The 113865-nt window shown below is 58.6% G+C and carries 105 protein-coding genes and 3 tRNA genes (2 of these 108 cut by a window edge); 55 read left to right on the top strand and 53 right to left on the bottom strand.

What is annotated here, in order from left to right:
* The 3 genes in view from ACFQY0_RS07770 to ACFQY0_RS07760 are tightly spaced (at most 22 nt apart) and all read left to right on the top strand, a layout consistent with a single transcriptional unit that may run on beyond the window.
* On the top strand, positions 1-12 hold the 3' end of the coding sequence (locus ACFQY0_RS07770; RefSeq protein WP_379711031.1) for a Tfp pilus assembly protein FimT/FimU. Its footprint begins 690 nt before the window's first position; only the last 12 of its 702 coding nucleotides appear in the window; its start codon lies off the left edge, out of view; its stop codon occupies positions 10-12.
* Between the two features lie 3 nt (positions 13-15).
* The gene (locus ACFQY0_RS07765; protein ID WP_379711029.1) at positions 16-726 is read left to right on the top strand and encodes a type IV pilus modification PilV family protein; all 711 of its coding nucleotides are present in this window, start codon (positions 16-18) and stop codon (positions 724-726) included.
* 22 nt (positions 727-748) lie between these two features.
* On the top strand, positions 749-1681 hold the full coding sequence (locus ACFQY0_RS07760) for a PulJ/GspJ family protein (protein WP_379711027.1): 933 nt from the start codon (positions 749-751) through the stop codon (positions 1679-1681).
* A gap of 9 nt (positions 1682-1690) precedes the next feature.
* Here ACFQY0_RS07760 and aroB read toward each other — a convergent pair whose 3' ends face one another.
* Positions 1691-2776, bottom strand: a complete 1086-nt coding sequence (aroB, locus tag ACFQY0_RS07755; RefSeq protein WP_379711025.1) for a 3-dehydroquinate synthase — start codon at positions 2774-2776, stop codon at positions 1691-1693.
* Between the two features lie 49 nt (positions 2777-2825).
* Positions 2826-3440 carry a 3'-5' exonuclease gene (locus ACFQY0_RS07750; RefSeq protein ID WP_379711023.1) on the bottom strand — a complete coding sequence of 205 codons (615 nt, stop codon included), beginning with the start codon at positions 3438-3440 and terminating at the stop codon, positions 2826-2828.
* 253 nt (positions 3441-3693) lie between these two features.
* Between ACFQY0_RS07750 and ACFQY0_RS07745 the strand changes: the two genes are divergently transcribed.
* The 6 genes from ACFQY0_RS07745 to frr all read left to right on the top strand — a co-directional run bounded on the left by ACFQY0_RS07745 (position 3694) and on the right by frr (position 8262).
* Complete coding sequence (locus ACFQY0_RS07745) at positions 3694-4539, top strand: UbiA prenyltransferase family protein (protein WP_379711021.1); 846 nt, start codon at positions 3694-3696, stop codon at positions 4537-4539.
* Positions 4540-4584: 45 nt separating this feature from the next.
* On the top strand, positions 4585-5217 hold the full coding sequence (locus tag ACFQY0_RS07740; protein ID WP_379711019.1) for an adenylate kinase family protein: 633 nt from the start codon (positions 4585-4587) through the stop codon (positions 5215-5217).
* Positions 5217-6161 carry a methionyl-tRNA formyltransferase gene (gene fmt, locus ACFQY0_RS07735; RefSeq protein ID WP_379711017.1) on the top strand — a complete coding sequence of 315 codons (945 nt, stop codon included), beginning with the start codon at positions 5217-5219 and terminating at the stop codon, positions 6159-6161. Before ACFQY0_RS07740 ends, fmt begins: the two co-directional genes overlap by 1 nt.
* A 37-nt stretch (positions 6162-6198) precedes the next feature.
* On the top strand, positions 6199-6738 hold the full coding sequence (locus ACFQY0_RS07730; protein ID WP_379711015.1) for a hypothetical protein: 540 nt from the start codon (positions 6199-6201) through the stop codon (positions 6736-6738).
* A gap of 186 nt (positions 6739-6924) precedes the next feature.
* On the top strand, positions 6925-7662 hold the full coding sequence (pyrH, locus tag ACFQY0_RS07725; protein WP_379711013.1) for a UMP kinase: 738 nt from the start codon (positions 6925-6927) through the stop codon (positions 7660-7662).
* Positions 7663-7695: 33 nt separating this feature from the next.
* Positions 7696-8262 carry a ribosome recycling factor gene (gene frr / locus ACFQY0_RS07720; protein WP_379711011.1) on the top strand — a complete coding sequence of 189 codons (567 nt, stop codon included), beginning with the start codon at positions 7696-7698 and terminating at the stop codon, positions 8260-8262.
* Positions 8263-8412: 150 nt separating this feature from the next.
* On the opposite strand, the gene pheA is transcribed toward frr, so the two are convergent.
* Positions 8413-9483, bottom strand: coding sequence for a prephenate dehydratase (pheA, locus tag ACFQY0_RS07715; protein WP_379711009.1), 1071 nt, complete (start codon positions 9481-9483; stop codon positions 8413-8415).
* Positions 9480-10241 carry an SMC-Scp complex subunit ScpB gene (gene scpB / locus ACFQY0_RS07710; RefSeq protein WP_379711007.1) on the bottom strand — a complete coding sequence of 254 codons (762 nt, stop codon included), beginning with the start codon at positions 10239-10241 and terminating at the stop codon, positions 9480-9482. Before scpB ends, pheA begins: the two co-directional genes overlap by 4 nt.
* A 141-nt stretch (positions 10242-10382) precedes the next feature.
* Here scpB and ACFQY0_RS07705 point away from each other — a divergent pair, with 141 nt between their 5' ends.
* The 4 genes from ACFQY0_RS07705 to folE2 all read left to right on the top strand — a co-directional run bounded on the left by ACFQY0_RS07705 (position 10383) and on the right by folE2 (position 12598).
* Positions 10383-11279: a TraR/DksA family transcriptional regulator gene (locus ACFQY0_RS07705; RefSeq protein ID WP_379711005.1), complete on the top strand. Its 897-nt coding sequence runs from the start codon at positions 10383-10385 to the stop codon at positions 11277-11279.
* A gap of 42 nt (positions 11280-11321) precedes the next feature.
* Positions 11322-11495: a 50S ribosomal protein L33 gene (rpmG, locus tag ACFQY0_RS07700; RefSeq protein WP_379711003.1), complete on the top strand. Its 174-nt coding sequence runs from the start codon at positions 11322-11324 to the stop codon at positions 11493-11495.
* Between the two features lie 4 nt (positions 11496-11499).
* Complete coding sequence (rpsR, locus tag ACFQY0_RS07695) at positions 11500-11742, top strand: 30S ribosomal protein S18 (protein ID WP_379711001.1); 243 nt, start codon at positions 11500-11502, stop codon at positions 11740-11742.
* A gap of 70 nt (positions 11743-11812) precedes the next feature.
* Complete coding sequence (folE2, locus tag ACFQY0_RS07690; protein ID WP_379710999.1) at positions 11813-12598, top strand: GTP cyclohydrolase FolE2; 786 nt, start codon at positions 11813-11815, stop codon at positions 12596-12598.
* A 70-nt stretch (positions 12599-12668) separates the two neighbouring features.
* Here folE2 and ACFQY0_RS07685 read toward each other — a convergent pair whose 3' ends face one another.
* From ACFQY0_RS07685 to ACFQY0_RS07670, 4 genes are all read right to left on the bottom strand, one after another.
* Positions 12669-13616 (bottom strand): hypothetical protein, encoded by a 948-nt coding sequence (locus ACFQY0_RS07685; protein ID WP_379710997.1) that lies wholly within the window; start codon positions 13614-13616, stop codon positions 12669-12671.
* 149 nt (positions 13617-13765) lie between these two features.
* On the bottom strand, positions 13766-15343 hold the full coding sequence (gene metG / locus ACFQY0_RS07680; RefSeq protein ID WP_379710995.1) for a methionine--tRNA ligase: 1578 nt from the start codon (positions 15341-15343) through the stop codon (positions 13766-13768).
* A gap of 48 nt (positions 15344-15391) precedes the next feature.
* The gene (locus tag ACFQY0_RS07675; RefSeq protein WP_379710993.1) at positions 15392-15727 is read right to left on the bottom strand and encodes a tetratricopeptide repeat protein; all 336 of its coding nucleotides are present in this window, start codon (positions 15725-15727) and stop codon (positions 15392-15394) included.
* A gap of 3 nt (positions 15728-15730) precedes the next feature.
* Positions 15731-17410, bottom strand: a complete 1680-nt coding sequence (locus ACFQY0_RS07670; protein ID WP_379710991.1) for a peptidylprolyl isomerase — start codon at positions 17408-17410, stop codon at positions 15731-15733.
* Positions 17411-17830: 420 nt separating this feature from the next.
* On the opposite strand from ACFQY0_RS07670, the gene rsmA reads away from it, so the two are divergent.
* From rsmA to ACFQY0_RS07635, 7 genes are all read left to right on the top strand, one after another.
* A complete protein-coding gene (gene rsmA / locus ACFQY0_RS07665) occupies positions 17831-19165 on the top strand; it encodes a 16S rRNA (adenine(1518)-N(6)/adenine(1519)-N(6))-dimethyltransferase RsmA (protein WP_379710989.1) in 1335 nt (444 codons plus the stop codon).
* 227 nt (positions 19166-19392) lie between these two features.
* Positions 19393-20523 carry a hypothetical protein gene (locus ACFQY0_RS07660; RefSeq protein WP_379710987.1) on the top strand — a complete coding sequence of 377 codons (1131 nt, stop codon included), beginning with the start codon at positions 19393-19395 and terminating at the stop codon, positions 20521-20523.
* A gap of 23 nt (positions 20524-20546) precedes the next feature.
* Positions 20547-21254, top strand: a complete 708-nt coding sequence (locus ACFQY0_RS07655) for a MotA/TolQ/ExbB proton channel family protein (RefSeq protein WP_379710985.1) — start codon at positions 20547-20549, stop codon at positions 21252-21254.
* A complete protein-coding gene (locus ACFQY0_RS07650) occupies positions 21254-21691 on the top strand; it encodes an ExbD/TolR family protein (RefSeq protein WP_379710983.1) in 438 nt (145 codons plus the stop codon). Before ACFQY0_RS07655 ends, ACFQY0_RS07650 begins: the two co-directional genes overlap by 1 nt.
* Positions 21692-21837: 146 nt before the next feature.
* Positions 21838-22386, top strand: coding sequence for a peptide deformylase (def, locus tag ACFQY0_RS07645; protein WP_379710981.1), 549 nt, complete (start codon positions 21838-21840; stop codon positions 22384-22386).
* Between the two features lie 136 nt (positions 22387-22522).
* Positions 22523-23278, top strand: coding sequence for a hypothetical protein (locus ACFQY0_RS07640; RefSeq protein WP_379710979.1), 756 nt, complete (start codon positions 22523-22525; stop codon positions 23276-23278).
* A gap of 134 nt (positions 23279-23412) precedes the next feature.
* Entirely contained in the window at positions 23413-27039 is a 3627-nt protein-coding gene (locus tag ACFQY0_RS07635) for a hydantoinase B/oxoprolinase family protein (protein ID WP_379710977.1), read from the top strand.
* Between the two features lie 35 nt (positions 27040-27074).
* Here ACFQY0_RS07635 and ACFQY0_RS07630 read toward each other — a convergent pair whose 3' ends face one another.
* Together ACFQY0_RS07630 and sufT are read right to left on the bottom strand one after the other, a co-directional pair.
* Entirely contained in the window at positions 27075-27236 is a 162-nt protein-coding gene (locus ACFQY0_RS07630) for a hypothetical protein (protein ID WP_379710975.1), read from the bottom strand.
* Positions 27237-27252: 16 nt separating this feature from the next.
* Positions 27253-27798, bottom strand: coding sequence for a putative Fe-S cluster assembly protein SufT (gene sufT, locus ACFQY0_RS07625; RefSeq protein WP_379710973.1), 546 nt, complete (start codon positions 27796-27798; stop codon positions 27253-27255).
* Positions 27799-27873: 75 nt separating this feature from the next.
* On the opposite strand from sufT, the gene ACFQY0_RS07620 reads away from it, so the two are divergent.
* A complete protein-coding gene (locus tag ACFQY0_RS07620; RefSeq protein ID WP_379710971.1) occupies positions 27874-29514 on the top strand; it encodes a hypothetical protein in 1641 nt (546 codons plus the stop codon).
* Positions 29515-29517: 3 nt separating this feature from the next.
* Here the strand turns inward: ACFQY0_RS07620 and ACFQY0_RS07615 are convergent, their stop codons facing one another.
* Positions 29518-30066, bottom strand: coding sequence for a hypothetical protein (locus tag ACFQY0_RS07615; protein ID WP_379710969.1), 549 nt, complete (start codon positions 30064-30066; stop codon positions 29518-29520).
* A gap of 106 nt (positions 30067-30172) precedes the next feature.
* On the opposite strand from ACFQY0_RS07615, the gene ACFQY0_RS07610 reads away from it, so the two are divergent.
* Entirely contained in the window at positions 30173-30637 is a 465-nt protein-coding gene (locus tag ACFQY0_RS07610; protein WP_379710967.1) for an NUDIX domain-containing protein, read from the top strand.
* Positions 30638-30644: 7 nt separating this feature from the next.
* Here the strand turns inward: ACFQY0_RS07610 and ACFQY0_RS07605 are convergent, their stop codons facing one another.
* The 8 genes from ACFQY0_RS07605 to ACFQY0_RS07570 all read right to left on the bottom strand — a co-directional run bounded on the left by ACFQY0_RS07605 (position 30645) and on the right by ACFQY0_RS07570 (position 39167).
* Positions 30645-32018 carry a class II fumarate hydratase gene (locus ACFQY0_RS07605; protein WP_379710965.1) on the bottom strand — a complete coding sequence of 458 codons (1374 nt, stop codon included), beginning with the start codon at positions 32016-32018 and terminating at the stop codon, positions 30645-30647.
* Positions 32019-32068: 50 nt separating this feature from the next.
* On the bottom strand, positions 32069-33505 hold the full coding sequence (locus ACFQY0_RS07600; protein WP_379710963.1) for an SDR family oxidoreductase: 1437 nt from the start codon (positions 33503-33505) through the stop codon (positions 32069-32071).
* Positions 33506-33536: 31 nt separating this feature from the next.
* On the bottom strand, positions 33537-34967 hold the full coding sequence (gene ffh / locus ACFQY0_RS07595) for a signal recognition particle protein (RefSeq protein WP_379710961.1): 1431 nt from the start codon (positions 34965-34967) through the stop codon (positions 33537-33539).
* Positions 34968-35068: 101 nt separating this feature from the next.
* Complete coding sequence (locus ACFQY0_RS07590; protein WP_379710959.1) at positions 35069-36184, bottom strand: polysaccharide deacetylase family protein; 1116 nt, start codon at positions 36182-36184, stop codon at positions 35069-35071.
* 175 nt (positions 36185-36359) lie between these two features.
* Entirely contained in the window at positions 36360-36707 is a 348-nt protein-coding gene (locus ACFQY0_RS07585) for a histidine triad nucleotide-binding protein (protein WP_379710957.1), read from the bottom strand.
* A 26-nt stretch (positions 36708-36733) separates the two neighbouring features.
* Positions 36734-37315 carry a hypothetical protein gene (locus ACFQY0_RS07580; protein WP_379710955.1) on the bottom strand — a complete coding sequence of 194 codons (582 nt, stop codon included), beginning with the start codon at positions 37313-37315 and terminating at the stop codon, positions 36734-36736.
* Between the two features lie 49 nt (positions 37316-37364).
* Complete coding sequence (nrdR, locus tag ACFQY0_RS07575; RefSeq protein WP_379710953.1) at positions 37365-37856, bottom strand: transcriptional regulator NrdR; 492 nt, start codon at positions 37854-37856, stop codon at positions 37365-37367.
* A gap of 303 nt (positions 37857-38159) precedes the next feature.
* Positions 38160-39167 carry a polyprenyl synthetase family protein gene (locus ACFQY0_RS07570; protein WP_379710951.1) on the bottom strand — a complete coding sequence of 336 codons (1008 nt, stop codon included), beginning with the start codon at positions 39165-39167 and terminating at the stop codon, positions 38160-38162.
* Positions 39168-39434: 267 nt separating this feature from the next.
* Here ACFQY0_RS07570 and ACFQY0_RS07565 point away from each other — a divergent pair, with 267 nt between their 5' ends.
* Positions 39435-41573 (top strand): hypothetical protein, encoded by a 2139-nt coding sequence (locus tag ACFQY0_RS07565; RefSeq protein WP_379710949.1) that lies wholly within the window; start codon positions 39435-39437, stop codon positions 41571-41573.
* Positions 41574-41665: 92 nt separating this feature from the next.
* Positions 41666-42748: a vWA domain-containing protein gene (locus ACFQY0_RS07560; protein WP_379710947.1), complete on the top strand. Its 1083-nt coding sequence runs from the start codon at positions 41666-41668 to the stop codon at positions 42746-42748.
* A gap of 9 nt (positions 42749-42757) precedes the next feature.
* On the opposite strand, the gene ACFQY0_RS07555 is transcribed toward ACFQY0_RS07560, so the two are convergent.
* The 4 genes from ACFQY0_RS07555 to ACFQY0_RS07540 form a co-directional block, all read right to left on the bottom strand.
* A complete protein-coding gene (locus tag ACFQY0_RS07555) occupies positions 42758-43987 on the bottom strand; it encodes a M16 family metallopeptidase (protein ID WP_379710945.1) in 1230 nt (409 codons plus the stop codon).
* The gene (locus tag ACFQY0_RS07550; protein ID WP_379710943.1) at positions 43988-44647 is read right to left on the bottom strand and encodes an IspD/TarI family cytidylyltransferase; all 660 of its coding nucleotides are present in this window, start codon (positions 44645-44647) and stop codon (positions 43988-43990) included.
* The gene (locus ACFQY0_RS07545; RefSeq protein ID WP_379710941.1) at positions 44647-45102 is read right to left on the bottom strand and encodes a GatB/YqeY domain-containing protein; all 456 of its coding nucleotides are present in this window, start codon (positions 45100-45102) and stop codon (positions 44647-44649) included. Before ACFQY0_RS07545 ends, ACFQY0_RS07550 begins: the two co-directional genes overlap by 1 nt.
* A gap of 203 nt (positions 45103-45305) precedes the next feature.
* Entirely contained in the window at positions 45306-45920 is a 615-nt protein-coding gene (locus ACFQY0_RS07540; protein WP_379710939.1) for a phosphatase PAP2 family protein, read from the bottom strand.
* 162 nt (positions 45921-46082) lie between these two features.
* On the opposite strand from ACFQY0_RS07540, the gene ACFQY0_RS07535 reads away from it, so the two are divergent.
* From ACFQY0_RS07535 to ACFQY0_RS07510, 6 genes are all read left to right on the top strand, one after another.
* Positions 46083-46565: a DUF3592 domain-containing protein gene (locus ACFQY0_RS07535; RefSeq protein WP_379710937.1), complete on the top strand. Its 483-nt coding sequence runs from the start codon at positions 46083-46085 to the stop codon at positions 46563-46565.
* Positions 46566-46682: 117 nt separating this feature from the next.
* Entirely contained in the window at positions 46683-47594 is a 912-nt protein-coding gene (locus ACFQY0_RS07530; RefSeq protein ID WP_379710935.1) for a hypothetical protein, read from the top strand.
* 208 nt (positions 47595-47802) lie between these two features.
* Positions 47803-50658, top strand: a complete 2856-nt coding sequence (uvrA, locus tag ACFQY0_RS07525; RefSeq protein WP_379710933.1) for an excinuclease ABC subunit UvrA — start codon at positions 47803-47805, stop codon at positions 50656-50658.
* Between the two features lie 76 nt (positions 50659-50734).
* A complete protein-coding gene (locus tag ACFQY0_RS07520) occupies positions 50735-51310 on the top strand; it encodes an RNA polymerase sigma factor (RefSeq protein ID WP_379710931.1) in 576 nt (191 codons plus the stop codon).
* Positions 51311-51318: 8 nt separating this feature from the next.
* Positions 51319-51942: a hypothetical protein gene (locus tag ACFQY0_RS07515; protein WP_379710929.1), complete on the top strand. Its 624-nt coding sequence runs from the start codon at positions 51319-51321 to the stop codon at positions 51940-51942.
* Positions 51943-51999: 57 nt separating this feature from the next.
* Complete coding sequence (locus ACFQY0_RS07510; protein ID WP_379710927.1) at positions 52000-53013, top strand: S1C family serine protease; 1014 nt, start codon at positions 52000-52002, stop codon at positions 53011-53013.
* A 77-nt stretch (positions 53014-53090) separates the two neighbouring features.
* Here ACFQY0_RS07510 and ACFQY0_RS07505 read toward each other — a convergent pair whose 3' ends face one another.
* On the bottom strand, positions 53091-53981 hold the full coding sequence (locus ACFQY0_RS07505) for a class I SAM-dependent rRNA methyltransferase (protein WP_379710925.1): 891 nt from the start codon (positions 53979-53981) through the stop codon (positions 53091-53093).
* Between the two features lie 47 nt (positions 53982-54028).
* Here ACFQY0_RS07505 and ACFQY0_RS07500 point away from each other — a divergent pair, with 47 nt between their 5' ends.
* From ACFQY0_RS07500 to ACFQY0_RS07485, 4 genes are all read left to right on the top strand, one after another.
* Entirely contained in the window at positions 54029-55960 is a 1932-nt protein-coding gene (locus ACFQY0_RS07500) for a phospho-sugar mutase (protein WP_379710923.1), read from the top strand.
* Positions 55961-56148: 188 nt separating this feature from the next.
* A complete protein-coding gene (gene lnt, locus ACFQY0_RS07495) occupies positions 56149-57936 on the top strand; it encodes an apolipoprotein N-acyltransferase (protein ID WP_379710921.1) in 1788 nt (595 codons plus the stop codon).
* 20 nt (positions 57937-57956) lie between these two features.
* The gene (locus ACFQY0_RS07490) at positions 57957-58403 is read left to right on the top strand and encodes a hypothetical protein (RefSeq protein WP_379710919.1); all 447 of its coding nucleotides are present in this window, start codon (positions 57957-57959) and stop codon (positions 58401-58403) included.
* Positions 58404-58488: 85 nt separating this feature from the next.
* Positions 58489-60021 carry an arylsulfatase gene (locus ACFQY0_RS07485; RefSeq protein ID WP_379710917.1) on the top strand — a complete coding sequence of 511 codons (1533 nt, stop codon included), beginning with the start codon at positions 58489-58491 and terminating at the stop codon, positions 60019-60021.
* Positions 60022-60195: 174 nt separating this feature from the next.
* Here the strand turns inward: ACFQY0_RS07485 and ACFQY0_RS07480 are convergent, their stop codons facing one another.
* The 6 genes from ACFQY0_RS07480 to ACFQY0_RS07455 form a co-directional block, all read right to left on the bottom strand.
* Positions 60196-61662, bottom strand: a complete 1467-nt coding sequence (locus tag ACFQY0_RS07480) for a Gfo/Idh/MocA family protein (RefSeq protein ID WP_379710916.1) — start codon at positions 61660-61662, stop codon at positions 60196-60198.
* 14 nt (positions 61663-61676) lie between these two features.
* Positions 61677-62525 (bottom strand): PIG-L deacetylase family protein, encoded by an 849-nt coding sequence (locus tag ACFQY0_RS07475; protein WP_379710914.1) that lies wholly within the window; start codon positions 62523-62525, stop codon positions 61677-61679.
* Between the two features lie 141 nt (positions 62526-62666).
* Positions 62667-62742: transfer RNA gene (locus ACFQY0_RS07470), tRNA-Phe, on the bottom strand.
* A 128-nt stretch (positions 62743-62870) separates the two neighbouring features.
* Positions 62871-63836 carry a M28 family metallopeptidase gene (locus ACFQY0_RS07465; protein WP_379710912.1) on the bottom strand — a complete coding sequence of 322 codons (966 nt, stop codon included), beginning with the start codon at positions 63834-63836 and terminating at the stop codon, positions 62871-62873.
* A 15-nt stretch (positions 63837-63851) separates the two neighbouring features.
* Positions 63852-64742: a ParB/RepB/Spo0J family partition protein gene (locus ACFQY0_RS07460; protein WP_379710910.1), complete on the bottom strand. Its 891-nt coding sequence runs from the start codon at positions 64740-64742 to the stop codon at positions 63852-63854.
* A 249-nt stretch (positions 64743-64991) separates the two neighbouring features.
* Positions 64992-68486, bottom strand: coding sequence for an ATP-binding cassette domain-containing protein (locus tag ACFQY0_RS07455; protein WP_379710908.1), 3495 nt, complete (start codon positions 68484-68486; stop codon positions 64992-64994).
* A 163-nt stretch (positions 68487-68649) separates the two neighbouring features.
* Here ACFQY0_RS07455 and ftsH point away from each other — a divergent pair, with 163 nt between their 5' ends.
* The 3 genes from ftsH (at position 68650) to ACFQY0_RS07440 (ending at position 71445) form a co-directional block, all read left to right on the top strand.
* Positions 68650-71019: an ATP-dependent zinc metalloprotease FtsH gene (ftsH, locus tag ACFQY0_RS07450; protein WP_379710906.1), complete on the top strand. Its 2370-nt coding sequence runs from the start codon at positions 68650-68652 to the stop codon at positions 71017-71019.
* Positions 71020-71282: 263 nt separating this feature from the next.
* Positions 71283-71356, top strand: a tRNA-Gln gene (locus ACFQY0_RS07445).
* Positions 71357-71371: 15 nt separating this feature from the next.
* Positions 71372-71445: transfer RNA gene (locus tag ACFQY0_RS07440), tRNA-Gln, on the top strand.
* A gap of 38 nt (positions 71446-71483) precedes the next feature.
* Here ACFQY0_RS07440 and ACFQY0_RS07435 read toward each other — a convergent pair.
* From ACFQY0_RS07435 to ACFQY0_RS07425, 3 genes are all read right to left on the bottom strand, one after another.
* A complete protein-coding gene (locus ACFQY0_RS07435; RefSeq protein ID WP_379710904.1) occupies positions 71484-72116 on the bottom strand; it encodes an RNA polymerase sigma factor in 633 nt (210 codons plus the stop codon).
* Positions 72117-72276: 160 nt separating this feature from the next.
* Entirely contained in the window at positions 72277-73830 is a 1554-nt protein-coding gene (locus ACFQY0_RS07430) for a glucose-6-phosphate isomerase (protein WP_379710902.1), read from the bottom strand.
* A gap of 129 nt (positions 73831-73959) precedes the next feature.
* Positions 73960-74490 carry an adenine phosphoribosyltransferase gene (locus ACFQY0_RS07425; RefSeq protein ID WP_379710900.1) on the bottom strand — a complete coding sequence of 177 codons (531 nt, stop codon included), beginning with the start codon at positions 74488-74490 and terminating at the stop codon, positions 73960-73962.
* A gap of 206 nt (positions 74491-74696) precedes the next feature.
* On the opposite strand from ACFQY0_RS07425, the gene ACFQY0_RS07420 reads away from it, so the two are divergent.
* Genes ACFQY0_RS07420 through ACFQY0_RS07410 form a run of 3 tightly spaced genes read left to right on the top strand, consistent with a single transcriptional unit; the run spans position 74697 to position 76174 of the window.
* Complete coding sequence (locus ACFQY0_RS07420; protein ID WP_379710898.1) at positions 74697-75287, top strand: RNA polymerase sigma factor; 591 nt, start codon at positions 74697-74699, stop codon at positions 75285-75287.
* 12 nt (positions 75288-75299) lie between these two features.
* A complete protein-coding gene (locus ACFQY0_RS07415; protein ID WP_379710896.1) occupies positions 75300-75569 on the top strand; it encodes a hypothetical protein in 270 nt (89 codons plus the stop codon).
* Positions 75570-75583: 14 nt separating this feature from the next.
* Positions 75584-76174 (top strand): GNAT family N-acetyltransferase, encoded by a 591-nt coding sequence (locus ACFQY0_RS07410; RefSeq protein WP_379710894.1) that lies wholly within the window; start codon positions 75584-75586, stop codon positions 76172-76174.
* Positions 76175-76212: 38 nt separating this feature from the next.
* On the opposite strand, the gene ACFQY0_RS07405 is transcribed toward ACFQY0_RS07410, so the two are convergent.
* The gene (locus ACFQY0_RS07405) at positions 76213-76626 is read right to left on the bottom strand and encodes an RrF2 family transcriptional regulator (RefSeq protein ID WP_379710892.1); all 414 of its coding nucleotides are present in this window, start codon (positions 76624-76626) and stop codon (positions 76213-76215) included.
* Here ACFQY0_RS07405 and cysE point away from each other — a divergent pair.
* Entirely contained in the window at positions 76625-77488 is an 864-nt protein-coding gene (gene cysE / locus ACFQY0_RS07400) for a serine O-acetyltransferase (RefSeq protein ID WP_379710890.1), read from the top strand. The two genes, ACFQY0_RS07405 and cysE, sit on opposite strands and share 2 nt — an antisense overlap.
* Positions 77489-77567: 79 nt before the next feature.
* Here the strand turns inward: cysE and radC are convergent, their stop codons facing one another.
* The 4 genes from radC to ACFQY0_RS07380 are packed head-to-tail and all read right to left on the bottom strand — an operon-like array spanning position 77568 to position 81780.
* Positions 77568-78257: a RadC family protein gene (gene radC, locus ACFQY0_RS07395; protein WP_379710888.1), complete on the bottom strand. Its 690-nt coding sequence runs from the start codon at positions 78255-78257 to the stop codon at positions 77568-77570.
* Positions 78258-78266: 9 nt separating this feature from the next.
* Positions 78267-79262 carry an ABC transporter permease gene (locus tag ACFQY0_RS07390; RefSeq protein WP_379710886.1) on the bottom strand — a complete coding sequence of 332 codons (996 nt, stop codon included), beginning with the start codon at positions 79260-79262 and terminating at the stop codon, positions 78267-78269.
* A complete protein-coding gene (locus tag ACFQY0_RS07385; RefSeq protein ID WP_379710884.1) occupies positions 79259-80179 on the bottom strand; it encodes an ABC transporter permease in 921 nt (306 codons plus the stop codon). The genes ACFQY0_RS07390 and ACFQY0_RS07385 overlap by 4 nt, the downstream gene beginning before the upstream one ends.
* A gap of 2 nt (positions 80180-80181) precedes the next feature.
* A complete protein-coding gene (locus ACFQY0_RS07380; protein WP_379710882.1) occupies positions 80182-81780 on the bottom strand; it encodes a peptide ABC transporter substrate-binding protein in 1599 nt (532 codons plus the stop codon).
* Between the two features lie 149 nt (positions 81781-81929).
* On the opposite strand from ACFQY0_RS07380, the gene ACFQY0_RS07375 reads away from it, so the two are divergent.
* From ACFQY0_RS07375 to ACFQY0_RS07355, 5 genes are read left to right on the top strand one after another with little or no spacing between them, the layout of a single operon-like run.
* A complete protein-coding gene (locus tag ACFQY0_RS07375) occupies positions 81930-83249 on the top strand; it encodes an ABC transporter permease (protein ID WP_379710880.1) in 1320 nt (439 codons plus the stop codon).
* A gap of 1 nt (position 83250) precedes the next feature.
* Positions 83251-84846 (top strand): ABC transporter permease subunit, encoded by a 1596-nt coding sequence (locus ACFQY0_RS07370; RefSeq protein WP_379710878.1) that lies wholly within the window; start codon positions 83251-83253, stop codon positions 84844-84846.
* Positions 84843-87005, top strand: coding sequence for an extracellular solute-binding protein (locus ACFQY0_RS07365; RefSeq protein WP_379710876.1), 2163 nt, complete (start codon positions 84843-84845; stop codon positions 87003-87005). Before ACFQY0_RS07370 ends, ACFQY0_RS07365 begins: the two co-directional genes overlap by 4 nt.
* A gap of 2 nt (positions 87006-87007) precedes the next feature.
* Positions 87008-88003 (top strand): ABC transporter ATP-binding protein, encoded by a 996-nt coding sequence (locus tag ACFQY0_RS07360; RefSeq protein ID WP_379710874.1) that lies wholly within the window; start codon positions 87008-87010, stop codon positions 88001-88003.
* Positions 87996-89000, top strand: coding sequence for an ABC transporter ATP-binding protein (locus ACFQY0_RS07355; RefSeq protein ID WP_379710872.1), 1005 nt, complete (start codon positions 87996-87998; stop codon positions 88998-89000). The genes ACFQY0_RS07360 and ACFQY0_RS07355 overlap by 8 nt, the downstream gene beginning before the upstream one ends.
* A gap of 84 nt (positions 89001-89084) precedes the next feature.
* Here ACFQY0_RS07355 and ACFQY0_RS07350 read toward each other — a convergent pair whose 3' ends face one another.
* Positions 89085-90806: a discoidin domain-containing protein gene (locus ACFQY0_RS07350; protein WP_379710870.1), complete on the bottom strand. Its 1722-nt coding sequence runs from the start codon at positions 90804-90806 to the stop codon at positions 89085-89087.
* 281 nt (positions 90807-91087) lie between these two features.
* Here ACFQY0_RS07350 and hisC point away from each other — a divergent pair, with 281 nt between their 5' ends.
* From hisC to ACFQY0_RS07330, 4 genes are all read left to right on the top strand, one after another.
* Positions 91088-92182, top strand: a complete 1095-nt coding sequence (gene hisC / locus ACFQY0_RS07345) for a histidinol-phosphate transaminase (protein ID WP_379710868.1) — start codon at positions 91088-91090, stop codon at positions 92180-92182.
* A 4-nt stretch (positions 92183-92186) separates the two neighbouring features.
* The gene (gene mnmE / locus ACFQY0_RS07340; protein WP_379710866.1) at positions 92187-93527 is read left to right on the top strand and encodes a tRNA uridine-5-carboxymethylaminomethyl(34) synthesis GTPase MnmE; all 1341 of its coding nucleotides are present in this window, start codon (positions 92187-92189) and stop codon (positions 93525-93527) included.
* Between the two features lie 50 nt (positions 93528-93577).
* Entirely contained in the window at positions 93578-94072 is a 495-nt protein-coding gene (locus ACFQY0_RS07335) for a low molecular weight protein arginine phosphatase (RefSeq protein ID WP_379711492.1), read from the top strand.
* Positions 94073-94183: 111 nt separating this feature from the next.
* A complete protein-coding gene (locus tag ACFQY0_RS07330; RefSeq protein ID WP_379710864.1) occupies positions 94184-95857 on the top strand; it encodes a serine hydroxymethyltransferase in 1674 nt (557 codons plus the stop codon).
* Between the two features lie 272 nt (positions 95858-96129).
* On the opposite strand, the gene ACFQY0_RS07325 is transcribed toward ACFQY0_RS07330, so the two are convergent.
* The 8 genes from ACFQY0_RS07325 to ACFQY0_RS07290 all read right to left on the bottom strand — a co-directional run bounded on the left by ACFQY0_RS07325 (position 96130) and on the right by ACFQY0_RS07290 (position 104633).
* Positions 96130-97920, bottom strand: a complete 1791-nt coding sequence (locus ACFQY0_RS07325) for a hypothetical protein (protein ID WP_379710862.1) — start codon at positions 97918-97920, stop codon at positions 96130-96132.
* A gap of 66 nt (positions 97921-97986) precedes the next feature.
* Complete coding sequence (bioB, locus tag ACFQY0_RS07320) at positions 97987-98985, bottom strand: biotin synthase BioB (protein WP_379710860.1); 999 nt, start codon at positions 98983-98985, stop codon at positions 97987-97989.
* 36 nt (positions 98986-99021) lie between these two features.
* Positions 99022-99696 carry a hypothetical protein gene (locus ACFQY0_RS07315; RefSeq protein WP_379710858.1) on the bottom strand — a complete coding sequence of 225 codons (675 nt, stop codon included), beginning with the start codon at positions 99694-99696 and terminating at the stop codon, positions 99022-99024.
* A 64-nt stretch (positions 99697-99760) separates the two neighbouring features.
* Positions 99761-100900: a MalY/PatB family protein gene (locus tag ACFQY0_RS07310; protein WP_379710856.1), complete on the bottom strand. Its 1140-nt coding sequence runs from the start codon at positions 100898-100900 to the stop codon at positions 99761-99763.
* A 63-nt stretch (positions 100901-100963) separates the two neighbouring features.
* Positions 100964-101917, bottom strand: coding sequence for an ROK family protein (locus tag ACFQY0_RS07305; protein ID WP_379710854.1), 954 nt, complete (start codon positions 101915-101917; stop codon positions 100964-100966).
* A 54-nt stretch (positions 101918-101971) separates the two neighbouring features.
* Positions 101972-102709, bottom strand: a complete 738-nt coding sequence (locus tag ACFQY0_RS07300; RefSeq protein ID WP_379711491.1) for a type III pantothenate kinase — start codon at positions 102707-102709, stop codon at positions 101972-101974.
* On the bottom strand, positions 102709-103152 hold the full coding sequence (locus tag ACFQY0_RS07295) for a hypothetical protein (protein WP_379710852.1): 444 nt from the start codon (positions 103150-103152) through the stop codon (positions 102709-102711). Before ACFQY0_RS07295 ends, ACFQY0_RS07300 begins: the two co-directional genes overlap by 1 nt.
* Positions 103153-103250: 98 nt before the next feature.
* Positions 103251-104633, bottom strand: coding sequence for an ammonium transporter (locus ACFQY0_RS07290; RefSeq protein ID WP_379710850.1), 1383 nt, complete (start codon positions 104631-104633; stop codon positions 103251-103253).
* 479 nt (positions 104634-105112) lie between these two features.
* Between ACFQY0_RS07290 and ACFQY0_RS07285 the strand changes: the two genes are divergently transcribed.
* Complete coding sequence (locus tag ACFQY0_RS07285; protein ID WP_379710848.1) at positions 105113-105910, top strand: TorF family putative porin; 798 nt, start codon at positions 105113-105115, stop codon at positions 105908-105910.
* 75 nt (positions 105911-105985) lie between these two features.
* Here ACFQY0_RS07285 and xerA read toward each other — a convergent pair whose 3' ends face one another.
* The 4 genes from xerA to ruvB are packed head-to-tail and all read right to left on the bottom strand — an operon-like array spanning position 105986 to position 108613.
* Positions 105986-106879 (bottom strand): site-specific tyrosine recombinase/integron integrase, encoded by an 894-nt coding sequence (gene xerA, locus ACFQY0_RS07280; RefSeq protein ID WP_379710846.1) that lies wholly within the window; start codon positions 106877-106879, stop codon positions 105986-105988.
* Position 106880: 1 nt separating this feature from the next.
* On the bottom strand, positions 106881-107108 hold the full coding sequence (locus tag ACFQY0_RS07275) for a hypothetical protein (RefSeq protein ID WP_379710844.1): 228 nt from the start codon (positions 107106-107108) through the stop codon (positions 106881-106883).
* Between the two features lie 17 nt (positions 107109-107125).
* A complete protein-coding gene (locus ACFQY0_RS07270) occupies positions 107126-107551 on the bottom strand; it encodes a Fur family transcriptional regulator (protein ID WP_379710842.1) in 426 nt (141 codons plus the stop codon).
* 42 nt (positions 107552-107593) lie between these two features.
* The gene (ruvB, locus tag ACFQY0_RS07265) at positions 107594-108613 is read right to left on the bottom strand and encodes a Holliday junction branch migration DNA helicase RuvB (protein WP_379710840.1); all 1020 of its coding nucleotides are present in this window, start codon (positions 108611-108613) and stop codon (positions 107594-107596) included.
* 153 nt (positions 108614-108766) lie between these two features.
* Between ruvB and ykgO the strand changes: the two genes are divergently transcribed.
* Positions 108767-108931, top strand: coding sequence for a type B 50S ribosomal protein L36 (gene ykgO, locus ACFQY0_RS07260; RefSeq protein ID WP_379710838.1), 165 nt, complete (start codon positions 108767-108769; stop codon positions 108929-108931).
* Between the two features lie 59 nt (positions 108932-108990).
* Here the strand turns inward: ykgO and ACFQY0_RS07255 are convergent, their stop codons facing one another.
* A complete protein-coding gene (locus ACFQY0_RS07255; protein WP_379710836.1) occupies positions 108991-109773 on the bottom strand; it encodes a tRNA threonylcarbamoyladenosine dehydratase in 783 nt (260 codons plus the stop codon).
* A 48-nt stretch (positions 109774-109821) separates the two neighbouring features.
* Positions 109822-111150 (bottom strand): suppressor of fused domain protein, encoded by a 1329-nt coding sequence (locus ACFQY0_RS07250; RefSeq protein WP_379710834.1) that lies wholly within the window; start codon positions 111148-111150, stop codon positions 109822-109824.
* Positions 111151-111308: 158 nt separating this feature from the next.
* Between ACFQY0_RS07250 and ACFQY0_RS07245 the strand changes: the two genes are divergently transcribed.
* From ACFQY0_RS07245 to ACFQY0_RS07235, 3 genes are all read left to right on the top strand, one after another.
* On the top strand, positions 111309-112295 hold the full coding sequence (locus tag ACFQY0_RS07245; RefSeq protein ID WP_379710833.1) for an ABC transporter substrate-binding protein: 987 nt from the start codon (positions 111309-111311) through the stop codon (positions 112293-112295).
* A gap of 69 nt (positions 112296-112364) precedes the next feature.
* Positions 112365-113771, top strand: a complete 1407-nt coding sequence (locus ACFQY0_RS07240; RefSeq protein WP_379710831.1) for an ABC transporter permease — start codon at positions 112365-112367, stop codon at positions 113769-113771.
* Positions 113768-113865: the 5' portion of an ABC transporter ATP-binding protein gene (locus tag ACFQY0_RS07235; RefSeq protein ID WP_379710829.1), read on the top strand. The gene runs 781 nt beyond the window's last position; 98 of the gene's 879 nt are visible here — the first part of the coding sequence; the start codon lies at positions 113768-113770; its stop codon lies beyond the right edge, outside the window. Before ACFQY0_RS07240 ends, ACFQY0_RS07235 begins: the two co-directional genes overlap by 4 nt.

Raw genomic sequence — 113865 nt, 5'->3', positions numbered from 1 at the left:
ACAAATTTCTGACTCATGAAAAGTCCACTCATTTCCCGAACCCGCAGGGGATTCACCCTGATGGAGACCGTCATTGCCATTGGCGTGCTGGCGTTGCTCCTCACTGGATTCCTCGCTGTCTTCGCTCCCGCAACCGCCGGCATTCGTAAAGCAGTGAGTATTCAGGAGGCAGACCGCCTGGCCTTTGCTCTGCAAAAAGAGCTGGTCTTGCTGCGAGGGGACAATCCCACGCAGAATACCGGATTCGAAAAGGCCTACGATTGGATCAAGGGATCGACGACCAACAACACCGCTCTACTCGTCTATCAATACCGCTCGGTGATTGATGGTTCGCTGCGTTCCGATGGTACACCGGAGCCCTACACTTCTGCTGGCGGCGTCGCTGGTGAGGACTTCATCGTCCAACCGATGGTCCGCCAGAAGAGTGATCCCGAGCTGAAAAGTGATCTGCAGGCCCTTGAAGGTCGGGTCTATGCCGCCAAGTTGGTTCAGCTGGTCTTTAACAGCAATGGGGAGTTGGAAAGAGGAGCCGAAGGGAAGATCACCTCACCGACAGGTGGTGCCGGAGGGACTTCCGCCGAAACCTACCCTGAAGCGGTGATTGCCTTTGCCGCGGAGTTTCATCTGCTCCCCAATTCTGCCCACGGCTACATTACAGGATCGCAATTCAATCTGACCAAACTAAACCAGCCGGTCTTCACCCGTAACCTGGCGGTCCGTCGTTGATCCCTTTCCAAAAAAACTCTCCATGAAAACCTGCCCACCAAAAACCCGGAAGTCCGGCTTCACCCTCATTGAGTTGATGGTGTCGATGGGGATTACCGCTGTGATCATCACCGTGCTCGTCACGATCACCGGAGTTGCCACGGATACCTGGACTCGCAGCCGTTCCCAGTTGCGCGCTTCGCGTCAGGCGAAAGTGCTGATTGATACGATGGCCAAGGACTTCGAGTCGCTTGTCTCCCGTCGAGGTGACAACATGGAATGGCTCTACGTGGCCATGGATGCCGATGCGGATCTTCCGAAGGTTGTTAGAGGGAGTAGTAATGCCAACGTGGCTGCCTTTACCTTCTTTACCGCGGCAACCGATCGCTACAATGGACAAATCGGCCAATCAGCGGATGCCGGAGGAGATGTTTCCTGTGTCGCTTATCGCATGCGCTTTCAGGACCCCATTGAAGGAGGAAGCGGCGATAACGATACTTCGACCTACGTTTTCTACCGGAAGCTGATCAATCCCGATGAGACCTTCGAGAAGTTGTTGGGCGAGGAGGATCTTGACACCGCGTTCTCGTCATTTGAGAGCGAAGTGGACCAGGAGGAAAACTTCATTTGTGAAAACGTGCACCAGGTCACGGCCACCTTCCTCGTCGAAGTGACGAGAGAGGGAGTGGGTAGTGATTCAGCACGCGTCGAAACCGCCCGTGTGGTCCTGGAGAGTTCTTCAGGGAGCGGAGAGTTCAGGCTGAAGGGCAATGGAATCGACGTTCAAGGTGCCGAGCTGGGCACCTTTACCGCGGATGAGATCGCCGCTGGTCGACTGAGCGGCGTTGAACTGAGTGTCTCGGTGCTTTCCGATGCCGGTATGATCCGCCGCAATGCAGCGGACGGATTGACCGAAAAGGATTACGCCCGTCAGTCCTACCACTACTCGCGTGTGGTCGATGTTCCCGGGAACTGAGTCGCTGAATTACGGGGTTTGCCGTAGCTGCTCGACGGTCTCGCGAAGATCTTCCTGAGTCACGTTGTCAGCCAGATAGGCGTCACCGGGTTCACGAAGAAGCACAAAGCGGATCGCTCCTGCGGTGAATTTCTTGTCGCGCGACAGGCGTTGGAGGATCGTGGCCGATTCGATTTCTTCAGGCAGGACGACAGGGAGTCTGAAGTGTTCGAGGAGTTGTAGCACCGCCCGAGCTCCCTCATTACTGAGTCCGGCGCGTTTCTGGCTGAGGAGGAGTGCCGCCCGTAGTCCCAGGGAGATGGCTTCGCCATGGAGCATCTCTCCGTAGGGGACAGCGGCCTCGATGCCGTGGCCAATGGTGTGACCAAAGTTGAGCAGGGCCCTCGTGCCGGCCGTTTCGCGTTCGTCCTCTTCCACGATTCTCGCCTTGATGGCGATATTGCGGGCAATGAGGTCGGCGGGAACGTCGGGAGAATCGGGGTCGAGTTCGGCGAGTTCGCCAAGCATCGAGGCGTCGCGGATGGCGGCGTGCTTGATCACCTCGGCGAAGCCTTCGCGAAACTCGCGGGACGGAAGAGTGCGCAGGACTTCGGGGTCGACGAGCACCAACTTGGGTTGGTGAAAGGCACCGACGAGATTTTTTCCTTCGGGAAGATTGATGCCGGTTTTTCCCCCAACTGAGGAGTCAACTTGTGCGACGATGGTGGTGGGGATCTGAACGAAAGGGACACCGCGATAGAAAATGGAGGCCACGTAGCCGGCAAGATCACCGACGACTCCGCCGCCGAGAGCGATCACGAATGAGCTGCGATCGTGGCTTGCCTGAGCTAGTGAAGAGCAAAGGCAGGAGACCTGTTCGAACGACTTTGAGGCTTCTCCGGCAGGGATGACGTGACGGCTTGCTTCGATGCCGGCGGCTTTCAATGAGTCCGCGAGGGCGTCGCCATGATGTTGGTCAACGTTGCTGTCACTAATGACCGCCGCTTTGGCTCCGGGACGAAGGGCGGCGATGCGCTCTCCGGCCTGGGAGAGGACGCCATTTTCAACGACGACATCGTAGGAACGCTCGGCGAGATCGACATGGACGGTAGGCATGGGCGGGAGAATGGAGATTCGGTGCTGGGATGCAACTCTGGCTCGTGATCTATCGCGATCGTTGTTGGTGCCATTCCCGAGTATCGGGGAAGACAAGCTGGGCGAGAGGTCGGTCGGCGAGCTCGAAACTGGTGATGATGTCCTCAAGCAGGGCGAGCGAGGCAATCGTGTCGAAAAGGGCATCGTGCCAGGATCCTTTGGGAGCTAATTCCCGGATTCGCGGTTCAAGATTGCGGCTGATGCAAAGGGCCGAAAGCGAATGGTCCGGAAGTTCCGGCCACGCGGCGCGCGCGAGCAGCAGGGTGTCGACCCAGGGGCCGAATCCATGGCCGGGAAAAGCACGGAGAAAGCGCTTCTCGGTACCTTTTCCGTGAGCGACCACGACGGCAGAGCCCAGACGTTTCTTGATCACCGGCCAGAGTTCCAGGAGCGAGGGCGCGCCAATCAGGTCCTCGTCCTGAATGCCGTGAACTTTTCGAGCGGACCATGTGATCGGGCTCGATGATCTCAGGTAGGAGACGTATGCCTGAGCATGTCCCTCATGGATCGACCAACTCGCCAACCCGATCTGGACAGGAACGTCGGTCCTGCCGCGCGCCGCCCCCGCAGACTCAAAGTCGATTCCGGCAAAGCGTGCCTGGTGAATGGGGGTCTCAGGTGTCACGGAAAGAGCGATGCATTCGCCATGGGGAAATGGAAGCCCATTTCGGCCTGACGAGCAAATCGGTCTGTCGAGAGAAACAGGAGCCTGGCAGGCGACGGTTTCCATTGAGAGCGGTGGCAGATGGCGAGTTGGGGGGAGGGGTCGCATCCCAAGTATTCTGTAATCCCGGGCTTGCCAAGGTGGCGGGCCTTGCGAAAGGTCCGGTTCCGCGATGCCGGATCGACGAGCACCATTTTGGCTGTGGCCAAATCTGTTGAGCCTGGACGCCCCGCTGGTTGCGGTGGCGTGGCTATTTATGTTCGCGCGTGCGTGGCGGGTTGATTTTCACCCCTGGCAGGCTTACGCGGCACTCGGACTAACAGTCTGGATCATCTACGTCGTGGATCGCTTGATCGATGTGAGGATGCGTTCTCCAGATGACCCGATGCTCGGCTCACGACATCATTTCCATCAAAAGCACTGGAAGAAGTTTTTGCTGGGTGTGGTCGTGGCTGCCGCCACCGTGCTTTGGCTGACGCTCACGTATCTTCCTGTGGAGGTGATCGGTTATTCGATTCCGATCATGCTTCTCGTGGGAGTATTTTTCGCGCTCGTGGTGATGGTCCCTGCGACTCGAGACATTCCCTACTTACGCAACATCGTCGCGGGGATGACCTTTGGCATGGGGACCGCCCTGGTGGCGCATGTGTATGTGCCGATGGAGCCATTCTGGATCATGATGCAGAGCCGGGAAGTGATCAGCTTCGGTGTGCTGTGTGTCCTCAACATATCGGCGATCCATCTGTGGGAGCATTCGAGGCTCTCCAATGATCCCGAAATCAGGGCGGCCGACGAAATCAGTCTGACCCTCCCCTTGATTCTGCTTGGAGCCGCATCCTTGTGGTTTGCGTATCAGGATAACCCGGGGATGTTCGGAGGCTCCGTCGCCGACACGGATCCCTTGACTCGTCCCTTCTTCTACGGGGTGCTGATCTCGGCAGCCTTGCTACAGGTCATCAATCGGACCCGCGAGCGCTATTCGATGGATGCGTTGAGGTGCCTGGCGGATGCCGCGATGATCGTGCCTTTGCCATTGTTCATCGTCTTCTCCGGGACTTGATCGGCGCTTGCGGCGACCTTGGCTGCTCTCTAGGTTTGCTCCTTCATGATCAAGGCGCTCGACGTAAAACGGCCAGCCTTCCTGATTCTCGGTGCTCCGGGTTCAGGGAAGGGCACCCAGGGGAAAATCCTCGGGTCAATCCCACGATTCTTTCATTGTGCCTGTGGCGATGTGTTTCGTTCGCTCGACACGCGGACTGCGATCGGCCGCCGATTCGTCGAATACTCGAGTCGTGGCGAACTGGTTCCTGACGAACTCACGGTCGAGCTCTGGAAGGCTCAAGTCGACAACTGGGCGGAGTCCCATGTCTACAAACCCGACATCGATTTCCTTGTGCTTGATGGTATCCCCCGCAATGTCGAGCAGGCGGAAATGATCAGCAAGTTTCTCGAAGTGCATCAGGTCTTTCATCTATCGTGTCCGAATCGTGCCGAGCTTGCCCGTCGCATGCGCAAGCGTGCACTCAAGGAGAACCGCCTTGATGATGCTTCGGAAGACGTCATTCAGCAGAGGATTTCAACCTACGAAGCGGAGACGAAACCGATGCTCGACTACTACTCGAAAGATCTGGTGACGGAAATCGATGCGACTCGACCGCCGGTTGAGGTGCTGGGTAAGATCATCTCGAAAGCCGTGACACTGCCGGTCTACCTGGAGTGCGCTGACCAAATTGTTTAATGGAAAATCCACGCATTGTTTTTCTTGGCACCGGAGAAATTGCCATACCCGCCTTCCGATTTCTCATTGAAGAGGGATTTTGTCCTGTCGCTCTGGTTACCCAACCGGACCGACCGGCGGGGAGGAGGCGTGAACTCAAGCCGCCCCCCATCAAGGAAGTGGCGCTTGCGGTGGGTATGACGGTTCTGCAGCCGGAGAGGGTAAAGGAAGAAAGCACCTTGGAGGCCATTGAAGCCCTGAAGCCGGATCTGATCGTGGTGATGGCCTATGGTCAGATTCTTCCCAAGCGGCTGATCGGGATGGCGCCGCTCGGCTGTGTGAACCTCCATGCCTCCTTGCTGCCGAAATACCGGGGAGCTGCCTGCATTCAGGCGGCCATCGATGCCGGTGACTCGGTGACGGGGGTGACCCTGATGCATGTCGTTCCCAAGCTGGATGCCGGTGATGTCATTCTAGCAAAGGAAACTCCGATCAATGACGATGATACCGGAGGGAGCCTCCACGACCGTCTCGCGGAACTCGCTCGCGATGCTTTGAAAGCAGGCCTGCCGTCACTGTTAGATGGAACGGCGGCAAGCATGAGCCAGGAGAGCATGGGAGAAATTTCCCATATTTCGAAGCTCGATCGTGAGGATGGCCGGATCGACTGGTCGTGGTCCGCTCCGCGAATAGAAAGGCGCCTGCGCGCCTATGACCCTTGGCCGGGCTGTTACACGACCTATGCAGATGGAGCGAAAACCAAGCGCCTGAAGATCTTCCCCGCAGGGGTCTGCGCCGGGTTTGGGGAGCCGGGAGAGGTGACGATCGAGGGAGGGCAGGTCAGGGTGGCTTGTGGCGAAGGCCTGCTTGTCTTGGGTCACGTACAGGCTGACGGATCCCGCCGAATGGCGGCAATTGACTGGAGTCGTGGCTGGCAGGGTGAATCTGTGACACGTCTCGATTGATTGGTGCCGCACTCCGTGCCATTCTTTCCGCAACCTTATGAAATCCCTGATTGTCCTCGCAGCTTTGCTCGGCCCGCTCGCTGCCACTACCATTTCGGTGGTTCCTGTTTTTGAGCCGGTCAGCCTGCATGAGACGGATGTCGATGAGGTGATCACGGATACGGGGGAAGCGCTTCAAGCGACGGTGATTTCCAGGCCGATGGCGCTGACGGGAGCATTTCCCGAGACCCTGATCGAGTCGATTCGAACTCCCCACAAGCTGCCCAGCAACAATCCGAACTACACGGTTGAGGAGGCAAACCTGCTGGTGCTTTGCAATATCGGGATCGCTGCAGAGGTCACCGAAGAGGGGCTTGTCGTGAAATTTGATGTCGCGGAATTATCAATTCCCGATGGTGTCGACCTCACCATTCGTCAGGTGCTCAAGTTGGGAATGGTCGCGGTTAGAAAGACCCTGGAATATTATCAGGCACCGCAATCCGATCCACTGATTGTTAGAATTCGGATCGTGGGCACGAACGAAGGCACGGCTTCCCTTACGGAACTCGATTCCCAGTTCGCACTTGAGGGAGATTAGCCCCAATGAGGGGAGCAGGGGATTGAGCTGAAATGGAGCGCAAAGGGTGCTTCGTTATGCCGATTTGGCTCGGCTTCGAGGCTAAGGATTGGGGTTCAAGATCGGGGTCTCTATTTTAAAAGCGGCAGTCCGTGGTTTTTGCCCTTCCCCGTGGGCCGGTGGATTGCTTTGATCCCCGCACATCGCATGAGTTCCGAAGAGCCTTCCACAAGACGCCGTGTTATCCTGAAATTGAGCGGTGAAGCCCTCCGGGAAACGGGGAGCCGAGACAATATTTCTCCAGAGATTGTCGATCGCATCGCCAACGAAGTGAAGGAGGCGATGAAGACCGGCGAGGTGGAGTTGGGGATTGTCGTGGGTGGCGGAAATTTCTGGCGTGGCGCCTCTGCGAGTGCCCGTGGGATGGATCGCGCGACTGCCGACTACGTCGGGATGCTGGCCACCGTGATGAACTCGCTCGCGCTTCAGGGTGCGCTCGAGCACAAGGGGGTGCCATGTGTGGTGCAGTCGGCGATCGAAATGAAGAACGTCGCTGAGACTTTCATTCGCCGCAAAGCGGCCAAACAACTCGATGACGGCAAGGTGGTGATTTTCGCCGCCGGTACGGGAAGCCCGTTTTTCTCCACCGATACGACCGCAGCCCTTCGTGCGAGCGAAATGGGTGCTCACCAGGTGCTTAAGGCGACGATGGTGGATGGGGTCTATGATTCCGATCCCAAGAAAAACGCCGATGCCAAACGATTTGACCGCGTGAGTTTCCAAGAGTGCATTTCCCGTCAATTCAAAGTGATGGACTCGACTGCCTTCAGCCTCTGCATGGATAATAAGATTCCGATCGTGATTTTTGATCTTGGAAAGCACGGCAATGTGACGGAAGCCATTCTCGGAGCCGATGTCGGCACCGTCGTTGATTCCCAAGGCTGAATCATTTTGGAGAACCCTAATTACTGAACTGTCATGGACCCCGCCGAATCGATTCTCGAAACTGAAGTTGCGATGCAAGCTGCTGTGGAGCACTTGGTGCACGAATTCGCCTCTGTGCGCACCGGCAAAGCATCGCCAGGGCTGATTGAAAATCTGGACGTCTTCGTTCGCAGTTACGGGAGCCAGATGAAGCTGAAGTCGCTTGCCGTGATCAGCACACCGGAGCCCCGCATGCTGGTGGTTTCACCTTTTGATCCGGCCACCACGCCCGAGATTGAGAAAGCAATTCGTGAATCCAAGTTGGGCCTGAATCCTGTTGCCGCCGAGCGATCGATCCGTGTGCCGATTCCGGAACTTTCGGAGGAACGCCGCCGTGATATGACCAAGCTTGTCAAGCAACTCGGCGAAGAGGCCAAGGTCCGCATCCGTGCGATTCGCAAGGACGGCATGGACGCTGCCAAGAAAATGAAGGCGGACAACGATTTGACCGAAGACGGCCAGAAGGATCACGAGGCAGAAGTCCAGAAACTCACGGACAAGCACGTCAAGGATATCGACGAGCATGTCGCCGTGAAGGAAGCGGAAGTGATGAAGGTCTGAGCCCCCGGGGTGGCATTCTCCTGCCTTCTCCACTAGTGGCAGAAAGCAAAAATTTCGCCGAGCGATTCGCTCCGGCTCTTCCTTAGGTTTGAGGTGGAGTCGTTTGCTGCGCCTCCTGAGAGGCAAGGATGATCCGCACTCTGTTTTCGATTACTCGGAAACGTCAGGGTAGGAGCCCAGCAACTTGACCATCGAGCAATGCTTCTCGAGTTCGCCGAGTGCTTCCTGAACATCGTCGTTCTCGCAATGGCCGGCGAGGTCGACGTAGAACACGTACTCCCAGTCCTTCCGTTTGGAGGGGCGGGATTCGATTTTCGACATATTGATGTCGAAGTGCTCGAAAGCCTGAAGGGCGCGGACAAGTGAGCCCGGGCGGTCATGGATGGCAAAGAGCATCGAGGTGCGGTCGTTGCCAGTCGCCGGGCAGGTCTTCTCACCGATGACCAAGAAGCGGGTCGTATTGGTGGCTCGGTCCTGAATCGACTCCTCCAGCATGGTCAGGCCGTTCATTTCCGCGGCCAGCGCACCACCCATTGCCGCGGCGCCTTCACTGGCTTTCTCACGGGCAATTTGGGCGGCTCGCGTCGTGGAAGAGACTTCGACAAGGTCGGCTTTGGGGAAATTCTGGAGGATCCAGGTCCGGCACTGGCCAAAGACCTGAGGGTGGGAATAAAGGGTCTTGATCTCATCCCGGGGGATGCAGGCCATCAGGCCGTTCTCGATGCGCAAGAGAATCTGCGCGCAAATCTGAAGCGAGGAATCAACGAACAGATCGAGCGTATGGGAAACAGCACCCTCGGTGGAATTTTCGATCGGGACGACGCCGTAGTCGGCTTTGCGGCGGGTGACTTGATCAAAAACTTCGGCAAAATTGGGTTGGGCGGTGTACTCGACGGAGTGGCCGAATTTCTTGATCGCGGCTTGGTGGGTCCAGGTGCCTTCAGGTCCAAGGTAGGCGATCTTGAGGTCATCCTCGAGCGCCAGGGCGGCCGACATGATTTCGCGGTAGATTGCCCGGATCGATTTTTCAGGCAGGCGTCCTTGGTTGCGCTCGACGAGTTTGCGCAGCAGCGCTTCTTCACGTTCTGGCGCATAAATCTGCAGTCCATCGCGCTTCTTGACCTCGCCAACCTGGTGGACGAGTTCGGCACGTTCGGAGAGGAGGTCGAGGAGTTGACCGTCAATGCGGTCGATTCCAATTCGGATGTCGTCGAGATTCACGCTTCAGCAGTCTGGGTTTCCTCGTCAGAGGATTGGTTGGATTCGTCACCTGCGGCCTCTTGCTGCTTCTGAGCCTTCTTTTCGGCAGCGCTGAGGGCGAGTTGTTCTTCAGGGGAGGCTTCGTTCGAATCCTCCTTGGGTTCGGGAAGCTTGACCTTACGAAGCTCGCCAGCATTTGGAAGGTCATCGATCGAGCGGATGCCAAAATGCTCGTAGAAGAGGCCGGTGGTTTCGTAGAGGAGAGGTCGCCCTGGGAGATCGGCACGACCTCCAATGCGGACGAGTTCCCGATCGAGAAGCTTCTGGAGCATGCCATCGCAGGAAACTCCGCGAACGGCTTCGATCGCGGCTTTGGTGATCGGTTGGCGATAGGCGATAATGGCGAGGGTCTCCATTGCGGGAGCACTGAGGCGCTCGGGCTTCCTGCCGGGAAAGAGCTGTTTGACGAAATCGCCGTAGTCCACACGGGTGAAGATTCGCCAGCCTTTGGCTCCTTCTCGGAGGCTGAAGGCTCGGTTGGTCTCGTCGTAGGCTCGATTGAGTTCAGCGATGGCAGCGATGATCTGTTCCTCGGAAACGGCCGCCAGGGCGGTCATCCACTCCGGAAGGGGCTCGGTTGTTTCGCCCTCTTCCGCCTTGCGGGCGAGAATATCCTCTGCTTCGGCGACGCGGGCGCGCACCAGACGGGCGATTTCTTCGGACGATAGGGGGTCGTCCGATGATGTGACGAGTGCTTCAACGATTGAGCTCAATTCCATGGCGGGAGGCGCAGCTTAGGCGACCCGGCGGCCATTTCAAGCGCGTCGCGCGAAAGGATTGAATCGGATGACAATTCAAACTTTCAACTTGCAGCGGGGGATTAGAGCCGATATTCGACCGCGCCCTGTTTCAGGCAGGGGATGCAAGAATCGCATCCACAGCGACGTTTCCGACTATCCAATCCAATGGCTGCGAAAAAAAAGACCCAAAAGAAAGCCGCTTCAAAGCCCGCCGGGAAAAAGGCGGTCAAGAAAGCTCCCAAGAAGGTTGCTAAGCCAGCGACCAAAAAAGCCGCGAAGGAGCCAAGCAAGAAGACGACAAAGAAGTCGGTGAAACCTGCCAAGAAAGCGCCAAAGAAGGCCGCTCCTGCCAAAAAGGCGGTGAAAAAGGTTGCTCCCGGCAAGAAGCCTGCTCCCGCTGTAAAAGCGACAAAGAAAGCCGCTCCTGAAAACAAGGCCGCCGCTCCTAAGAAGGTGGCTTCAAAAACAAAGGACTCTGTGAAGAAAACTACTCCAGCTAAGAAGGACGCTCCCGCCAAATCCGAGGAGCCAACGAAGCCCCAAGGACCTGTCAAATTGACGGCCTTTGCCGTTAAACAACGTCAGCGTCTGCTTGATCTGCGCGATGAACTGGTCGACGCCATGTCTGGCGTGGCCGGCGAAATCAAGGACGCGGCATCGGGTAGCGATGCTTCCGGCAGCGGAATGCATCAGGGCGATGCCGGCAGTGATGCCTATGACCGCGATTTTGCGCTGAGCATGTTGGCCAAAGAGCAGGATGCGCTTTATGAGATTGAGCAGGCGCTCAAGCGCATCGACCGCGGAGTCTACGGAATCTGCGAAATTTCAGGGGCGAAAATCCCTCAGCCAAGGCTCGAGGCCTTGCCATTTGCTCGTTTGACGGTGGATTGCCAGGCCAAGTGGGAGCGCGACTACGGGACTCAGCGCTTCCGTCCAGCGGCAGAAATTGGCTTCAGCAACGGATATTTTCCCGATGGGGAGGATTCTACGTCAGTTTCTCTTGACGGGGACGACTAGTGTCCTAGTCTCCGCGCCCCCCGAGTTTTTACCGATCTCTCCATGCCACGCGACATTATCACACTCGAATGCACAGAGGCCCGTGCTGAAGGCAAATCGCCTTCACGCTACGTGACCACTCGCAATAAGAAGAGCCTCCGCACTCCAGGTCGTCTGGAGAAGGTGAAGTTCAATCCAGCCCTTAAACGCCGGACCATCCACCGCGAACTCCGCTAATATCATGTCTGAACCAAAGACCGTTCAACGCCGAATCAACTTCCGTAAGGCGAACCGCAAGATGCCGACTCGTCGGCACGATATCCCTGTCGAGCAGGTAGAATACAAGAACCCCGATCTTCTTTCGAAGTTCACGTCCGAGACCGGCAAGATCTTGCCACGTCGCGTGACGGGTGTTTCCGCTAAGCTGCATCGCCGGATTTCACGTGAGATCAAGCGCGCCCGCGCTGTGAATCTGATGCGCTAATCGGGGGTTTTCACGGATTCCTACGAGGAGGCCTGCCCGTTTTTCGCGGCAGGCTTTTTCTTTTCCTAGCATGAAGGAGCTAAAGGATACCCAGAATGAACGGGACGATCGCCAGCTGCCCATTGATCGGGTGGGGGTGAAAGGCCTGCGCTTTCCCATTGAGGTCCGCGATAAAGGAGGCTCGGTTCAGCGAACCGTGGCCATGGCAGCCTTGGCGGTGGATCTCCCTGAACATTACAAGGGAACCCATATGAGCCGCTTTGTGGAAGCGCTCAATTCCCACGGCGGCTGTCTGGATGTCCGTTCGATGGCGGCGCTTCCTCGCGAATTGCTCGCCAAGCTTGACGCGAGTCGGGCCCACGTCGAATTCCAGTTTCCGTTTTTCCGTTCCAAGGCGGCGCCCGTTACGGGCAAGCCAGGGATGATGGACTACGAGGTTCGCTTCGAGGTGGAAGCCGAGCGAGATGGTCCTCTGGACTTCATCGTGACGGTCATGGTTCCGGTGGCGACGCTTTGTCCCTGCTCGAAGGAAATCAGTGATCGGGGCGCGCACAACCAGCGGGGTGTGGTTACCTATTCGGTGAGGTTCCGCGAACCGGTATGGATCGAGGAATTGATCGATCTGGTCGAGCGATCCGCGAGTTGTGAACTTTACAGTCTGCTCAAGCGTCCTGACGAAAAGGCCGTGACGGAGCGCGCCTACGACAATCCGGTTTTCGTGGAAGATCTGGTGCGCAATGTCGCGTCGCGATCCGAAGCTCACGAAGAAATCGTCTGGTACCGGGTGGAAGCGGAGAACTTCGAGTCGATTCACAATCACAATGCCTACGCCGTGATTGAGAAAAAGCTCGGGTGAATGCGGGCTTCGACTCGGGCGAGTTGAACCAGGGTCTCGATCTCTCGCGGCATGAGTCGCAAATCCGGCCTCAAGGATTCTCCGGAACCACGACGCGGGGCCGTGGAGTTCGAGTCGTCTTTGCTGAAGGTGTCGTGTCAGACGAGTTCGACCGAGGGGTCGTGGAGGCGGGCGGGGCGCTGACAGGCTTGGGCATGGATGCCCGGCATGCCTTGGCGTCCTTCAGGACCTTCTGATCGATGCCAACGGTTCGGAGTTGGTAACTGGCGTCGGTTTCGGCAATGATCTTTTCGAGTGCCGCGATCATCTGAGAACTTCCGTAGAAAGGACCGGCGCCGGGGCCGCCAGTGGTGTGGGTTTCGATAAGAGCCAACTCACCCTTGCTAAGGATGAAGCTCGGATTGCCGGAGTCGCCGGTAACGAGGTGCTTCTTCCTTGAATCGGCAAGATGAGGATCGAATCGAAAGTGGATGAAGGATTCATGCACGCTTCTGACCTGATGGAAGAACAAGCGACGTTTCTGCTCGGTAACCAGCACATGAGCGCCGACGAGTTGCCCGGCGTCTTCAGAAGTCACGGACAGAATGGGGTAGGTCCGGATGGATTTCGGTAATGGTTGATCGAGCAGACCCACGGCAACATCGCTTCCAAGTCCGACTTTCGATGTGGGGACGACTTTGAGGATCACCCGGCGATGCGGCTTGCCTTCGCGGTCGTGAAAAACGGCAGATCTTCCCGCTTTGCGCTGGTAGTGATTCGCCATCACCACGTGTCGGGAAGTGATGGCCGTCACCGTAATGGGACTGTCCCAGCCAATGCCGGTCAGGTCGAACTTCCAAGGCCATCCCTGATTCCAGCGGACCGCGGAGCTTGGGCTGTAGGAACTGAACACCGCGGAGTCGGACTCAGCCGCTTTTGCAAGTTCCGGTAAACTCAGGTCGGGGTGATGGAGTGGCGGAGCGGAGGGCGCGCCACATGAGGCGAGTAGAAAGAGAAGGAAGCTGAGCCGAAGGATCACAGGGAAGACTCGATCATGAAAGCGAGGATGTCCAATCACGAGGTGGGAGCGCTGCCATTCCGGCTTTGTGCCGACGACCTTTTCGGCCGTCAGTTGGACGGAATGTCCGGGAATCTTCGCGTTCAGGGTGATTGCGCTCCGTGCTGAGGTTACTCTTCTTCGACGACGATCCTTGGGAAGACGGGCTTGGGTTTGCCGGTCTGGTGGCCGTCGGGGATGAGACCCCAGGCAAGTTGGTCGAGTTTGAGCTCGAGCAGGCTTTCCATGCGCAGTTGATTGGCCAGACGCGCGGCGGGATCGGGGAGGAAAGGGGAGAGCAGCACGGTGAGGTGTGCGAGGCTTTCGACCAGATGGGCAAGCACGGTCTCGAGACGCTGCTTCTGCTCGGGGTCCTTGGCGAGGGCCCATGGCGCGTTCTGCTCGGTGTAGGCGTTGCAGTGCGTGACGTGGTCGTTGATCGCCTTGAGCGCGGCGGCGGTATCGTAGCCGTCCATCGCCGTGCGGTAGGCGGCGGTGGCTTTGACGAGGGATTCGCGCAGTTCCCGATCGGTCGGCGTCGGCTCGTGGCTGGTGGTGCAGGTGCTGTCGCAGAAGCGGCCCGTCATGTTGAGGGCGCGGTTGCAAAGGTTGCCGAGTTCGTTGGCGAGCTCCTGGTTGTAGAGCATGACCAGCCGCTCGATGTCGAAATCGGAGTCGCGGCCGATGCTGATATCGCGGACGAGGTAGTAGCGCAACGCATCGACGCCGAACTTGTCGGCGAGCGCATCGGGGTCGACGACGTTGCCGAGCGACTTGGACATTTTCTCGCCGCTGATGTTCCACCATCCGTGGACGAGGATCTGCGGGATCTGCTCGTCGGTGAAGCCGATGGCGTGAAGCATGCAGGGCCAGTAGACGCCGTGGGCGGGGACGAGGATGTCCTTGCCGATGATGTGCAGCGGGCGGGCGGTGGTGCTGCCGGGTTGAGGCCAGAGCTGTTCGAAGTCGGGCAGCTCGGCATCCGCGGCGGCCTTGTAGCCGGCGAAGGAGATGTAGTTGATCAGCGCGTCGAACCAGACGTAGGTGACGAACTCGGTGTCGAAGGGCAGTTCGATGCCCCAGCGGAGGCGTTCCTTCGGGCGGGAAATGCAGAGGTCCTGTTCGCCGGCACGATCGAGGGCTCCGACGAGTTCGTTGCGGCGGAAAGGGGGGACGACGCAGTCTTCGGTACTAGAAACGTAGTTTTTCAGCCAGTCGCTGTGATCGGTGAGCTTGAAGTAGTAGTTCTCTTCATCGCGTTCCTCGACCTGACCCCATTCCGCGCCGAACTCGCCGTCCTCGCCACGCTCCTTGTCGGTGATGAACTGTTCCTGGCGGACGGAGTAGTAGCCTTTGTACTGCTTCTTGTAGATCTGGCCACGATCGTAGAGGTCCTGGAGGATGGCCTGGACGCAGGCCTTGTGGCGTTCGTCGGTAGTGGCGGCCCAGCCATCGTACTGGAGGCCGAGCTTTTTCCAGAGATTGAGGAAAAGCTTGGTCTTCTTGTTGGCGAAGGTGGCGGGATTGATGCCTTCCTTTTCCGCGGTCTGCTGGACCTTCTGGCCATGCTGGTCGACACCGGTCAGGTAGAAAACTTCCGATCCGCGCACGCGCTGATAGCGGGCGAGAACATCGGCGAGGACTTTTTCGTAGGCGTGACCGATGTGAGGCGCGCCGTTGGTGTAGTCGATGGCGGTGGTGATGAGCATGCTTTTGAAACGCTGAAAACTGAAAACTGAAACGCTGAAATGGAGAGTTCAGGTGTCTCGGACGACTTTGCCGCCGAGCGAGAGGATGCGGGCGTTGGCTTTGGCGGACTCGGCTTCGGGGATGTTGCTGTCCCGGACATACATCTGGGAAAGGGACGTCCAGGCGAGCAGGTCGTTCGGACGGAGAGTGACGGCTTTCAGCCCGCAGCCAATCGCTTCCTTGTACTTATCGAGCTTTAACAGCGCCATGCCGAGGGCGTGCCAGCCGTCGAAGAAGTCCGGGTCGATCTCGACACAGCGGCGGTAGAGCGCCGCTGCCTCTTCAAGTTCACCAAGCGCGAGCGCGCCGTTGGCGTCGTCGAAGAGTTCGTCGAGTTCAGACATGGTTCAGCCTTTGGTGAGGTCGCGAACCTCGGCGTTCTCCAGGCGTTGGGTAAGCCAGGCGTCGAAGGCGCGGTTGGCGTTGTCAGCGGCAAGGCGCTCCATGGTCGCATCGATCTGCTGGCCGCGGTTGTCGTCCTTGATGATCTGACGCTTGATGACGGAGAGGATGATCGCTTGCTTTTCGTTGTAGATCGGCTCGGCGATTTCACCCGGATTGACGGATGATGCCGGCGTGTAGAGCTCGGCAGCGGTGTATCCATCGGAGAGCGTGTCGGAAGGGCCGAAGGGACCGAGTTCGGTGGTGGTCAGCCCGGCTTCCTTCGCGGCTTCGGCGAAGGACTTTCCAGCCTCCATCGATTCCTTGATGGCAGTGATCTTTCCTTCCACGTGCTCCTTGAGGGCTTCGTCGGCCTTCTCATCGATGTAGCGCTTGGTGATCTCTTCCTTCGCTTCTTCAAACGTCTGAATGCGGGGTTCTTCGAGAGCGTCGAGGCGGGCGAAGAGCCACTGGTCCTGGCCAACGGCGATGGCTTTCGAAAACGGAGCCAACGCATCGGGACCGGTGGTCAGGGCAAAGAGCTGATCGGCGACGGACTTGCCGAGGGATGTGGCGCGTGGCTGGATCTTCAGTTCGTCCGGGACGCTGGATGGGGTGAACCAATCGGTGGCGACAAGCTTCCAGTTGCTGGCTTCGATGAGGGCGTCAAAATTGGCTCCATCGGCATCGGTGAGTTCGTTGACAAAGCTGTCGACCTCGATGGCAAGTTGCTTGTCAGCTTCGGCTTTGGCTTCGATCTCCTTGGCTTCCTTCTCCGCTTTGGCGTCGGCGGCAGCGGCTTTCTGCTCATCGGTCTGCTCACCTTCCGGTGCCGCTTCGTCAGCAGCAGCTTCGGGATAGGTAGGGGCGGCGATGAAGTAGCTGACCTTGATGCGTTGCTCGGTCATGTAGCCGTCTTTGACTTCTTCCCAGAAGGTTCTGAGCTCTTCGTCGCTTGGTTTGATGGATTCGCGGAAGGGTGCGATTTCGATCGAGGCAACGCTAGCTTCGATCTGCTGGGTATTGACGATCGTGGAGGTCTCGGCGAGGTCGCGACTGACGGTGAGTCCATCGCCAATGATTTCGCGCAGCTTGGTGGTGGCGATGACGTCGCGGACGAGTGCCTGGAGATCGCTTTCCTTCAGACCGAGGCGGCCGATGAAGCTGTCGATGAATTCGTTGTATGCGGCTTGGTCGAACTCCCCGGTGGTCGATCCTGGAGGCGCGCCAGGTGCCGGTCGGACCTGGAAGGTGGAGAGGCCCATGATGAATTTCTCGATTTCCTGCTGTGAAGGATGAACACCGAATTCATCGAATGCCTCCTTGAGGATCATGCGGCAGGCGAAGAAATTCTGAGCGGCGGTCTCCTCGGTCTGAGCGCCCGACATCAGAGTGCTGGCGAACTGCATGATCTGGATGCCGTTCTCGTCGAAGCTGCGGAGGCTCTGGGCGAGGTTGAGCGGGTTGCGGCCGATTCGGTTGAAATCGCCCTGGGAGTAGTTGCGGCCATCGATCTGGATGTAGTCAGCTCCGCCACCTGCCCTTTGCTGGAACAGTCCGCTGGTGTCCATGAAGATGAACCCAAGGACGAGGACGACGATGACGACGATGATGAGGCCGGTGTATTTGCGGATATTCTCGATCATGAAAAACAACCCGCTTGCTCGCGGGCGCGGAAGTAAAGGGATCCGCCGTGCCTCCTTCAACCCTTATTCGCGCAAGAAATGAGGGAGTCGTGAGAGAGGGCGGGCGAAGCCCGGCGGGGCGGCATTGGTGTAGGGCCGGGCCGGAGGAGGTATTCCGAGGAGAAATCGGGAAATCCAGGCAAGAAAATTGCCGCCGGAGAGCACCCACCCTCCGGCGGCGAAGTTGTCTGACCTTAAAGTCCGGGGGGATTTTAAAGCGGACAACTGCTGTTCACCCTTACATGAAAGCGGCACTGAAGCGCGGCTTTCAAGAGAGTTGACCTCCGGAGCGGCGCTTTGTTCAAAGATTTTGGAATTTATTCTTCATTTTGGAGAATTGGGAGCTTGCCCGTGTCGCCTGGATTCGTGTGCTTTGGCGATGTGACAGAACGCGAAATCCGTGAGGCGCTCGACGAAGCGGGAGTGCGCCCGAACCGACAGCTTGGGCAGAACTTTCTTTGCGACCAGAATGTCGCGAGGTGGATCGCCGATCAGCTGTTGCCCGAGGAGAATGACGCTGTCGTCGAGGTCGGGCCTGGCACCGGTGCGTTGACCTCGATGCTGGTGGGGCGGGTGAGGCGTTTGATTCTGATCGAGTTCGACTCGCGCCTGGCGGCCTGGCTGAAGGAACGCTTCAAGGATGAGCCGAGCGTCGAGGTGCATCATGCCGATGGCGCGAAGTTCGATCCGCGGGTGTTATGGAAACACCGACCGCTCAAGTTCCTGGGGAACCTTCCCTATTCGTCCGGCGGGGCAATCATGCGCAATTTTCTCAATCGCCCTCATCCCTTCGAACGTGCGGTGATCATGCTCCAGAAAGAGGTGATCGACCGTCTCGGAGCGGGCCCGGGGACGAAGGATTATGGCGTGTTGACCCTGCGGATTCAGAGCGGATGGAAGGTGCGACCCCTGAAAATCGTGCCGCCCGAAGCCTTTCATCCTCAGCCCCAAATTGATTCGACGGTGGCCGTGCTCGAGCCACTCAAGGACGAGCTGCCGCTTTTCGATGGGAGGCGCTTCGACGAGCTGATTCGCCGGGGATTTTCGCAACGTCGGAAGCAGTTGGGCAAGCAGTTGCCCGATGAGATCTCCTGGAGTGAGGTGGCGACGAAGATGGCGCTCTCGCCGCAAATCCGGGGTGAGCAGCTCACCCTCAGCCAGTGGGTGGAGTTGACCCGCCACTACGACCTCCATCCACTGAAGGATGTGCCTCAGAAGGGGAGTGAACTCTTCGACGTGGTCGATGAACATGATCAGGTGACCGGCACCGCAACGCGGGCGGAAGTTCACGCCCAAGGTCTGCTCCATCGGGCGGTGCATGTCTTTGCCATCAATCGTCGCGGTGACCTGCTGATTCAGAAGCGTTCACGAATGAAGGACGCTCATCCCGGTGTCTGGGACTCGAGTGTCTCAGGGCACCTGGATTCCGGTGAGGATTACCTTGGCGCGGCTCGCCGCGAGATGGCCGAGGAAATGGGGATCGAGGGTGAGGAGCCTCAGGAAGTCGCCAAGCTCCCGCCGAGTGAAGCGACCGGTTGGGAGCACATTCGCCTCTACATGGTGCGATGGGACGGCACTCCCCGTTTTCCCTGCTCGGAGGTGGAATCGGTGATGTGGATGCCGGCGGGGGAGCTGGACGAATGGATCAACCGTTGCCCCAGCGATTTTGCCAGTGGATTTCTGGAGTGCTGGAAGGCGGCCCGGGGCAGGGATTGAGCCGCCTGAATGGCTTGGTTCAATGGCCGATGGCCGATTCGAAAACCATTTTCGTCTGTGGGGCGGATGGAGCATTTGGGTAAAAAAGCGTGATCGTTGTGAAGCCGTGTTCGGGTTCACCGGAGTGCAGGCCATCCTGACGCATCGGGTCTCGAATATCCTGCATTGCACGAGTGGAGAGAAGAGTGAATGGTTCGGCCGATCAGAGAATGAACGTCCCCGCCGCCATGGAACGAAGCGACGCCCGGCTTTGGCTGAAGGCGGTCCTGGCGTCTGTGATCCTGAATGCTTTGCTGCTCGTTGCGCTGGCCTTTGCGACGATCCATTCAGTTTTCCTCAAGGACGTTCCTCCGACTCCTCCCAAGCCAGAGCCGCGCTCGGTGATGATTGTTCCGGTGGCGCCGACGCCTGCCGCTGAGTCTGAGCCTGAGCCGCTTCCCGAACCCAGAGGCGCCATGCCATTCGCCCGGTCCTCGCCCGAGCAGGCATCGGAAGCTCCGGAGAACCCATCTTTCATAGGCGAACGTGACACTCAGGCGACGAGCGATGCGGCACCCGTGGCCGAGGCTCCGCCAATGCCGAGTCAGAAGGGGGAGAAGCCCAGGTTTGGCGAGATGGAAACCACCGAGAGCGACTACCAGGATGGCGATCTGGCGCACGATCAGGTCGGCGCGCCGGGAGAGGCGAGAAATGCCGTAGCCGAGCTGAAAGAAGTGCAGCAGGAGAAGGTGGCGGCGACCGAATATGAAGAAGGCGGCACGAATGAAATGATCGAGCGCGAAGACAAGCCGGCACCACCCAAGGAGGTGCTGGCGGAGACACCCTTTCCTGTAGAACGTCCGGTGCTGCCGATGGAAAAGGAAGATGATCCCAAATCGGCGCCGGAGGAAATTCGGAAAGAGGCGGAGAAAACCGAAAAGAAGGAGGAGGTCGTGGAAACTCCCAGGAAAAAGGTCGATCCCTCGCCCGCGGGAAACCCGGGCTTTCGGGGTCACCAACGCAAGACCGAACTGAAGGGCTCGATCTCCCGCAATGGACTTTCCTCGCTCGATATGAAGGCGGGAGCGCTTGGCAAATATCAAGCGGCGATCGGTCGGGCGATCGAGAAGTCCTGGCAGCGCAAGGTCATTGAGAACCGTGACTTCATTCTCCCCGGCTCGATCAGCCTGCGGGTCGTGCTCGATCCCCAGGGAAAGGTCCGCTCGGTCCTGACAGTCGACCACTTTGGTGTCGGCGCGATCCAGAAAGGATTCACCCATAGCGCGATCCGCGACGCTGACCTTCCCGCGATGCCTGCGGAGGTAAAGCGCGAACTGGGCGGCGAGCCACTCGAGCTTCTTTACAACTTCATATTCTAACTCTAACTGATCTCCGAATTTTCATGATGACCGAAACCCTTCATTTCATTTTGGCCGATACCACACCCGGTTGGTCCGAGCAGATCACGCTGTTCTTCAAGGAAGGCGGCATGTTCATGTTGCTGCTGGCCCTGACATCGGTGGCCGGTCTGACGGCGATCATGTTCAAGTTCTTTTCGCTCACCCGTCAGCGCGTCATCCCCGAGGATCTGGCGAAAAAGGTCGAACGCTACGGCGAAATGGTGGCGGGCTCGGGGGCGGAGCCGGTAGTCGCCGAGTTTGAAAGGGGAGAGAGCGCATTGGCGCGGCTGTGCGCGATCGCCGTGGGGAAACGCGGGCGTCCCCAATCGGAGATTGCCGAAGCGGTGCAGGCCGCGGCGCGACAAGAGATCGTTCATATGCAGGCCGGCATGACCGTGATCGACGTGGTGATCGCTGTGGCACCTCTGTTAGGACTCCTTGGGACTGCTTCGGGCTTGGTCGTTGTTTTCTCCGGTCTTGAGGCCGAAGCGGATCGGGTCACGATTGCCCTGGGCATCGGCCGCGCCCTGAAGACCACCATCGTCGGACTCGCCATCGCCGTGCCGGCGATCATCGCGCACGGCTATTTCCAACGTCGGATCGATACCCTGGCGGCACGTCTTGAAGTGCTTCTGACCAAGCTTGCCAACGTCTGCGGACGCACGGTGAGTCCCGAAAGTGCCAACGCAGTCCTGCCGCCCCAGAGCTAATGGAATTCCAACGTCCATCTCCGCGTGCTCGTCAGGTTCCGATCGTTGCCCTGATCGACATCCTGTTCATCGTGCTGATCTTTTTCATCGTCTCCTCGGAGTTCAAGAAGAAGCGCGAGGTGCTCAAGATCGAGTTGCCCACCGTGCGCGACGTGCCTTCTCAATCGATCATCGACGAGCGCTCGGTTCTGGCGATCGACCGAGATGGTACGATCCGTCTTGATAATCTAACCGTGCCCGATCTCAAGTTGCTCGAGGCTTATCTTGGAGCCTTCGTGAAAGAGAATCCGAATCGCAAGCTCGAGCTTGAGCCCGACAAGGAAGTCTCGCTTGAGAAATTGATGGGCGTCTGGGATGCCTTGACCCGTGCCGGAATCGAAGTGAAGGACGTCCCCGCGCGCATCCAGCTGCCCGGCGAAAGTGCTCCGCAGGAATGACGCCGCCATGCTCGAAGTCCTGCGGGCAGGATTTAAGGAGTTCCGCTTCCCTGCAGGAGCTCGCTCTGACCGTTGACCCGCGCGGGGATTGAAGATAAGGAGCTTCCGGCACGCAATCAGCGGCCTTTCCAAACCGCCCTTTCAGAATGATTCTCGATATTGTCCAACTCGGCCATCCCGTCCTCCGCGAACGCTGCAAGCCGGTAGAGAAAGTTGACGAAGAGCTGCACAAGCTCGTCGCCGATATGCTCGAAACCATGTACGACGCGGAAGGAGTGGGGCTGGCGGCGCCGCAGGTGGCGGTTCCTCTGAGACTCGCCGTGGTCGATGTCTCGCATGACCCGGAGTGCATCAGTTTTCTCAAGGTAAATGGAAAGGATGCCGAGCTGTCATCGATCATGCCGCTGGTCTTCATCAATCCTGAGCTCGAGTTCGGTGATGACCGGGAAAAGGATACGGAAGGTTGTCTGAGCATCCGCGACGTGAAGGCAGATGTGAACCGTCCGGCGAGTCTGAAAGCGATCCTTCCTCAGATCGATGGCAGCGTTCTCGAAATCGAAACTGACGGTCTTCTGGCTCGTGCGATCCAGCACGAAACCGATCACCTCAATGGGGTGCTTTTCATCGATCGCGTCTCTCCAGCCACAAAGGTCAGCCTGAAGCGCAAGCTCAAGCGTCTGGCCGCAGAAGGATGAAGCTCCTGCCGCTCCATCCTCTGCTGGTTCGCCCGGCGCGCGGGATTGCTTTTGGAGACTAGACTTTCTCGGTGGATCGACGTATCCCCAGAGCAACAATGCCGACGAGGTTCATTCTTCGGCCTGTCCCAACACCATGAGCAACGACAAAGGAATTTTTGAACCCAAAGAGGGATTTGCTTTCGAGGCCCCCGTCCGAAGCCCTTTTGCCGCCAACGAGTCCGACGACAGCCCTTTCGCAGCGCCATTGGAGGACGACTCTCCCTTTGCGATCGCCGGGGAGGAGTCTGCGACACGTCAGAAGTCCGGACCTTCCAAGGTATCGGAAAAATCCTTCGAACCCTTCGCGTCGAGCGACAGCAAATCGCCATTTGGCTACGAGCCACCGGTGTCGGGGCTTGGTAAATCGCCTTTCGAAGCCGCTGGCTCCTCGGATGATAGCAAGGACTCCTTCTTTGCGATGTCAGGTCCCTCCAAGGACGAACCCGCCAAGCAGGCTTCGCCCGAGAGTTCCGCTTCTGCGGCGCAAGCCAGCCCTGAAAATTCGAGTGGTTCGGATTCTTCCTCGATCCGTCAGCTCGAGGTGCGCGCGGTTTTCGGGGTGGATCGGGAGTTGACGGAAAGTGAGCTGCTTCAGCGCTCGCGTGCCCTGCCGGGTATTCGTCATCTGGAACGGATTGCCGATGCCGATGTGGGCGTGATCGATGGGCTTTCGCGAGTTCTCTCCAAACTGAATTTTGGTGATGGCAAGGTCCAGCTGCAGTGCAACAACGCACCGATTGATTTCATCCGAGAAGGATCGGTGCTCCTGGCGGTGCAGACTGATGGTCGCTACGGTCCCGGTGTGCGCGAGACCTTGATCATCGTGGCCCGCGAGTTGGGCCGCATGTGATTTCAGAATTGCGATGAGGCGGTCATCAGGGGGTCGTGAACTCCTCGGAATGGAGGAGTTCGCCCGGCCGTCTCACTTGTTGTGCCGACTGAAAGATCCTGAAAAAGGCGACTGAGCGATCTCGGTGGGGAGAAATGATGGAAGAGGGTTTCTGGAAGGTTCGGGTGGATACCGGTGGGACGTTTACCGACGCCTGGTGCCGGACACCGGAAGGTGAGGAACGGCGTTGCAAGGTGCTTTCGGATGGCCGAATGCGTGTCAGGCTGAAGTCCGATGGGGATGGCTGGTGGAAACTGGAGGATGAGCTCCCCGATGGTTTGTTGACCGGCTGGAGGGCGAGCGACGGAGGGACCGTGGCCGAGCACGAAGAAGGACGCTTGCGAATTGAAGGCGGATTCGGGGCTGAGGTGCTGGAATTGGATGGCGGGGAGGAAGCCCCGGTGGTGGCAGCACGGTTGCTTACCCGCACGTCACCAGGTCAGGAGTTGCCAGCGATGGATTTTCGTGTGGCGACGACGCGGGGAACCAACGCCCTTCTGGAGAGGAAGGGAGCTCGCCTGGCCTTGTTTGTGACCCATGGCTTCGAGGATCTGCTTCTGATTCGTGATCAGAGGCGGGAGGAGCTGTTCTCACTCGATCAACCTCCCTGCGAACCCTTGGCGGAACGAGTGGTGGGGGTGGGGAGCCGGATGACGTCCGATGGAAAAGAGTTGTTAGACCTGAATGAAGAGGAGCTGAGGTCTTCGGCGCGCGAGGCTCTGGCGGCCGGCTGCACGGTGGCGGCAGTGGCTCTGCTCCATGCATGGAAGTCTCCGGATCATGAAATGCGGGTGGCCTGCTGGTTGAAGGAGGAGGGCTTCGAGCAGGTGACGCTGTCATCGGTGGTGGCCCCGCTGATTCGACTGCTTCCACGCGCAGAAACAGCCGTGACGGATGCCTTTCTGGCACCGGTGATGCGGCACTTCATCAGGCGTGTCTCCGAACCTCTAACAAGTTCGAAGACCTGGCTGATGACCAGCGCCGGAGGTCTGGCACCAGCGGATCGCTACCATCCGAAGGACTCCCTTTTGTCGGGACCGGCGGGCGGTCTGATTGGTGCGGCGGAACTTGGAAAAGCAGCGGGCTGTCCGAAGTTGCTGACCTTCGACATGGGCGGGACGAGCACGGATGTGGCGCGGATCGATGGACCGTTTTCCTATCGGGAGGAGCAACAGATCGGTCCCGCCCGGGTGGTGGCTCCGAGTTTGAAGATTGAGACGGTGGCGGCGGGCGGTGGATCAATCTGTCGCTGGCATGACGGGCAGCTGAAGGTCGGCCCGGAAAGCGCGGGCTCCGATCCCGGGCCGGCATGTTATGGTCGGGGTGGTCCCTTGACGTTGACCGATGTGAATTTGCTGCTCGGCCTGATGGATACAGGCATGGCGGGGATCCCGCTGGACCTTCCGGCTGCTCAGGCTCGCTTTGACGAACTGCTATCGGCGATGAGGGCTAATGGACAGGTGGTGGAAAACGAGCAGGCGCTGCTATCGGGGATTCGTGCGATCGCCGTGGAAACGATGGCGGAGGCGATCCGCTCGGTGAGTGTTAGAGAAGGGGTGCCGATCGGGGACCACACCTTGTTGGCCTTCGGAGGAGCGGGACCGCAGCATGCCTGTGCGATTGCCGAACGTTTGGGCGTGACGAAAGTTTTGGTGCCGGCGGATGCCGGGCTGTTGAGCGCCTGGGGTCTCGAACGCGCGGTAAGGCAGGAGCAGGGGGTGAGGCAGGTCCTGATCAATCTCTATGATGTGGCGGTGACCTTGAACGAGATCTGGAAGGAGCTCGTTGATGAAACGCTGATGGCTTTGAATGTGGATCGACCGAAGATCCGGAAAGTGGCGGGACTTCGGCTCCTGGGTCAGGATTCGACGATTGAGGTCGCCTGCGACGAGCGGGGTGTGGAAGGCATGAAAATGGATTTCGTTGAAGCGTATCGAAGGATTTTCGGCTACGCCCCACCGGAGGCGAAACAGATCGAGTTGGTCAGTCTGCGGGTCATTGCCGAGGATCAATCGGTGCTGTTAGAAAGTGAAACATTCTCAGGGGAGGAGCAGGAAGGGCCTGCACTCTTTCAGGATCGATTTTCCACCTGTGTCGTTCCCGAGGGCTGGTCGATGAGTCGGGGAACAAGAGGAACTCTTTCACTTCATCGGAGGCATGCAGTCTCGGAAGAGGGAGAATTGCTGTCGGCTGCGGTGCGATCCGGGATCTTCCGAAGTCGCTTCGAAGGGATGCTCTCGGCGATGGGAGAGGCGCTGCGGCGCACCGCTCTCTCGACAAATGTGAAGGAGCGTCTGGATTTTTCCTGTGCGCTGCTCGATGCCAAGGGTCGGCTGGTGGCGAGTGCTCCTCACGTGCCGGTGCACCTTGGGGCGCTTGGCGTCTGTGTGCGTGAGACGGTGGCTCGATTGAAGCTGGAGCCCGGCGATGTGGCGATCACGAATCATCCGGCAGCGGGCGGTTCGCATTTGCCGGATGTCACTTTGATCGCACCAATTCATGATGAGGGCGGTGAGTTGATCGGTTACGTCGCGAACCGCGCGCACCATGCCGAGTTGGGAGGAAAGGCGCCGGGCTCAATGCCTGCCGACGCGAGTTGTCTTGCGGAAGAAGGCGTGGTGATTTCGCCGATGCATTTGGTGAAGGCTGGTCATCCCCGAATGGAGGAGTTGGAGCGGCTTTTGAAGGAGGCTCCATTTCCGTCGCGTCGCCCCGCGGACAATCTTGCCGACGTCGAGGCGCAGTTGGCGTCGTGTCATCTGGGCCGTCAAATGATCTTACGTCTGGTGGAGGCTCATGGCGCGGAAACCGTGCGGGACGAATTGGCGGGAATCATCGATCACTCGTCGGCCCTGATGCGGAGCAGGCTCTCGGATCGGCGCTTGAGCCGGAAAGTGGAGACGCTTCTGGATGATGGCGCGGCGCTGATGGTGAGCGTGGAAGTCTGGGATGGCCGGGCGAAGATCGATTTCAGCGGCAGCGCTCCGGTGCATCCTCGGAACCTGAATGCGACCCCGGCAATCGTGCGGAGTGTGACTTTATTCGTGTTGCGGCTGTGGTTGGGCGATGATGTGCCGCTGAATGAAGGCCTGTTAGAACCGCTGGATATCGTGATTCCGCCCGGCATGCTCAATCCGGGATTTTCCGACGATCCAAGCAAGGCGCCAGCGGTGGTTGGAGGCAATGTCGAGATCAGCCAGCGCCTGACCGATATCCTGTTGGAAGCCTTCGGGCTAGCGGCAAATGGGCCGGGCACGATGAACAACTTCCTCTTTGGTGACGAGACCTTCGGCTACTACGAGACGCTGGCAGGAGGGAGTGGCGCGGGTCCGGGCTTTCATGGGTCGAGCGGTCGGCACGTCCACATGACGAACACGGCTCTAACAGACCCCGAAGTGATCGAGCATCGCTACCCGGTGAGGGTTTGGCGCCATGAGATCCGCAAGGGTTCCGGTGGAAACGGGGAGTTCAAGGGTGGGAACGGCATCACCCGTGAGATCGAGTTTCTCCGGCCGCTGACGGTTTCTTTCCTGACCCAGAGAAGAAGGAAAGGTCCGAGAGGATCGGAGAACGGAGGCGACGGAGCTAGTGGTCGGCAGACCCGAGTGAAGCCAAATGGATCAAAAGACGTGCTTCCAGCGTCAGTGACTTACCGTGCGGCGGCGGGCGAACGGGTCATCATCGAGACTCCAGGAGGCGGAGCTTGGGGGAAGCCCGGTTGAACAGGGCTCAGGTTTAGGTCAATCTGGGGGAACTGTTAGATTTCGGAGCGCCAGGCGGTGACCGCCAGGACGATGCCGCCGATCACCACGCTGGCGAGCACGATGAGGGCGGCGAGGAGGTAGTTGAAGGATGCCAGCATCACCGCCATCAGCACCATTCCGACAGCGGCGAACGTGAAGATCCGGGTCTTGGGCATCGCTCCAAAAAGAAGATCAGACCATGCCGAGCTTCATCTTTCCTTCCTCGGAAATCATGTCCTGATTCCAGGCAGGATCCCAGACGAGTTCGACCTGAGCGTCGTCGATCCCGTCGATGGTCATGATCTTTGACTGGGCATCCGCGGCGATCGCCGGGCCCATGCCGCAGCCGGGGGCGGTGAGGGTCATCTTGATGGCGACGGTTTTCTTGCCGTCTTCTTCATTGATGGCGCAGTCGTACACGAGGCCGAGGTTGACGATGTCGACAGGGATTTCCGGATCGTAGACTTCCTTGAGCTGGGCCCAGACCTGTTCTTCGACCGGGGCGTCCTTGAGGCGCTCGGCTTCGGCCTGCTTTTGCTTGTGCTCGGTGATGTCGATGCCGAGGGCGTCGGCATCTTTGGAGGAAATGCGGGCGAGGCCTCCGGAGGTGGCCACGGTGAAGGTGCCGCCGAGGCGCTGGGTGATGAAAACGGGGGTGCCGATCGGCAGGGTCAGGGTGTCGCCGCTGGGGATTTGGATGGCCTCGACGTCGCGGGCGAGTGTGATTTCCTCTTGCATGGGCGGGAGTGTAGCGTGGGAGCGCGCGGGTGCAAGCGGCTTGCGGACTCGCTGGATTCGCGCATGCTGTCGGGGATGAGTCGCAGAGCAAGACGTCGCCGGGGTGCCCCGAAAGCAGGCAGGTCGTGGTGGATTCGTGGCCTGGTGATACTGGGACTGCTACTGGTGGCGGCGGTTGCCGGGGGATACCTGTGGTTGAGGTCATGGCTGCACAGCGAGGACTTCCGGCAGATGCTTTCGAATGAGGTTGGTGAAGGCTTGGGCGCCAAATCGGAGTTCGGGAAATTCCACTGGAATGGCGGATCGGTCGGATCGGATTCGTTCGATGCGCAGGGCGATGGATTGGTCGAAAGTCTCCACGCCGATGGGCTGCGCCTCGATATCGGATTGAGCAAGGTGAGCTCCGGGGTGGTCGAGGTGAGTGGGGCGAAACTCAATCAGCTCGACGTGGTGCTCGACCTGCGAGAGGAGGCGAAAAAGGAGCCTCTTCCCGGACAGTTGCAGGGAACGCCGGATTTGGCGGAGGTTACGGAGAAGCGTCCAGCCTGGTATGCGGATTATTTGCCGAGTGAGGTGAGATTGCTGGACCTCGAGGTGGTTCGCTCGTCGCTCAAGGTGAAGCTCGAGGAGGGAGATATCGATTTCGCCGGCACGAATTGGGATGTGCGTCCGGAAGGGGGGAAACAAAGCTATCGAGTAGAGGCGAAGGGCGGCCAGGTCGATTTGCCATGGGAATACCTTCCATCACTGCGCTTGAGCGAAGCGCGACTTCGCTATCAGAACCTGATGGTCTATCTAACGGATGCGGCCTTCTCGGTCTATGAATCTGGCCGACTGGACCTCAGCGGTGAAGCGGCGCTCAGCGGCGGCGGATTCACCTTTGAAGGCCGACTGCGGGATGTGATGGCGGCAGAGGTTCTCTCGGAAGACTGGAAGCAGCGGCTTGAAGGAAGGCTGGGAAGCGAGTTCTCGGTTAGCGACTCCGGAACGGGACTGGCAGTGGATGGCTCGCTTGAATTGAGCCAAGGCATTCTAACCGCCTTGCCGGTACTCGACCACCTGGCGGCTTACGGCGGGAATCCGCGCTTCCGGCGGCTGGTGCTGAATGATGCTCGTGCCGACTATTATTGGAAGGATGGCATCTTGACCGTTTCGAATCTGGAACTCGGCAGTGATGGCCTGATCCGACTTGAGGGCATGATTCGAATCGATGCGAATGATCGGCTCGACGGTCGCTTCAAACTGGGGCTGGCACCCGGGACGCTCGAGCGGATTCCCGGTGCGGAAACGAAGGTCTTCCTTCCTGGGGACCGGGCTTTGCTTTGGACCAACCTGAGGATTACGGGAACGGTGGATGATCCGAAAGAAGACCTCACGGATCGATTGATCGCAGCTGCCGGCGAGCGCTTGTTTGAACTTTTGCCGGAAACCGGGGAGCGGGTTCTGAAGTTCACCCGCAACGTCGTCACTGGTGATCTCGATTCAGCAGTCGATGAAGGCAAGGCGGTGATCAAGCAGGGGGAAAACCTGCTTGAAACGGGAAAGCTGCTGCTCGACGGAGATGGCGATAAAGCCGAAGCCGCCGACGAAGTCATCCGTCAGGCCGATGACCTTGTGAGAGGCGTGGGATCGTTGTTCGACTCGATCAGAGGCAAGGAGAAGCCCGTGCCAGAAGAACCCACGGAGAAGGCTTCGGGAGAGCGGGCTTCGGACTAGTTCCTACTTGATCGTCAGCTTGCGACCCTTCCCGGTTTCCCAGGCTTTTCTGAGGCTTCCGTAAAGCGCGTCCAAATCGCGCTTGTCGGTGATGCGATACTCGATGGTGCCGGCATGGGTTGTGGTCGGATAGGTCTTCTGCGCCATGTTGTGGGCTTCGGTGCCGGCCTTCTGGCCCGCGCGGTCGAGCAGTTCACGGCCTTTGTCGACGACGCGGCTGACTTCATCGCGACCGCCGGCATCGCTGAGGGGTTCGAGGTAGTAGAAACGTGCGAGAGCGCGCCCCGTGGTGTCGATGGTGACCTCGGTGACGACCACGCTGCCATCGAGCAGATACTCGTGCATGCTGATGTTTGAAATGCGATCGAGCGCGACCATGTAGTGTCCGTTGGAAAGGCTGGCTTGCCAGAAACGCCGGGGACCGTCGGTCTCGGTGGTGTTGCTTTCCTCTTCGGATTCGGTGGTCGCGGTGTTGCCGCCATTCTGCTGGGCATGGGCAGGAAGGGCAGCGACCAAAAAGAGGGCGGCAAAGAGGGGATAGATGGGCTTCATGATGGGAAATAAGACACCACCTCGAGGCCGATGGCTAGCGCGAGATTGTAATTATTCGGTAAAGTAAATGATTGAGAAGGACTTGTGCTTGGCCTACTTTTTCGCCGTGGTTCGTTTCCGACCAAATGTCGCCGCGTTGATCACGCGAGGAGAAGGCCAACTGCTCATTTGTGAGCGTTGGACCATTCCGGGTGCCTGGCAATTTCCGCAAGGTGGAGTGGATGATGGAGAATCCGCGCTCGAGGCGCTTTATCGCGAAGTTCGCGAGGAAGTCGGCCTCAAGCCGAAGGACTACGAAGTCATCGAGAAGCGCGAAGGCTATCGCTATCTTTATCCGGAAGGGGTGCGCGAGAAGAAGGCCCGCAAACATGGCTGCCAAGGGCAGGAGCAGGTGTATTTCCACTGCCGCTTGAAGTCGGATAATGCCAAAATCGATGTCAGCCGCGAGCCACGGGAGTTTTCCCGGTACCGCTGGATTCTACCGGACGAGTTCGACCTCGATTGGCTTCCCTCGTTCAAACGTGAAGTGTATCGCGAGGTGATGAAGGACTTTTTCGACGTGGTCCTTTGAGCACATCTCATCCGCCGGTCATCTTGGCGGCATCGAGCGCATTTTCCAAATCGCTGCGAGTGATGTTCAACTCGTCGAGCCGCTCGTTGCAAAGTTCGCGAATGGTGCGACCACTGAGCATGGCATCCTTGGCCAGCGATGCGGCGCGGTCGTAGCCGATGTAGGGAACAAGTGAGGTAACCATCGCCATCGATTGGTCGACGAGTTCTCGGCAGCGTGCTTCGTTGGCCTTGATTCCCCTGACGCAGTTCTTTTGAAAGGCATCGCTGGCATGGGCGAGGAGTTGAATGGACTCCAGAAGGCAGGCAGCGAGCAGCGGCATCGAAACGTTGAGTTCGAGAAATCCTCCGGCACCGCACCAACTCACCGTCGCTTGATTGCCGATGACCCGCGCGGCGACCATGGTGAGTGCTTCAGCGAGGACCGGATTGGTCTTTCCAGGCATGATCGATGAACCCGGCTGAAGAGCGGGGAGAGTGATCTCTCCGAGACTGCAGCGCGGCCCCGAGGCGAGGAGCCGGATGTCGGAGGCGATCTTGTGAAGCGAGATGGCGATGGTATTGAGATGGCCGTGTGCCTCCACGCAGGCATCCTTGGCGCTCTGCGCTTCGAAGTGGTTCTGGGCTTCGCAAAATGGCAACTGGGTTTCCTCGGCGAGACGCGCGATGGTCTCAGCAGCGAAAGATGGGTGGGCGTTGAGACCGGTGCCGACAGCCGTTCCACCGAGGGGAAGCTCCATCAGGGCGTCGAGAGCCTTCCCTGCTCGGGCGGAGGCGAGTTCGGCCTGACGAGACCAGCCGGAGAACTCCTGACCAAGCCGGATCGGCGTGGCATCCATCAGATGGGTCCGTCCAATTTTGAGAACCTCGTGGAATTCGGTGGCCTTGTGCTCGAGAGCCTCCGCCAGTCCGTCGAGCGAGGGAATCAGTGCCCGCCGAATGGCCATTGCGGATGCCACGTGGATGGCGCATGGAAAGGTGTCATTCGATGACTGTCCGAGGTTGACGTGATCGTTTGGATGAATGTCGGGAACCTCTTGAGAAGCAAGGCGGGCGATCACTTCGTTGACGTTCATGTTTGTCGATGTGCCGGAACCGGTCTGATAGATATCGACGGGAAATTGATCGTCATGATTTCCTGCGATGATCGCGTCGGCCGCACGGATGATGGCTTGGGCTGCGGACTCTTCGAGAAGACCAAGCTTCCCGTTGCTCTCTGCCGCTGACTTCTTGATCAACGCGTAGGCGTGGATGATCTCGAGGGGCAGGGGCTTCCCGGAGATGGGAAAGTTATCGATGGCCCGTTGGGTGGAGGCGCCGTAAAGGGAATCTGCGGGTAGCTGCATTTCACCCATGCTGTCTCTTTCGATCCGTGTGCTCATCAATCAGACCATCGGCCTGATCGTGGCGGCTGCAAGGAATGGATTCGGCCTCAGCGCGAAGCGCCGGCAAGCCGTCGGGCCATGAGGGGGAAGAGAAGCCAGTGAAAGGGAAGTACGGCAAACCAGTAGAGACGTCCGAAGATGCCTTGAGGACGGAAGGTGGCGGTTTGTTTGAGTTGGTCGTCCTCGATCCGGAATTCGAGCCAAGCTTCGCCGGGGAGTTTCATTTCAGCGTAGAGCATGAGCCGTCCCGCTTTCCTATCCGCGACGATGACACGCCAGAAGTCAAGTGGGTCACCGGGGCGGAGTTCGCTGGGATGACGTCGACCACGACGAATGCCGGTGCCTCCGAAAATGCGGTCGAGCGCTCCACGGATTCGCCATGCCCAGTTCATCGAAGGCCAACCGTTCCGTCCGCCGAGCGACCAGACGGCTTCGATGGCCTCTTTGCGGGTCGAGGTGATGGGGAGGGTTTGTTGATCGATGAAGACGCCGTGCTCGGGAGTGCGCACGGCATCGATGAAGCCGGGATCCAGCGTGCCGGCCTGAAGGGAGTCGGCCCAGCGGGATGGCACCCGGTTCTGGGCGATGCGTGCGAGGGCGAGCTCGACGGCATCGCGGTAGCTGAGGAGGGAAAGCGGGATGATGGAACGGATTGCGTGATCCTGACAGATCGTCTCGTTCTTCATCGAATGCACCAGCGCCCGGGCGAGGGAGAAGGTGGTGGAGGTCATGAGATAGAGCCACCATGAGGAGAGTCCCGGGGACAGGAAGGGAACGGGGATGAAATAGCGCTTGAGGCCACGGACCTCGGCGTATCCTTCGAGGAGGTCGCGGTAGCGGAGGATCTCGGGACCACCGATGTCGTAGGTCTTGCTGGCAGTGGTCGGATGATCCAACAGCCCCGTCAGGTATTCGATGACATTGCGGATCGCGATCGGCTGGCATCGGGTGGCGACCCAGCGCGGGCAGATCATGACCGGCAGTTTTTCTCCGAGGTCGCGGACGATCTCGAAAGATGCCGAGCCGGAGCCGACGATGATCGAAGCGCGCAGCACCGTGAGGCTCGCCCTGGCGGATCGCAGCAGATCCTCGACTTCGTTGCGCGAGCGAAGGTGTGGGGAAAGTTCCTGATTTGGATCGGTCAGACCGCTGAGATAAATCGTCCGCTGGCAGCGGGTCGGGTCGAGGGCCGCGACAAAATGAGCGGCGACTCGTTTTTCCCGCTCCACGAAATCGCCGCCTCCACCCATGGAATGGAGCAGGTAGTAGGCGACATCGACGTCGTTGGGAAATTCAGGAAGCGTATCGGGTTCGAGGAAGTCGCCTTCGAGAAGCTGGAGTCGATCGCCTGCGCTGGAGAAGTCATCGAGCGGAAAACGCCGACGATCTCGCACCAGTGCCGTGACCCGATGTCCCGCTTCGAGCAGGGCGGGAATCAGGCGCAGTCCGATGTAGCCATTGGCTCCGGTGACAAGGAGGTGCACAGCTCGATCCTCCCATGGCTGGCTGAAGCTGCTACTTCTTTTTTCCGAGGCCCTTGAGGAGTCCATCGAGGTCGCCGAGGTCGGGCATGCCGCCTCCGCCACCCATACCGGGGAATCCACCGCCTCCGCCCATGCCGGGCATACCGCCCATTTGGCCCATCATTTTCTGCATCTTCTTGGGTGATTTCATCATCTTGCGCATGTCGCCGAACTGCTTGAGCAGGCGGTTCACTTCGATGATGGTCACGCCGGAGCCAGCGGCGATGCGCTTGCGGCGGGAGGGCTTGATGATTTCCGGGCGACGGCGCTCGTCGGGGGTCATGGAAAGTACGATGGCTTCCGTACGTTTCATGCGCTTCGGATCGAAGGCGGCGTCGGGGATCTGCTTTTTGATTTTATTGAAGCCGGGGATCAGGCCCATGAGGCCCTTCATGTCGCCGAGCTTGCTGATCATCTTCATTTGATCGAGGAAGTCATAGAAGTCGAACTTGCCGGAGGCCATGCGCTCCATCGACTTCATGGCGTCCTTTTCATCGATGCGGCCGGCGACCTGTTCGACCATGCCGACGACGTCGCCCATACCGAGAATCCGGTCGGCCATCCGGTCGGGGTGGAACTCGAACAACTGGTCGAGCTTCTCACCTTCACCGGCGTATTTGATCGGCTTGCCGGTGACCGAACGCATCGAGAGGGCAGCGCCACCGCGGGCATCGCCATCGAGCTTTGTCAAAATGATGCCGGTGATGCCGACGGCTTCGTCGAAGTGCTTGGCAACGCTGACCGCACCCTGACCGGTGGCGGCATCGGCGACGAGCAGGGTTTCCTGCGGATCGAGGAAGGCGTGGAGGCGCTTGAGTTCTTCGACCAAACGTTCGTCGATTTCCTGACGACCGGCGGTGTCGAAAATAAGCACATCACCATTCTGGGTCTCGGCCCATGTGAGGGCTTCGCGGGCGACCTTGACGACGTCGGTTTCGGAAGCGTCCGGTGTGTAAACAGGGACGTCGACTTGCTTGCCGACGGTTGCGAGCTGGTCGATCGCGGCGGGGCGGTAGAGGTCGCAGGCGATGAGCAGCGGCTTCTTGCCTTCGCGCTTGAGACGCATGGCGAGCTTGCCGGCGGTGGTGGTTTTACCGGCACCGTTCAGACCGCAGAGGAGGATGCGGCCGGAGCCGTCGAGCTGGAGCGGGACCTGATCACCCCCGAGGAGTTCGGCGAGTTCGTCGTGGAAGATTTTGACGATCTGCTCACCAGGCTTGATCGACTTGAGAACTTCGGCGCCTACCGCCTTTTCCTTGACGTGGGCGATGAATTCCTTGGCGACGAGGTATTCGACGTCGGCTTCTAACAAGGCGACGCGGATTTCGCGCAGCGCATCGGTGATGTTCTTCTCCGAGATTTTTCCGACGCCACGGAGGTTGCGGAAGGTTTTGTCGAGTGAGTCGCTTAGGGATGAAAACATGGTTGGATAAGAGAAGATTGAAACGCCAAGACGCAAAGCGCGCCAAGTTATCGAGAGATGATCTCGCCGGGTTTGGAGTTTGAAATTTAGAGTTTAAAGTTTCAGTTCTGTGGGACGTAGGCGGCTTCTTGATCGATGCGGAAGTTCCAACGGAGGGGGATTTCGGGAGATTTGCCCTCGGGAGTCTTCCAGTTGATCTGGACCTGGCATCCCTGGCTGCGGAGGTGGCGATTGACTTGCCAGGCGACGGTGCCGGACTCGGGATCGAAGGTGGCGGGCACTTGGCCGAAGCCGCCGATCTGCATGGTGACGGTTTCCGGGTCGATGGGGCCGGCCTTTGAGAGATCGGCGGAAATGAGCGGCAGGCGCTGATCGATGAGCGCTCCGGGTTCGGGTTGGACGGGATAGGGAGTCTTCTGGACGATCGCCGAGTCGTTGCTCGATGCCATGCCTGGTAGGTCGTTGAAGGCGGTGGCGAGCTCGAAAATGTGGTCGTGGGTGCCGAGGATGATGTAGCGGGGAACAGAATGATCGGGGGTGTCTCGCCGGACCTTGGCGGGAAGCACGGTGAACATCTGCTCGTAGCCGAACTCTTCGCCGAGCTTGAACATTTCGGTGGTCTGGAATCCCCCTGGGTAGGCGTAGGTGGTGACGGCCTTGCCGAACTTGGATTCGAGGAAACGTTTCGATTCTCCCATCTCGCCGCGCAGGAATTTGTCGTAAGCATCGGGTCCCTCACGGCGGAACTTCTTCACTTGAGCCGGGTAGGGGTGGCTAACGGCATGGCTGCCGATCGTGGCACCATGCTCCATCATCTCCTCGATCATGGGAATGGTGAGCGCCCTGCCTCCGCCATCGACGTAGTTCTTGTAGAGAAAGAGCGTAAAAGGATAGCCGAACTCCTTGAGCACGGGAAAGGCTTCATCGTAAACGGACTTCCAGCCGTCATCGATAGTGATGACGATGCTCTTGTCGGGGATCGACTTGTCGCCACGTTTCCATGCTTGGAAATCCTCCATTGAAATCACCTTGAGGCCGAGGGTTTCGAGAGACTCCATCTGACGTCGGAACTTCGAGGTCCGGATCTTCATCTCGGTTTCCTCTTCGGTCTCGGAAAAGTCGTGATAGCCGAGAACCGAAACGCGGACCCCTTCATCGGCGGCCGATGCGGTGAGCCCGGAAATCAGAGCGAGAAACGAGAGGATGCGAAACGTCACGGCGGGAATGTAGGCTCCTGATGCCGAATGATAAACCCGAACTTTCAGGGAATGCTGGAGGGGGATTTAGGAAAACCGGACCAGGTTGGATAGGATGAAGATTTTGGAATCAGATTCAAGCATTCCGCCCACCCGATCCACCCCGGCTCCACTCACCTGGCATTCGCGGATCAAGCTAACCTGGTGGCCACTGGAGCTGGCGGCCGGCCAGCAGGTGGACATGCAGGTGGGGAACCGCTTCACCGCCATCGGGCCCGTTGTTGATGACGAGGCGGAAGCCGCTTTCGGCGAAGCCCTCGCTTTTGGCGACCTTTGAAGCCGTCAGAAGCAGGTGGCCGAGCACGGCCTGATCGGACGCATCGGCTTCGGCAACTCGTGGGATCGGCTTGCGCGGGATCACGAGGTAGTGAACCGGCGCCTGGGGCGAGATATCCTTGAAGCAGAGGCAGAGATCGTCTTCGTGGACGATGCTTGCCGGAATTTCGCGATCACAGATTTTTTCAAAAAGCGTCTTCTCAGCCATGGTCGGAGGAAAATCTTTAGGGGTGATTATTCGTCAATTCGTTCGCCTTCCACCTGAAGTCGGAGGGGTCGGGCGACCTCGTGGTAGTCGCGATGTTGGTTCCAGAGGAAGTTTCGCACCTCGGTGAGGAGCTGATCGCACTTCTTGTCCCACTTCTCCTGACCTCGAAGAAGGAGCACGGATTCCTTGAGTCCAGTGAAGCGGATTTCTTCGGCTCCGACACCGCGCAGCTCGTTGAGTTCGGACCGCAGGCATTCGAAAAAGGCGAGCTCGAATCCGTTTCCCGCGCGCCGGGCGGCGTGGGGGAGGGAGAGCGTGACCGGGGGAGCGATGGGTTCGAGGCGCTCGGCAATCAGATGACAGCCGATCTTTTCGAGCATCTTGCGCATCCGTTCATAGAGCGTTTGCAGGGGGAGCAGGCTGAGCGAGCACTTGCTTTCAAGATACTCTTCCACGCCTTTGCAAATTTCGTCGAGAAAAGGGAAGTCATCGCGATCCGCAGCAATGGCGGCGCGTTTCAAGGCATGAGCCAGCCAAGCGGTGTCATAGTCGTGGACCTGGTGCTTGCCAACTTGGATGGCGGGTCGATTTCCGATCAGTGCGATCACTCGATGAAGTCAGTAATAAAGGGGTTTTCGAAGGGGAAAGGGGGGATGGTTAATCTTTGAAAAGACGGCGCTGCATCGGGTCGCGGGCCGCCCGGAGCTCGAGCGCCTGAATCTCCCGGATGAATTCGCCGACGTCCTCGAACTGCCGGTAAACGGAAACGTAGCGGACGTAGGCCACAGGATCGATTTGGTGGAGCTTCTCCATGACCTTGATGCCGATGTTGGATGAGGGCACTTCGCTGACGTGATCCCGGTGAAGTTCGGAGAGCATCTCGTCCACGGCTCGATCGATGCGGTTCATCGAGACCGGCCGTTTCTCGCAGGCCTTGATCAGGCCGTTGCGGATCTTTTCCCGGTTGATGGCTTCGCGTGCTCCGTCCCGTTTGACCACACGCAGCTCGGTCCGCTCGATCTGCTCGTAGGTGGTGTAACGGTAGTTGCAATTCAGACACTCGCGACGTCGGCGGATGGTGGTACCGTCCTTCGACAAGCGGGAGTCGAGGACCTTGTCTTTGAATGAAGCGCACTGAACACATCGCATGGGAGGGGAAACCGATGCGCGAAAGCCTATGTCATCATGTAGGGGGGTCAACGTGAAAACTATGACAGATTTAGTGGCTGACCTTCGATGATCGGGAGAAGTGAAAGGGATTTTTTAGAAGAATCGGCCGTTTGGAGACAGACCTGCGACCCGCCGTCGGGATCCGATGACTCAAATGAGCCGATCGTCCCAGTGGGCTCGATTCCCCATGGGGCTGGCTCGCATCGAGCAGCCCATTTGTCCTCTGGGACAGTTAGAGGAGTCCCTCCGGGGCGGGTGGAGGGATCAACAGGCGATCCCCATTCAGCTCCGGCACTTTGCCAGAAGCGATTCGAGGAAGCGAGTGATCTGGTAGAGGGCGCGCGTGTATTCGTTGTCGGGCAGACCGCTGAGGTCGGCGCGGCAGGAGTCGAGCATGCCAATCGCGGTGTCGACTGCGGACTCGATGGCTCCTTCATACTCGGCGATTCCGACGAGCACGGTGAGGTCGAGTGGCTGTTGTTCGATGATCCGTTTGTTGAGCTTGGTCCGCTGTCCTTCGGATGCGGATTCCAACAAGTTGAGGATCGGGAGCGTCAGCTTGCCCTTTTCGAGATCGGTGCGCAGCGTTTTGCCAACGGCTTCTTCGCTGCCCACGAGGTCGAGGCAGTCATCGTAGATCTGATAGACGGTGCCAAGCTTGAGGCCGTAGTTGTAGAGGCGCTGTTCGGTTTCTTCATCCGCACCGGCAAGGGCGGCGGAAATTCCCGAGGCGGCGGCGAAGAGCGCGCCGGTCTTCATTTCGATGATCCGGAAATAGTCAGCCTTGGTCAGGCCGAGATCGAAGCGTCGCTGGGTCTGGACGATTTCTCCTTCACAGACTTCTCGGGAGGCTTGGCCGACCTTGCGGCAGATGGAAATTTCACCAAAGTCGGTGGCGAGAGCAAGGGCGTGGGAAAAAAGTGCGTCGCCGAGCAGGACGGAAAGCCCGGCACCCCACTTGGCATTTGCGGTCGGCACCATGCGCCGGGTCACCGCGCCGTCGATGATGTCGTCATGGACAAGTGTCGCCATGTGGATGAGCTCCAGAATGACGCCAATCTTATGCTGGTTCGGTCCGAGATTGCCGAGCGCACCACCGACGAGAATCGAAAGGGCGGGGCGGATGCGTTTCCCTGAAGTGTTGCAGACGTAGCTGACGTAGGGTTCGACCGCCGGATCAAAGGCGCGGACCTGATCGCGAATCGCTGCCTCGACAATCTCAAGTTCCGGGCGGACGAGGTCGAATGGGAAGCGGTCGCTCGGAGCGATGGAAGAGGTAGTAATGGCCATGGCGCGAAGGCTTGTGAAATTTTTCACAAAGGAGGCCCACCCGCAACCCCCGATGTGACGGATTGTTCACGCTCGAGTCAATTTTCCCGGCTTAGACAATCATTCCGGGCCCGAAGTTGTGGAGTGGAGGTCTGCTGGATCGGGACTTGCAGCGCTTCTACGAAAATCAGGGGGAATTGGAATTGCTCGTCCTTCGGGAAAGCACGTAGCGTCCGGGCAGTGATGAAAATGTCCCGAGCGTGGTGTGTAATGTTGCCGGTTTCCGCATTGATCTTCGGATCTTGCAAGAAAGAGGAGACGGCCAAAGTCGTTGAAGCAGTCGATCAAGCGGTCGACGAAGTGGTGAGTCTCGGCGAAGCGGCGAGTGCTGAGGAGCGAGCGGCCAAGCTGGGCTTCGTGGCACATCTTTCTTCGGATACGGAGATGGTGATGGCCCTCTACGATGGCAAGGGAATGGTCCGCAATTTGCGCGATCTGGATCTTTGGAAATTCATCATCGATGTGGCAGAGGAAGAGGAGGGGATGAATCCCGAGGAAGAAATAGCGCCACAAGCCGAGATGGTCGGGCAGTTTCTTGGCAACGAAATCTTTCTGGCGACGGGCAAGGGAACGGTCGAGCAGACCAAGTCGCTCCAGATTCTCAATGCGAAGGTGGGTTACTATCAGTTCCGTACCATGAGCCGGGCACTGGCCGAAGGTGTTTCCAGCGGTGATATGGAAACCGCACTAATGTCGATGAATGACAGTGAAACCTGGCTCATGGATCTGGTCAGTGACATCGGCGAGTACACGCCCTTGATCGAAGGTGCGGAGATGCCGCCGGTTCTGGCGGGCATCAAGGTGAGCGACAAGGAGGCGATGGCGATGGCGGAAGAACAAATCTCCCAAGCATTCGGTAGCGTGCCGCCGGAGATGGGGGAGGCGATTGAGTTTGAAAAAGCGAGTGCCAGCTTCAAAGGCTTCCTGCTGAAGGGTGAGACGCTTGTCGAAGCCATGGAGGCGGATCGCAGCGAAATGGACAAGACGATCGGCAAGGAACACGCCGACCAGATCCTGACGAGTCTCCAGACAAAAAATCTGGTCATCGCCACAGGCAAGCTCGATGACTACCTGTTGGTCTATATCGGCGGGAGTGTGGAGGCCTGTCCGATTGCGGAAAGCCTCGAGACTTCACTCGCTGCAAACGACGCCATTTCGTTCGTGGATGCGCATCTTGATCATCCGGTCCACGGCTTTCTTTTCGGGAGCAACAATCTGATGGAAGCACTGGATGCCGGCGGACTGGAAGAAATAGCCGCAGGGATTCGAGATGGTGTCTCCTCGGCCGAAGGCGTGGGTGACGAGCGCGAACTGGTGGCGATGCTTGATATGATCGGTGAACGTGAGGACGCACTGCTCGAGTTGGTGGATGCCAGCACGTTCGGGGGCTTGATTACTATCGATGGTGGTGCCCGCTTCGATCTCTTTGGTGGTGTCGATAACGGCGCCATCGACTACGCGGCAGATCACAAGCTGGCCTCGCTTGGCGAAGGAGACCGGGTGCTGATGTTCGCGAACTGGGCGAGCGATGAGGAATACAGCAAGCGTGCCGGCGACTTGATGAAGGTAGTGGTCGAGTCCGCCTACGCCCTGACCGGCAAGCTCATGGAGGCGGATATCGAAGAGGGGGATCTCGCGCAGTTCAAGCAGGGCTTCGAGGCATTCGACCAACTATTCCGCGATGATTTCCTGAAGTTCTACGATGGTCTTAGTACTGCTGCTGATGGACTTGGAGAAGAAGCTGCGCTCGTTGTCGATCTCAATGCAGCCGTGCCACCATTTCCCGGAGTACCGCAGGAATTGGTCGAAGGAGGTCGTTTTGTGCGGGCATCGCTCGTCGCTCCTGTGACCGACCGTTCCAAGCTCGCCGATGCCTGGAAGGAGGTGGATCTCTCACTTCGTGCGATGTTCAAGTCAGCCAAGGAACTCGGATCACCTGACATCAACATGCTGGTCCCGACCAGTTCGGAGAAGGATGATGTGATCACCTGGTACTTCGATGCCGCGGCCTTTTCGGACGACGTGAAGCCATCGGTCACACTCAACGACGAGTGGTTCGTGGCCTCGACTTCTCGAACCCAGGCCCTCGATCTGATTGGTCGTGCCGGCGCGGAGGCGAAGGCAGCGAGGAAGGGTGCCTGGTTTGAACTCGATCTGGACACCCTTCGGGAGTTCACCGATGAGATGATCAGTTTGGTTGAGGACAATGCCGAAGTGATCCTAGGTAACGATGCCGAGGATTTCGCGGAAGAGCTGCCGAGGATCAGGGCGGGTCTGAAGGCGCTTCAGCAGTTCGATGGGATCACGCTGCATGACCGCAAGGTGAACGGAGCACGGCAAATTAGCCTGCATTTCCAGACCCGCTGAACCCCAAAACGAACTTAACCGCCAGTGTTTTAGGTTTCTCTGGCACTGGTGGATTCGCTGTGATGGAGTGGCCGAGTCATTAAGTCTCTGCCATGTCCCAACTTCTCATTTCGCCCGAAGGGCCCGACGATCTGCACGTCGCTGAATACGCAGCGCAGCTGGATGTCCTTCTCTCCCGTCAAAGGCGGGCTGACACGATCCAGTCCGTAGTCGTCGCCTTGATCGTGATCGGGCTGATTGCTGGGATATTGTATTTTATCTCCCTGCACTTCACGGAGAGGACGACGGAGACGATTGTGGCCTATGCACCACCTCCGCCGGTGGAAGAAAATCCGGTGGACCGTCCTGACATGGCGCTTGGTGCCAAGCCAAAGCCGACAAGCGCAAGCTCATCGATGGCTCGGGTCATCGCGGCCGCCGTGGAGGCGCCGGTCAATGTGCCGATGCCGGAAGAATCGAATCCAACAACCTTGTTCGGCATCGATGATGACTTCACCGCTGGGTTTGGCGCTGGTGATGGCGACGGCGATGGTGGCGGCGGTTCATCGTTTTTCGGCACGCCCCGACCTGGCAGGCGGGTCGTCTACATCGTCGACTTTTCGGAATCGATGAGGTCGAATGCGGAAGGTGGTGGCACGCGTCTCGATGCGGCGAAAAAGGAACTGCTTCGCTCGATCAGTGCCCTCAAAACGGGGACGGCTTTCAATGTGGTGTTCTTTGCACGGACGGCGTGGACGATCGAAACGGAAGGTCCGAAACATGAGGACAATGGCTGGAACGGCCTGAATGAACCGCCTCCGATCGCCTGGCACCCGGCGACGGATCAGGTGAAAGCCGCCTTCAGCAAGGAAGTGAGCGGGATGAGTCTTGGTCGGGGCACAGTGTGGTTTTCTCCCCTGAAAATGGCGTTCTCCATGACGCCGCAGCCGGACACGATTTACATGCTCTCGGACGGTGAACCGTCGGATCTCGACTACACGCTGAATCAGGTCGACCTCATGAACAAGGGATCGGTCCCGGTGGATACGATTGCTTTGGAATGCCCGGGAAAGGCGGCGGATGCGATGAACGAGTTGGCGAATGAAACCGGCGGCCGCTTCACGCTGATTTACAAAGGCAAGGCGATCAGCGGGATGGGCGTTGAGAAGTATCTCTCCGATGATTTCGACGATTGATCTGCCGCCTCAGGCCGGCCTGATCTCGGCAAGTGCTTCATTGGCGGGGACGAACAAGCATGCGGCGACATCGCGGATTTCGTCCGCCGTGACCTGATTGATCAGCTCAAGCGCCTCACGGGGACGGATGATCTGATTGTGCTGGATGAGGCATTCGCCGACCCATTCGGCGTGGGCTGCGGTGCATTCCATCGCGGCACGTGAGGAGCTTGCTGTTAGGCGTTTGGCTCGGGCAAGTTCGGCATCGTTCGGGCCCTTGGTAGAGAGCTCGGCGAGTTGGGAGTAAATGCAGGCAAGCGCTTCATCGCGGGATGCGGGATCGAGGCCGGCATGGATGACCAGAGCGCCGGTGTCGTCGAAAAGGGTGACATCGCAGCATACCTGATAGCAGAGGCCGCGGTCTTCGCGCAGCTCCTGGAAAAGCCGTGAACTCGCGCCTTCGCCGAGGATCATGGCGAGCAGTCGGAGCGCATGGCGTCGCGGATCGTGGAGGCCGAAGCTGGCGTAGCCGAGTGCCAGTTGGACCTGCAGGGTGTCTCGCCCTTCGATCTCCTGCTTTCGTGAATGATTGCCAATCTGATAGCTCGGGGCTTCGACGCGCGGCGTGGATGGAGGAAGGTGGGCTTCGAAGAGCTGGAGGACTTCCGCTTCTTCAAAAGGACCGGCCACGGAGATGACGACGTCTTCCCGCCGGTGATGGCGTTGGGAGAAAGAAAGGAGTGCCTTGCGATCGATGCGCCTGATGCTGGCCAGGGTGCCGGAGACAGACTCACCCAGCGGGTGAGGGGACCAGAGGGCTTTGGAGATCAGGTCGCTGATGTGTTCGGAGGGAGACTCCTGGTACATCACGATTTCTTCCGCAATGACATCGCGCTCCAGGGGGATCTCGTCTTCGGGGAATGTCGAGTGCCAGACCATGTCGCACAGGATATCAACGAGCAGCGGGAGCGTGGAGGCATCGCCGCGAGCCTCATAAACCGTCTGGTCTTCAGAGGTGGAGGCGTTCAGTGAGGCTCCGACGTCTTCGGTTTCGATGCTGATCTGCCGCGCGTCACGCTTCTCGGTGCCCTTGAAAATCATGTGCTCCACGAAGTGGGCGAGTCCTGCCTGCCCTGGTGGGTCGTCACGACTGCCTGCGGGAATGTGGATCGACACGGCTGCGCATTCGCTATCCGGAAGTCGGGCGAAGCCGATCCGAAAGCCGGCTGAACTACGGAGAATCTGGTAATTGGCCTGCATTCAGGAGATCAGGGCGGTGGCGAGATCGATGTCGGCCTGGTGGGTAATCTTGATGTTCGGGCCCGGAGAGGCCACGAGCTTGGTCCCGATGCCGAGCGCTTCCATCGCAGTGACTTCGTCGGTGGCGACCATCCCGTGGGTCGTGATGTGGGCGTAGGCACTTCTCAAGAGCTCGCTTTTGAATATCTGAGGAGTTTCAGTGAACCAGAGCGAACTGCGATCAATGCCTTCGTGACTGAAGAGATCGAGGTCGGCCTTCTTGATGGTCTCGGTGATCGGACGAGCCAGGGTAGCGGCTCCATGCTGTCGGGCTTCTATGATGCAGAGCTCGATGGCTTCGACGCTGACCAGCGGGCGTGCGCCATCGTGAACGGCAACCAGTTCGTCGCGAGCGCTGAGGGCCATGAGTCCGGCTTTTACGGAATCCTGACGTTCCTTGCCGCCATCGACTCTTGTTAGAGGCTTGGGGAAATCACCTGTCAGCAGGGCGTCGAACCTCTCCTGCGGGCAGACCACGATGACGTGATCGATCCCCGGGGCGTTCATGAAGGCCATCACGCTGCGACGCAGCACCGACACGCCCTTGAGCTCGGCGGCGAGTTTGTCGAAACCCATCCGCCGGCTTTTTCCGGAGGCGACGATGATGGCGGCGCAGGGCATCAGGCCAGGCGTTTGGCAACCTCTTGGGAGATCGTTTTGCCGTCGGCACGGCCAGCGACCTTTTCCTGCACGAGCTTCATCACCTTGCCCATGTCGGCCTTGCTGGAGGCACCGGTTTCCGCGATGGCCGCCTCGATGATGGCGACGACTTCGTCCGCGCCAAGTTGGGCGGGCAGGTAGGCTTCGAGGATGGCGATTTCGGAGTTCTCCTTGGCGGCGAGTTCTTCACGTCCGGCGTCCGTGAACTGCTTGGCCGAGTCCTGACGTTGTTTGAGTTGCTTGCGGACGACTGCGGTGGATTCGGCTTCATCGAGCTCCGTGCCGAGGCCGCCTTTTTCGATGGCGGCATTGGTCATGGCGGTTTTGAGGGCGCGGATGACTCCAAGGCGGAGGCTGTCCTTGGCCTTCATGGCGTCCTTGAGGTCCTGCTGTAGTTGTTCGGCGAAAGTGCTCACGCCGCTTTGGTAGACCGGGGCGAGGCATCGGGAAAGGGGAAAGCGCAGGGAGTGATCGGGTGAGTTTGCTTTAGCGATGGATGAGCAAGCAAAACGCGCGAGACTCCGCGAAATTTAAAGAAGGGGGGTGGGTGGAGGCATCGGGGTTTCCTCCCGATGGAGGGTGAGCTTGGATACCCGGGTGTTCATCCCTCATGCCTTCGTCAGCCTTGTTTGCGGCTGACGAGCCACCAGGTGATTGTAGCCAGAATGCTGCCGCTGATGAGGTCGACGGCGTAGTGCTGGCGGAGGGCAATGGTCGACCAGAGAATGCCAACAATCCAGATCCAGGCGGCGATTTTAAGGGTCGGGTGCAGTGAGCTCGAAGCGTTGGCGGCCAGCCCGGCGAGCACCGAGAGGGAGGCATGAAGGGATGGGAAAGCATTGCGCGGCTGATCAGCTGCGACGAGCCACTGATAGACGAGGGGGGCGGAGTCGGCTTGGATCGCTTCGCGAGTGACACCGTTCGGGACCAGAAAGAAGACGATGTGGGAAATGAGTGCCGTCCACCAGATGCTTCGAATGTATCGCTTGAAGCTTCGATCATCAATAACCAGACCGATCCATCCGAGTAGGCCGTAGAAGGTCAGGTAGAACCATAAACTGTGGAAGTTGACCGGGATGGCGAGGTCGAAGGCGCTCGGCTTGACCCACAAGATTTCACGGATCGCAATGTGCTGGAGCAGGCCGTAGGGAACGATGATCCAGAGCACCGTGAGAATGCCTGTTAGCGATCGACGTCGGATGTTTTGAAAAAGGTCGGAAGAGTCTCGTGGCACTTGATGGGGAATGATGAGAGCGATGAGGCCGATGGGAAGGGTATTCTTAAAGGGGGGGATGTCCTGTTTCCCCATTCTTTCTCACTTGGAGAGGGTTCTAACTGTCGGGTCGTCAAGATTCAGCGTTGGTCTTGGCTGGGGGAGCGGCTATGGGGAGGGCGCATGGCTGAGCGAAATACAGGAGCGCGAGTTTATCTGACAGTGATCGGGTTGATGCTGGCCTTGGCGGGCGGAGTGTTCACCTGGCTGATGGGGCGGAGCTATCTGCGGGCAAGCTCGATCGACCACTGGCCGGTGGTCCCCTGTGTGATTCTTGAATCCGGGATGGAGCAGCGGCAGGTGGATCCCGGGCGACCGGTGGAAGTCAGCTTCCAAGTGCTGTATTCCTACGAATGGGACGGACAGGAGTACAAGAGCAATCGCTACCGGCTGCGCGGAAGCTCCTGGAGCAGCCGCGAAACCGAGGTGTCCATGCTGATGGACAAGTATCCCGCAGGCTCGGTGCAGGACTGTCATGTGAATCGTGCCGACCCCGGACTCGCAGTGCTGGCCGGTGAGTCCAAGGCGCCGGGTTACTCGCTCTGGTTTCCTGTGATCTTCCTCGTGGGAGGGCTCGGCGTCGTGGTAGGGGCCTGGCGGCGATAGAGGAGTCGATCGTTTTCAAAAGGGCTCTGCCCGGGTGCTTCGCTCGGGGTTTGCCGGCGGAAGAACCCCGTGATCTTGCTTGTCGACGTTTCGGGTAGGGAGGTCTAGGAGTGGGAAATGAAAAACTCACATGTGGCGGTTTTGGTGCTTGGCTCCGTGGCGGTAACGGCGGGGATTCAGGAATGGCGTCTCGGCGGAGAGAAGCATGAGTCAGAGGGAGCGCTCAGGATCCACGCCGATGCGAACCATCCCATTCTTTCCTCGGGCGATGGGCTGCCGGAGCGGGAGAGGCCGCTGAGCCGGAGCGAGAAGCATCCGAGCGATGAATTGCAGGAGGAAAAGGAAGGTTTTTCCAAGAGCCTCCGCAAGATGTGGGAGAATCCCGCCGGGAAATCGATGATGAGTCAGGGGGTGAAGATGGCGGTTGCCATGATGTATGAGGATTATGTCGAATCGCTGGATTTAAGCGAGGAGGAGGAGAAGCATTTCCGCGACTTGCTGGGTAGGGAGATGATGAATCAGCAGGAGATCAGCATGAAGCTGATGAGTGCCAAAGCGGAAGAACGCGCGGCGCTTGTCGAGGAGATGACCAAGCGCAACCGGGAGAGTGAAGAGGACATCAAGACGTTCCTGAACAACGAGGAAGATTTCGAAGCGTATCAGTCCTATAAGGAGCGCTTGCCGGAGCGGCAGCAGCTTGAAGGCCTGCGCGCGACGATGAGTGCCAAGAATGCGGCGATGGATGAGACGACCGAATCCCAGTTGATCGAAGCGATGCATAAGGCTCGCACCCAGCCGGGACTCGCGGATTTCTCTGGCAAGAATGCCATCCTGGAAGTGGGAAAGGGAAATCTGAGTGAGCGCTTCGAGGAGTCCTGGGAAAGTCAGCAGGCAATGCTGAGGAATGAAGTCGACTTCCTGAGCGAACCACAAAAAGAGGCCTTTTTCGAGTATCAGGATCAGATGAAGGAGTTTCAGATGATGGGGGTGAAAATGACGGAGCAGATGATGGAGAAGCAAGGGGAGTAGGCGCCTGTTTGCCTGCTCGTTCTCGCGATGGCGCACGGGCATTGCTCGACTTCGGCGATCGTGTACGGGGCAGGGGTGGTCGAGATGCCCGGGCGATCGATGGTCCTCGGGACATCGAAAGCCATCGAGTTCGAGGGAGGATCCCCTTGGGCTTTCGAATCCTGATATCCGTGTCCGTGATTGTGGCTTGGCAGGCTTAGGGTGGAAGGTGGAGGCTACGGGAGTGATCCGGATCCGTGGCGCGAGACAGCATAATTTGAGGAATCTCAGTTTGGAGTTTCCCAGGGAAAAGTTGATTGTGATGACGGGGCCGAGCGGCAGCGGGAAGTCGTCGCTAGCTTTTCATACGCTCTTCGCAGAGGGCCAGCGGCGCTTTGTGGAGTCGCTTTCGGCCTATGCACGGCAGTTTCTCGATCAGCTGGAAAAGCCGGATGTGGATGCCATCGAGGGCTTGAGCCCGGCGATCGCGATCGAGCAGCGCAGCGGCGGGCTCAATCCAAGGTCGACGGTGGCGACGGTGACGGAGATTTACGAGCATCTGCGGGTGCTGTGGGCGGCGGCGGGAACTCCGCATGACCCGAAGACCGGAGAGAAGTTGGAGAAGATGAGTTCCGCGGACATGGTGGCAGCGCTGGCGGCGGAGCCGGAGGGGACGAAGCTGATCTTGCTGGCGCCGGTGCCGAAAGAGGAGGCCGCTGATGCCGCGCAGTTGTTGGGGGATCTACGGCGACAGGGCTTCGTGCGGGTGAGGGTGAATGGAGAAGTGCTGGATTTGGAGGAGGCGGAGCAGACGTGGCCGGAGGCAGTGGCCAGTGTGGAAGTGGTGGTGGATCGCTTGGTGGTCAGGGAGGGGGTCGCGTCGCGACTGGCGGATTCGGTGGAAACCGTGCTACGAATATGCGGCACGGAAGCCAAGGTGTTGTCACAGGCGCTTGGATCGAATGATTGGAAGGAACGTTCGTTTCAAACGAGCTATCGAAACGCCAAGACGGGGTTCACCCTCAGTGAGTTGAGCCCGCGCCACTTTTCCTTCAATTCCCATTTGGGGGCGTGTCGGGGGTGTGAGGGTTTGGGGACGGAGCGCTTTTGCGATCCGAGTTTGCTGATCGACGATGTGAATAAGCCCTTGGTCGATGGGGCGGTGACGGGTTGGTGGAAGCCGAAGGCGCAGCGGGGAAAGATGTTTGCTCGAGAGGCGGCGGCGGTGTTGCGGATGTATGGTCTGGCGGAGGATGCGAGTTTTGCGGAGTTACCGGAAGAGGCCCGGCAGTTGGTTTTTTATGGGGGTGAAATCGACACCGGGTGGAAGGTCGGGGCTGAAAAAAAGAAGCAGCTGAAGAAGTATGAGGGCCTGTGTCCGGAGGCGGAGCGGAAGTGGATGTCGGCGCCGTCGGAGGCCGTGAAGCGTCGGATTGGGCGGGTGATGGCGGAGCGGGCTTGTCGGGTGTGTGAGGGGCGGCGATTGAAGGAGTCGATTCTGGCAGTGAGGATCGAGGGGCCAAGTTGGCTGGGGATCATGGATTTCTGTGAGCTGCCGGTGGAAGAGGCGTTGGAGTGGCTGGAGGGAGTGAAGGTGCCGGAAGACCGGGCGGCGATTTGTGGGCGGCTGGTGGAGGAGCTGCAGGAGAAGATCGGTTTCCTCGACGAGGTGGGGCTGGGGTATTTGGGACTCGATCGATCAAGTGGCACGCTTTCCGGTGGAGAGGCCCAGCGGATCCGGCTGGCGACGCAGTTGGGAAGCGGTCTGACAGGGGTACTGTATGTCCTCGATGAGCCGAGTATCGGGCTGCACGCCGAGGATACCGGGAAGCTGATCGAGGCCTTGAAGCGCTTGCGCGATCGGGGGAATACGGTGGTTGTCGTAGAACACGATGAGGCGATCATCCGAGCGGCGGATTGGGTGGTGGAGCTGGGCCCCGGGGCGGGGAAACATGGTGGGCTGTTGCTGGCGAACGGGCCGCTGGAGGAATTGGGGGATGATTCGCCGACGAAGCAGTGGCTGGAGTCGGGTGGGAAGAGGGCTGAGATAGCGGTTTTGAAAGGAGAGGCTTCGTTGTTGAACGAGGAGATCGTGATTAAAGGGGCGCGGGAGCATAATTTGCAGGAGCTGGAGGTGAGGATTCCGCTGGGGCGCTTGGTTTGTTTGACGGGGCCGAGCGGCAGTGGGAAGTCGACGCTGGCGGACGATATTCTGATGCGTGCCTTGAAGCGGCATTTCCATGGCTCGGTGGATCGGCCGGGGGAGCATGATTCGATTGAGGGCTTCGAGCATCTGGGCAAGGCGGTGATTGTCGATCAGTCGCCGATTGGCCGCAGTCCGAGGTCGAATCCGGCGACCTTTACCGGAGCTTTTGATTTGATTCGCCAGCTTTTTGCGAAGCTGCCGCTGGCACGACAGCGGGGCTATGGGGCGGGACGATTCAGCTTCAATACACGGGGAGGTCGCTGTGAAAAATGCGAGGGGGCGGGGCGTCTGAAGATCGAGATGCACTTTTTGCCCGATGCCTATGTGGCCTGCACGGCATGCGGCGGGCGTCGATTCAATCGCGAGACGCTCGAGCTGACCTTTAAAGGGCTGAACATCGCTGACGTGCTGGATCTCAGTGTGAGCGAAGCAGCGGGAGTGTTCGGCGTGGTGCCGAAGTTGAAGAGGCTGCTTGATACGCTGGAAGAACTCGGTTTGGGCTATCTGCGGCTCGGTCAGCCGGCGAATACGCTTTCCGGAGGAGAGGCGCAGCGCCTGAAACTGGCGGTCGAGCTCTCGAAGCCGGCGGCTCCGCACACGCTCTATTTCTTTGATGAGCCGACGACGGGTCTGCATTTCGGCGACGTCGAGCGATTGCTCGGAGCCTTCATGAGATTGCGGGAAGCCGGACACAGCGTATTGGTGGTCGAGCACCAGTTGGATGTCATCGGGGCGGCAGACCACGTGATTGACCTCGGTCCAAGTGGGGGAAAAGAGGGTGGTCGGGTTGTGGCGACGGGGACTCCGGGTGAGCTGGCGAAACTTGCGGACTCTCCGACAGGCAGGGCTTTGGCCAAGGCTTGGGGAGCCCGGGGTTGAGGGCGTGGAGATTGACAAAACAAATTGATCGCGTCGTGTCGCTCAAAGCATGGAAACCCGAAAAGATCCATCGTCCGTGACTGAATCACCTGCCAAGAACCTATCCCCATCGGCAACCGCGTGGCGCGCGTGGTTGCAGGAAATGGGACCACGCCTGCTGCTTTTCGCACGTCAACAGACGCGATCGAGCGAGGATGCCGAAGACATTTTTCAGGATGCCTTGGTGAAGCTTGTTGGGAAACTCCAGTCGGGTGAATTCACCGGTGGCCAGGAGGCCTGGATGCCCTATCTCTACACCACGCTGCGCCGTCTCGCGATCGACCTCGGTCGGAAAGATGACCGCCGGCGCCGTCGCGAGGATCTGGTGACGACGGATGAAGTGGGGATCTCGGGCGATCGATTTGATCCGTGGTTCGACAGTGACTCGTCGGATGATGAGAGTCGCGAGCTGATCGAGGCAGGATTGAAAGAGCTGCCTGACAAGTTTTCCGAAGTGATCGTGATGAAGATTTGGGGTGAGCGGACCTTTGCTCAGATCGGTGAGGCGCTCGATATTTCCCCAAACACGGCCGCTTCACGGTATCGCTATGGGCTTGAAGCCCTGAAGAAGAAACTCGGCGGAGCCCGCCGCAAAGGTGATCTATCAATTTGAAACACGACATGGAATCCGACCTCCAGGAACTTGAAGCGCAATTGCAGGACATGCGTCCGGCCGCGCTGAATGATGCACTGCTTGATCGTTTCACGGGAGCAGTTGCCGGCACATTGCAGGAGACAGAAATGGCGTGCCGTCCGGTTGAGGCGGCGACATCGAAGTTGCAGCCGGCGGGCTTGAGTGACGAGTTGACCGAGCGACTGGCCGGCGTCGTGAATCAGGTTCCCTTTCCCGTGGACGAGAAAGTCGTGCTCTTTCCCGGAGGTTCAGCTGTGGTGGAAGAGAAGAAGGCCCCGCGCACGAAGTGGTGGGCGGCTGCCGCAGCGGTGGCGCTGGCCGGAGGTCTATCGGCGCTGATGGTGAGTCCACCCCAGGAGGAGTCGAAGGTGGTGAATCACCGTGCCGCTCCCTCGAAGGTGACTTCGGGCGCATTTGTCCCGGCGTCCTTTGATCGTGGCGTGAGTGGCACGGATGACCTCGGTGTGATGTGGTCGGATGACCGCAAGCCCATGCGTGTGGTGCGGGTCGTCTACAAGGATGTGGTGAATTTTCTCAATGAGAAGGGCGAGGAAGTTTCCGTTGAAGTGCCGAGGGTGGAGTACCTGATGGTGCCGGAGAGAATAGATTGAAATTGAACAAATGCGCCGAACTACGGCGCTTCTAGTAGTAGAGTATCAACTGATTATATGAAGACATCATTTCGACAAATCCTGTTGCTTGGGGCGATGGCTTGTCCCTTGCAGGCGATTGAACCACCGGTCGAGGCCCAGCCGATTCCGCCAAGGAATGTGCCGGCCGAGCGCAAAGCTGCGGGTCCGAAAGTCAGGGTGGAATTGGCAGTGCCCGAACTCGAGGCACCCAAGGCCGTGCCGGTGCCGGTGGAAGACCTGGATCGTCCCTACATCGGAGTGATTCTGGATCCGGTTCCGGACATCCTTTCCAGTCATCTGAAACTCGCAGCAGGCGAAGGCCTGGTCGTTAGCGATCTGGTGGCGGGTGGTCCGGCTGAAAAGTCCGGCCTGAAGGTGAATGATATCATCACTCGTGTGAATGGCGTGGTGGTCGGTTCTTCCGATCAGGTTCGCGTCGAGGTCGAGAAGCATGCCGTGGGTGACCGGGTGAAGCTTGAGGTGGTTCATGGCGGGGAGCGCAAAGAGCTCTCGGTGAACCTCGGTGCGGCGCCGGATTTGCCGCAGGCGGGCATGGCCTTTGGCGGTGCTGACGATCTGGAGAATCTGCTCGGCAAGCTTCCTGAAAAGCACGCCGACCTGATGCGCCAGGCCATGGAGCAGGGAATGAACGGTCTGGGTCAGCTGAACGAAGGTGCGGGAATTCAGGACGACTGGCAGCGCGACATCTTGAAAAAGATGGAGAAAATGCGGGCTGGTGGAGGAGGAATCGATTTCGACCATCTGAAGGCCGAGAGCAGCGTTCGTTTGCTCGATGACCAAGGCAGCGTCGAAGTGAAGAGCGTGGAAGGAAGTAAGGAAGTCCGCGTTTTCGACAAGGCCGGGAAGCTGGTCTGGGAAGGGCCGTATGATACCGAACAGGACAAGGCGGCAGTGCCTGATGACATCCGTGAACGCATCGACAAGGTGAACATCAACATGGATTTCGCTGGCGACGGAATCCGATTGCAGATGGGACCTCAAAGGTTCCGCCCGCTTGAAGATGTCGAGCCACCGAGGCCCAATGAGTAAGGGATGATGGTAGGATTTCGAAAAACACCCGTCTTGAGCTTGAGGGCTCGGCGGGTGTTTTTTTGTTGGAGTGCGCCCTATTCGACCCAAAGCGACTTGAGATAGTGCTCGCCGGTGAAGTCGAAGGGCATGGGGGCGGATTCGATTTTCACGCGACGGGAGAAGCCGGCCCGGATCTGCTTTTCGAAATTTCGGAGTTCGAGTTGTCGACAGTTGGTGCAGGCGAGAAGAACGCCTTCGGGGGCGAGACAGGCGGCCGCGAGTTCGACGAGGCGGGTGTAGTCCTTCTCGACCCGGAATACTTTGCCGTCCTTGTCGCGGGAGAAAGTCGGGGGATCGAGGACGATACCGTCGAACTTGCGACCCTGTTTTGCGAAACGGCGCAACCAGTGGAAGGTGTCGCCCTTGCAGAAGTGCTGGGTCGGGGGGGCAATGTCATTGAGTTCGAAGTTTCGCTTGGCCCAGTCGAGGTAGGGTTGGGAGAGATCGAGGGTGGTGGTTTCGGCTCCACCAAGGGCGGCGACGACCGAGAAAGCTCCGGTGTAGGCAAAGGTGTTCAGCAGCGTGGCACCGGGGCGCATGCGCTGGCGGAGGGTCTGGCGATTGTCGCGCTGGTCGAGGAAGATGCCCTGAGAGTAGCCGGACTGGAACGAAAGTTCGAAGCGGACACCATTTTCAAGAATGGTGAACGGCTCGGTCCGTGCAGGACCGAAAAGATGGGTGGGCGACTCTTTCTGGTGCTGATCGAGGCGTTTCCAGTAGACGCTGCGGCCGGATTCTCGAAGGTGGCGCTTCAGGTCGTCGGGGATGGCGGCGTCGCGCGTGGATAGCAGCCAATGGCCTGCAAGCTCTTCCAGCTCAATGCCTGGGAAGCGGTCGCCAGAGTCGTCGATCAGGCGGAACGCATTGGTATGGGCGTCCGGTAGGGGCTGTCGCCGGGCAATTGCGGCATCAAAGGCATCTCGCATGTCTAGGCATTGCCATGATCGAGAAGCTCGCTAGCATCCAGCCAGAAATGAACGACCTCTCAGCGACTCTCGACCAAGCCACCCAGAACGGAGACCTCCTTGAAAGTTCCCGAAGGAATATCGACCTGCTGCTTTCCGGCGCCGCCAGCCCGGTGCCAGCCGCGGCGATTGCGGAGCTGGCGGAGGCAGGCGAGTGGCAGGAATTGAACGACCGGTTTTTCAAGACACTGGCATTCGGGACGGGTGGTCTGCGGGGACGCACGATCGGGCGGGTGGTGACGAAGGTGGAGCAGGGAGTCGGTGGGCCGAACGATCGGCCGGAGCATCCCTGTGCGGGCACGGCGACGATGAACTTTTTCAATGTCTCTCGTGCGGTGCGCGGGATGATCACCTATGTGAAAGCCCATGTCGGTGCCGGCCGGAAACCGCGCATGGTCTTCGCGCACGACACACGTCACTTCTCACGCGACTTCGCGGAGTTCTGCGCCAAGGTTTGTGCGGACCTCGGATGCGATGCCTATCTCTTCGACGATGCGCGCTCGACGCCGCAGCTTTCGTTTGCCGTGCGTGCGCTGAATGCGGATGCGGGTGTGGTTCTAACAGCAAGCCACAACCCATCGCACGACAATGGATTCAAGGCCTATTTCAATGACGGCGCGCAAATCGTCGAGCCTCATGCCTCGGCGATCATCAAGGAAGTGAATGCGATCATGAGCGAGCGCTACGACGCGCTGCCGGAGTCCGAGCAGGGGTCGGTGACGATTCTGGGTGCGGATGCGGATCGCGAATACATGGACAAGCTCAAGTCGCTGCTGATGCAGCCGGCCCTGCTTGAGGGAGCTTCCACGAAGGTGGTCTTTACGAGCATTCACGGAACGGGCGGCCAGATCACGGTGCCGATGCTCAAGGAGCTGGGATTCGAGGTGATGACCGTGCCCGAGCAGGAGGTTCGGGATGGTCGCTTCCCGACGGTGGCGTCACCGAATCCGGAAAATGCTCCGGCCTTGCAGATGGGAGTCGATTTGGCGGAAAAAGAGGGAGCGGAGATCGTGATCGGCACCGACCCGGATTCCGACCGGATGGGCGTGGTGGCCCGCGATGGGAAGGGCGTGATGCGCTTGCTGACAGGCAATCAGATCGGATCGCTGATGGCCTGGTACCGGGCGAAGGCCGCTTTTGATATCGGGTGGTTGAACGATGCAACCCGGGCGCGCGCGATTTTTGTGAAGACCTTCGTCACGACCGAACTGCAGAGTGCGATTGCCGCGAAGTTCGGCCTGGGTGTGGTGAACACGCTGACAGGGTTCAAATACATCGCTTCGAAGCTGAAGAAGTATGAGGACGCAATTCCTGCCGATAAGAAGGGCGACTACCGTTCGCTGGACGAGGATACGACGCGCAAGCTGCGTCTGGAGTATTCGCGCTTCTTCCTGTTCGGAGGAGAGGAGAGTTATGGGTACCTCGGGTGTGATTTCGTGCGCGACAAGGATGCAAACGGCGCGGCTGTGATGTTTGCGGAAGTGGCGGCATATGCGAAATCGGTCGGCACGACTTTGCCGGATCTGCTAGACGATATCTACTCGGAGTTCGGCTACCATGAGGAGCGTGGCAAGGCGATGGTGATGGAAGGCGCCGATGGCGCCGCAAAGATTCAGGCGCTGGCAGCCTCCTACTCGAATGATCCACCGACGGAGGTGGATGGCTCGGCAGTTGAGCGCGTTCGCGATTTCAAGACACAGGACCTCTTCGATGAGGAAGGCGATGAGTTGCCGAAGGAAGGCATGCTCTTCGTCGAGCTTGCGGACGGCCGATCCTTTGCCGTGCGTCCATCGGGCACCGAGCCGAAGATCAAGTTCTACCTGTTTGGCAAGACGGACCCGGGTGGCGAGTTGGCGGATGCCAAGGCGCGGGTGGCGACCGGTCTCGACAACCTTTGGTCAGCGATCGAAGCGGATGCGCTGAAGCGAAGCCAGGCATGAGTCGTTCATGGATGGTAGCCGAAGGCTTTGGAGCGCGGTGGCAGAGTGAAACGGCGACACCGCTCTCGTGCTGCTTGAAGATCGCTCGTTTTCAAGAGGCGTCGACCGATATCAGAAAACCGTCCGGTGAGTTGAAAGCGGTGTCGCCGTTCGAAGACTCACTCTGCCACCGCGGTCCAAATTTTTGAATGAAACTTCGATTGCTACGACTCCTTGGGGCGATCATTTCCGGATTGGGAATGGCGCTCACGCTGCCGCCGTTTGACTTCGGCGGCCTGGTGTGGGTGGTGCTTTTGCCACTGCTGGTGGTGTTGTGGTCGGTGAAGGGCAAGCGGCCGGGCTGGAAGGGGTTTGGGATCGGTTGGATCGGCGGGGTAGCCTACTTCTTATTGAGCTTGCACTGGTTGTCGGTCGTGAGCGGCGTGGGCTGGGTGGCGTTGTCGATGTATCTGGCCTTGTTCGTCGGACTCTGGGGTGCCTTTGCGGCGAAGTGGGCGAATCCTTGGGCGGTTGTTGAAGTTCCTGCCGGGGAAACGAGTTTGGAGCGGAAGCTGCGTGAAAAGTCGCAGATGAAATCGAGTCACTGGAAGGTTTCGGCCGCTTCGATCCGGGTGGCATTCGCATTGGCAGCTTTGTGGGCCTCGTTGGAATGGCTGCGGGGTTGGCTGTTCACCGGCTTCGGATGGAACCCGCTGGCGACGGCTTTCCACGACACCCCGGTGATGGCTCAGTCGGCCGACTTGTTAGGTCTTTGTGCCTTGTCGTTTGTGCCGGTGTTCCTTCAGGCGGTGATGGTGCAGACCGGCCGACGGCTTTGGACGGAAGCTCGCGAAGGGAAGATCCGGCCCCATGCGGATTTTGCGACGGCCGCCTTGTTGATCGCGCTCTGCTTTTGCTACGGCGTTTGGAGGCTTCATACGACCGGAAAGGGCGAGAGTGTCCGATTGAAGGCACTGCTGGTGCAGCTGAATATCCCGCAGGATGCAGCTCAACGCCTGTGGTCGCCCGAGAAAATTCACATGGCCTATGAAGAGGACACGCTTGCCGCGCTGCAGGAGATCGAGCGGCAGGATGAAGAGCGTTTTCGTGAAGCGGCAGAGCGGGGAGAGGAAATCGAACTGCGGAGGCCGGACTGGATCATGTGGCCGGAATCCTCTCTAACAGGTCGAGTGATCCGCACGGATGACGGCACCTGGGGAATGTGGGATGAGAACATGCTGACCTTGAACCGGGTGAGGGAGTCCGGGGATTTCACCGTGGTGATGGGTCTCAACGAGATCGAAGGTGAATACTTTGGCGACGACCTGGTGATGAAGGAGCGCGCCCGGGTTTGGAATTCGATGGTGGTCTTGCCACCGGATGGTGGGCTGACGACCTACCGGAAGCATCACCTGGTGATTTTTGGAGAGTACATTCCTCTGGTGGAGAAGCTGCCTTTCCTCAAGAAACTCTACGAACAGCAGGCGGGTGTTGAGTTCGGTGGATCGTTTTCGATGGGCGAGAGCTTTGATCCACTGCCGACCATGATCGATGGCGAGGAGATTGAATTGCTGCCGACGGTTTGTTTCGAAGACACCGTGCCGAGACTGATGCGCAGGTTCGTCCGAACCGGGCCTCAGTTGATCGTGAATGTCACCAATGATGGCTGGTTCAAGGAGAGCCCCGCGGCGGCTCAGCATTTTGCGAATGCGAAGTTCCGGTCGATTGAATTGCGTCGTCCGATGATTCGCTGTGCGAACTCAGGAGTGAGCGCGGCTGTGAACTCGGTGGGAACGACAGGCCATCCCGACACCGGGGTGAAACAGGAAATTCGGGATGATGCGGGGGATCATCTGACCCGTGGTTGGATGTTGGCGGAAGTGGATATTCCGAAGCGTTCGCCGGTAACGGGCTATGCCATCGCAGGGGATTGGGGAGTGATTGGTTTGGGAGTGCTGGGTCTCGTCGTGGGAGTGACGGGAAGGAGGCGCTGCTGAAAGCGAGAAAGAGCGATGTGGTGGCGCTGGGATTTTTGATCGCGGCGGTTGTGGCTTTTGGCCTCTTTCAGGGATTGGTGGAGTATCGGAGTTTTGATCCCTATGGAGAGAGAATGCTGGAAACCCGGGGATACGAGGTTTGGAGGGCGATCTATGAATCCGGACACGCGGGCTATCTCGATGATTTTCTCCGCTTCTTCATCGCGGGCTTGGTTCTCGGGGCCGTCATTACCATGGCCTCGCCATTTCTGGTGAATGTGCTGGGGAGGTCCCGGCTGCTTTGGTGGGTGGGAATCTGCGCTTCTGCGATGGCGACGATTGCCGTCTGCGGTTGTATGCTCTGGATGCAATACGCCTCGGGTCAAGCAGCGGATCCTGAGTTCGAATATGGCCCGGGTTACTTCTTCCTTTTGATTTTTCCCCTCCTCAATTTCATCGGACTTCTCTGCATTCGAAAGCAGCATTGACCATTATTGAGTCGGCGGTGATGGTGTGGTCCCGTTATGTCTGCCCTGGTGGTTGGCTCGAAACGAATCGATGTATTTTGAAATCATGAGAAAGTTGATAAACGTATTGCTCGCAGTTGGGTTGCTAATGGTGGTGAGGGGGGCTGATAATCGTGATCGACCGAATGTCATCATGATCTTCGCGGATGACCTCGGAATCGGGATGCTGGGTTGCTACGGCCAGAAATTGGTCAAGACCCCGAATATTGACCTTCTGGCAAGGGAAGGGATGAAGTTTACCAATTACTATGGTGCCGTTTATTGCGCACCGTCACGATGGTGCCTGCTTACCGGTCTTCACGACGGACGGATCGGAGGTTGGAAGCAAACGGGCTCCGGACTGGTCATCGAGCGCGATGCGGGAAAGATCAGCGAGGAAGAGTATCAGAAACGTTTTGCGAAACTGAAAGCGGAGAGTTATCCGGTTCACCCTGAAGAAGTCTTTCTTGCGGAAGTCGCGCAAGGGGCAGGATATAGGACAGCCCAGTTCGGCAAGTTGGACCGAGGTTTCACGACTTGGGCGGAGCAAGTCGAGCGCTTCGGTTGGGATTTTCACGAAGGCTACTATGACCATACCCGTTGCCACGGGTTTTATCCGCCGTATCTCTGGAGAAATGGTCAGCGTTTCGAGCTCGAGGGGAACACCCGTGCCGACTGCGGGCGGATGTCGGAGGAGGGTGACGAACCGGTTGGCGAAGGAGGAGAAACTTATTCGGAGAATGTCTTCATCGAAGGGATCCTGAAATTCATTCGCGATCATAAGGATGAGCGGTTCTATCTTCAGCATTCCACTCAGCTTCCTCATGGACCGGTGGCCATTCCTGAGTTGCATCCTGATTATGCTGACGATGAGCGCTTAAGCTTGGGCGAGAAGAAGTATGCTTCCATGGTTCGGATGCTTGACGATCATGTGGGCCTCATCATGGCGGAACTCAAGATGCTTGGCCTGGATGAAAAAACCGTCGTCTTTTTCACCTCCGACAATGGTCACGAGTTATACTATGGTCCGAAACCCAGCTACGCAAAGCAGCTGCTGCCTGATGGAGAGAAGGCAAATCTGACCGATAAGAAATGGCGAACTTCCGAATGTGGTGATGTTTTCGATGGTGCCGCCGGGCGGGCAGGCTTGAAGCGGAGCGGCTACCAGGGAGGTATGCAGGTTCCCATGATTGTCCGCTGGCCGAATCGGATCAAAGCCGGGAGTACCACGGGCCTTCTCAGCACCCACTACGACTTCATGGGAACCCTGGCTGATTTGACGGGTGGAAGGCTTCCCCAAGGGAAGGATAGCATATCCTACGCAGAAACTCTTCTGAAGGGAACTCAGTCGAAGGAGCATGAATACGTGGTGGTGAACAACCAGTTCGGCAAGATGGGCCGCTCCGCCTTGATCTCGCGGGATGGATGGAAGCTGGTGGAGCTGGATCGGAAGAAAAATCGGTTCCAGCTCTATAATTTGAAGACGGACAACGAAGAGCGCTATGATGTGGCGAAGGAGAATCCAGAGAGGGTCGCTCAGTTGAAGAAGATCCTCTTGAGCGAGTTGAGTTCCCCACGGCCTGATTTGCCCAAGTCATGATGACATATCGCGTTTCTTGAGGTCGGCGCGGAGATGCCTTGAGGCGCAACCATTTCACGAGATCTCGATCAAGCGCTTGGCTGAAACTTCGGCTAGTGAGTGAGACCGTGAGCTCTTGCGGAGTCGAGGTTCTCGTCCAAGGGAAGCATCGTGATGATAAGGGATTATTCCAGTTCAGGAAACGATGCCAAGCGGCTGCGTGGCCTTCCAGTTGCCCCGGGTGAAGTCAGGGAAATCCTGGGGCATGCCGTCTTCTGCGACCGACTTACGGGAAAGCGGAGTGACGGCAGACCAGAAGGCACCTTCATAGACGTTCTGATCCAGGGGCAAACCTTGCCGCAGGCATTCGATGGCGCGGAAATTCATGATGGCATCCATGCCACCGTGGCCACCGTGCTTTTTTGCCGCCGCCTCCATGCGCTTGAAGAGCGGATGATCGAAGTGCTCGTAGAATGCGTGGTAGCCACCTCCCTCGATCCAGCTGTGGTAGTTGGACTTTTTGTTAGGTTTGTCCTCGGGAAGACCGAGGAGTTCGCGTAGCGCGGGAGTGGCGTTCTTCCAAGTGTAGTCGAGAGCGATGCGGTTCGGGAAACCGGCGCCGGTTCCACGAGTGCCCTGAATGAGATTGTGACGGCTGTATGGCCGGGGGCTGCTTTCATCCCACTGGACCATGATGGTGCGGCCTCGCTCGGTCTTGATGATGGAAGTGCTCATGTCGCCTCCTTTGGAGAAGTCGAGTTTGGCGGACTTGGAATCCGGTTTGAGGACTTCTTTGGCGTAGAGTGCGTGATTGCGGGCGGGGGAGGAGAAGGAGACGAGTCGACGGAAGTTGTCGTCGCCCCGAGCGATGTTCATGTACTGGGCGACCGGTCCGAGACCGTGGGTCGGGTAGAGGTTTCCATTCTCATTGGCCCAGTGGAGCGTGCGCCAGGATCCGGTGCCTCGTCCTCTTTCATAATGGTTCATTTGGCCCCGGAGTTCGTGAATGTAGGCAGCCTCGCCATGGAGGAGTTCGCCAAAGACATCCTGCCGGCACATGTTGAGGAACATCAGTTCGTCGCGTCCATAGTTGACGTTTTCCATCATCATGCAGTGACGCCGCGTCGTCTCCGAGGTGTCGATGATCTTCCAGAGATCTTCGTTCGTGGTGGCAAGGGGAACTTCGACGAAGGCGTGGGCTCCGGCGTTCATGGCATCGATGGCCATCGCTGCATGCCATTCCCAAGGGGTGGCGATCCAAACGGCGTCGGGTTTTGTTTCGGCGAGCATCTTGCGATAGGTGCGCTCGTCACCGGAGTAGAGTCTGACGCCCTTATGGCGCTCGGGATCCGCAGCCAGGGCTCTCTTTTCCGCTTTCCTGCAATTGTCCTCGTAGAGATCACAGATGCCGACGATCTCCGTGCCTTCGGCGGCTGCGGCGTGGGCAAGGTGGGTGGGTCCGCGAGCTCCGACGCCAATGATGGCGACCTTGATCTTGGGAAGTTCAGGCGCCGCAAAGTCTCCCATGTATTGCGCGGAGGATGGACGAGGTGATTGGGCGGAGCTGAGCGCGGGGATGGCGGCGATACCTGCTCCGATACCGCTGAGGGTTTTTATAAAGCCACGGCGTGATCCGGCGGTTGTTAGGTTTTGAGGGTTCATGATAGAATGGAGGCTTAGCGGAATTTGTTGAGGCGAAGTTCGATATCAGTCTTCAATCGCTCTGCGTAACTGAGAGTGAAATCGACGATGTCGAGATGGTTGTCGTGCACAAGGGGTGTGAGATCCATGGCGAAGGTGAAACCAGTCTCGGTGTCGGAGTGGTGGGAATCCAGAAAGGTGGCATGGGCGAGACGGCGTCCCATGACTGCCAGATCATAGCGCTTGCCACCCTGAATCTGGGATTCGAAGACCTGGTTGAGCGAAGCCTGCAGTTCGGGATGGGCGGTGGTGGGCAGGAGGCCTTTGTCCTGATCGATGAGCCAATCAAGATCCCGCCAGATTTCGCAACCCCAGGCCTGCTTCGGGCGTTGGTCTGCGGGAAGGCTGCGCAAGGCCCGCAGGCTGCGGAGAAGCACGGCGACGTGGGTGTCATGCTTGTCAGCGGGATTGTGCAAATAGACAACCTCGGGTCGGGCGATTGAAAGCACGGTGCTGAGGTCTTCTATGATGTGGGTATTGTTAGAGTCCTTGATCTCGGCACTTGGATAGCCGAGTTGGATTATCGAGCCGTATTCACCGAGGGTGGCAGCCCTGCGTTGCTCCTCGGCGCGGATGGCTTGCATTTCGGAATCACCCACATCGGCGTAAGCGCCGCTGCGCGAGCTGCCGGCCCCGTCGGTGCAGGTGATGCCGCTGAACCATGCGTCCTTCTTTCCATAACAATGCGCGATGCCGTGATAGGCGAAGAACTCGAGGTCGTCCTGATGGGCACCGATTGCGAGATGGGTGGTGCGGGAGAGTGCGCCGGGAAGGGGAGAGGCATCGGGGATGAAGCAGTCGGCGGATGCTTGATGGAAATTCATGAAGGCGCAAAGTATCTGAAATATCGATACGGAAGGACGAGGCGAATTCAGACAACAAGTTGGCGAACCTGCGCTTTTCGCGGAGATGCGCCGGAGGTGGCGGCTTGAGCCCTTGTTGGAAAAAGGGGGAAAGGGGAAAAGTGGTGGCCCAACCCGGATTCGAACCAGGGACACGCGGATTTTCAATCCGCTGCTCTACCAACTGAGCTATTGGGCCATGCCTGCCTTGCGGAAGGTGGGGCGGGATTTAGGGTGGCCGACCGGGTTTTGACAACCGAAAAATCAGGCTTTCTGTTGGGAATTTTCGTTAGCGATTCAAAGTGCCTGATTTCACGGGTGTTCGGCTCACTTTGAGGACGGGGTCTGAAGCTCAGAGAGGAAGCCAAGAGTCAGCTTGCCAACCTTCTCAAGCATCTCGGGTGTGAGCTTGTCGAGGGTGTCGCCTGGCTGGTGCCAGTAGTTCATTTGCTGGAAGTCTCCGATCACGTGAAGGCAGGGCAGGCCGGTGTTCTGAAGGGGGACATGATCGTCGATGATCGGACCGGGGGCTTTGACGAGCGGGTGTTTGAAAGCGAGGGGCGGGGCGGCTTTCTCGACAGCTGCGGCGAAGTGCTCGGGGGTTTCCGGATTATAATAGAGTGGGAAATTGGGATCACCGACGATGTCGAGGACGATGCCGATGGATGGCCAGCTGGGTCGGGTGGAAAGATCGTGGGCGAAATACTTGCTGCCGTAGAGACCGTCGGAGGGGGTGATGTTCGGGCGGAAAGCTTCTTCGCCATCAAAGAAGGCGAACTCGATTTGGGCGGCAGCGCTTGGCTTGGTTGAGAGGACGCGGGCAAGTTCGAGCATCACGCCGGTAGAGGAGCCACCGTCATTGGCGCCGACGAAGGGAAAGGAGAGTTTCTTGCTATCGAGGTGGCCGCCGATGATCACCGGCAGGGAAGTGGGGTGGGCCGGCGCCGAGGGGTGACGGGCGAGGAGATTGGTGAAATCGAGTGGGCCATCGGGGGTGGCGGCGCGAAAGGTCTGGCGCGAGGTGATCCAGCCAAATTCCTTGAGCGTGCTCTCGAGATACTGAAGCGTCTTTTGGTAGCCCTCGCTGGAAGGTGGGCGGGGACCGAAGGAGACGATCTTCTCGACGTGCGCGAAGGCATTTGCGCCAGAGAAGGCATCGGCAATTTCGCCGGCGATCGGCTGATAGGTGACTCGTTGCGGGGGCGTGGACTCAGCTTTCCTGCACTGCCCGAAGGTCAGGATGAGGCCAAGCGCGGTGAATGAGAGAGCGAGCGGAACGAGACGAGACTTCACAGACGCAAAGCTGGCTCAAATCTCGCCAATGCCAAGCAGTTCCAGCATGCGCTGAAGGTCGTCGTCGCCGTAATACTCGAGCTCGATCTTGCCCTTCTTGACCCCGTGGTGAATCTGGACGTGGGTGGCGAAGCGGTCGCGGAGCTGGCTTTGGAGGGCTTTGATATGGGCATCCACTTCCGGCTTCGGCGCGGCGCCTTTCTTGGCGTTGCGGCTTTCGGCACCGAACTGTTGGGCAAGTCGTTCGGCAGCGCGGACGGTCATGGAGCGGCGGACGATCTCATCGCATGCCTTCAACTGGGAATCCTGATCCTTGATGGCGAGAATGGCTTTGGCGTGACCGACGCTGATGTGGCCCCGAGAAACGAGTTTCTGAACATCGGGATGGAGGTCGAGGAGGCGCATGGCATTGGCCACGCTGGCGCGGGACTTACCGACGCGGCCGGCGATCTCGTCCTGCTTCATCGCGAATTCTTTGGCGAGGCGAACGTAGCCGGCCGCTTCTTCGATCGGGTTGAGGTCTTCACGCTGAAGGTTCTCGATGAGAGCCATCTCGAGCACGTCGCGGTCGGCGGCTTCGCGCTCGATGACGGGGACGGTGGCGAGTCCGAGCTTCATCGAAGCACGCCAGCGGCGTTCGCCTGCGATCAGTTCCAGCTTGCCGTCGACCGGGCGGACGATCAGCGGCTGGATGATGCCGTGCTGGCGGATCGATTCGACGAGCTCGTCGAGCGGTGTTTCGACGAATGAGGTCCGTGGCTGAAGCGGGCTGGGAACGACCGAGTCGATGGGGACTTCACGGGCTTTGCCAGCTCCGTCATTTGAGGCGTCTGCAGGGGTGGCGGGAGTGCCCCCTTGTTTGCGAATGAGTGCGCCGAGTCCTTTTCCGAGAGCCTGTTTAGACATGGGAGGGGGAAGGTGGCAAACGCGGGGACGAAATCAAAGCGGTATTTGCGATGAGCCGATGAAAAGCAATCATCGGCGAGGTATCTGACTGAGAGGGCATGGAATCCTCGGTGAGGATGATGTCTTTTAAAGCAGGGAGAATGCTCAATAAGTGACCGCTTGAGCCTCAGCATTTCGTCACGGAATGCTTCGGTCGCTCGGGATGATCGTCGGGATTTCCGAGGGGATCATTCGATCCTCAGCGAAACATTACCGGGTGCGGCGGTTCTGGATGATCAAGCTGATGGCGGTCAAAGCGCAGGCGATGAAGTTGGTAAGCACGAGAGCGGTTGCATCAACGTCGAGGGTTGAGACGAAGTCGTCTTTCCATGGTTTCTTCTCTGCAAGGAAGATGTTCGATTTACGACCGAGCTTTTCATTCCGGTAGTCGGTCCGAAAGGTTTCGGCTTCACTGACGAGAAGGTCGATGCGGTTGTTGACGAAGAATTCCGACAAGGGAACGGTGTCCGGGGAATCGGGCCAGATTTCCAGGGATTCCATTTCCAATCGGGTGCCGCCGCGCGCAATCTGGGTAAGTTTGGTGGCGAGTTCGTCCGCCTCTTTGGAATTGGTGGCTCCGGCCGCCACCAGGGTCCGCAAGGCGGTTTTCAGGAGTTCGAAGCGCTTCTCAACTTCGTTGTCGAGGGGTGCCGGCAATTCCTTCATCGTATCCACGCGGCGCTGGATACGAATGCGTTCCAAGTCGAAGGGGTTGCGAGTCGCCTGAGTGACGACCATCGCTTCATAGGCAAAGCGCAACGGCATGATCTTGGCGGGAACCGGGGTGCCGCCGCGCTCCCGCTCGATGCCGGCATTCTCAAAGAGTCCCCGATTCATCTCGCGGAATGGAACCAGGGCGCCGGCCAGCAGCATTTGGGGGACGAGCAGCAGTGGGACGGCGGTCAGGGCGGCGCGTTCACTGCGGACCAAGGCCGAAACCAGCAGGGCGAGCGAGGTGCCGGTGCAGGCAGTGAGGGTCATCCACATCCACTGGTCGACCAGCGTGCCCTTGATTTCCAGGAGGTGGTGGCCAACCGAGGTATAAATCAGGCACTGGATCGCCGCGACGAGGGTTAGCGACACGAATTTCGCCGCCACGTAGAGCAGCGGACTGCGGCGGCAATTTCGCTCGCGACGAAGCATCGGCCGATCCCGCAGGATCTCGGTGGCCGAGTTGGTGAGCCCGAGGAACATCGCCACGGTCGCTGATAGGAAGAGGTAGGCGGGAATGTGGAGCGCCGTCGAAAAGCGGTAGGCACCTTCTGGTGATGAGCGGAGCGTGATGGCAATCAGTGCGGCCAGCAGCGGGGCTTCTATGAGCGATGCGTAGATGGTTCCGCGATTCCGGAACTTCGAAAGCAGCGAGCGCATCAGCTGCGTCTTGAAGACGCTGATCGACTGCTTGATCGTCTGGCTCGGCATGCGCGCCACCGGTCCGGCACTGACGAGTTCGGGAAGGGAATCGATTCGCGAGGGGGGAGCCGAATTCCCGAGTGAGCGGATCAGGACGCGGCTCTCAAATCGCTCCTGCCAGAAGTTCGGCGGGAAGCGGCGGGTGGCCACCGGGCTTTGGCCCCCGCCGAGTTGGGCGAGCGGCGTTTCAAGGATGTCGAAAACAAAGTCGGCACCGAGTCGTGATCCGGCAGCCACTCCCGGGTGGGAAATTGAGAGTCCTTCACAGGCTTCCTGGAAGTACTCGATCATGCCCGTCGGTGATCCGAAGTAGGCCAGACGTCCGCCGTTATCGAGAAGGAGAACTTTGTCGAAAAGTCGAAGTACGTTGGCTCCCGGTCGGTGAAGGGAGGCGATAACGATCTTGTCGCGCGCCAGAGAACGCAGGGTTTCCGCCACGTGCTCGGAATCCTTCGAGGAAAGTCCGGAGATCGGTTCGTCAAAGAGGAACACCTCAGCGGCGCTGCCCAGGTCGAGTCCAAGGTTCAGGCGGCTGCGTTCGCCGCCACTGAGGGTTTTTTCGCCGGGAGATCCCACACGACGGCGTGCGATTGCCTGCAGACCAAGCTCCGCGAGAATGGCGTCGGCGCGCCGATCAATCTCGGAGCCCGGCAGGGACGCCCGACGGATGGCCGTGGCATGCCGCAGGTGCTGTCTAACCGTAAGTTGCGGGTTGAGTGCCTCTTCCTGAGGCATGTTGGCGATGTAGCGGATGAGATCCTCGCGATGTTCGTAGAGCGAGGTGTCGTTGAGCCGGACCTTTCCTCGAGTGGGTTCGAGTTGCCCGGCAAGAGTTGCTAACAGCGTGCTCTTGCCGCTTCCACTGGGGCCGATGATGCACATCATTTCACCGCGCCGGACTTCGAACGAGACGTTGTCGAGAGCTCGGGATTCAGGGCCGAAGTCATGAATCAGATCGTCGACTCGCAGGGTCTCGATCAGGTTTCGTTCCTCTTCGATGATGCCTTCACTGAAACGGCAGCGGAGCGCTTGGGTGCGGGATAGCCGAACGACCGATCCTTCACGAAGCTCGGCGGAGTTGCGGACCGGCACTCCATCGGCGATCACTGGTCCGGATGCGTCGCGAATGAAGAGGTCACCGACCCGGTTTTCAGGATCGATGCGGACACGTAGAACGATTCTTGGAGCGAGTCCCGGGCTCAGAAGGAGGTCGCCGCGCTCCAGAACTGAGGGGTCATTGGAAACCCGGAAATCCCGTTGGTCCGCCGCCAGGCGAAAACGTCCGCCCGCTTCTGCAGCGCGTTTTCTCAGCGCATCGAGCGAGGCAGAAAAACCGTTCTCACCACTGATCCGATCGTGGTGCTTGCAGATGACTTTCAGTCCCGGGATCAAGGGGCCATGGCCGCTGATAACGGTCGCTGACTCCTTGATGGCTTCGACTTCGGCATTCAGTCCGAAGCGGATGCGCACCGTGCTGTTTCTGCTGCGACTTCTTTCGCTCGTCCAGCCTTCCTCGCTGGCAGCGAGAAAGATGGTCGAGGGGTTACCTGTTAGAGCGACGTTGAGGAAAAAGATGAGGTCCTCACAGGTGAGCGTCCAATCGGGAACAACGAGCTGTTGGCGAGCTCGCATACGGAGGAAGTTTCCGGATTCAAGGGATCGCCCGCGCACCCACAGTGGAGCTTCGCCGGTATTTCTGACGAGGATCAGGTCGGCGGCGCGATAAACGCGGAACGAGTGGTCGGCGGCGCTTGCCGGAAGCTTCACGTCGGCGTGCTCGCTGGTCCCGAAAATCACCCGCTCGAAGCCATGGGCTTTCTCGAGCGGGGCGTCGCTCATCTCAGCGATGATTTGGCGGGCGTGCTCGGGACGGCCGAGCCGGCGCATGAAGACCTCAAACGCCGATCGGCTGCGGTCGCTGCGTCCAACGGCATCGACAAGGGTGTAGAGCTGCAGGCCGACCGCCATCTTCTGGGCGTCGGAGAGCGATTCCCGCAGATCGGCGGCGGTGCTGGCCAGGGGTTTTGGATCGCGGACCGCACGCTGCACACGGCGGGCCAGCCAGCTGTGGTCGGCTTCGGGGAAGGCACTGCGCAGCAGATCGAGAATCAGATCCGCCTCGCCGGGGTCGAGCCGGCCGTCGAGCATGGCAAATCCGGCGAAAGCCTCGACCATCATTCCGAGGACTCGGCCGCCGCTGGCGTCCTGTGCGTGGCGGGGTGCCCACAAGCGCCGAAGGTCCCATCCGCCATGGGGCTTCTGGGGAGGTTGGTCGGCGGGCTCGGCAGGCATCCGCCGAATGCTCCCTGATGGACGGGGGAGGAGCAAGACTTCGGATAAAAAATGGGGTTTCCTTTCGCGGGAGCGTAGCTAGTCTCCCGCGCCTTTGCACGGAACGCTCTTGCGTGCTAGGATCCCTGCGCGGAGGGAACAACCCCGCATCTTACTCAATATCATGCCAGAATCGCCTCAACAACGCCCACCCGAAGGTCCCAATGGACAGCGCGGGCCGACCGAAGCTCCCGGATTCAACTGGCGCCTGGCAATTTTGCTGGGAGCTGCATTCGTGATCCTCGGATTCGCCTTCTTTAATAATGGGTCTTCGAAGATTAAATCGCTGAGTTACAGTGATTTCAGGAAAAAGTGGGATCAGGGTCTGATCGTTCAGGATGACTCCAATCGGCCGCTGAAGGTTGAAACGGCCGAAGGCACGGCGGATGCCAAAATTACCGGCTGGTTCAAACCGGCGCCGAAGGTGGATGAGGGAAGTGGCAAGGATGAGGTCATTGCGCTGACCTTTGGGCGTCGCACGCCTCAGGAGCAGGATGTGAACGAGCTTCTCAAGGATACCTTGCCCAGGCAGGTTCACTCCGAGAACCTTCCGGATGGCATTCTTGATGATGCCAAGGTCGTTACTCTGAAGGAATTTCGACGCTATGTGGCTTACGATTACCTGAAGCCGAACAATCCGATGCAGCCGCTGACGCTCTACATGACGCCGACGGATGCCATTCTCGTCGGCACGGTCAATGTGCCTGTCACGCTTGCGGAAGCTCCTGCGGAGGAGGGCAAAGAGGTCCAGGCGACGAACTTGACTCAGTTCACGGTGGATACCTCGATGTATCTGCTGGACGAGGAACTCAAGGATCTTCTGAAGACTGAAGATGCCAGCTATTTCCGAAATACCGACATGCTCGGGAAGGCGATCATCACCTTCCTGCCGGTACTGCTCATCGTCCTCCTCTTGTTTTTCCTGTTCCGCCAGCAGATGAAGGCGGCGGGGAAGGGCGCCATGTCCTTCGGCAAAAGCAAGGCACGGATGCTGACCCGCGATCACAACAAGGTCACTTTCAAGGATGTTGCCGGGATTCAGGAAGCAAAGGAAGAGCTCTGGGAGATCGTCGATTTCCTCCGCGATCCGCGGAAATTCCAAAAGCTTGGCGGGTCGATTCCCAAGGGCGTGCTGATGGTCGGTGCCCCGGGCACTGGTAAGACGCTTCTTGCACGTGCCATTGCTGGTGAGGCGGATGTGCCGTTCTTCTCGATTTCCGGTTCCGACTTCGTGGAAATGTTCGTCGGTGTGGGCGCTTCACGCGTTCGCGACATGTTCGAGCAGGGCAAGAAACATGCTCCCTGCCTGATCTTCATCGATGAGATCGACGCCGTCGGTCGTCACCGTGGACACGGCATGGGTGGTGGTCACGATGAGCGGGAACAGACACTCAACCAGCTTCTTGTCGAGATGGATGGCTTCGACACTCAGGAGGGCATCATCATCATTGCTGCGACCAACCGGCCCGATGTGTTGGACCCCGCGCTGCTTCGTCCGGGACGATTCGACCGTCAGGTCACCGTGTCACTTCCAGACGTCAAGGGCCGCGAGGAAATCCTCGGGGTCCACGTGAAAAAGATCAAGCTGGCTCCGGGTTCCGATCTCAGCGTGATTGCCCGCGGGACGCCTGGATTCTCCGGTGCGGAATTGGCGAACTTGATCAACGAGGCGGCCCTGCTTGCCGCGCGTAAAGGTCTCACCGCGGTGACTCTTGCGGAGCTCGAGGAAGCTCGCGACAAGGTGCGCTGGGGTCGGGAGCGGCGCAGCATGGCGCTCAGCGAGAAGGAGAAGACGACCACCGCTTATCATGAAGCCGGCCACGCGCTGTTGCTGACGATTCTCGAGCATGTCGATCCTCTTCACAAGGTTACCATCATTCCCCGCGGCCCGTATCTGGGAGCCGCATTCCACCTCCCGACGGAAGACAAGTACCACTTCCACAAACGTCAGGGCGAGGAGCAGTTGATCGTAACGATGGGTGGTCGAGTCGCTGAAGAAATTATTTTCGGCGATGTGACCAGCGGCGCCTCCGGCGATATCAATCAGGCAACGAAGCTTGCCCGCAAGATGGTCTGCGAATGGGGGATGAGCGAAGAGCTGGGGATGGTCGAATACGGCGATCCACAGGGCGAGGTGTTCCTTGCCCGCGATATTTCCCGCCAACGGAATTACTCCGAGGCGACGGCTCAGAAGATCGATGCCGAGATCAAGCAGGTGATCGATCATGCTTATTCCGAGGCCAAGCGCTTGCTTCTCGAAAGGCGCGAGCATCTCGAACTGATTGCTCAAGGTCTGCTTGAGTATGAGACGCTTGATGCCAGCCACATCAATGACCTGATCGAATTTGGGGAAATGCGGAATCCTCCGAGTTCTCCGACGCCTCCAACCCTTCCAGATGACATGCCAAAGTCCTCGGCTCCCAAGCCGAAAGGTGACGAGCAGGAGGACGATGACGGACCGATGCCCGGTGAAGTCGTTGGTGCCCCTGCCTGATTGCTGAGCGGCTGATTTCCCGACTCAATGCGCTTATTGGGTTGGGAGGGGATCGGATGGAGGTCTTGATACCGGTTCCCAATCTCCCCTGACCTTGGGGAATTGTTCGGCGTTCATCCCTGATGAAAGTCACCGGAATCCGCCGGATCGGGTTCGATCCAGGCGGAATTTTGCCGAAATGGATCGTCAGATGAAATCATCGTTAATTTCCCTGTTGCAAATCTCGGAACAGGGTACTAGTTTCCGCCCGCCGTCGGCACAAGAGTCCCTTGGTGTAATGGTAACACAGCGGATTTTGATTCCGTTATTCCAGGTTCGAGCCCTGGGGGGACTGCCAACGACGCCGACCTTTAGCCCCTTGGTGTAATGGTAACACAGCGGATTCTGATTCCGTTATTCTAGGTTCGAGCCCTGGGGGGGCTGCCACTTTTGAACCAGGATCGAGCGGACGAGCGAAGGGCCACTCAATATCCCATGTGCTGGGAGAGCTTCTCACGGAGGGTCCCGCGGGCTCGGAAGAGCAGGCTTTTCACCGAGGAAACCGAGGTGTTGAGAACTTTGGCGATCTCCTCGTAGGGCATCGACTCGTAGGAGTAGAGGATGACGGCTGTGCGCTGAGCTTCGGGTAGGCTCTGGATCGCTTGATCGATCTCTTCGTGCATCTCGGACTTGAGCGCCTCGGCATCAGGCTCCGAGCGGGCATCAGCGGCCGACTCGACACCGCTTTCCTCGCTCCGCCCGTCGGATGATACTTCCTTCCGTCGCGAGCGACGTCGACTCTCGTTGTAAACGAGGTTACGGGTAATGGTGAAAAGGTAGGTGGTGAACTTGGCCTCGGGGCGCCAGCGTTTGGCGTGCTTCCAGACGCGCAGGAAAACCCGCTGGGCAATATCCTCCGCTTCCGTTGGATCGCCGAGCATCTTGGCGACCGTGCCGATGACGGCATTCTGATGCCGCTCGACGAGTTCACGAAAGGCTTTTTCGTCATCCGCAGCCACGCGTTTCATCAACGCCACATCAATGGCGTTGGATTCGTCGTGGATGGGGGTGGACTCCGGCATTTCCAAGTTCCCGATGCTGTAAGCAATCGCGCTCATGCTTCACGGAGATGAACCCGGAAGCGAGAGGGAAGTTGCGGAACAAGGCGCCGGGATTTGCCATCCAGCCGGGGGCTGAGCGCTCGAAGGCGACTCGAGTTTGAGCCGATCTGGGAGCGCTTGCTGGAATTGCCACGCGACTGGGATGGCAGCCTCTTCTTTAGAGGGAGAACGTGTCTTCTTTGGGGGTCTTGCCGAGCGAAATCTGAACTTCGCCATTGCCATGAAGGTGGTTCAGGCAGTGGTAGACATCTTCTTCATCACCATCGACCTCGTAAGCAATCTGCTCGGCATTCTTCGGATCACCGGTGACGCGGCTGCGGACCCGGCTGAGGACGTCGAGGAAAACGCCGGCAGCTGCTTTGCCTGCTTCGACACCGGGCTGATGGTAGGCGTTGATGTTTACCAGCGATGCGTAGAAGGAGACGGCGCGCTCGAAGAGTCCGATCAGGACGCCAAGCTGGAAAGGCGTGACTTCCGGGATGGAAATCGTGAGCGATTTGCGACCGGACTCGTAGAGGGCTTTGCGGGTTCCGCGAAGGAATCCCTGAAGGTAATCGGCGGAGGTGTTGCCCGGCTCGACTTCGATGGTGTCGCCATCGCGACCCTTTCGGACCTCGATGAAGGTGGCGAAGAAGTTCGGCACACCATCCCGGAGCTGCTGGACATAGGCGTGCTGGTCGGTTGAGCCCTTGTTGCCGTAGACGGCGATGCCCTGGTTGACGACCTTGCCGTCGAGATCGAGCTCCTTGCCAAGAGACTCCATGACGAGCTGCTGCAAGTACTTGGAGAATAGTACCAAGGAGTCCTTGTAGGGGAGGACGACCATGTCCTTTTCACCTTTTCCGTTTCCTGCGGAATACCAGCTGAGGGCGAGGCGCATGGCGGCGTTGTTAGAGGCGTCGGTCTTGCGTGTTTCCGCATCCATGGCGGCGGCTCCGGCGAGGAATTCGTCGATGTCGATGCCTTGAAGCGCGGCAGGCACGAGTCCGACTGTCGACATGACCGACGTGCGGCCTCCGACCCAGTCTTCCATGGGGAATGTGGTGATGAAGCCGTGCTCCTTCGCGAAGTTGGAAAGCTTGGAGCCTTCGCCGGTGATGGCGACGGCATGCTTGCCGAAATCGAGGCCGGCGGCATCGTAGGCGGCCTTGGCTTCGATCATGCCGTTGCGGGTTTCAGGCGTGCCGCCAGACTTTGAAATCACGAGAACGAGGGTCTTCGTAAGCCCCTTGGCTCCGATTTTGGCAAGGGTGTGATCCATTCCTTCGGGATCCGTGTTGTCAAAGAAGACGATCGGAAGGCGGGCACCTTGACCGATCGCCTGATCGACAAGCTGAGGTCCGAGGGCTGAGCCGCCGATGCCAATGAGGAGGATGCGTTCGAAGATGCCACCGGCGGGCGGGCTAACAGCGCCCGTGTGAACCTTATCGGCGAAATCCTTGAGAGCCTTGAGGGGCTCGGTGATCTGACGGCGGATTTCGTCGTTCGGGGCGAGATCCGCATTTCTCAACCAGTAGTGGCCGACCATGCGTCCTTCGTCAGGATTGGCGATCGCCCCGGATTCAAGTGCGGCCATGTCGGCGAAAGCCTTTTCGATCTTGGGCTGCATCGAATCCAGGAAAGAGGCATCGAGATCCATCAAGGATGAGTCGAGCGAGAACCCGAACTTGGGGTAGCGGAGAAGGGCGGAGGAGTATTTTTCGAAGGACATGGAGAGAGTAGTTAAATGGGAAATGAGGAGGGGAGTCTGAATCAGATTCCGTCGCTGGCAAGTAGCTCGGCTGTCAGGAATGCATGAGATGATTCGCCGCCATGATGAGGCAGGCTCATGTGCGATGGATCAGTCGGCATAGTGGATCAGGGATTCGATGCGGTGGCTGCCGAGTTTTTCACGGCCTTTGAGGAATCCCAGTTCGATGAGGAACGAGACGGCGACGATGTCGGCCTCGAGATCGCCGAGGAGCTGGAGGGAGGCGGCGGCGGTGCCGCCGGTAGCGAGCAGATCATCCACCAGGAGGACTTTTTCGCCGGGTTTGACCGCGTCTTCGTGGATTTCGACAACATTTTCGCCGTATTCCAGGGTGTAGGAGAGACCGCGGGTATTCCAAGGAAGCTTGCCTTTCTTCCGCACGGGAACAAAGCCAGCGCCGAGACGGTCAGCCACGGCAGCGGCGAAAATGAAGCCGCGGGCATCGATGCCGACGACTTTGTCGATCTTGGTGCCGCCGGCGGTGTCGCAAAGCAGGCTGATCGAGTCCTGAAAGAGAGGGCCGTTGGCAAGGATCGGGGTGATGTCCTTGAAAACGATTCCCGGTTTCGGGAAATCAGCAACGTCACGGATGGCGGATCGAAGGTTCTCGGCGGAAGGCATGGGGGATCTTTAGTCGCGGGGAGGGGAGGGCGGAACTGTAAATTTCGGGATTTGAAGATGGGCCTGGGAAGGAAGCCGGATTGGGTGAGGGAGAGCAACGCTTCGTCAGCATGCCCGCCTGAAGGCCGTCTGATCCCAGCGGGCTTTTCTTTACAGTGAAGGATGGGTGACTAGGATTTTGAGGTTCACTCCCCACCCCCTGATCCATGCCGGATGACACCCCACAGTCGGAACCGGACGGCGAACTCGTTGCGCGTGCCCGCGAGGGCGATACGCAGGCGTTCGACGCTCTGATTCTAAAGTATGGCGACAAGCTTTACGGGCTGATTTACAACATGACCTCAAATAAGGAGGACACGCACGACCTCCTTCAGGACGTGTTCGCACGGACCTACCAGTCCTTGCCGAAGTTTCGCGGTCAGTCGTCATTTTACACCTGGATCTATCAGATCGCGGTGAACATGACGTTGAATTTCCTGAAGAAGCGAAAGCGACGGAGTGGCCTGAGTCTGAATGGATTCGACTCCGCGCTGCAAACCGATCCGGCCTTGGTCGACATGGACTATCAGGCCAACCCGGAGCGACAGAGCAACCTCCACGAGCTCCAGATCAAGTTGGGCGAAGCGATGCAGCACCTGTCTGAACCCCACCGGGCTGTGGTGACGCTATTTGATCTCCAAGGCCTCCCTCATTCCGAAATCGCAAAGGTTCTCAAGGTGTCGGAGGGAACCGTTCGGTCCCGTCTTCATTACGCTCACCAGCAGCTGCAGACCCATTTGCAGGACTTTCGGGAGTGACGATTCGCGATGATGAAGAAGGTTTTTCAAAAGTTCTGGGTCCGCTTGGCTGGGTGCCTGCCGGCGGCGGGTCGGCCGAGATGGTATTTTGGGGGAATACTGGCCTATTTCGCGGTGGTGGTCGTCATCGTGGCCGGCGATCGTTCCGTCGTGGTTGAAGGACTCGATACGACTTCGGTAAAGTATCAGATCATCAAACCTCCCGTCCCGCCTCGTGGAAAACCAACCAACGTACCCCGACCTCGGATTTCGCCAAAAGGTGAGGGCGATCAGAAATTCTGAAAAAGGAGCATGCGATGAGTGTCGAGGTTCTACGAGTCAGCGGTGAAGCGTTGATGGATGCGCTCGATGAGGTGGCTCGATTGAGAATCGAAGTATTCCGGGAGTATCCGTATCTCTATGACGGAACTAAGGAAGCCGAGCGGGAGTATCTGGAGGGCTATGCGGAGTCGAGCGGCGCGGTGCTGGTTTTGGCGCGTGTGGATGGAGTGGTGATCGGGGCTTCGACGGGGATGCCTATGGGCGAGGCAGATGAGGCGTTTCAGCAGCCATTTCTCCAAAATACTGAGCGTCTGGAAAACTGGTTTTACTTGGGGGAATCCGTGCTGAGCGGCAGGTTCCGTGGCCAGGGGATTGGACATCGGTTCTTTGACGAACGTGAAGCCCACGCCCGTGAACTGGCTTTTCCAAGCGTGGCGTTTTGCTCGGTTGTTAGACCGCAGGACCACCCCCTGAAGCCGCATGGCTATCGGTCCCATGAGCGTTTCTGGACAAAACGGGGGTATGAGAAGAGACCGGAGTGGCGCGCCTCCCTGAATTGGAAGCAGATTGATTCAGGCGGGATGGACGTTCGCAACGAGTTGGAGTTCTGGACGAGGAACTTCTGATGGAGTGATCGATTCGACGGAGTCCGCGATTTCGCGCTTCAGATGTAATACATCGGTTCGTTGCCCCGTTCGGTGAGTTGTTTGAGGTCGATGGATTCGAGCTGGGCCTGGGTGCGTTCGGATACGGCTTTCCAGATCTGGCGGACGGCATTGCCGCTTTCTCCCTCGGTGTGGGTGGTGATGCTGAGCAGCGAGGGCTCGACGGCGTCGACGATTTCCCTGAGGTTGATGGTTTCGGGGGAGCGGGCGAGAAGGTAGCCGCCAGCCTTGCCACGGCGGCTTTCGATGACGCCGGCTCGGCGAAGATCATTGAGAATCTGGACCAAAAAGTTTGCGGATACAGCTTCGCGTTGCGCGAGCTCCTCAAGCCGTGTAATGGTTCGCCCGTCATAACGCTTGGCCAACTGGGCCATGGCGCGGCAGGCATAGTCGAGTTTTTGGGAGATCCGCATGGAGTCAGAGCAACACACAGAAGAGAGGCCGGGAAGTGCGAAGGATGTCCGCATTTGTCAGTCACGCCCGGTCGACGTGCCCGCGCTATGGAAGCAGATCCGTGAGCGGGCCGGAGAGATTGTCGAAGACGAGCACGGATTGCGTGTGCTGTTGGACGATGTGATCCTGAGTCAGAACTCGCTGGGGGCTGCGCTTGCCACCCGATTGGCACGGAAGCTGACGCGCGAGGACATGACTCGTGAGGAGCTCACGCCACTGCTGCGAGGGATTTTTGAGAGTGATGAGGAGTTGGTGGAGAGTGCGGCGCGGGATATTTGTGCGATCGTCGAACGTGATGCTGCCTGCGATTCTCCGCTGCAACCGCTGCTGTTCTTCAAGGGGTTTATGGCGATATCGACCTACCGGGTATCCCACCACTTGTGGGGACAGGGACGGCGTGATCTCGCACTGTATTTCCAAAGTCTGGCGAGCGAGGTCTTCGCGGTGGATATTCATCCGGCGGCCCGGATTGGCTGCGGAATCCTGCTGGACCATGCCACCAGTTTCGTGGTCGGAGAAACGGCGATCATCGAGGACAATGTCTCGATTCTTCATGAGGTGACGCTCGGAGGAACCGGGAAAATCACCGGCGATCGACATCCAATCGTGCGCTCCGGCGTGTTGTTAGGCGCTGGTGCCAAGGTTTTGGGCCGCGTGGAACTGGGTGAAGGAGCAAAGATTGGTGCGGGCAGCGTGGTGCTTGCGGATGTGGAACCTCATACCACGGTTGCCGGGGTGCCGGCGCAGGTGGTGGGTGTCAGTCGCGAGGACGCACCAGCTTTGGAGATGGACCAGCAGCTGTTTTGCCGCAGCATGATCTAATGACCGCAGATCCAGATGCGCCCTCTCGGGCCAGATCCGTGGCTCGCCCATCGGACCCGCCGAGCAAGGAGGAGCTCCGCTAAAACAGCCCTGCTTCGCGAAACGAAAAGTAGGGAGACCGGCCGCCATCCTGCCGGCCGATGATGACGTGGTCGACGAAACGGAGCTGCAGGATTTCGGATGCCTTGATTAGACGCTTGGTGAATTCGCGGTCGGCGCTGCTCGGGCTGGGATCGCCGGAGGGATGGTTGTGAATCAGGGCGAATCCGTAGGCATTGCGAAGCATCACGGGCCGCAGGACTTCGCGCGGATGGGCGCTGGTTTCATTCAGCGTCCCGGAGCTGATCTGGATGGTGCCGGTGTGGCGCAAACGGCTGTCGACCATGGCAATGAGCAGCTTTTCATGACCAAGCCAGGCGAGCTGGGGCGCGAAGGCCTCATGGATCCTTTCCGGGCTATCGAGCGGGGTTTGGGCGACCTGCTCGCGGGCGAGCCGGGCACCGAGTTCGAAGGCGGCGGCGAGCTTGGAGGCGCGCGCGGGACCGATGCCGGGTGATGTTAGAAGCTCATCGAGTCCGGCGGCGCCGAGGGCATTCAACGAGCCGAAGTGCTGGAGAATCTCGCGACCGATCTCGATGGCGTTTTTCTCGGCGGTTCCGGAGCCGATGAAAAGCGCGAGGAGTTCGGCGTTATCCAGGGCGGAGGCCCCGAGACGAGCCATCTTTTCGCGTGGCTTATCATCTTCGGGAAGGTCCTGAATGCGCGACATGGGTTGAGCCTAGTCTTTTGATGACTTCGGGTCGAGCGCATCGCGCAGGCCATCGCCCAGGAAATTGAGGGCGAAGAGCGTGGTGGCGAAGAACAGTGAAGGAAAGAAGAGCAGCCAGAAATTGGCGCTCATGCGATCGGCACCTTCGCTGATGAGGATGCCCCACGAGCTGTTAGGTGGTTTTACTCCGAGACCGAGGAAGGAAAGGGTGGCTTCGAAAAGCATGATGCTCGGAATGGTGAGCGTTGTGTAAACAATGATCGGCCCAAGTGAGTTCGGCAGGATGTGCTTGAACAGAATCGTGAAGTGTCCGAGCCCGAGCGAGCGGGAAGCTTCGACGAAATCCTGACTGGCGACATTGCGAACCTGAGAGCGAACGATGCGCGAAACGGTCAGCCAGGAGAGGGCGCCGATGGCAATGAAGAGCGGGACGAGGGTGGTGATGGGCTCGACCCAGGTGCGGGTGGCGTTCTCATCCATGACGCTGGCACCTTCCCCCACGATCAATCGGACGGTGTCGTTGGTCAGGGTGGTGGTCCAGGGCTCGATGGTTTTTCCGAGAAGGATGACGATGACGAGGAAGGGCAGGGCGTAAAGGATGTCGACGATGCGCATCATGAAGTCATCGACGTAGCCTCGGACGTAGCCTGCGATGGCCCCCCAGAGGACTCCGAGGGTGACGGAAACGCTGGTGGTGATGAGTCCGACGGCAATGGTGATGCGCCCTCCGTAAAGAACGCGTGAGAAAATATCGCGTCCGAGGTGATCGGTGCCGAAGATGTGTTCTGCGGAGGGTGGAGTGTTCTTTCCGGCAAGTTCCTGGAGGTTGGGATCCGGGATGAGGCTGGGAAAGAAGGGGAGGACCAGGCAGGCGATGAAGATAATCGTCAGGACCACCAGCGAGATGGTGGCGGCACGATTCTTGGCAAGACGATAGGCGGCATCCCTCCAGAGTGAAGCTCCCTTCTCGACGGGGACGGGTGCGTTGACAGTAGTGGCGCTCATGAACGGAGACGGGGATTGAGCCAGTAAGCGAGGATGTCGGTGGCGAAGTTGGCGAGAATGATGAGTACGCCGAAAAGCAGCACGATTCCTGTTAGAACCGGTTCATCGCCGGTCTCAATGGCCTTGATGAAGTGGGTTCCGAGACCTGGCAGGGCGAACACGCTCTCGATGACCAGTGAGCCTGAAATGATGCCGGCGAAGGCGGGCCCGATGTAGGCGACGGCGGGGGAGAGGCCACCGCGCAGGCAGTGACGGATGAGGATGTTTTTCTGGCTGACGCCTTTGGCCCGGGCGGTGCGGACGAAGTCCTGGCTCAGGGTGTCGAGCATGCCCGCTCGGGTGAGACGGGAGAGATAGGCGGCGCTGGCAAGTCCGAGAGTGATGGCTGGAAGAATCCAGTAGAGTGGGTTCAGAGTCGCCCAACCCATGGCAGGGAGGATTTGCCACTCCTGCCCGAAGCGGTTCGCCAGCACGGGGCCGATGACGAAGGATGGAAGGCAGATGCCGATCATGGCGAGTGCCATCGACGAGTAATCGAGCAGGCTGTTCTTTTTCCACGCGGCGATGACGCCGAGGGGGATGCCGATGCCGATGGCCAGGGTGATGGCGACAATTCCGAGTTGGAACGAGACGGGGAAGGCTTGTGAAATAATCTCGGTGACTTCGCGGCCTTCGAGGCGGAGGCTTGATCCGAAGTCGCCCTTGAGGATGTTAGAGGCTCGCTTGGCGAACTGGACGGGAAGTGGTTGATCGAGTCCGTAGTAGGCATTCATCCTGGCCTGGATGTGCTCGGGGATCGCCTTTTCGGTTTTGAAGGGACTGCCGGGCAGCGACTTGACCAGGAAGAAGGTCAGGGTGAAGAGGACGATCATGACGATGCCTCCTTGAATCAGACGATTGATGAGGTAGCGGAGCATGGCTAGTTGGCTTCGAGGCTGATGGCCTTCCAGGGATGATTGTCTAACAACAGAGGGTGCCAGCCTTCGACTTCTGGGCGGAGAAGGTAGTTGCGGGCGAACCAGGAGATCGGGGCGATCGGTTGCTCTTGGAGCAGGATGGTTTCCGCTTCCTTCATCAGGCGGAAGCGATCGACGGGGTCTGCCTGGAGGGCGGCCTGGCTGAGGAGCTTTTCGTAGTTCTCATTCGACCATCCGGTGTTGTTGTTGCCGTTGCCCCGGGTCCACATGTTCAGGAATGTGGTGGGGTCAAGGTAGTCGCCGATCCAGCCGGCCGCCGCCATGTCGAAGTCGAGTGTTTGCTGGGCAGTGACGTAGGAGCCCCAGTCCTTGTTCTCGATGTCGATCAGAATGCCGAGATGCTTCCGCCACATGGCCTGAAGGGCTTCGGCACCGGCACGCGCCGACGCTTTGCTGATGAGGATCGAGTAGCGGGGGAAATCCTTGCCTCGCGGGTAACCGGCGTCCGCCAGCAATTTGCGGGCTTTCTCAGGATTGAATTCAAGAACAGGATCAGCGAGATAGTCGCCCATTTTGGGGGTGAATGATGTCGTGGGCAGGTAGCCTTCGGTGATGTATTTGCAGTAGTCGGCGCGGTTGATCGTGAGGGAGAAGGCTTGTCTAACTCGTGGGTCATCGAGCCCTGGGCGGGTGGTGTTGAAGCGCACGAAGGTGGTGCCGACGTAGGGCTCCTGTCGGAGGGATTCCTTTTCGTGGGTCCTGACTTCCTTGATCAGATCGGGGGGCAGTGTGTAGGTGGTGTGAAGTTGTCCGGCGCGGTAGGCGCGGGTTTCGGTGTAGGGGTTTTCAATGGGGTAGAAGCGGATGCCATTGAGTTGGACCTGGTCGACATCCCAGTAGTAGGGATTGCGTTCGACTTCGATGAGGTCATGAAAGCGCCACTTGGCGAGTCGGAACGGGCCGTTGCCGACGATGTTTCCGGCCTCTGACCAGTCGGTGAATCGGTCGGTCATCTCGCCGAACTCGAGAATCGTGTGACGTGGCACGGGGAACCAGGTGTAGTGTCGGGTGAGCGAAGGAAGAAAGGGGACGGGCTCCTTGAGCTTGATAAAAAGGGTGAGGTCATCGAGGGCTTTCACTCCGACCTTTTCAAAGTCGGTGATTTCCTCGCGGTTGTATTCCGCAGCCTGATCGATGAAGTAGAGCATCTCCACGTATGGCGCGGCGAGTGCCGGTGAGAGCATCCGGTGGTAGGAGAAGACAAAGTCGTGCGCGGTGAGTGGAACCCCATCGGACCACTTTCCTTCGGGCTGCAACTTGAAGGTCCACTCGGTCATGTCTTCATTGTGCGTCCATGAAACGGCCGCACCGGGTGGTGTCGCAGCATCGTCGCTTGGGTGATCGGCCACGAGACCTTCGAAGAGCGCGCCGATGATTTTGCTTTCGGGCACGCCGGTGACCATTTGGTGGTCGAGGGATTTGGGCTCGGCACCATTGCCCGAGAGGAAGATGCCGTCGCGGTTTGCTTTCTCGACGAGGGTCTCTTTTTGGCAGGCGGAAAAAGCCAAAATGAGGAGGGACAGGTGGAGCAGGCGAATCACTGGTGATGAATTAGCGGTGCACGGAAGCCAATTGCAGGAAAAAATTTCGGAAGATGGATAATTATCGACGGATTTCGCTTTTGCCAGCAGGGAGCTTGCAAGGCTCCGAGGGCTTGCTAGTAGTCACGGGTCGCCGCTGTTCCACCTGATTGAAAGCTTACTTCATCCGCCGTTTACTGCTGATCCCACTAACACTCGTTGGGATCACGCTACTTGTATTCACGATTCAGAGAAAGGCGCCGGGTGGGCCGATGGAGCAGGAGCTGACTCAGTTGCTTGGAGGAGAAGGCGGGGCACGCCGGGCGAGGGCATCGGATGGGGCATCATTGAGCGTGGCGCAGGTGATGGGGATCGAGGAGAAGTATCAGCGTGATCGAAGCCTGATACGAGGTTACAGTGACTGGCTGGGACTCACCCAAAAGGATTTGGAAAAGGCGGGCGCGGAGTTTTCCAAAGGAGAGAACGAGGTGGTGATCCCGATGCCGGGTACGGTTTATTCGGTTAGAGTCACCAAGGATGCGGATGGCGGGTTGTCGAAACAGCTGCTGGATGCGGAAGGTGCCAATCTCGAGGCTCCCGAAATCATTGGCCCCTGGGAAGCGCGTTTGAGGTCGCCGGAAGATCAAGCCGAGAGCTGGGCGAACTGGATGCAGGGTGTCCCAGTGCCGAAGGATCTGGCGTGGAGAGCGATTCTTTATCGTCCGGGCCGGGATGGATTGCTTCAGGGAAGTCTTGGTTACTCCGAAAAATACCAGGACCCCGTGGGCCAGATGATCGTGGATCGGATGCCGGTGTCGCTTTTCTTCGGTGGGATCAGCATGGTGCTGATCTACGCGATTTGTCTGCCGCTGGGTGTGGTGAAGGCGATCAAGCACCGGAGCTGGCTGGATAATTTCACTTCGGTGGTGGTCTTTGCCGGATACGCGATCCCCGGCTATGCACTTGGTTCGCTATTGGTGGTTTATCTGGGGGCGAAGCTTGGATGGTTTCCTCTTGGTGGGTTTCCCGGTGATCAGTTCCACGAACTGGGACCGGCAGGGAAGATCAAGGACGCCTTCGAGTATGGGTTCATGCCCTTGGTCTGCTACGTGATCGGAAGCTTCGCTTTCATGACGCTGATGATGAAGAACAACCTGATGGAGCATTTGGCTTCAGACTATGTTCGTACCGCGACGGCGAAGGGGGCTCCTTTTCGATCGGCTGTTTTCAAGCATGCTTTCCGGAACTCGATCATTCCCATCGCCACCACCTTTGGCAGCAACATCACGCTGCTCGTCGGAGGGAGCATTCTGATTGAGCGGGTTTTCGACATCAATGGATTCGGGTTGCTTCAGTTCAATGCCCTTCTTGAACGTGATGAACCGCTGATCATGGGTGTTCTTTTCGTGTCGTCGGCGCTGATGCTGGTGGGAAATGTTTTGTCGGACCTGTGCGTCGCACTGGTGGATCCCCGAGTGAGTTACAAATAGGATGAACTTTCCGAGAAAATTGGGTGTCCTGCTGATTGTCGCTGCCGTGCTGGCGATGGTGAGCAACCATTTTGGCTACGCCTTGCCGAGTCTTCGCTGGCTCTATTCGTTCATTGCCACTCCAGAGCAGATCCTCGATGCAGAGGTGAAGTCGTACTGGTTTGGTGAGGTGAACTGGCCGTGGCTTCGTGAGCATCAGGGGGATGTGATTGGCCACGTTCTCTGCGCCGTGATGACTCTGGCGGGGGTGATTCTGATCGTCCGGGGAAAGGGCTTTCACTGGAATCCCCTGACGATCCGGAAGATGTCTCGATTCAAGTCGATCGGTCGTGGCTACAGTTCGCTGAAGTTGCTGATCGTGCTGATCGTCATTGCGTTGCTCGATCAGGCATTGGTTGGCAAGCAGGCGCTGGTGGTGCGGCACGATGGGAAGTGGAGCTTTCCCGCATTTGAGAAAAGGATCCATCTCGAAAACGAGTACGGTGGGGAAAGTGCCGAAGAAGTGGATTTCAGAGAACTGAAGAAACGGTTCAAGACGGACTACCCCGATTCCCTGATCGTCATGCCTCCTGTGCCGTGGGATCAGTCGTTCGATTCCGATGAAAAGGTGACCAAGGACCTGGTCCTGATCAACGGAGTGATTCACGAAGCCTCCGGGAACAAACCATTCAACGGCTTCGCGGTGGCCTTTCAGGAGAAGAACCGGGATCTAAAGGTGAGGAGTGGCCGAATCCGAAATGGTCTGCTCGCGGGCCCTGCCCAGGTCTATGATGAGGCCGGCGAGCTGGCGGGTCGCGAAGAATGGGCCGGGGGAACACGCACGAGCACCTCGCTGAAGGGTGACCCTGAGATCGTTCAGGGAAGATGGGCCCAAGTGATCTATGCTCCCCTTCCTCCTGATTTGAAGTCCGGACATTTCCTGGGGACGGACTCCCGGGGCTGGGATATCCTCGCTCAGTTGTACGGTGGCATGCAGGTGCTTTTCAAGGCCTCGATCCTCTACATCATCCTGACCTACTTTTTCGGAATTACCATGGGAGCCCTGATGGGTTACTTCGGTGGTGTCTTCGATCTCGTGATGCAGCGGGTCATGGAAATCATGAGCAACGTGCCGTCGCTTTTGGTCATCATGATCATCATCGCGAATCTCGGCAGGGACAGGGTCACCCTGGGAACGATCCTGCTGGTCTTCTGCATCTTCTCATGGATCGGCATCGCTACCTATCTGCGAACGGCTACTTTCAAGGAAAAGGCGAGGGATTACGTCAATGCAGCCCGAGTCATCGGGGCTCCGACCCATCGGGTGATCTTCCGCCATATCCTGCCGAACGTGGTCGCGACGATCGTGACGCTGATTCCCTTCAGTGTCTCATCGGTGATCACATCACTGACGGCGCTCGACTTCCTTGGTTTCGGTTTGCCCGATCGTTATCCGAGCTGGGGCCGACTGTTGAGTGATGGTGTCAGCAATCTCAGCTCACCGTGGATCGTTAGTTCGGTCTTTGCGATGCTCGTTCTGGTGCTCCTGCTGGTGACCTTTGTCGGCGAGGCGATTCGTGAAGCCTTCGATCCACGAACCTTTACCACTTACCAATGAGATTTCCGATCCACGCCCTGATTGCGATGCTGGCGGTGGTCCTGCTGACTCACTGCAAGGACAGTCGTGAGTGGGCCCCCTACGATTGCACGGAAGAGCGTCTGAAATTCGAGGAACGCTTCAATGCGGAAGTCCTCAAGAAATTGGAGCAGCGGAAAGGCGAACTTGAAGAGACGCTTGCCGGTGAGCTCACCGATGCCAAGCGAGAGGAGCTGGAAAAGGAGAGGGAACGACTTGATCGACGGCTCGAACGGCCGGCATTTTTTGAGCGGCTTGATGAGTCGGAGCTGCCCGCGGATCTCGAATGGACCACCAACCTCGAGGATCCCGATCTGGGATCGCCTGAAGCAAAAAAAGGAGGAACGCTTCATACCTATTTCACCGCTTACCCTCGCTCAATCCGGTCGGTGGGCAGCGAGTCGAACAATTCGTTCCGCTCCGCACACTGGGACGACAACGAGATGGGCCTGATCTCGATTCATCCGAATACCCGCAACGTCATCCCGGCCCTGGCCGACCGTTGGGCTGTCGGTGAGGACGGTCAGTCGGTCTACTTTCACATCGATGAGCGGGCCCGCTGGTCCGATGGGAAGGATGTCACGTCGGAGGACTTCCTGATGAGCATCTACATCTATCTGTCCCCCTATCTGACTCCGACCTTCTACCGGAATTACTACGGCGAGCAGTATTGGGGAATCTCGAGCTACGGTCCGGACTACGTTTGCATCAGAAATGCCTTTCCCAAGCCAATCGCGCCGTTCTTTGCCAGCCTCAATCCCTCGCAGGTGGATTTCTATCGGGAGTTTGGTCCGGACTTCGAGGCACGCTACAACTGGAGGACGCGACCGACGACCGGTGCCTATGAGATCAAACCGGAGGATGTTCAGAAAGGCCGCTCGATTACCCTGACCCGTGATTCTGACTGGTGGGCGCGCGACCTGAAGTACTATAAGAACCGTTTCAATCCGGATCGGATCGAATATCGTCTGATCCGTGACCCGGAGAAGGCCTTCCAGGTATTCCTCCAGGGCGATCTGGATTTCGAACTGCTGGGTGATCCCAAGAAGTGGTATGAAGAGAGCGAGGTCGACTCGGTATTCAAGGGCTACATCGAGCGTGCAACATTCTACAACGTCTATCCGAGGACCTCGCGCGGACTCTACTTCAACATGTCCATCGAGCCGCTCGATGACCTAAACGTGCGGATCGGCCTGCAGCACGCGACCAACTGGGAGAAGGTCATCGATCTCGATTTGCGCGGAGACGCCGAGCGTCTGTCATTGCTCAACGACGGGTTTGCGGGAATCTCCGACACTTCCCTGAAAACGAGATCCTACTCGGTCGTGAAGGCTCGCGAGTTCTTTGCAAAGGCGGGGTATGACACCGCTGGCAAGGATGGGATTCTTCGCAATTCGGAGGGAGAGCGACTGAGCTTCGAGCTGAGTTATCCCAAGATCGCTGCTCTGGAGTCGATGGTGCTGAGGCTTACCGAAGAGGCAAAGAGAGCGGGAGTGGAATTCCGTCTCAATGGAATGGATTCTTCGGCATCATTCCAGCTGGTGCTGCAGAAAAAGCATGAGATTTCCTTCATGGGATGGGGCGTGGGTCAGCCAATGATTCCGGATTTCTATCAGCAGTTCCACTCAAAGGAGGCCTACGAGGATGACGGGAAGACGCTGCGGACGATGACCAACAATATTTCAGTCTACGCCGACCCTGAAGTGGATCCGATTCTTGAGAAGAACCGGAATGCCACGAGCATGGACGTGGTGATCGAAACGAGCCGCCAACTTGAAAGGATCTTCCACGAAGAGGCGGTTTGGGTGCCGGCTTACAAGCGATCCTACTACCGTGTCGGATACTGGCGCTGGGTCCGCTGGCCGGATGATTTCAATGTGCAGATGGGAGATCTGCCCGATATGAGTCACGTGCTCTGGATTGATCTGGATGCCAAGGAGGAAACCCTTGAGGCCAAGCGCCGCGGGGAAAGTTTCCCTGAAGTGAACCGGGTTTTCGATCAGTTCCGCACGGGCAACGACGATGAGGGAGCGTCGGAGAGCGATGCTCCGGATGCTGTGGAAAGCGAGAATGCTCTGGAGCCTGCCGAACAAGTCGGGCCCGAATTGTTGGAAAAACTCGAACCGGAGGGCGGAGAGTGATCATGGGCGAGGAACTTTTGGTAGTGGAAGATCTGATTACCGCATTTGAAACCGATCGCGGATTGGTCCGCGCGGTGGATCATGTCGGCTTCTCGGTCAGGAAGGGCCGAACACTGGGGATTGTCGGCGAGTCCGGATGCGGGAAAAGCGTCACGGCGATGTCGATGATTCGCCTGCTGCCACAACCGGCCGGGCAAATCCTACAAGGCTCGGTGAAGTTCAAAGGTGAAGATCTGACTCAGGCTTCGGCGAAGCGAATGAGGAAGATTCGAGGCAATGAGATCGGCGTGATTTTCCAGGAGCCGATGACGGCGCTCAACCCGGTCCATCGGATCGGGAAGCAACTAATGGAATGCTTTTTCCTGCACCAACGAATCAGTAAGAAGAAGGCGTGGGAGCAGTCGGTGGAGATGCTTCGCCTGGTGAAGATCCCGTCGCCTGAAGTGCGGATGGGAGACTACCCCCACCAGCTGTCCGGAGGGATGCGCCAGCGGGTGGTGATCGCGATGGCGCTGGCGTGCCGGCCGGATCTGGTGATCGCCGATGAACCAACGACGGCACTCGATGTCACGGTGCAGGCGCAGATTTTGGATCTCCTCAAAAAGCTCCAGGCGGAGATGGGCATGGCGGTGATCATGATCACGCACGACCTCGGCGTGATCGCGGAGAATTGCGACGACGTGGCAGTCATGTATGCCGGCAGGATTGTCGAACGGGCACCGGTGAAGGAGCTATTTGCCAACCCATTGCATGCCTATACTCGGGGATTGCTGGCATCGATTCCGCGCCTCGAAACGCCGACCAAATCGGTGCTGCCGACGATTCCGGGAATGGTGGCCTCGCTCGTCGATCTCGTGCCGGGCTGCCGGTTCTGCCAGCGGATGGATCGGAAAGGATCCACATTGAGGGAGCGCCCGGGGTTTTTCGAGGTGTCCGAAGGCCACTGGGTCGAAGTTTGTCCGAAGTGCTATCACAGTGAGGAGGTGGGAAATGAGTGAACTGCTATCAGTTAGAGACCTGAAGGTCCATTTCCCGGTGAAGGGTGGATTGCTGATGCGTCAGACCAAGACGGTGAAGGCCGTCGACGGTGTGTCACTTGACATCGGAGTGGGTGAGACCCTGGGCTTGGTGGGGGAGTCGGGTTGTGGAAAGTCGACGCTTGGAAAGGCGATTGTCCGGCTGGCCGATTCGAATGCTGGCTCGATTGTTTTCGAAGGTCGCGACATCACCCAGGCATCGAGAAGATCGATTCGGCCCTTGCGGCAGGACTTGCAGATGATTTTCCAGGACCCGGTGGAATCGCTGAATGCACGCCACAGCATCAGCGAGATTCTCGAAGAACCCCTCATCGTGCACGGCCGGGGAAACCGCGCCGAGCGGAAGAAGAAGGTGGCGGAGTTGCTGGATCGCGTCGGTCTGCCGGCGGCAAGTGCGGAACGCTATCCCTTCGAATTCTCAGGTGGCCAGCGTCAGCGCGTCGGCATTGCGCGAGCGATCGCTCTGGAGCCAAAGCTGATCATTGCGGATGAACCGGTATCGGCGCTCGATGTGTCGGTGCAATCGCAGGTGATGAATCTGCTTCTTGATCTTCAGAAAGACATGGGCCTTTCCTATCTTTTCGTCGCCCATGACCTTGCCGTGGTGAAGCATATCTCGGATCGCGTGGCGGTGATGTATCTCGGGAAGATCGTCGAGCTCGCCGATGCCGAAGCGATCTATCAGCGACCGAAACACGCCTACACCAAGGCACTGATTTCCGCGATTCCCCACCCGGATCCATCGAGGAAGATTGAGCGGGTTCTTCTGGAAGGCGACGTTCCTTCACCGATCGATCCCCCGAAGGGAAGCGCCTTTGGAAAGCGGATCAATCATCCGCGTTACGCAGAAACCGAAGGAATGGATCTGTCCTTGGTGGAAATCGAACCGCGACATTGGGTCGCGGCGGACCCGTGCTGCCTGGAGGCAGAGGATTGGGAGAGGGTGCGACGAGTCTGAGCAGAAGTATCTTCCGGGCGACCGGTTTTTTTGGCCAACAACTACTGGAAACGTCGTAGGAAAATCACGGATCGTTTAAGGCGGCTATCCCTGAGGTTGCGGGCCGATGATCTGAACTTCTGGCAAACAAAGCACGTTGTCGTTGTTTCGGTTCGCCCCCAGTAGCGTGATGCGAATGAATTGCCCATCAACGCTCTGAGGAAGATTCCACACGGTTCGTTTCCCACAATAGCCGGAGCTACGGAAGTAGTCCTGCTGCGCAACGATCTCGCCCGCCGAGTTTTTGATCTCGATACGGAAATTCGACAGTCGCTTGAAATATCGGTCGCGGTTGTAAATCACCACTCGGCCAACTTCGCGCTCAGTGCTCAAATTCGCCTCCCACCAATTCCCTGGAGTCGATGAGTCCGTGTGGCTGAAGCTCGCTCCATCCGGATCGCCGTCGATCGCCAACGCCGCGAGATAGGAGGAGCTGTAGTTGGTGGACTGACTCGCACTTACACCGGGAAGGCTCGCCAGATTGACGAGGGAAACCGCGTGAGGCGTCGCTCGATAGAACTGTCGCATCGCCGACTTTTCAGTCGCAGCCACTTCGACGGTAGCCATCGGGCTAGCCGGATCATGAGTCGTGCCGATCACATCGACCCCATTCCCCGTGGTGTCCCAGTCAGTTAGGTCCGAAGACGTTTCGACGGCGATCTTTCCGTCCAGGGCATTTCTTCGATAGTGTAGGAGGGCATGACGCCCCGATGCGCGGATGAGCGGCACCGCCGGGCCCGCGTCGGGCGCGCAGGGATCGGTATCAGTGAGAAACTCCCTCAGATTATTCCGCTGGTCGCCATCGAAATCATCGCTTGCTCCACGAAGACTGGCAGGATCATCCGGGCGAAAAGCGAAGTCCGACCACTCGCCAAACGTTACGGCACGCGACCTCATCGCCCTGCCGTCCACCCATCGGAGACAGGTTTCAAACTCCGCAGGGGGCGCATTTGTGTGAGTCATGCCTTCGACCACATGCGTATAGCCGTCGAAGAAAGGAAGACTACTACCACCATAGTGGTAACGCCATTGTCCGGCCCAGGCGAGGAGGGCGTAGTAGGCGTACGACTCGCTGCCGATAATGTGACACCAGCGCTGACCCCGAGCTGCCATCACGCTCATCTCGTCCCGGGTAAAGATTTTCTGCCAGTAGGATGAGGACATGCTGTGCTCCGTGGGGATGACGCCCGTGAAGACATCCGGATAGAGCATTCCCGAAAGAATCGAGATCAATGCGCCACCGGATAGGCCGCCGATGTAGACCCGGGAATCGTCGACCTGGTATCTTGCTTTGAGCGAACTCACCAGATCCAGAGCGCGGGCGACCCGCCACATATCATGTTGGCTATTCCCCGCATTGTCAGGAGATCCTCCGATCAGGTAGTTTTCTTCCAGCACCGCATCGAAATTTGAGGGCAGTGACGCCGAATTTCCCGCGCTGATGTGAATGTAGATGCCGACTGGGCGCTCTTCGGAATAGCTGTTCGGCAGGTAGACGTCCGCATTCTGCGTTGAAGCAGCAAAACCAACCTGGGTGGAGATCGGAATGGTGGCATTGTCGTCGGCATCGATAATCTTCTTATTCTCGAAGTAAGCGCGCGCCTTCTGTTGGTCGGGCGTGGTGAAGTAACCATCGACCGTATTGGAATACTTCGTGTGGATCACGTAATTGTCGTTCCGTTCGGCTTTGGCAGGGGAAACGAGAAGGGCGAGGGCGAGGATCGCGCGGGTGCGGTGGCTTGGGTTGCGGAAAGAAATCGGCGGCATCGGATCAGAAGAAGTGGATCTAATTGAAAGGGAAACTCCTCCAATTCCGGCAGGTGGCACAAGATCAAAAAGGATTCACCACTTTCCCCGAGACGAGGGTCAAGCCCGGTTCCTTGAGACGTGCTCCTGGTCTCATGCGAGGAGGTCCTGAGGCAGGGAGGGATGGGGGAGATCAGTTTTGGTGAGAATCACCGTGTTCCATGACTGACCGGACATTTCCAATGATCTGGGCGCCCTCTTTCGGGGTTGCGGGATCGGCCGGGAAAGATAGTTTCCGGCGCATGTCCATTGACGCATCTGCCAACCGCTTTGTTTGCGACCTCGTGGCTTACGAGCCCGGCAAGCCGATCGAAGAAACCGCACGCGAGCTCGGGCTCGATCCTTCGAGCATCGTGAAACTGGCTTCGAATGAAAATCCGCTCGGTCCATCGCCGCTCGCCAAAGAGGCGATGAAGGCGGCTCTCGAGGATTCACACATCTATCCGGATGGCGGCGGCTACAAGTTGCGTGCGGCGATCGCGGAGCGTCAGGATGTGAAATTCTCGAATGTGGTGCTGGGCAATGGCTCGAATGAGATCATCGAGTTGCTGTGCCACACCTTTCTGAATCCGGAGGCGGAGCTGATCGCGGCAGAGCATGCTTTCGTGGTCTACAAGCTGATGGCGACTTTGTTCGGCGCGAAGTATGTCGAAGTGCCGGACCCGGGCTTCGTGCATGATCTCGATGCGATGGCGGACGCGATCACCGAGAACACCCGGCTGGTCTTCATCGCCAATCCTAACAACCCGACGGGAACCGTCGTCGGTCAGGAAGAAATCGATCGCTTCATGGCCCGGGTGCCGGATCATGTGGTGGTCTGCTTCGATGAAGCCTACTACGAGTTTCTCGAGACGCCGCCGGACACGCTGAAGTTTGTGCGCGAAGGAAAGAATGTGTGCGTGCTTCGCACTTGCTCGAAGATTCACGGGCTTGCCGGACTTCGGATTGGCTATGGCCTCGCTTCGGAGAATGTGGCGACGATTCTTCAGAAGGCGCGTCAGCCCTTTAATACGAATGCGGTCGCCCAGGCTGGTGCTCTTGCCGCATTGACGGATGACACCCACGTCGAAAAGACCCGCGAGATCAACCGCGAGGGACTGGCATTCTATCATGATGCATTTGCCGAGCGAGAGTTGGAGTTTGTCCCGAGTGTGGCAAATTTTGTGCTCGTGAAGGTGGGCGACGGCGATGCGGTGTTCCAAGCGATGCTCAAGCAGGGCGTGATCGTGCGGGCGATGCGGGGATACAAACTGCCCGAGTGGGTGCGAATCTCGGTCGGCACGATGGAGGAAAATCGGCGCTGTCTCGCTGTTCTGGATGAGGTTCTGACTCACTGATGCCATGAGTGGAGGCGACACGATGGCAGCCGTGGCAACCGCCGGGGGAACCGGCGCGGTGGCCTTGATTCGTTTGTCGGGTCCCGAAGCGGCGGAGGTTGCGGCTCGCGCCTGCACATGTGGCAGCGATTGGCAGGACCGTCGGGCGGTCCTGAAAACGGTGCGCGATGAGGCGGGTGCGGTTATTGATCAGGTGCTCGTGACGGTCTTTCACGCGCCGCGCAGTTATACCGGAGATACGGTTGCGGAGATCGCAACCCATGGGGGGCGTCTGGTCACCCGGCGGGTGTTGGAGAGGCTTCTCGAGTGCGGGGCGCGGAGTGCGCAGCCCGGTGAGTTCACTGAGCGTGCCTTCATGAATGGCAAGCTCGACCTGACGCAGGCGGAGGCAGTGATGGATTTGATTTCTGCTCAGAGTGAGCTGGCGCTGAGGGCTGCTCACGAGCAACTCGAAGGGCGGCTCGGGGAGCGGACGGAGAAGCTGCGGCAGGAACTCATTGATACCGTTGCCAACCTTGAGGCGTGGATTGATTTTCCTGAGGAGGATATCGATCCGGAGACCGGAGAGGCCCTGCGGAAGCGGATCGAAGGAGTGGCCGCTGAGATCCGCGCACTGCTTTCGACCGCCGATCAGGGAAGGATATTGCGGGAAGGCCTGCGGACCGTCATCTGCGGGCGCCCGAATGCCGGCAAGTCGAGCCTGATGAACCGCCTGCTCGGCAGCGATCGGGCGATTGTTAGTGGAACGGAGGGCACGACGCGCGACACCATTGAGGAAATGCTGGTGATTGAGGGGGTTCCGGTGAGGATGGTCGACACGGCGGGTCTGCGCGAGGCCGGCGACGAAATCGAGGAAGAGGGGATTCGCCGGACAATTCAGGAAGCGGAGCGGGCGGACCTTTTGATCGTGGTCGTCGATTCGACGATGCCGATGGATGGCGCGATGCCGGCTCGATTGCCGGAAGTGGGGCGCAAAATTCTGGTGCTCAACAAATCGGATCTTGGCGAACATGCGGACTGGTCGGCGAGTGAGGGCATTCGCGTTTCCTGTCTCGACGGGCGGGGGCTCGATGAGCTTCGCGCTCAGGTGCGGGTTCTCGCAGATCTCGGAGAGGCGGACTGGGGAGAGCACTCGGTGGCGATCAATGCGCGACATCGCGATCGCCTGATGCGTGCGGATGAAGCGCTGCAGCGTGCCGACGCCAGTCTTTCCGCGGATGCCGAGCCTGAGATCACCGCATTGGATCTGAGGGAGGCGATGGAGTATTTGGGTGAGATCGCGGGTAAGATCGACACCGAGGAAATCCTTGGCTCGATTTTCAGCCGCTTCTGCATCGGTAAGTAGCGGAATCAAGATCGGCAGTCTGTCGCTTGACCCGGGGAAGCATTGCGAACATGGTGTCGCCGATGTCCGCGAGCAAATCGGTTCTTTTCGTCTGCACGGGAAACACCTGCCGGAGTCCGATGGCTGAGGGCTTGTTTAAAAAAGCGACAAAGGATCGTGGCGATTACAGGGTGGCCTCCGCCGGATTGGCTGCTTATCCGGGTTCTCCGCTCAGTCTGGAAACACAGAATCTCCTGAAGGCGCGCGGGGTTTCGCTGGACGGCTTCGAAAGTCAGCCGGTCAGTGAAGAGCTGATTGATCAGGCGACTCATGTTTTTGCGATGACGGCGAGTCACCTGCAGGCGCTGGTGTCGCTCTTTCCCAAGCACGAGGACAAGTTTTACCTGGCCTGCGAATTCGTCGAGATCCCCGGCCAGGGGCTGGCTTGCGATGTTCCGGACCCCTATGGCATGGATCGGCGGGCATATGAGGATGTCGCCAAGACCCTGGACCTGGCAATTCCCACCCTGATTGCCTTCATTGACCAGACTTGGCAGGGGGATTGAGATCTCTGCCAGGCATCGGGATTCGTGAATTCCGGCAGGTGGAACATTCTTTTTCACTTGGAAGTTCCGGCAATCGCCGCCATTTCCCTTGCGCCCCAACTATCCTCTTTTATGAGCCAGAAGAACCTTCGAATTGCCCTTGGTGCCGATCACGGCGGAGTCGACCTGAAAGAAGCCATTGTCGCCCATTTGAAGGCTGCGGGCTATGAAGTCACGGACTTCGGAACCCACGGCAAGGAGTCCGTCGACTACTCGGACTTCGCGAATCTCGTCGGTCGTGCCGTCTCGGATTTCACCCACGATTTCGGTATTCTCTGCTGCACATCGGGCGTCGGAGTCTGCATGGCCGCCAATCGCCACGAGCACGTGCGCGCTGCCAATGTCCGCAGTGTCGAGGAAGTGGTGACCACTCGGGAACACAACGACGCCAATGTGCTTTGTCTCGGGGGCAAGTCGACCGATGAAGCAGCCGCCTTGTCGATGGTCGATGCTTTCCTTACGACTGAGTTTGAAGGGGGGCGTCACGAGCGTCGGGTCTGCAAGGCCTCTGGTTCACGCATTTCAGAAACCGATCCCGATATCTATGCGGCGATTGTCGAGGAAGAGAAGCGCCAGCGTTTCAATATCGAGCTGATCGCCTCGGAGAACTTTGCATCGCCTGCCGTGATGGAAGCGCAGGGTTCGGTGCTGACCAACAAGTATGCCGAAGGTTATCCTGGCCGCCGCTGGTATGGTGGCTGCGAAAACGTCGACGTGATCGAGCAGATCGCGATCGACCGCGCAAAGAAGCTTTTCGGAGCCGACCACGCCAACGTTCAGCCACACTCCGGATCGCAGGCAAACACCGCCGTCTATTTTTCCGTGCTTAAGCCCGGTGACAAGATCCTGACCATGGATCTCTCTCACGGCGGTCACCTGACCCACGGTCACAAGGCGAATTTCTCCGGTCGTTTCTACGACGTCACCCACTACGGCGTGTCCAAGGAAGACGAGCAGATCGATTACGATCACCTCGCTGAACTGGCTCGTGAAACGAAGCCCGCACTCATCACTTGTGGCGCGAGCGCCTACTCCCGCGTGATCGATTTCGAACGCATGGGGCAGATTGCTCGTGAGGTTGGAGCGTACCTCTTCGTCGACATGGCGCACATCGCCGGACTTGTCGCAGCAGGGGTGCACCCAAATCCGGTGCCGCATGCGGACTTCGTGACTTCCACAACTCACAAGTCACTGCGTGGACCGCGTGGTGGCATCATTCTCTGCAAGGAAGAGTTCGCGAAGAAGATCGACTCTCAGGTTTTCCCGGGCATCCAGGGGGGGCCGCTGATGCACGTGATCGCTGCCAAGGCGGTTTGCTTCGGCGAAGCGCTCAAGGAAGACTTCAAGGGCTATCAGGAGCAGGTGGTGAAGAACGCGCAGGCAATCGCCGCACGCCTCACCGAGCACGGCTACCGTGTCGTTTCCGGTGGCACCGACAACCACGTGCTGATGGTCGACCTTCGTTCGAAGGATCTCAATGGCTCCGTGGCATCGACCACGCTCGATGAGGCCGGCATCACGGTGAACAAGAACTCGATTCCTTTCGACACCGGCACCCCGATGAAGCCAAGCGGCATTCGCATCGGCACGCCAGCGGTGACGACTCGCGGCATGAAGGAAGCGGACATCGTCCAGGTCGCCGACTTCATCAACGAAGCGCTTCAGTCGGTGGGTGATGAAGCCAAGCTTCACGCTCTGCGTGACCGCGTGCATGACTTCATGCGCGCCTTCCCGATGCCGATCTGAGATACGAGCGCTGGTCATTGATCGGAAGATTTTTAGGGCACTTCTGATCGAGTTTCCGGACCTTTGGTTCCTTCTCTTTCAGCGTGTCCACCTCGCTGAAGGGGAGCGTCCTCCGTCGAATAAGTCTAGGGTGCTGGAAGGTCCTCAACCAATCGCGCTAGCTGTCGTGGTGGGCGGGTCGGCAGCGCTTCGACGATCCCAATCCCGGATCGATGGGAGGATGAGTGTCTGCCTTGCGGATGCGGAGCGGGGCACTCCAGCTACAGTTAGAGTCAAGGCGCGATGGTGATAGGCAGCTCGACCTCCACCCGGCCGAAGCAGGTGGGCTGGGTTGTCAGGTCGACAGGTTCATCGATGAAGACACGCTCCCACTGGCGGTCGATGTCTTCGATGGTCTCGGTGCCAAGGACTTTTGTAAAGGGGCTGCTGAGGTCGGGGGACTTCAAGGGGGTGTAGATCAGTCCGCTTCCTTTCCGTCGCAGATATTCGAAACGGAAGAAGTGCTCTCCATCGTTTTCCAGCAATTCGTAGCGGGGCAGGCCGGAACTTCCCTCGGGCGTCAGGGTGGAGGAGTCGGAAGCTGCTAGATCCAGGTTGAATCCATATTTCAAGACGTTTTCCACGCCGTCATCGTAGGGAGTGGCGTCGGGGAGGGTGTCGAATTCCGTAAGTCCGGCTTCATCCGCCGCATCGAAGTACATGTCGACAGGATCGGCCCCGGTGCCGGTGATGGTGAGAGTGAAAGCGGGAGTATCGGGATCGCTGCTGAGGAGTTCGAGGTTGACGGTTTTCTCACCGGCTTCGGTGGGAAGAAAGGTGACGGAGAAGTTGCCTTGTTCGTCGGGCACCAAGGGGGACAGCGCCGTGCCGCTATCAAGTTCGAAGGAATCGAGATCGTCTCCGCCGGTAAGGGCGATGGTGGTCACGGTGAGGACGACATTGCCGTAGTTCTGGATGGTGAAAACGTAGCGTCCGTTGGTGGAGTCGATGGCGATGTCTCCGAAGTCGACGGTGCTCTCGTTTTCGATTCTCGTGCCTTCGGGTAACTCGATGGCGATGTTTGGTTCAAAGGCGGTGATGGCGTGGGCCGCGTAGCTGGCGGTATGGCCTCCGGCGGTGGTGAAGGCACCGCCAACGTAGAGATCGAGTCGGTCGATGGCGAGGGTGCGGACCAGCCCGTTGGTGCCTGATCCCAGCGGAATCCACGCGCTGCCGTTCCATTGAATGACCGAGCGAGACATTCCGACGAAGACGTCCTCATCGTTGACTGCGATCGCGAAGACATCCTGGCCGACGCCGTCACCGAGTCCGCTCCAAACGGTGCCATTCCACTTGGCGACCTTCCTGCCCGAAGAGAGACCACCCGCTTGAGTGAAATTCCCGCCGACATAGATGTCGGTGCCCGATTGGGTTAAGGCGTAGACCGGGTCGTTGACCCCGCTCCCCAGGGCGCTCCATTCGGTGGAGTTCCATTGGGCGATGCGGTTGACGGCGACCCCATTGACCAAAGTGAAATCGCCACCTGCGGTCAGGGTGCTTCCGTTTGAGATCAGGGCATTGACGGGGCCGTTGGTTCCGGAGCCGATGGCGTTCCAGGATTCCCCATCCCAGCGGGCGATGTTATTGACGGTTTTTCCCCCGGCCATGGTGAAGGAGCCACCGACGAAGAGGTCGTCACCTTGGATCGCGAGCGAGAAGACCGAGCCATTCGGATGGGTGCCCAGGGCACTCCACTCGGTGCCATCCCACTTGGCAATGTTGATGACGGATCGGCCACCGGCCTCGGTAAATTGGCCGCCCGCATAGAGAATCCCGTCGGCGACGGCGAGAGAGTTGACTCGATTGTTGATGCCATCACCGAGGGCGAACCAGGACGTGCCGTCCCACATCGCGACGCGATTGGCTTCGAGGCCATCGACGGAGGTGAAATCGCCGGCGCAGTAGAGATTTCCGTCCTCATCGAAAACCATGGCACGGACATTGCCATTGAAGCCAGGGTCTCCGCCGAAATTCAGCCACTGGGAATCATCGAAAGCCGCCCACAGGGGATGGCTGAGAGCCACCCACGAGAGGACCAGAAGTTGGAGAAATACTCTGATGAGCGGGTTTCTTGAGGGTGGCTTGCCGGGTTACTCGCAACAGGCAGGACTGAGCGGTCGGTCACACTGGGTTTCCGGTGCTTCCATATGGCGGTTGGGAGCGAGCGTGGAGAGGCCTAGCCGCTCCAGCAGCGCGCGGTCTTTTTCGACGGCTGGGTTGCTGGCGGTGAGCAGTTTGTCACCGTAGAAGATCGAGTTGGCTCCAGCAAAGAAGCAGAGCGCCTGAGTTTCATCGCTCATGCGGGTGCGGCCTGCCGAGAGGCGGACCTTCGCCTTCGGCAAGGCAATGCGTGCGATGGCGATCATGCGGACGAGATCGAAGACATCGACAGGGTCGGTGCCTTCGAGCGGAGTGCCGGGCATGGGCATGAGCGAGTTGATCGGCACGCTCTCGGGCTGTGGATTGAACTCGGAAATGACCTCGATCATTTTGAGTCGATCGTCATTGGTTTCACCGAGGCCGAGGATGCCGCCACAGCAGACTGACATGCCGGCGTCCTGGACGTTGCGGATGGTGCGAAGGCGGTCGTCGTAGGTGTGGGTGGTGACGATGTTAGGATAGTGTTCCGGAGAAGTATCGAGGTTGTGATTGTAAGCGGTGACGCCTGCTTCTTTCAGGCGTTTGGCTTCTTCCGGTCCGAGCTCGCCGAGGGTCACGCAGACTTCCATGCCGAGCTTGGAAACGTCTTCAATGATCTCGATGACTTGTTCGAAGCGCTGGGTGCCGCCGCGGACCCCACGCCATGCGGCGCCCATGCAGAAGCGGGTCGAGCCGGTATCACGGGCGGCGCGGGCGCGCTCCATGATGTCACATTTCTCCATCAGGCGCTCGGCTTCCACGCCGGAATTGTAACGCGAGGATTGGGCGCAGTAGGAACAATCTTCCGAGCAGCCGCCGGTTTTGATGGAAAGCAGCGTGCAGAGCTGCACATCGGCTTTCGGCCAATTCTGCTCGTGGACTTCGCGTGCCTGCTTGAGGAGTTCGAAGAAGGGGAGTTCGTGAAGTTTCTTAAGTTCGGCGAATTGCATTTCGTAAATAGGTAAAACCGTGAAGTGGTGAAATTGTCAGCGGGTCCAGTTGCCTTTGACAACGGGCATTTTCCCCTGACCGACGACAGTGTAGTCGGTCGGGCCTTTGGCGCCTTCGAGAGGCACTCCAACTTTGCGCTTCCAGACCTCGCTCATGCTCTCGCCGGTGTGGCAACCCCAGCTTTTGCAGTAGGCATTCTTGGAAAAGATCGAGTCCTTGATTCGGGAAAGGTCGTTCTCGTGGAGGTAAACGGTGGAGGCCCCCATGATGTCGTTGCTGTAGTCGAACATGAAGCAGTACTTGTTCGAGTGGCCGAAGAAATCGAAGGTTTCCACGGAGCCGCGTGGACGGCTGTTGATTTTCTGGATCAGCTCATTGGAGCTATCGAACCAAATCAGGGTGACGTCCCTCTTTCTGGCGAGGTCGGTGATCCAGGTGGTGTAGGGTTTTCCATCCTCGCGGGAACGGGTGCGGTAGCCATCGCGATGAACGATCCAGACAATGCGTGCGTTCTCACCGTAGGCTTTGCGAAGCTCGACCATGCGGAGAGTCGAGGCGCGGATGAAGTTGGCCCACCAGCGATCGTGGCGGTCTCGTTCGACCCGGAGGTCTTCCCATTCGCGGAGTGCGGGGCCGCCGGTGAGGATGACGTGTTCGGCCTGGCTGAGCGAAGTCAGGGCGAGGAAGAGGATGAGAATGACGCGTGGCATGTGCCGGAGTCTGGCGAGGGATCCCGCGGGTGAGAAGTTTGAAGTGTGGGCTTGTGAATGAGTCCTACGCAAAGGCTCTGGCGACTTTTTCGAGTCCTTCGAGCATGCGGGCACGGGGACAGGCGAAATTGAAGCGGAACCAACCGGGCCACCCAAAGAAAGCGCCATCCGAAACGAAAAGCCCGGCTTCCTTTTCAAGATGCAGCGCGGGGTTTTCAATTCCGGTCTCACGGGCATCGATCCACACGAGGTAGGTGGCCTCGCCGGTGACCGCTTTGAGCTGGGGAAGACGCTCGGCGATGAAGCTAAGGAGCGTGTCGCGGTTCTCGCGGAGGTAATCGATGAGCTGAAGCCTCCAGGACTCTCCATCGCGGTAGGCGGCCTCGGCGGCGTAGTAGCCGAGGGCGTTGATCTCAGTGAGGGTGTGGCCACGAGCGGCGCAGAAGCGGCGGCGGATCGAGTCGTCGGGGATGACCGCGAAAGCGTAGCCGAGTCCGGCAATGTTCCAGGTCTTGCTCGGGGAGAGCAGGGTGATGGTGCGCTGGCGGAGATTTTCCGGAAGGCGAAGGGCGGTGAAATGGGGTGTGGCGGCTTCGTCGTGGATGAGGTCGCAGTGGATTTCATCGGACACGAGGATGAGCTGGTGCTTTTCACAGAACTCGGCGAGCCGGGTGACTTCGCTTTCACTGAAGACGCGGCCGAGAGGGTTCTGCGGGTTGCAGAGCAGGAAGACTTTCGTCGCAGGAGTGACAGCGGCCTCGAGGGCCTCCCAGTCGAAGGTCCATTGACCGTCGATGCAGACGTGGTCGACGGTGATGAGTTCCGCCTGGGCATCTTTGTGAACCCCGAGGAAAGGGGGGTAGACGGGAGTGCAGGTCATCACCGCTTCACCGGCAGCGCAAAAGGCGCGGGCGGCGAGCGAAAGGGCGGGGACGAGGCCGCCGAGGTGGACGATTTGATCGTTCGGGACGGTCGAGGACTGGCGCTCGCGAAGGTAGCGGTCGATGGCCTCATTGAGTCCCTGATGAGCCTGCGGATAGCCGAAGATGCCGTGGTCGACGCGACGGTGCAGGGCCTCGAGGATTTCCGGGGCCGAGGCGAAGTCCATGTCGGCAACCCAGAAAGGATCGAGCTCAGGCCTTCGGTCGAATTTGATGCAGCCGGTTCCTTGGCGGGCGATGGGGACGTCGAAATCGTAGGTCACGGGCGCTGAGGTAGCGGGGCCGGGTCGGGAAGGGAATCGTAATTGTGCCTGATCGGGCTCTGATCAGGGAAGAATGGTGACGCCAGCGGCTTCGAGACTTTGGGCGGCGGCCCCGATCATGCCGGCTTCGTTGCCAAAGCGGGCGGGGAGGACCATCAGGTGTTCCTTGAAGGGGCCGGAAAGCTGGGAGTAGAGGTGGGCGGTGAGGGGGCTGAAGAGGAGATCTCCCGCTTTGGCAACGCCGCCACCGATGATCACGGCCTGAGGATTGAGGAGCCAGCAGCAGTTCATGACCGCACTCCCCAGTTTCGCACCAATCAGGTCCCAGAGTTCGATGGCGACCTCATCATTCCGGTGAGCGGCCACGGATAACTTGGCCGGAGTGCAGTCTTCCAACGTTTTTTCCTGACCGGCATCCTTGTAGGCCTGCACGGCGATGGCGGCGATTTCGTTGTTGCCGATGTATTCTTCCAGCGCGCCGTAGTTGTTGTAGCGGCCTTCGCGGCCTTTCCAGTCGATCGACATCTGACCGACTTCGCCTGCGGCAAAGCGGGCACCGCGGAGCAGGGCGCCATTGGCCACCACTCCACCACCGACCCCGGTGCCAAGCGTGATCGCGACGAGGTGGTCGAGACCGCGACCCGAGCCGCGCTTCCATTCGGCGTAGGTCATGCAGTTGGCGTCATTGTCGACGACGACCGGGAGCTCGAACTTTTCGCTGAGCACCGCCTTGAGCCGGTAATTTTCCCAGCCTTCGACATTGGTGAGATTGTGGACAATGCCTTGTTCGAAATTCACGAATCCCGGAACTCCAACGCCGACACCGGCAATTCCCCGGTGGCGACTGCGAAGTTCTTCGACATGCTGGACGACGACATCGATCAGCGGTTCCGGGCCATCAAAATCCTGAGTCGGGATCGGCTCGGTCTGTTCGATGACATTGCTGCGGTAGACGACACCGATTTTGATCGAAGTTCCTCCGATATCGACGCCGATGGCCAAGGGTGTTTCAGGCATTTCGCGTAGATTAGATAAATCGCAGGAAAATGACACGCAGATTTCCCAAGGGTGTCACAAAAAGACCTCTTCGGCGACGATTCTCAGGCCATGCAGCGTAAGGTCCGGATCGACGTGCTCGATTTCCTGCACGCCGCGAGCGATGAGGGCCGCGTCACCCCCCGTAGCAACGGCGTGAATGTCTTCACCGAGTTCGCGGCGGATCTCCGCGAGAATTTCCTTCACGAGTCCGCGGTAGCCGATCACCGCACCGGACTGCATCGCGCCAGCCGTCGACTTGCCGATGGCTGCGGGAGGTTCGGCCAGCTCGAAGGTAGGAAGTAGGGCGGTGCGGCGCCCGAGATACTCGGTCATGGCGCCCAGACCGGGAGCGATGACCCCGCCGCAGTAGGCGGGGGCGGCGGAAATGACGTCGAAGGTCACGGCGGTGCCGAAATCGATGACGACGGCTGGACTGCCGTGACGCGCAACGACGCCGACGGCATTGGCAAGCCGATCCGCGCCGATTGACGCGGGTTTCGGATAATCGAGCGCCAGGCCCAGCGGGCTCTCATGAGTCAGGAGATGGATGGGAGCGAGCGAGCTGAGAAAGGCTTCAAGGATCGCTCGTTTTTCTGGGACGACTGAGCAGATGAGAGCCGCGTCGAAGTCGAGGCCGGCGAGTTTTTCGCTCAGGGACTCAGGGGAGATTTCGCGGGTTGGTATCCAGAATGTGCCGCTGAGTTCCTTGCTGCCTTCCGCGAGGGTGAACTTCGTGCGGGTGTTGGAGTTGTCGACGAGCAGGATCTTCATCACCAGTTGTTGGATTGATGGAATTGGACATCGTCAGGTGCGAGCTGGGGCGGCTCTGGCTTTTGACGAATGAGCAGGGTGCCGTCGTTGAGCTTAAGCCTGAGGGGCCCCATGACGTTTTCAGAATCGAGCCAGAAGCGGAACGAGACGCCCTCGATGCTCTGTAGCGCGCTGCCTTCAAGCTTGGTGTCGGCGGGCTCGAGCTCACGTCCATCGGCAAGGACGAGGCGCACGGGCTTTTCGAGATCGTGACCCCGGGGATCGGTGATCTTCAGGTGGATATCCAGCCAGTAGAAACTCTCGTCACGTTCGATGCTGACGAAGCTGACTTTGGCGCGGGCTTGCGGATCGGGATTCCAGTCATAAGGCCTCATCCATTGCCACATGGCGAAGCCGAGGCAGAGGAGCAGCAGGGTGAGGAGAAGTCGAACTCGGCGGTTCACGGCGAAGGATCTAACGAGGTTGAGTCGCACTTACCAACGCAAAACAGGCGGCCCGTTTCCGGACCGCCTGCTGTGATGGATGGGGGCTTGAGTTCGGATTAGTCAGCGTAAGCTGGCGAACCGTGCTCGGCCACGTCCAGTCCTTCGGCTTCTTCCTGCTCATCGACTCGGACACCCATGACCATTTTCAGGATGAAGAAGAGGGCAAAGGAGCAAGCAAAGGCGAAGGCGCTGATCGAAAGCGTGCCGATCAACTGAGCCATGAAGGAGATCTTCTCACCGGCAAGCTCTTCTTTACCGAAGATGGCGACGGCCAGAGTTCCCCAGATGCCACAGACACCGTGGACAGAGATGGCACCGACAGGGTCGTCGATCTTGATCTTATCGAAGAAGAGCACCGAGAGGACGACCAGGGCTCCGGCGATTGCGCCGACGACGACGGCGCCGTAAGGAGTGATGGCTCCTGCACCGGCGGTGATGCCGACGAGACCGGCGAGCATTCCGTTGAGTGCCATCGAGAGGTCAGGCTTCTTGAGAACAATCCATGAGGTGAAGATTGCGGCAAGTCCGCCGCCGAATCCCGCCATGCCGGTGGTGACGAAGACGCGTGATACTCCCTGAGGATCGGCACTGAGGACCGAGCCACCGTTGAATCCGAACCATCCGAGGAAGAGCAGGAAGACACCGATCGCAGCGAGCGGCAGGTTGTGGGGAAGTATCGGCTTGGTGCCTTCTGCGGAGTATTTGCCACGGCGTGGGCCGAGGACAAGAACTGCAGCGAGTGCGGCGAAGCCACCGAATGCGTGGACAAGCGAAGAGCCAGCGAAGTCGATGAATTGGCCAGTGTCGTCGACACCTTCAGCGCCACCGAAACCATTGAGCCAGCCACCGCCCCATTCCCACGAACCGGTGATGGGGTAGATGAAGGTCACCAGGATCGCCGCGTAGATCATGAAGCTCGAAAGCTTGACTCGCTCGGCAACAGCACCCGAGACGATCGTCGCAGCAGTAGCAGCGAACATCGCTTGGAAAATGAAGTCAGACCAGTAAGTGTAATCCGCGTATTCACCCGTCATATTGGCGGCTACTGCCGCAGAATCGCCATAGAAGGTGTTGGTGATCGGTGTGCCCATGGCCCAGAATTTGCCGAATGGCTCTTCCCAGCCGGGATACATGCCGTTGAAGCCATAAGCCATGTAACCCAATCCTCCGATGCAGACGATAAACACGTTTTTGAACAGGATGTTCACGGTATTTTTCTTCTGACAGAGTCCCGACTCAACCGTCGAGAAGCCGAGGTGCATGATAAAGACCAGTGCGGCGGAGATCAGGATCCAGAGATTGTTCACAGTGAACATCGCGGCGTCCGATCCGGCCATGAAGGCCTCGTAGGTCCCTTCGGCTGGGGGTTCGTCCTGACCGAAGGCCGTAGCCGTCAGTAGGAGGGGGGCGAGGAACATCAGTTTTTTAAGCATTCGCATGGTGTTGGCGGTGGTTGTTGTTGAATCGGGGGGTGGTTAAGCAACGTCCGTGCCAACGGAGAAAAGAGTCGCCCTAGGGTTTTTACGAATACCCGATAAGGGATTGAAAACCATAAGCTTATGGTTTGTTCAGGTCGCCTATTGAGTCAATTTTCGAAGTCTGTATTACGAATCATCGGCCCGCTAGAGCCGCTAGAGAATGGAGACAGCAGAGCTTTCAGAATTCGCTGCCGAGGATTTGTCTAACTCTACAAATCGATTGCTCTTGCCATGCCTTTAGGGCGGGCCTACTTACGCCGCCGAGCGAGATACCCCCTTGGTTTTTTGCTGGACAATACTTCTTAGTAGTCTTAACAAGTCTCCTGAAAGTCACTGTCCTTCAAGCAATTGCCTGAGGATGTTGAACGTTCAAAGTCTCTCCCGTAGTCTGATAATCCGGAACTCGGGGGGTCTAGCAGCAACCGAAACACAAACACAAAATGCGCAACTACAGCAAAACCGTTGGCGCCTTGGCCGCTGCCTCCACCCTCGTGGCTGGCTACGCTTCGGCGAACGAATTCGATGGCGATGTCCATGTCGGCTACAGCAACATGTACGAATTTCGCTTCTTCGATTACGGCGACTCCCTCTTCGAGGCTGGCGTCGACCTCGCTTATGAAGCCGGACCAATGACCCTCAGTGCAGGTGCATGGTATGGTTCATGGGACACTCCTGAATCCATCGCGTTCCCAGCTGGTGGTCCTGGATTTATCGCTGGTACTCCTAGCGATGAGCTCGACCTTTACGCGGGTGTGGGCACGGACTTCGGACCTCTTTCCTTGGAACTTGGTTACATCTACTACTGCTACCCAAGCTTCTCCGGACTCGACACGCAGGAAGTTTACTTCTCTGCCGGTGTGGATCTCTTCTGGGGAATGGGCCTTGGATCGACAGCATTCTGGGACTTCGACCAAAACGATGGCCTCTATGTTGACACTGCGGTGACCAAGTCGTTCGAATTCAACGAGTGCCTTAACCTCGATCTCGCAGCAGGCTTCGGTTATGCTGACGGTCAAGGTGCACAGAGAAAGGCTGTCGGCACGGGTTCCTTCGGAACTCTCGACGGTTTCCAGGGTTGGTATGTCTCCGCTCAACTCCCTTGGGAGTTCCGCGATGGCGTGACCCTCACTCCATACGTGAAGTACACCGATGCTGACGAAGATCTCGCTAGCGACATCTACGGTAACGGCGGTCAGGAGTACATCATCGCTGGCGTGAAGCTCGGCGTTGCATTCTAAGAATCGCTCCGACGAATTCATTTAAAAGAAGCGGTCATCCGAAAGGATGGCCGCTTTTTTTATGATCGCGCCGAGCTACTTCGCACGCGGATGGGCGTCGTCGTATGCGGAGCGCAGTCGCTCCTTGGTGACGTGCGTGTAGATCTGGGTGGTCGACAAGGATGAGTGACCTAACAGGCTCTGCACGGAACGAAGGTCCGCCCCGGCATCGAGCATGTGGGTGGCAAAGGAGTGGCGCAACTTGTGAGGTGAGATGTCGAAGGGGATCGACGAGAGCTTGAGATATTTCTTCAGCAGCTGATCGATGGCCTGCTGGGTGATGCGGGTTCGACGCTTGCTGATGAAGAGGGGGCCATGGGTCACCGCAGCTTCCCGCTGATAGCGCTGGATGGCGCTGAGTGCGAGGCTGCCAATGGGCACCATGCGCTCCTTCGACCCTTTTCCGACCACGCGGAGGTTCTCGGAAAGGAAATCGATGTCTTTGACTTCGAGGGATCGCAGTTCGGAAATCCGCAGACCACAGGAGTAGAAGAGTTCCAGGATCGCGGCGTCGCGAAGGGGAAGCCATGACGGGCTGTTCTTCGCAACTTCGACAGTTAGAGGAATCGCGAGGAGTTCGTCGATTTGGGCAATGCTGAGGACGACGGGGAGCTTCTTCTCGGTTTTGGGAAGTTGGACTTCGGCGACGGGACTCTTGGCAAGGCCGCGGCGATGAACGAGGAATTTGTAGAATGAGCGCAAGGCCGCGAAGCGCAGCCTGATGGTTGAGCGGGCGAGGCCCGCCTTCATCATCTGGAAAAGCCAGGCGCGGAAATCGTCAGCTGTTAGATTGCGCCAGCCGGGGAAGTCGGGTTCGCGGGATTGGCGGAAGACGTCGAGTGCGGCGCGATAGTTGGCGATCGTTCGCGGCGAGGCGCTGCGTTCGATCTCCATGAAATGGAGGAAGTCGATCGTGAGATCCTCGCTCATTTCATGGGAGCTTGTTTTTGCGGCTTCGAGCGAGGGCGACGATGATCAGGATGAAGCCGCCGGCAGCGAGGGCGCCGGCGATGATGACGCCGATCGCAGCCATCTGGGTTTCGTTGCGCAGTGCTTCTTCAGCCATGCCTTCGGCTTCCTTGAGGCGCTGCTGGATGAGGAAGATCAGGATGGTCGATGAAGCAAAGAGGGTGAGGGCAATGCGGACGAGGCGGTTCATGGAATCAAAGAGAGGGCTCAGGCGCAGGCCGGGCAGGTGCCGAAGAATTCGAGTTCGTGGTAAAGGTTCTTGAAGCCGGTCTTCTCGCGAATCTCGTTCTCCAGTTCGTGAACCGGGCAGGGTGCCTTGACGGATTCGATCAATCCGCACTCGGTGCAGATGAGGTAGTCCTGGTGTCTACCGGGAACGAGAAGCGTGAAGTAGGCGGCGCGTTCGTGGAGTCCGAGGCGCCGAACGATGCCTTTTTCGGCGAGCCGCTGGAGAAGACGGAAGACGGTTGCCTTGTCGCACTGCTCGGTGAGGCGCTCGGAACTCGCGAGTTCGCCGAGGGTCATCGGGCGATCGGCTTCGAGCAGGGTCGCAAGAAGTTGCTCGAGGGCTTTGGTGCGCCGCATGCCGAGTTTTCGACAACGATCGACGGTGCTGGTAACGACAGGGTTCATGTTGCTGGGAGTGTAGGATGGATTGCCGCTTGGTGCTACTCCTTAGAGCAGGTTCGCCTGGCCCCCGAGGGGTGGCGGTGCTCCAATTTTCTGATAGGCAGCTGGCAGGGCGATGCGGCCGCGTGGAGTTCGCTGGAGGAAGCCTTGAAGGATCAGGAAAGGTTCGTGGACTTCTTCCAGAGTCGAGGCGTCTTCGCCGACTGCGACGGCCACCGAGCCCATGCCGACCGGACCGCCCTGGAATTTGTAAATGACGGCTTCAAGAAGGCGCTTGTCCATCTCGTCGAGTCCGTCGGAATCGATCTCGATCATCGCCAGCGCCTTGTCCGCGATCGGGCCGGTGATGGTGCCATCGGCGCGGACCTGAGCGTAGTCGCGGACCCAGCGCAGCAGGGCGTTGGCGACACGCGGGGTGCCGCGGGAGCGGGAGGCAATCTCCAACGCCCCGTCCGCTTGAATGGGGATATCGAGTAGTCCGGCGGAGCGTTCGATGATCTGGGCGAGTTCTTCGCAGGTGTAGTAGTCGAGACGATTGACGAGTCCGAAGCGGGAGCGTAGCGGCGCGGTCAGCATGCCGGAGCGGGTGGTGGCGCCGACGAGGGTGAAGCGAGGCAGATTGAGCTGAATCGAGCGTGCGGAAGGACCGGAGTCGATGATGATATCCAGCCTGAAATCCTCCATGGCGGGGTAGAGGTATTCTTCGATGGCCGGGTGGAGACGGTGGATCTCATCGATGAACAGGACGTCGCCTTTCTGAAGGTTGGTCAGCACCCCGGCGAGGTCGCCCGCTTTTTCGATCTGAGGGCCGGAGGTGGTGTGGAGTTGGGAACCGGTGGCGCGAGCGATGATGTTGGCGAGCGTTGTTTTTCCCAATCCCGGCGGGCCGGAAAGCAGCACGTGGTCGAGCACGTCGTCGCGATTGCGCGCGGCTTCGACCATCAGGAGCAGGCGTTCCTTGACCTTTTCCTGACCGATGAACTCCGAAAAAGCCGGGGGGCGCAGCGAGATATCGTAGCTCGAGGTGGGTTCGGAGGTGGTCTGTTGGTAGAAGTTTTCGCTCATCAGTAGAGAGGGCCGGCAGAGGAGACCACAAGCTGGGGGTAGGGCGAACAACGAAAATGGGGAAATGATTCTAATTTAGGGAGAATCGGCTTTACAAGGTGGTCGGGATCCGTAGGTTTCGCGGCCCCGCACGGGGTTTACCAATTTTTTGCCATGAAAGTTCTTTCCTCACTCGCCTCCGCCAAGCGCCGTCACACTGATTGTCAGGTGGTTTCCCGCAAAGGCACGACCTATGTGATCTGCAAGTCGAACCCGAAGTTCAAGGCTCGCCAGGGCGCGACCAAGGGCACTCGTCTTTCGAAGAAGGGTGTGAAATAAGCTGCGGCTGATTCAATATTTTCGAGAAAGGCGGCTCCGATCATCGGAGTCGCCTTTTTCTATTTCGCCGAAAGCCATTCCAACACGCGACCCGCCGCAATCAGGCCGAAAGTGGCGGTGACGTGGGTGACGGAGCCATAGCCGGCGTCGCAGCGCAGTCCGGCAGGCTGATCGGCGGGACGCTCGTGGGAGACGCCTCCTTCACAGGTTGGATACACGGCCATCTCGTTGCTGAAGATGGCTTCGATTCCAAAAGGCGGAGACTCGGAGGACTGGGAGCCTTTGGGAAATCCATGATCGTCGCGGAGCTTGCGGCGGACGGAGGCAAGCAGGGTGTCGCGGCCCGAGTAAGCGAGATCGAGGACGCGGATCTGAGTGGGATCGCGTCGACCACCGGCAGCGCCCGATGAGATCACCGGGATGTCGCGCTGATGACAGCCGGCGAGCAGGTGACACTTGGCGCGGACGGAGTCGATGGCGTCGACAACGGCGTCTGGCGCGGCATCGAGGATCTCGGCGACGTTTTTTTCCGAGAGGAAAGCCTGGTATTCGGTGATGCGGATCTCCGGGTTGATGGCGCGCAGTCGTTCGGTCATTGCGCTGGTCTTCGGGCGGCCAAAAGTGCCGTCCTGCGCGTGAACCTGGCGGTTGGTATTGGTCACACAGAGGTCGTCCGGATCGACGAGGATCAGGTGGCCGATGCCGGAGCGGGCAAGGCTTTCCGCAGCCCATGATCCGACGCCACCGATGCCGACGACGAGCACGGTGGATTTCTGAAAGCGCTCGAAGGGGGCGATTCCATAGAGACGGGCGATGCCTGACAGACGTTCGGTGGCGGACACGCGCGGAGCTTGGCGCGATGGACGGGCGACGGGAATCCGAAAAGTTTATCAGACGACAGCGGGACGCTGGATGTCCACGAGGTCGCTGTGCCCGGCCGCCGCGATGCGTTCAAAAAGCGCTTCGGAGCCGTGGGCGAGCTTGAATTCGATCTCCGAGGCGTGAAGCGGAATCAGGGACCAGAAATGCACAGGTGTTCCGTCGTTGAGATAGAGGGTCGAAAATCCCTCACCACCGATCCACGGCGGGCTGAGGACGATGCCGGAAAAGGGGACGCCGGGCGCAAAGGCTTCGGGCGGATCACCATTGGGTATGCTGTGGCCGTAGCCGATCCATGTCTCGAGTTCGTGGGGAAAACGGGAGAGTTGTTTGAGCCAGCGGATCGGCCAGTAGTTTCGTTCGTCCTCGAAGGATGCCTGATCGAGCGGCCAGCCTTCCGGGAGTCGAATCATCAGTTCGGCAAAGCGCCACTCCTCGGCTCCCTCCGGGGTGCTCATGGGGATGTCGCTCATGCCGCTGGTGACGAGCGAAATCCATGGCCGCTCGGGAGTGGCAGGAACGATGTGCACATCGATGTGCACGGTCGTGGAGATCAATTCGTGAAAGACGTTTTCCGGGCAGCCGAGATGGGTCTCGATGTGCTGCTCGACCGCTTCCAAGTTGTCCGAGTGGGGGGCGACGATGGGCGGCGGAGTCGCGGGTGCCTTGTGGCGGATGACCTGTTGCTCGGGTTTGAAGACGAGAACCTCTGGCGGCAGCTGCATGATCGGACCAGTCGGGCCAGGTGGCGCGAGGCAGGGAATGTAAGGACATTCCTGCAAGGCGGGCATCGAGTCGGCCTGAAGGATGGTGTCGAACAACCAGAGCTGTCGGCCTTTTGAAAGATGAGCTGGGATGGGTCGGCGCCGACTATCCCGAAAAGTGTCATCGTTCACCAGGCGGCAAGCTTCCTGGAGTTCCGGCGCGACCTGGCTGGGATCCTCCCCATAGACTTCGCACAACAGGAGGGCGACTTCGCCACAGGCATCGAGCGAAGCTTCGTCGCTCGCGCCGAACTCCCCGATCAAAAGGGCGGGGGCGACAGCGCCCTTTTTCCGAAGGAGGGCCTGGTTCGCGATGATGACGGTGCAAAGGATGACCTCATGGTGAGTGTAAGCCTCGGTGGCATCACGACGGGCTTCCTTGCGAAGTCGGTTCTTTTTGAATCCACGGTAAATCAGGGCTAGCCCGAGGGGAATGCCGATGAGGCTGAAAAGCAGCAGGCCGCCGAAAATGAAGGGAAATACCGATGGTTTGACGACCGAATTGAAGTGGGCGTCGAAAGCGGGAGAACGCACCCAGTCGTCAAATCGTGCCCGCGTGGCAGGAATATCAAGCATGACGAGTATATGCCGTCTCCTCGCGTGCGTTGTCGATGCCTATGAGAGTAAGCAGGTCTTTCGCAATGATCTATGGACGGAATGGTACGCGCATTGCTTCTGTCAGTATGAAGTCAGCGAAAAAATTTCACACTGCTGAAAAAACCGCCAAACACGTTATGAGAATCAAACGAAGCATCGGAGGCGCCGTGATGGCGCTCACAGCCCTTCTTGCCACTGCCCAGGGGGAGCCATTAAAAATTGCCTACTCCGACTGGCCAGGTTGGGTGGCTTGGGAGATCGGGATTCAGAAAGGCTGGTTCAAGGAAGCCGGGGTGGAGGTGGAATTTGCCTGGATGGACTACGTGGAATCCATGGACGCCTACGTTGCCGGCAAGGTCGATGCCGTCACGATGACCAACGGAGACGCGCTGGTCACGGGAGGAACCGGGAAGCCATCCGTTGGAATCATCATCAATGACTTCTCGAACGGAAACGATATGATTGTCGGCGCTCCGGGCATCGAGTCCTTCAAGGATCTCAAGGGCAAGAAGGTCGGAGTCGAAGAAGGCTTCGTCTGTCATCTGCTCCTCCTGAAAGGTCTCGAAGTCAACGGCATGAAGCCGGAAGACATCACAGTGGTGAATACGCCGACCAACGAAACTCCGCAGGTGCTCGAAGCCAAGGCGGTCGATGCGATTGGTGCGTGGCAGCCCAATTCAGGTCAGGCGTTGAAAGCCGTTCCTGGCGCCAAGCCACTGTTCACTTCAGCCGATGCCCCCGGCATCATCTATGACCTTCTGTATGTTTCGGGAGAGAGCCTTGAGAAAAACAAGGAGGAGTGGGGGAAAGTTGTCGGTGTCTGGTACAAGATCGTTGATTTCATCAAGGACGAGGAAAATCTCGATGAGGCTTTGGAGATCCTTTCGGCACGCGTCAGCCTGAAGCCTGAGGAATACGAGCCCTTCTTCAAGGGAACCTACATTCTTTCACTCGATGAGGCCTTGGAGAAGTGGAAGGAAGCCGATGGTCTCGGTTCGGTTTACGGATCGAGCAAGCTCGTCGATGATTTCAATGTAAAGTTTGAGGTCTACGACAAGTCGCTCGATGTGACCAAATACCTCGATCCCTCCTTCACCAAGGCCTACGCGGAATCGAAAAAATAACTTCATCCCTGATGCGGAGCGGTCGGGATGTCGACCGCTCCGTGTCTGACGATCTAACATTATCTCACTATGGCCTCGCCCGGTCTATTCCGAGGATGGTTTGGTGTGCGTCGCGAGCTCTCGAAGCAGCGACAGCTGACACTGACTGTTTTCTCCTTCCTGTTGCCGATCGTGCTCTGGTGTGTCGTGTCCTATGTGCCGTGGATTTGGCATCCGGACATGGAACTCCAGGTGTCGGCCGACCGTGAAGGAGTGACCACGGTTTTCACCTCGGGCGATCATGTTTCGAAGGAGTTCTTCCCAACATTCGTCGAGGCGGTCCGCGAGGAGAATGCCGCCGTCGTTGCGGCGGTGTCCGCGGGTGAGCCACTTGCCGGATCGAAGCGCAAGAATCAGAAGTTGCTTCGACACATCGGGTCCATTGCGGTCGAGGAAGGATGGCTCGATCATGATGACGGACAGAATGATGAGTTGATCTATGGCGTTTGGAGGGATCTCGCGACCGGTGCCAGATCATCGGAGATCCTGAGTGAGGAGAATCATCAGATTGTCAAAAAGAACTGGGCTGTGCTGGGCGCGCTTTCCCCCGAGTTCGAATACAAACAGCTCCCCGAGGAGCCATTGTTGAAGCTGGTGCCTCAGGCGGTGCCAGCAAATCCTGTTTATCTCCCGGCCCCTGATCAGGTGATCAAAACCGGCTGGCGGGATTTTACGGCGGAGCCGAGGAATGATGGCTCAACGATGGGGGAACGCTACCGCTCATCGCTGAAGGTGATCTTCAAGGGTTTTGTCTGGGCCTGCATTGTTGGTCTCCCCATTGGGATCCTATGTGGAACCTACGACTTCTTCGCCAAACTTTTCGAGCCTTTCACGGACTTCTTCCGCTACATGCCAGCCCCGACATTCAGCACCTTGCTGGTCGCGATTCTAGCGGCAGACGGAGCACCGAAGGTGGCTCTGGTCTTCATCGGCACGGTGCCGCACATGATTTTGATGATCTCGAAAACGACGCGGCTGCTGGACGCATCCTTGCTGGAAGCGGCTCAGACATTGGGCGCCAAACCCAAGCAGTTGCTTTCAAAGGTCGTCGTGCCGGGGATCCTGCCGAATCTTTACAACGACCTTCGAATCCTCCTTGGCTGGGCATGGACCTGGCTGGTCATCGCAGAATTGATCGGAGTGAAAAGCGGACTCACCGAGTTCATCGAAACACAGGGACGCTACCGGAACTTCGACCGGGTATTTCCAATCATCATACTGATTGGTGTGACGGGCTTTGTGACCGATCAGATTCTCGCCTGGTTGCATGGCGTGCTATTCCCGTGGCTCGGACAGAGCGGGAAAGTCTCACGTGCCGTCGCCAGCTTCGCGACCTGGCCGGTTCGCACGGTGGCAGAGGCAGCGCGCGAGAGAATCGCCGCTGATGAGAAAGCAACTGCCGAGCGACGCGCAGCAAGAATCAACGACACCCCATGATAGCATCACTGGAAATGGCCCCGGAAGTAGCCGCTCGATTTGATCGGCTGAAGCAACGCCCGGTGGCGCTCGAGGTCAAAGGGCTGACAAAGCA

This window comes from Haloferula chungangensis (genome assembly GCF_042664875.1).
GTDB lineage: Bacteria > Verrucomicrobiota > Verrucomicrobiia > Verrucomicrobiales > Akkermansiaceae > Haloferula > Haloferula chungangensis.
This window is presented reverse-complemented; position numbering and strand designations above follow the sequence as displayed.

What these genes read in the sequence shown, in the direction of transcription:
- ACFQY0_RS07765 (WP_379711029.1), top strand. Translation starts at nt 16, where the DNA reads ATGAAAAGTCCACTCATTTCCCGAACCCGCAGGGGATTCACCCTGATG.
- ACFQY0_RS07760 (WP_379711027.1), top strand. Translation starts at nt 749, where the DNA reads ATGAAAACCTGCCCACCAAAAACCCGGAAGTCCGGCTTCACCCTCATT.
- aroB (WP_379711025.1), bottom strand. Translation starts at nt 2,776, where the DNA reads ATGCCTACCGTCCATGTCGATCTCGCCGAGCGTTCCTACGATGTCGTC.
- ACFQY0_RS07740 (WP_379711019.1), top strand. Translation starts at nt 4,585, where the DNA reads ATGATCAAGGCGCTCGACGTAAAACGGCCAGCCTTCCTGATTCTCGGT.
- fmt (WP_379711017.1), top strand. Translation starts at nt 5,217, where the DNA reads ATGGAAAATCCACGCATTGTTTTTCTTGGCACCGGAGAAATTGCCATA.
- ACFQY0_RS07730 (WP_379711015.1), top strand. Translation starts at nt 6,199, where the DNA reads ATGAAATCCCTGATTGTCCTCGCAGCTTTGCTCGGCCCGCTCGCTGCC.
- pyrH (WP_379711013.1), top strand. Translation starts at nt 6,925, where the DNA reads ATGAGTTCCGAAGAGCCTTCCACAAGACGCCGTGTTATCCTGAAATTG.
- frr (WP_379711011.1), top strand. Translation starts at nt 7,696, where the DNA reads ATGGACCCCGCCGAATCGATTCTCGAAACTGAAGTTGCGATGCAAGCT.
- scpB (WP_379711007.1), bottom strand. Translation starts at nt 10,241, where the DNA reads ATGGAATTGAGCTCAATCGTTGAAGCACTCGTCACATCATCGGACGAC.
- ACFQY0_RS07705 (WP_379711005.1), top strand. Translation starts at nt 10,383, where the DNA reads ATGCAAGAATCGCATCCACAGCGACGTTTCCGACTATCCAATCCAATG.
- rpmG (WP_379711003.1), top strand. Translation starts at nt 11,322, where the DNA reads ATGCCACGCGACATTATCACACTCGAATGCACAGAGGCCCGTGCTGAA.
- rpsR (WP_379711001.1), top strand. Translation starts at nt 11,500, where the DNA reads ATGTCTGAACCAAAGACCGTTCAACGCCGAATCAACTTCCGTAAGGCG.
- folE2 (WP_379710999.1), top strand. Translation starts at nt 11,813, where the DNA reads ATGAAGGAGCTAAAGGATACCCAGAATGAACGGGACGATCGCCAGCTG.
- metG (WP_379710995.1), bottom strand. Translation starts at nt 15,343, where the DNA reads ATGCTCATCACCACCGCCATCGACTACACCAACGGCGCGCCTCACATC.
- ACFQY0_RS07675 (WP_379710993.1), bottom strand. Translation starts at nt 15,727, where the DNA reads ATGTCTGAACTCGACGAACTCTTCGACGACGCCAACGGCGCGCTCGCG.
- ACFQY0_RS07670 (WP_379710991.1), bottom strand. Translation starts at nt 17,410, where the DNA reads ATGATCGAGAATATCCGCAAATACACCGGCCTCATCATCGTCGTCATC.
- ACFQY0_RS07660 (WP_379710987.1), top strand. Translation starts at nt 19,393, where the DNA reads ATGGAACGAAGCGACGCCCGGCTTTGGCTGAAGGCGGTCCTGGCGTCT.
- ACFQY0_RS07655 (WP_379710985.1), top strand. Translation starts at nt 20,547, where the DNA reads ATGATGACCGAAACCCTTCATTTCATTTTGGCCGATACCACACCCGGT.
- ACFQY0_RS07650 (WP_379710983.1), top strand. Translation starts at nt 21,254, where the DNA reads ATGGAATTCCAACGTCCATCTCCGCGTGCTCGTCAGGTTCCGATCGTT.
- def (WP_379710981.1), top strand. Translation starts at nt 21,838, where the DNA reads ATGATTCTCGATATTGTCCAACTCGGCCATCCCGTCCTCCGCGAACGC.
- ACFQY0_RS07640 (WP_379710979.1), top strand. Translation starts at nt 22,523, where the DNA reads ATGAGCAACGACAAAGGAATTTTTGAACCCAAAGAGGGATTTGCTTTC.
- ACFQY0_RS07635 (WP_379710977.1), top strand. Translation starts at nt 23,413, where the DNA reads ATGATGGAAGAGGGTTTCTGGAAGGTTCGGGTGGATACCGGTGGGACG.
- ACFQY0_RS07630 (WP_379710975.1), bottom strand. Translation starts at nt 27,236, where the DNA reads ATGCCCAAGACCCGGATCTTCACGTTCGCCGCTGTCGGAATGGTGCTG.
- sufT (WP_379710973.1), bottom strand. Translation starts at nt 27,798, where the DNA reads ATGCAAGAGGAAATCACACTCGCCCGCGACGTCGAGGCCATCCAAATC.
- ACFQY0_RS07620 (WP_379710971.1), top strand. Translation starts at nt 27,874, where the DNA reads ATGAGTCGCAGAGCAAGACGTCGCCGGGGTGCCCCGAAAGCAGGCAGG.
- ACFQY0_RS07615 (WP_379710969.1), bottom strand. Translation starts at nt 30,066, where the DNA reads ATGAAGCCCATCTATCCCCTCTTTGCCGCCCTCTTTTTGGTCGCTGCC.
- ACFQY0_RS07605 (WP_379710965.1), bottom strand. Translation starts at nt 32,018, where the DNA reads ATGAGCACACGGATCGAAAGAGACAGCATGGGTGAAATGCAGCTACCC.
- ffh (WP_379710961.1), bottom strand. Translation starts at nt 34,967, where the DNA reads ATGTTTTCATCCCTAAGCGACTCACTCGACAAAACCTTCCGCAACCTC.
- ACFQY0_RS07585 (WP_379710957.1), bottom strand. Translation starts at nt 36,707, where the DNA reads ATGGCTGAGAAGACGCTTTTTGAAAAAATCTGTGATCGCGAAATTCCG.
- nrdR (WP_379710953.1), bottom strand. Translation starts at nt 37,856, where the DNA reads ATGCGATGTGTTCAGTGCGCTTCATTCAAAGACAAGGTCCTCGACTCC.
- ACFQY0_RS07570 (WP_379710951.1), bottom strand. Translation starts at nt 39,167, where the DNA reads ATGGCCATTACTACCTCTTCCATCGCTCCGAGCGACCGCTTCCCATTC.
- ACFQY0_RS07560 (WP_379710947.1), top strand. Translation starts at nt 41,666, where the DNA reads ATGTCCCAACTTCTCATTTCGCCCGAAGGGCCCGACGATCTGCACGTC.
- ACFQY0_RS07555 (WP_379710945.1), bottom strand. Translation starts at nt 43,987, where the DNA reads ATGCAGGCCAATTACCAGATTCTCCGTAGTTCAGCCGGCTTTCGGATC.
- ACFQY0_RS07550 (WP_379710943.1), bottom strand. Translation starts at nt 44,647, where the DNA reads ATGCCCTGCGCCGCCATCATCGTCGCCTCCGGAAAAAGCCGGCGGATG.
- ACFQY0_RS07535 (WP_379710937.1), top strand. Translation starts at nt 46,083, where the DNA reads ATGGCTGAGCGAAATACAGGAGCGCGAGTTTATCTGACAGTGATCGGG.
- ACFQY0_RS07530 (WP_379710935.1), top strand. Translation starts at nt 46,683, where the DNA reads ATGAAAAACTCACATGTGGCGGTTTTGGTGCTTGGCTCCGTGGCGGTA.
- ACFQY0_RS07515 (WP_379710929.1), top strand. Translation starts at nt 51,319, where the DNA reads ATGGAATCCGACCTCCAGGAACTTGAAGCGCAATTGCAGGACATGCGT.
- ACFQY0_RS07510 (WP_379710927.1), top strand. Translation starts at nt 52,000, where the DNA reads ATGAAGACATCATTTCGACAAATCCTGTTGCTTGGGGCGATGGCTTGT.
- ACFQY0_RS07505 (WP_379710925.1), bottom strand. Translation starts at nt 53,981, where the DNA reads ATGCGAGATGCCTTTGATGCCGCAATTGCCCGGCGACAGCCCCTACCG.
- ACFQY0_RS07500 (WP_379710923.1), top strand. Translation starts at nt 54,029, where the DNA reads ATGAACGACCTCTCAGCGACTCTCGACCAAGCCACCCAGAACGGAGAC.
- lnt (WP_379710921.1), top strand. Translation starts at nt 56,149, where the DNA reads ATGAAACTTCGATTGCTACGACTCCTTGGGGCGATCATTTCCGGATTG.
- ACFQY0_RS07485 (WP_379710917.1), top strand. Translation starts at nt 58,489, where the DNA reads ATGAGAAAGTTGATAAACGTATTGCTCGCAGTTGGGTTGCTAATGGTG.
- ACFQY0_RS07480 (WP_379710916.1), bottom strand. Translation starts at nt 61,662, where the DNA reads ATGAACCCTCAAAACCTAACAACCGCCGGATCACGCCGTGGCTTTATA.
- ACFQY0_RS07475 (WP_379710914.1), bottom strand. Translation starts at nt 62,525, where the DNA reads ATGAATTTCCATCAAGCATCCGCCGACTGCTTCATCCCCGATGCCTCT.
- ACFQY0_RS07460 (WP_379710910.1), bottom strand. Translation starts at nt 64,742, where the DNA reads ATGTCTAAACAGGCTCTCGGAAAAGGACTCGGCGCACTCATTCGCAAA.
- ACFQY0_RS07455 (WP_379710908.1), bottom strand. Translation starts at nt 68,486, where the DNA reads ATGCCTGCCGAGCCCGCCGACCAACCTCCCCAGAAGCCCCATGGCGGA.
- ftsH (WP_379710906.1), top strand. Translation starts at nt 68,650, where the DNA reads ATGCCAGAATCGCCTCAACAACGCCCACCCGAAGGTCCCAATGGACAG.
- ACFQY0_RS07435 (WP_379710904.1), bottom strand. Translation starts at nt 72,116, where the DNA reads ATGAGCGCGATTGCTTACAGCATCGGGAACTTGGAAATGCCGGAGTCC.
- ACFQY0_RS07430 (WP_379710902.1), bottom strand. Translation starts at nt 73,830, where the DNA reads ATGTCCTTCGAAAAATACTCCTCCGCCCTTCTCCGCTACCCCAAGTTC.
- ACFQY0_RS07425 (WP_379710900.1), bottom strand. Translation starts at nt 74,490, where the DNA reads ATGCCTTCCGCCGAGAACCTTCGATCCGCCATCCGTGACGTTGCTGAT.
- ACFQY0_RS07420 (WP_379710898.1), top strand. Translation starts at nt 74,697, where the DNA reads ATGCCGGATGACACCCCACAGTCGGAACCGGACGGCGAACTCGTTGCG.
- ACFQY0_RS07415 (WP_379710896.1), top strand. Translation starts at nt 75,300, where the DNA reads ATGAAGAAGGTTTTTCAAAAGTTCTGGGTCCGCTTGGCTGGGTGCCTG.
- ACFQY0_RS07410 (WP_379710894.1), top strand. Translation starts at nt 75,584, where the DNA reads ATGAGTGTCGAGGTTCTACGAGTCAGCGGTGAAGCGTTGATGGATGCG.
- cysE (WP_379710890.1), top strand. Translation starts at nt 76,625, where the DNA reads ATGGAGTCAGAGCAACACACAGAAGAGAGGCCGGGAAGTGCGAAGGAT.
- ACFQY0_RS07405 (WP_379710892.1), bottom strand. Translation starts at nt 76,626, where the DNA reads ATGCGGATCTCCCAAAAACTCGACTATGCCTGCCGCGCCATGGCCCAG.
- radC (WP_379710888.1), bottom strand. Translation starts at nt 78,257, where the DNA reads ATGTCGCGCATTCAGGACCTTCCCGAAGATGATAAGCCACGCGAAAAG.
- ACFQY0_RS07390 (WP_379710886.1), bottom strand. Translation starts at nt 79,262, where the DNA reads ATGAGCGCCACTACTGTCAACGCACCCGTCCCCGTCGAGAAGGGAGCT.
- ACFQY0_RS07385 (WP_379710884.1), bottom strand. Translation starts at nt 80,179, where the DNA reads ATGCTCCGCTACCTCATCAATCGTCTGATTCAAGGAGGCATCGTCATG.
- ACFQY0_RS07370 (WP_379710878.1), top strand. Translation starts at nt 83,251, where the DNA reads ATGAACTTTCCGAGAAAATTGGGTGTCCTGCTGATTGTCGCTGCCGTG.
- ACFQY0_RS07365 (WP_379710876.1), top strand. Translation starts at nt 84,843, where the DNA reads ATGAGATTTCCGATCCACGCCCTGATTGCGATGCTGGCGGTGGTCCTG.
- ACFQY0_RS07360 (WP_379710874.1), top strand. Translation starts at nt 87,008, where the DNA reads ATGGGCGAGGAACTTTTGGTAGTGGAAGATCTGATTACCGCATTTGAA.
- ACFQY0_RS07355 (WP_379710872.1), top strand. Translation starts at nt 87,996, where the DNA reads ATGAGTGAACTGCTATCAGTTAGAGACCTGAAGGTCCATTTCCCGGTG.
- ACFQY0_RS07350 (WP_379710870.1), bottom strand. Translation starts at nt 90,806, where the DNA reads ATGCCGCCGATTTCTTTCCGCAACCCAAGCCACCGCACCCGCGCGATC.
- hisC (WP_379710868.1), top strand. Translation starts at nt 91,088, where the DNA reads ATGTCCATTGACGCATCTGCCAACCGCTTTGTTTGCGACCTCGTGGCT.
- mnmE (WP_379710866.1), top strand. Translation starts at nt 92,187, where the DNA reads ATGAGTGGAGGCGACACGATGGCAGCCGTGGCAACCGCCGGGGGAACC.
- ACFQY0_RS07335 (WP_379711492.1), top strand. Translation starts at nt 93,578, where the DNA reads ATGGTGTCGCCGATGTCCGCGAGCAAATCGGTTCTTTTCGTCTGCACG.
- ACFQY0_RS07330 (WP_379710864.1), top strand. Translation starts at nt 94,184, where the DNA reads ATGAGCCAGAAGAACCTTCGAATTGCCCTTGGTGCCGATCACGGCGGA.
- bioB (WP_379710860.1), bottom strand. Translation starts at nt 98,985, where the DNA reads ATGCAATTCGCCGAACTTAAGAAACTTCACGAACTCCCCTTCTTCGAA.
- ACFQY0_RS07315 (WP_379710858.1), bottom strand. Translation starts at nt 99,696, where the DNA reads ATGCCACGCGTCATTCTCATCCTCTTCCTCGCCCTGACTTCGCTCAGC.
- ACFQY0_RS07305 (WP_379710854.1), bottom strand. Translation starts at nt 101,917, where the DNA reads ATGCCTGAAACACCCTTGGCCATCGGCGTCGATATCGGAGGAACTTCG.
- ACFQY0_RS07300 (WP_379711491.1), bottom strand. Translation starts at nt 102,709, where the DNA reads ATGAAGATCCTGCTCGTCGACAACTCCAACACCCGCACGAAGTTCACC.
- ACFQY0_RS07290 (WP_379710850.1), bottom strand. Translation starts at nt 104,633, where the DNA reads ATGCGAATGCTTAAAAAACTGATGTTCCTCGCCCCCCTCCTACTGACG.
- ACFQY0_RS07285 (WP_379710848.1), top strand. Translation starts at nt 105,113, where the DNA reads ATGCGCAACTACAGCAAAACCGTTGGCGCCTTGGCCGCTGCCTCCACC.
- xerA (WP_379710846.1), bottom strand. Translation starts at nt 106,879, where the DNA reads ATGAGCGAGGATCTCACGATCGACTTCCTCCATTTCATGGAGATCGAA.
- ACFQY0_RS07275 (WP_379710844.1), bottom strand. Translation starts at nt 107,108, where the DNA reads ATGAACCGCCTCGTCCGCATTGCCCTCACCCTCTTTGCTTCATCGACC.
- ACFQY0_RS07270 (WP_379710842.1), bottom strand. Translation starts at nt 107,551, where the DNA reads ATGAACCCTGTCGTTACCAGCACCGTCGATCGTTGTCGAAAACTCGGC.
- ruvB (WP_379710840.1), bottom strand. Translation starts at nt 108,613, where the DNA reads ATGAGCGAAAACTTCTACCAACAGACCACCTCCGAACCCACCTCGAGC.
- ykgO (WP_379710838.1), top strand. Translation starts at nt 108,767, where the DNA reads ATGAAAGTTCTTTCCTCACTCGCCTCCGCCAAGCGCCGTCACACTGAT.
- ACFQY0_RS07250 (WP_379710834.1), bottom strand. Translation starts at nt 111,150, where the DNA reads ATGCTTGATATTCCTGCCACGCGGGCACGATTTGACGACTGGGTGCGT.
- ACFQY0_RS07245 (WP_379710833.1), top strand. Translation starts at nt 111,309, where the DNA reads ATGAGAATCAAACGAAGCATCGGAGGCGCCGTGATGGCGCTCACAGCC.
- ACFQY0_RS07240 (WP_379710831.1), top strand. Translation starts at nt 112,365, where the DNA reads ATGGCCTCGCCCGGTCTATTCCGAGGATGGTTTGGTGTGCGTCGCGAG.